Genomic DNA, 115,343 nt, shown 5'->3' with positions numbered 1-115,343 from the left:
GCCCACCAGCCCGGCGATACCGACGACCTCACCGGCGCGCACCTCGAACCCCACATCGCGGAAGACGCCCTCCCTGGTCAGTCCGGTGACGGACAGCAGGGCGGTGCCGGTCTCCGCGGCCCGGCGCGGATACTGCTGGTCGATATCGCGGCCCACCATGAGGCGTACGAGTTCGTCCTCGGGAGTCGACGCGGGCACCTGCCCGATGCTGCGGCCGTCGCGCAGGACAGTGACCCGGTCGCCGAGCGCCGCGATCTCCTCCAGGTGGTGGGTGATGAAGACGATGCCCACGCCGTCCTCGCGCAGTGCGCGCACGATCCGGAAGAGCTTGTCGACCTCCTCGGAGGTCAGTACGGCCGTCGGCTCGTCCATGACCAGCACCCGGGCGTCCAGGCTGAGCGCCTTGGCGATCTCGACCATCTGGAGCCGGGCGATGCCCAGTTCACGCACCTTGGTGCCCGGCGGGGTGGTGACTCCCACGCGCTCCAGCAGCCCGGCCGCGTCGGACTCCATCTTCTTGCGGTCGATCAGACCGAAGCGGCGCGGCTGGCGGCCCAGGAAGATGTTCTCGGCCACCGTCAGATCGGGGACCAGATTGAACTCCTGGTAGATGGTGGCGATTCCCAGCCGTTCGGCGTCCTGCGCGCCGTGGATACGTACCTCCTGCCCGTCGACGAGCACGCGTCCGGCGTCCGGACGGTAGGCACCGGAGAGCATCTTGATCAGGGTGCTCTTGCCGGCGCCGTTCTCGCCGAGCAGGACATGCACTTCGCCGCGGCGCAGATCGAAGTCGACGCTGTCGAGCGCGACCACGCCGGGAAAGGTCTTGCGTATCCCTTCGACACGCAGCAACTCGTCCGGGTGACTCACGGGTTGCTCCTTCGCGTTCGTACTGACGGGTTCGGAGTCGACGGGGTGTGTGCGGACGGTGCGCGTTCCGAGGGTGAGCGTTCCGACGGTGCGTGTTCCGACGGTCCGTATTCCGAGGGGTCCGGTTGCCGGGGGGCCGGCGGGAAGCCCGCACCGCAGGAGCGGCGTACGACCAGCCGGGCGGGGAGGGTGACGGACGGCGGGACCCGGCCGGCGATGCGCTCGGCCAGCGCCCGTACGGCGGCCCGGCCCAGCTCGTCCGTCGGCTGCGCGATGGCCGTGATCGGCGGATCCGTGTGCACGAACCACGGGATGTCGTCGAAGGCCGCGAGCGCGATGTCGTCCGGGACGCTCAGACCCCGGGCGCGGATCGCGTCCAGCGCGCCGAGGGCCATCAGATTGTCCGCCGCGAACACGACGTCGGGAGGCTCGGGCAGATCGAGGAAGCGCTCGGCGGCCCGGTGTCCGCTCTCCGCCTGGAAGTCGCCCTGGCCGATATACGCGTCGGGCAGCGCGACCCCGTGCTCGGCCAGCGCGGTACGGAAGGCATCGACGCGTTCGCTGCCGGTCGTGGTGGTCGCGGGGCCCGCGATGATCGCGAGCCGGCGATGGCCGATCCGCAGCAGATGGGCGACCAGATCGCGGACGGCGGCGCGGCCGTCCGACCGTACGACGGGCACCTCGACGCCCGGGATCCACCGGTCCACGAAGACGAGCGGGGTCGACGCGCGCACCGCGTCGAGTATCAGCGGTGAACCGCGGTCGGTGGGCGACACCAGCAGCCCGTCGATCCGGCGGTCGAGCAGCGTACGGACGTGATGGTCCTGCAACTCGGGCCGCTCGTCGGCGTTTCCGATGATCACGCTGTAGCCGAGCGTCCGCGCCTCCTCCTCGACGGCGCGGGCCAGCGAGGTGAAGTACGGATTGAGCACATCGCTGATGACCAGGCCGAGCGTGCGGGTCTGGTCGGTGCGCAGGGACCGGGCCACGGCGTTGGGCCGGTAGCCCAGCGCGGTGACGGCGGCGAGCACCCGGGCGCGGGACGCGGGGCTGACCGACGGATGGTCGTTGAGTACCCGCGACACCGTGGCGACGGACACGCCCGCCTCGGCCGCGACATCCTTGATGCCCGCCATCGTCGGTCCAACTCCTCGTGGAATCGATTACACGGAGGATTGGAATCGATTACACGAACAGAAGGCAAGACCTTGGGGGTACCCCGAGACCGGATCGTAATGATCACCGCGATCGGTCCCGCGCGGCGTCCCGTCACCCGGTGCGCCCCGTGACGGGTCGTGACGGGGTGTGACGGGGCGTGTCCCTGCCGCGTCGCCGTACGGTCGGCCGAGCCGGGCGTGCGCGGTCGGCCGCCCCTGTCGCACGGTGGACGGTTCGCGGTCCGGGGCTTTTATTGGACGCGTTATACGGGCCGAAAGGTTGAGCGGGGAATGGTGCGTGGCCGATAGTGCCGGTAATTCGACTCCTTTACGTTGTCACGGGTGCACGCACTACGTCCTTGGGTGAGGTAGCTGTACCCTCAATTCGCTTGCGGACCCCCTGTTCCGGCCCTGCTCGGTGTCGGTATCTTTGCCGTATGTGATGCGCTGGCGGGCAAGGTGCGGGGTGTGGGTTCATTCCGCCGTGACAGCGCGATAAAGGGGAGATTCTCGATGATGCACGTGGATTCGAGCGAATCAATCGAACGCGTGTCCGAAGTTGTCGCCCTCGAAAATGTCACGATGGTTTACGGAACGAGACCCGGGGTCGTTTATGCCCTGCGGAATGTCAGTCTGGTCGTGAGAGAAGGGGTGTTTCTCGCGGTAATGGGCGAGGAAAGCTCCGGTAAGACCACGCTGCTGAAGTGTCTTTCGGGCGAGATTCAGCCGTCCTCCGGTGTGGTGCGCCACGGCCCGGGAAGCGGGGGCCGGGGCGGGCCGCTGGTGTCCTGGGTGCCCGGGCCCGGCGGAGCGGGCTCCGTCGCGGCGGCGGTCGCGCTCGGGTCACGTCTGCTACTCGCCGACGAGGCGTCGGAGGAGTCCGCCGTGGCGCTGCGCCGGGCCGTGAAGGGGCATGGCGTCGCGGCGGTGATGTCGACCTCGGCGCCGGCGGTGGCCGCGCGCGCCGACGCCGTGGTGTTCCTGCGGGACGGGGGCGTCGTCGACATGGTCGCCGGAGCCGGTCCCGAGGTGATCAGCGACTGTCTGGAGCGCTCCGGCCGTAGCTGTGAGGACCGGAGCCGGGTCCGCGTGGACCCGAGCCCGAGCTGAGCACTCGTCCGACGATCTCCAGCAGCGGGCCCGCGTCATGCAGGAAGAAGTGATCGCCCGCCAGCTCGTACAGCTCGAACGCCCCGCCGGCATGCCGCGACCACGCCTTGACCTGCCGCGGACCCGCCTCCGGATCGTCCGTGCCCGCGAACGCGGTCAGCGGCACCGGAAGCACCGCGGCGGGGTCCGGCAGCGCGGTCTCCGCCAGGGTGAAGTCCGCCCGCAGTGTGGGCAGCATCAGCTCGATCAGCTCGGGGTTGTTCAGGAAGTCCGCCGGAGCCCCGTTCATCTCCCGTATCGCCACGAGCAGTTCGGGGTCGGGCAGTGTGTGCCGCTGTACGGGGCCCGGGAGCGGTACGCATCCTGAGACGAAGACATGCGCGGGGCGTACCGGCCCCCGCGCGCACAGATGGTCGGCGAGCGCGAACGCGATCTCGCCGCCCATGCTGTGGCCGAAGAACGCGAACGGTTTGTCGAACCAGCCGGCCAGCCGGTCGGCCAGCTGTGGCACCAGATCCGTCACCCGGGTGTGCGGCGGCTCGCCGAACCGCTCCTCACGGCCGGGAAGCAGCACCGGACACACCTCCACCCTCCCGTCCAAGTGCCCTGCCCAGGAACGGAAGATGCTGGAGCCGCCACCGGCGTACGGGAAGCAGAACAGCCGTATGTCCGCCGCGGGCCGCGGCGGCCTGGACACCACCCAGCGTGGTGCGCGCCGAGGTGCGGAAGGTCGGTTCTGAGGCACGGTAAGTCACCTTCGCCGGGGTCGGGTGGGTGCGGGGGCGGGACATGGCCGCATGGTCTCATCGCCTGACCGTGTCCGGCAGACCTTTAAGCCTGGACGTAACTGCCCTGCTGGGGACGGGTGTCAGGGCGTTCGCGCGGCGCGCTGAACCCGCGATGGTGGTGCAGGTTCCACCCCGGTCCGGGTACCCGGTGTACTGACCTGAACCCCACCGGCCCGCCACGATGGAGGCAGACGGCGCGGCTCGACCGCGATACGACGGGCACGAGTGGGAGCACTTCCATGGCGGACACAGCCCAGTGGACGGCCGGCGACGGCACATACGCCGGTCGTGACCCCGACCGCCGGCGGCCGGGGCGCGGACCGCGGCGGACCACGGCCAGGGCGGTGCTCGCCGCCCTCGTCCTCGTACCGGCGATGCTCGGCATGGCCGCGTGCGAGGGGGCCGTGAACACCAAGAGCCGTGGAGACGCGTGCGAGAAGATCCTCGCCAAGTCCACGAACTTCTCCGATACGAAGGACCCGGAGGCGGCGGAGAAGGAACTGAACGATCTCGCCGACGAGATCGCGCAGCTGGCGGAGGACGCCGACGACGAGAAGCTGCGTGAGGCGGCGAAGGAATTACGCAGCGTCTCGCCCGGCGGCCGCGATCCCGACTCGGTCGGCGAAATCGTCTCGGAAACCACCAAGCGGATCAAAATTATCCGCAACACCTGCATCTCGTTCGGCTGACATACGGCCGGGCCCGGATACCGCCGAGCTGAGATACGGCCGAGCTGAGATACGTCCTGGCCGGGATACGGCCGGCCCGGGATACGGGCGCACCCATAAGCCGGGATTCCCGCGGCTGTTCATTCCCCCGTCGTGGCGGTGTGGAATCCCGCCCCGGGCGTTCGGAGACTTCCCCCGTCTCCGGATGCCCGGGGTTTTCCGCTGCCCGGGGCGCGCTCCCTCGCTCCGTCCCTCGCGCTATGCGGAGTTCTCCGGTGCGTTATTGCCCAGATATGCCAGTACGGCCAGTACGCGGCGGTGCACATTCCCTCCCTCGGGCGGCAGTCCGAGCTTGTCGAAGACACCCCGGATATGTTTGCTGACCGCCCGTTCGGTGATGACCAGCCGCTCCGCGATCGCTCCGTTGGCCAGCCCCTGCGCCATCATCTCCAGCACCTCGTGCTCACGCGGCGTCAGCGCCTGCAACGGACGCGCGGCGGCCTTCTGGCTCAGGATCTCGGTGACCACCTCGGGATCGAGGGCCGTCCCGCCGGTGGTGATGCGCTCCAGCGCCTCAAGGAACTGCTCCACCCGCCCGACCCGGTCCTTGAGCAGATAGCCGATGCCGCTCGCGCCCTGGGCCAACAGCTCGGCGGCGTAGGTCTGCTCGACGTACTGGGAGAGCACCAGGATCGGCAGGTCCGGCAGTTCGCTACGGGCCTGTACCGCCGCGCGCAGTCCCTCGTCGCGGAACGTCGGCGGCAGCCGTACGTCCAGCACCGCCGCGTCCGGCCGGTGCTCGCGCAGCGCGGGCATCACCTCGGGCCCGGCGGCGCAGGTCGCCACCACGTCATGGCCATTGCTGGTCAGCAGCAGGACCATTCCCTCACGCAAGAGGGCGTTGTCCTCCGCGATCACGATCCGCAAGGCAGCTCCACTTTCAGCTTGGTCGGCCCACCGAGTGGGCTGGTAAGGCTCGCCGTGCCGTCAAGCGCGGCGACGCGCCGGCGGATGCCGATCAGACCACTGCCCTCGTGCTCGTCGGCGCCACCGCGGCCGTTGTCGGCCACGACGACCCTCAGTATGCCGTTGCCCCGGGTGAAGCGCACCGATGCCTGGGTGGCACCGGAGTGCTTCCGGATATTGGTCAGTGCCTCGGCCACCACGAAGTACGCCGCCGCCTCGACCGCGGCCGGCAGCCGGAAGGAGTTCTCCACCGGGCCGAGGCCCATCTCCACCGGGATCTCCGAGGACGCCGCCAGGGCGCGGACCGCGCCGGCCAGCCCGCGGTCGGTCAGCACCGGCGGATGTACCGTACGCACCACATGCCGCAGATCCGCCAGCGTGCTCTCCAGGCCCGACTGCGCCTCGTCCAGCCGGGCCAGCGCGGCGTCCGGGTTCGTCCGCACCAGCTGCTTGGCCAGCCCGATCCGCATCGACAGCGCCACCAGTTGTGCCTGTACGCCGTCGTGCAAGTCCCTTTCGATACGGCGCAGTTCGGCGCTGTGCGCCTCCACCGCGCCCGCCCGGCTCTCCGACAGCTCCGCGATCCGGTCCACCAGCCGGGCCGACGGCTTCGGACGCAGCAGCGCCGCGCTCCACGCGGCCTGGGTGTCCGCGAGTGTGCCCAGCCGGTGCAGCACCAGCGGGGTACGGGGCTTGGCGGGCGTGCCGTACATGTCCTCGCGGCGCCGGGCGACGGCGCCGCCCACCCCCATGTTGAGCCCGTCCACCAGCAGACCGACCACCCACACCAGGATCGCCACCGCGCAGAACAGCAGGGTGATGATGATCTGCAACGGCAGCCAGCGCGCGTCGCGCCAGGTGCCGGGGTCCGTCAGCGACAGCCGCAGCCGGTCCGCGGGCACACCGTCGAGCGGCAGATACTGCTCGGCGACCGGCGCCCGGAGCCGTGTACCGGCGCGTACCCGCTCGTATCCGGCCAGTCTCCGCAGTAATCGCACGAGATCGGGCCAGGCGGGAGCACCGATGATGAGCGCCATGAAGACCAGCCCCAGCGGTACGGCGGCGGCCATCAGGAAGCACAGCGACGCCACGGGAAGGGCGAGCACCAGATAGTACGTGTCGTGGCAGGAACGCTGGAGCTGAGTGGAGAAGTCACGCACGGCGGGCTCCCTGGGGGCAGGACGGTCGTCCGGAGCGGGGCGGGGTCCGGTGGACGACGGACCCATGGATCACGGTAATCCGTACCGCACGCGCGCGAGGTACGTCCGTCACCCCAGCCGGGGTGACGCAGGCTGAACCCCAGGACGGGTGTGCGCTCCATCGTGCCGGAGGCGCCGTCTCCGTACCGTTCTCACCAGGATGAACAAGCCATCCGGCGGGGCGGTTGGCCGGCCGGCACGAACACGGCCTCGGCCGTACAGCCTGGAAGGCGCGCACACATGGTCAGGCTTCGCACGGGGAAACGTGCCACGGCGAGAAGCGGCACCCGGGGGGCCTCGAACAGCGGTGCCCCCAGCCCCGCGGCGGCGCTGACACTGGACTCGGTCACGCGCCGCTACCAGCGGGGCGGCACCCCCGTGAACGCCCTGGACGGTGTCAGCGTGACCGTCGAACGCGGCAGGTTCCTGGCGGTCATGGGCCGCTCCGGATCCGGCAAGACGACCTTCCTCCAGTGCTCCGCCGGCCTCGACCAGGCCACGTCCGGCACGGTGCGGCTCGGTGACATCGACCTGTCGCGGCTCACCGAGTCCGCGCTCACCAGGCTGCGCAGGGAGCGGATCGGCTTCGTGTTCCAGGCGCTCAATCTGGTGCCCTCGCTCAGTGTCCGGGAGAACACCGCGCTGCCCCTGCTGCTGGCCGGTGAGCGTCCCGACAGCCCCGCCGTACGTGAACGCGCACTCCAGGTACTGGAGTCGGTCGGGCTCGCCGACCGGGCCGAGGACTCGCCACCGCGGCTCTCCGGTGGCCAGCAGCAGCGCGTCGCCATCGCCCGCGCGCTGGTCACCAACCCCGCCGTGATCTTCGCGGACGAGCCGACCGGGGCGCTCGACCCGGTCACCGCGCGGGATGTGCTCGTCCTCCTGCGCGACGCGGTGGACCGGCAGGGCCACACCGTCGTGATGGTCACCCATGACGCGCACGCCGCGTCCTGGACCGACGAGGCCCTGTTCATCGAGGCGGGGCGGATCGTCGGCCGGCTGCCCAACCCCGAGGCGGACACCGTGACGCGGATGCTGACAGAGCTCAGGGAGGGGTGAGGAGCATGCCGTTCGGATCCAGTACGCTCCCCGGCGCCGACCCGGCGCGGCCACTCGGCCCGGACGAGCTGGCCCGTAATCACGACAGTCCGGCCCGCACCCGCCATATCGCGCGCTTCCTCGCCGGCCGCTCGATGCGGACCCACACCAAGGCGTGGACGGCGGTGTTCGCGGCCCTGCTGCTCACCTCGCTCGTGCTCAGCAGCTTCGGACTCGCCGTACTCTCCGCCGCCCTCGGCCACGCGAGCGTGGAGCGCTACGGCGCCGCCGCCGCGGTCGTCGCCGGCGACCAGGAGACGCGCTTCACCGCCAAGCCCTGGGGATCCAAGCCGCAGACCCAGACGGCTGCGCTCACCGAGCGGGTGCGGGTGCCGCGCTCGGTGCTGCCCCGGATCGAGGCCGTCCCCGGCGTACGGGCGGCCATCGCCGACGACACGTTCCCCGTCGCGCTGACCGGCGCGGACGGCTCGCTCGTGGTCGGCCCCGACAGCGACTCCGGCGCCTCCCCGGTCTACGGGCACACCTGGCGCGCCGCCGCGCTCGCGCCGTTCACCCTCCGCGACGGCCGGGCCCCGGCGGGTCCGCAACAGGTCGTCCTGGACGGTGACCTCGCCGAACGGGCCGGTGTCCGCGTCGGTGACGAGGTACGGATCCAGTCCACGGGCGCGCCCGAGACCTACCGGGTCTCCGGCATCGCGGCGCCCGAGGGACGTGCGGACGACAGCGGGCTCGGCAACCAGGGCGCCGTCTTCTTCAGCGACGAGCGGGCCCGCCTCCTCGCCGGACACCCGGAGACCACCGACGCCATCGGGGTGCTCGCCGACCCGGGCGTCGGCGCCGGCACCCTCCACCCCCGGCTGCGGGAAGCGCTGGACGGTGCGCGGCCGGCCACCAGCGCCGCCGCCGACGCACGCTACAAGGACGACAACACCTCACTGCGCGTCCTGACCGGAAACGGCCGCGGCGAACCGGAGTTCGTCACCTCCGCCCCCAGCCGGATGAGCCTGCTGGCACTGCTCGGCTCGGTCTGCGCGCTCGTCGTACTGATCGCCCTGCTCGTGGTCTCCAGCACCGTCGCCCAGGCGATCCACCAGCGCGCCCGCGAGATGGCTCTGCTGCGTGCGGTGGGCGCGACGCCCCGGCAACTGCGCGCCATGGTCGGCCGGGAGGTCAATGTGGTGGCCGCGACCGCCGCCCTGGCCGGTGCGATCGGCGCGGCGCCGGTGTTCCTGGCGCTGATCAACATGCTGCGGACGCGTGGCGCCGTGCCGATCGGTCTCGAACTCCCCGCCCCCTTCTGGATGTACGCGGCCCCGCTGGTCACCGGCGCTCTGACGGTGCTGGTGGCCAGGATCGCCGCCGCGATCGCCTGTAGCCGTATCGCCAAGGTGCGCCCCGCACAGGCGATGGGCGAGGCACAGAGCGAGGGCGAACAGTTCGGCCGCGGCCGGGCCGTCACCGGCGTCGTGATGCTGGTCCTGGGGTGCGGCGCGGCAGGCACCGCGGTCCTCCAGTTCGGGGAGCTGGCCGCGATGGCGGCCAGCACCGCGGCCGTGTGCCTGGTCATCGCGTGCGCGCTGCTCGGGCCCTGGATCGCGTGGGGTGCCATGCGGGTGCTCGGTGTGCCCGCGGAGCGGCTGGGCGGCGCGGGCGGCTATCTCGCCGCCGCCGCCTCCCGGGCCAACTCCCGCCGGCTGGGCGCCGCGATCACCCCGATCGTGCTCGTGGTGGCCTTCGCCGGGGTCCAGCTCTCGGCCGGGGCGACCCTCGACACGCAGGGCAGCCGACAGGCGGCCCGGGCCATGCGGGCCGAACTGGCCATCACCACGGACGGGCCGGGCATCCCGGACGTGACGGTGCGCCGCGTCAAGGAGGTGCCCGGGGTGGCGGCGGCCTCCGGGGTGCTGCACAGTACGGTCGTACTGGCCCGCAAGGAAGCCGGGGAGCCGAGGCTGGACCGGCTGCCGGTGATGGCCCTGGACCCCTCGGCGCTGCCCGCCACCATCGATCCGGACGTCACCTCGGGCGATCTGGGCGACCTGCGCGCGGGCACCGTCGCGGTGGGGGAGGAGCGGGCGCGTTCGCTGGACCTGGACGTCGGCTCGAAGGTCACGGTGCGCTACGGCGACGGCGCGAACGTGGCGCTGACGGTGGCCGCGGTGTACGAACGGTCCCTGGCGCTCGGCGACTTCCTGTTCGCCCCCGCCGAACTGGCGCCGCACATGGCCACGCCGCTGAACACGCGCGTCCTGCTGAGCCTGGAGCCCGGAACCGCCCCCCAGGGCGTGAAGGCGGAGGTGCGGCGGGTGCTGGCGGGCGCCGCGCCCGGCGCGACCGTCGCGGAGCAGCCGAAGGGCGAGCATCTCCAGACCGAGGACCGCGGCGTCGGCCAGGTCATCTCCCTGGTCGCGGTGAGTGTGATCGGCGGCTTCACGATCATCGCGGTGCTCAGCACGCTCGTTCTCATCATGGTCGGCCGCCGCCAGGAGGTGATCCTGCTGCGGCTCGTGGGCGCGGGCCGTCGGCAGATCCGCTGGATGCTCCGGATCGAGGCGATGACCGTGATGCTGGTGGGGCTGGTGGTGGGTACGGTGACCGCGCTCGTTCCCCTCCTGGCGTTCAGTCTCGCGACGACCGGTTCCTGGCCCTACCTCCCGCCGGTCCAGGCAGGACTGATCGTGCTGGCCGTCGTCGTCACCACCGGAGCCGGGTACTCGCTGCCGCTGAAGTCCGTGCTGCGCAAACGGCCGCCGACCGGGGTCGGCCACGGCTGACAGGTCGTGACCGAGCGGGCCCGGAGGCCGTCCCCAGCACCCGAAAGTCTTGGTGATCAGGCCTCTGGGCTCGGTGTTTACAACAGCGCTTAAATCCTTGTTCGAGCCTTCACCTCTGCTGAAGAATCCTTTCCGTGCGGTCGACTGCGCGCGACTGAAGCGGTCGGCCGCCGTGCCGCGCGGTACACGCCGGACTTCGCACAGTGAAGAAGGAGCTTGTTCGCAGTGTTGGGGATCATCGCGGAAGAGAAGGTCAGTGGCGCTCCCTTCAGCCTTCCCCTCGACCGCCCCGGCTGTCTGGGCAGCCTCGGCAAGCAGCACGGAGTGGTCGGCGGACAGCTGGCGGTGTACCACCAAGGAACCCTGCGCACCTGGGAGTTCGGCGAGGAGGAGTACGGCGGCGGACGCCCCGTACACCGTGACTCCGCCTTCCCCTACGGCTCCGTCACCAAGGCGCTGACCGCGGCCTCCGTACTCCAACTGGTCTCCGACGGCGACCTCGACCTCAATCTTCCGGTGCGCACCTGGCTCGATGAACGGGGAAACGCCGACGGCCACCCCGGACTCGACGCCACGCTCCGTCAACTCCTCAGCCACACCGCCGGGTTACCGTCCGACCACGACGACGGCGACGCCGCCTCGCTGCGCCGCTGGCTCACCGGCTTCCTGGCCACCGGCCCGGCGGACACGCCCGCGCTCTGGCCCGCACCCGGCTCCTTCTCCTACTCCAACGTCGGCTACGGCATCGCGGGCCGCGTCATCGAGGCCGCCACCGGACTGACCTGGTGGGGGGCCGTACGCGACTACCTGCTGGCACCGCTCGGCGCCGGTATCGGCCTGCTGCCCGGCACTCCGCGGGACGGCGAGCCGGTCCGCGCGGTGTCCGGACACACCACACACACCACCCCCGGCGGCGACCGTGTGGTGCACTCCGTGCGCTGCTCCGCCGACGCGGGATTCACCCCCGCGGGCGGGCTCGCCGGCAGCGCCGCCGACCTCGTACGCTTCGCCCAACTGCACCTCGACGACCCCGGTGACCTGGACAGGGACGCCGTGGCCGACCCCGAAGCGCTGCGCGAGATGGCCCGTCCTGTCGCCGGTGCGGAACCTTTCGGGCTGGCCGACGGCTGGGGTCTGGGCCTGGGCCACTTCGGTCCGGCGGAGGACCGCTGGCTCGGCCACGACGGAACGCTGGACGGCACCACCTGTCATCTGCGCATCCAGCCGAAACAGGGGACCGTGGTCGCGCTGACCACCAACTCGGCCTCCGGACAAGGCCTGTGGGAAGCGGTGCTCCGCGAACTGCGGTCCGCCGGCATCCCCGTCGGCGTCTACAGCGTGGTGCCGCCGTCCCCCGGATCCACGGCGGGATTCGCGGACTGCGCCGGCACCTACCGCAACGGCGACCTCGCCGTAACGGTCAGCCTCGACGACCGCAACATACTCCTGGAACTCCCCAACGGCGCACGGGACTCCGCCGCCTCCCACAGCGATCTGGTCTTCTCCAGCCGGCCGGGGGACGCGGGCGTGTTCCTCGGCAGGTTCCTCAAGGACGCGACCACCGGGGACATACGCGTGCTCCAGTACAGCGGCCGTACGCTGCTGCGCCAGCCGGTCGCGGCACAACCACACTGAGCACCGCCGTGCCCGGCCGCGCGAAGCGGGCGGCCACGGCGGATCAATCAGCCGGCGCACACACGCGGTAGGCCGGCACACACACGGTAGGACAGACGCGCGGGACCGGAGCGCGTCTGGCGGTCACGCACGCGCCCCACTGTCACTCAGAGTGAGTGTGCGGGTGCTGTGGGTGTCCGTCTCTCTCGGATCGGTATCCCGCACGCGGCACAGGCCACCTTCCCTCTCGGCGTTCCATGGGGTCTCGACATGAACTCAGACAGCAACTCCCTTACGCACGGCCGTCGGACAGTCGGTGACCGCACCCTGCACGGACTGTTCGAGAGCCGGGCGGCGCGCCGACCCGACCACACCGCCGTCGAGTGGGGCACGGTCCGGCTCAGCTACGCCGAGGTCGAACGACGTGCCAACCGCCTCGCACACCGGCTCGCCGCCCGGGGTGTGCGATCCGAGACCCGGGTCGGCGTCTGCCTGCGGCGCGGCCCCGAGCTGATCGTCTCGCTGCTCGCCGTCCTCAAGGCGGGCGGAGCCTACGTACCGCTCGACCCCAACTACCCGGCGGAGCGGCTGTCGTTCATGGTCGAGGACGCCGGGATCGAGCTGGTGATCAGCGACGGCGGGGCGGGGGCGCGGCCGGACAACGCTCCAGGCACCCTGTCCCTGGAGAGCTTGGCGGGGGCGGTCCCGGACGGCCCCGACACCGCCCCGGATGTCACCACACACCTCGACAACACCGCCTACATCCTGTTCACCTCCGGCTCCAGCGGCACCCCCAAGGGTGTGGCCGTCACCCACCGCGGCCTCCGGAACCTCGCCCTCGCGCATGTGGCGGCGCTGGCCATCGACGAGGACAGCCGCGTACTCCAGCTCGCCTCGCCCAACTTCGATGTCTCCATCGCCGACCTGGTGCAGACGTGGTACGCGGGCGCCACGCTGATCCTGCCGGAGAGCCCCACCCAGGCCGTCGGCGAAGCGCTCGGAACCCTGCTCGCCGACGCGGCCGTCACACACACCATGATGCCGCCGTCCGTGCTGGCCACGGTGACACCCCCGATCGACCTGCCACAGTTGCGCGCGCTGGCCACCGGCGGCGAGAACTGCCCGCCGGACCTGCTCGCACGCTGGGCCGGCGGCCGCCGGATGATCAATATGTACGGCCCCACCGAGGCGACCGTCACCGTCACCCTCAACGGGCCCCTGCCCGCCGGCCTCACTGCCGCGCCCGGCATCGGCCGGGCCATCGACGGCGCCCGGGTCATGGTCCTGGACGAGAAGCTGCGACCGGTGCCCGAAGGCGGGACCGGCGAACTGTGCATCGCGGGCGACGGCCTCGCCCGGGGGTACGTCAACCGCCCCGGGCTCACCGCCGAACGCTTCGTCGCGGACCCGTACGGCCCGCCCGGATCCCGGATGTACCGCACGGGCGACCTCGTCAGACTGCTGCCGGGCGACGAGCACGAGTTCATCGGCCGCGCCGACGGGCAGGTCAAAATCCGTGGCCTGCGCGTGGAGTTGGGAGAGATCGAGGCCGTACTGACCGAGCACGAGGCCGTCCTGCAGTCCGTGGTCACGCTGGCGGAGAACGCCGGTACGGGCCAACTCGTCGCCCACTACGTGCCGGTGCGTCCCGAGGCGGATCCGGGCGCCGCCGATCTGCGCCGGCACGCGTCGGGCCGGCTGCCCGTCCATATGGTGCCGACCGCCTACATCGCCATGGAGCGGTTGCCACTGACACCCAACGGCAAGGTGGACCGCAGGGCCCTTCCCGCGCCCAGTGACCTCGTCGGTGACGCGGACCGGGCCGAGTCCGCCCCGTACGCCGCACCGCGCACCGCACTGGAATCGAAACTCGCCGAGATCTGGGAAGACGTGCTCGGCCGGACGCGAATCGGTGTGACGGACGACTTCTTCACCATCGGCGGCGACTCCATCTCCGGTCTGCGGATGGCCTTCCAGGTCGAACGTCGGCTCGGCCTCACGCCCGCGTCCACCGCGCTCTTCGACCACCCGACGATCGCCGCGTACGCCGGCTACGCCGCCGGACTGACCGAGAGCGGCACCGGCACCGGAGCCAGCGGCAGCGGCAGCGGCAGCGGTAGTGAAGCGGGGACCGTGGCGTCGGCGTCGATCGTCCGCGCCGACCGGAGCGGGGCGCTGGAGGCCTCGTCCGCGCAACAGCGACTGTGGTTCCTGGACGCGTACGAACCGGGTGGGGCGGCGTACAACTGTGCCACGGGGCTGCGGCTCACCGGCGAGCTGCGGACGGAAGCGCTCGCCGCCGCGCTGACCGCGATCGTCGCCCGGCACGAGCCGTTGCGCACCACCTACACCGAAGCCGACGGCCAGGTGCTCCAGATCGTCGGCGACCCGGCGGCGGTGCCGCTGCCGGTCACCGATCTCTCGGGGGACGACGACGAACGACGGCTGGACGAGGTGCTGCGTGCGGAGGTGTCCGCGCCCTTCGACCTCGGCTCCGGACTCGTACTGCGCGCGCTGCTGGTACGGACCGCGCCCGACGATCATCTGCTGGTGCTCACCGCGCACCATATCGCCGCAGACGCCTGGTCGATGGAGGTGATCGCGCGGGAGCTGGGCGCGTTGTACGCGGCTGCCCGTACGGTGCGGTCAGCCGGCGCGGGTGCGGATGCGGGTGCGGGCGTGGGTGCCGGTGCGGATGCGGATGCCGTGCTTGCGGCTGCCGGACTGCCTGAACTCGACGTCCAGTACGCCGACTTCGCCGCCTGGCAGCGCCACCGGCAGACGGAACCGGCGGTGGATGAGCAGCTGGCCCACTGGAAGCGGGAACTGGCCGGCGTCACGCCGCTGGAGCTTCCCACCGACCGGCCGCGCCCCGCCGTCCGCACCTCCGCCGGTGCGCGACGGCTGTTCGAAGTGCCGGCCGATACCGTCCGGGGACTCACCGCCGTCGGCCGGGCACGGGGCACCACACTCTTCGCGCCGCTCGCCGCCGCCACACAGCTGCTGCTCGCCCGCTGGTCGGGCCGGCGCGACATCGTGCTCGGCACCGCGGGCTCGGGCCGGGACCGTGCCGAACTCGCCGATCTCGTCGGCTTCTTCGTCGATACGCTGGTGCTGCGCGCGGACGTGGACGAGACGCTGACCTTCGCGCAGTTCACCGACCGCGCGCGGGAGAGTGTGCGACAGGCGCTGGACCACACGCTGGTGCCGTTCGACCGGGTCGTGGACGCCGTACTCCCCGAACGCGACCCGAGCAGGCCCCCGCTCATTCAGGTCATGCTCGTCCTGCAGAATGCCCCGGCCGGGGTCCCGGAACTGCCGGGCATCGAGGCATCGACGGTCGAACTACCGCGTGAGGCAGCGCTGTTCGACGTGACGCTGGAGTTCTGGCACAACACCGAGGGCGGCCTCACGGGATCTGTCGAGTACAGCACCGATCTCTTCGACTCCACCACCATGGACCGCCTCACCCACACCCTCGGCACGCTGCTGGGCGAACTGGTCGCCGCTCCGGACCGCCCGATGGCCGAGGCCCGCACGCTGGACGCCGAGGAGACCAGGAAACTGCTGGAGGAGTGGGGCAGGGGTGGAGAGGGGGCGGAGTGCCTGACGCTGGCGGGTATCTTCCGTGGTCAGCTGGATCGGACTCCTGAGCTGCCCGCGGTGATCTGCGGTGGGGTGACGCTGACGTATGCGGAGTTGCATGGTCGTGCGGCACGGCTCGCTCGTTTTCTGATCGCCGAGGGGGTGCGGCCGGGGGAGCGGGTCGCGGTGGCGATGGAGCGTGGGGTGGAGTGGCTGGTCGCGTTGTTGGGTGTGGTGTACGCGGGTGGTGTGTATGTGCCGCTGGATCCCAACTTCCCCGCGGATCGGTTCGCGCACATGCTGGCGGATTCCCGTGCGGTGCTGGTGCTTGCGGAGTCGTCCCTCGCGGTGGCCGTGCCCGCGGACGGTGGCGTCCGGGTGCTGGAAGTGGATGCTCTGCGCGGGGAGTTGGCGGGGTTCTCGTCGGTTCTTCCCGTGGTGTCGGTGGATCTGCGGCAGCCGGCGTATGTGATCTATACGTCGGGTTCGACGGGTGTGCCGAAGGGGGTGGAGGTTCCGGGTGGTGGGTTGAGTGCGTTTGTGGCGGGGTTGGCCGAGGGGTTCGGGGTGCGGCCGGGGGATCGGGTGTTGCAGACGGCGTCGCCGAGTTTCGACGCGTCGATTCTTGAGGTGTTGTCGGGGTTGGGGCTGGGCGGTGCGTTGGTCGTGTCACCCGCCGGAGTCGTGTCGGCGGAGGATCTGGTGGGGCTGCTGGAACGTCATCGGGTGAATCACGCGTTTCTGGTGCCCGCACTGCTGTCGGCGCTTCCTGCGGTCGAGTTGCCGGAGTTGCGGTCGTTGATGGTGGGTGCGGAGGCGCTGAGCGCTGATCTGGTGGCGCGCTGGGCGCCGGGTCGGCGGATGGTGAATGCGTACGGTCCGACCGAGGCCAGTGTCGCGGCGACGTTCAGTGACGGGTTGTCGGCGGGGGCGGTCGGGGTTCCGCCGATTGGGCGGCCGGTGGCGAATGCTCGGGTGTATGTGCTGGATGGGTGGTTGCGGCCGGTTCCGGTGGGTGTGGCCGGGGAGTTGTTCATCGGTGGCGGGGGTGTGGCGCAGGGGTATGTGGGTCTTCGAGGTCTGACGGCGGAGCGGTTTGTGGCGGATCCGTTCGGTGGGCCGGGTGCGCGGATGTACCGGACCGGGGATGTGGTGCGGTGGTCGGCCGGTGGTGTGCTGGAGTTTGTGGGGCGGTCCGACGATCAGGTGAAGGTGCGGGGGTTCCGTATCGAGCTCGGTGAGGTGGAGTCCGCCCTCGTCGGCCATCCCGACATCGCGCAGGCGGTGGTGCTGGCCGTGCGGGGCCGGGCGAGTGCGAAGCGGCTGGTCGCGTACATCGTTCCGGTACCGGGAGCGGCGCCGACGGCGGCTGGTCTGCGGGAGTTCCTGGCGGGTGTGCTGCCGGAGTACATGGTGCCGTCCGCCTTCGTGGCGTTGGACGCCCTGCCGCTGATGCCGAACGGCAAGGTCGATCGCAAGGCGCTGGCCGGTGCGGAGCCGTCCGATGTCGCGGAGGCCGGGTATGTGGCACCGCGTTCGGTGACGGAGGAGACTCTGGCCGGGATCTGGTCGCGTCTCCTCGGCCTTGAGCGGGTCGGTGTGGAAGACAACTTCTTCGATCTGGGCGGGGACTCGATCCTCAGCATCCAGGTCGTCTCCCAGGCCCGCGCGGCGGGTATCGGGCTCGCCGTGCGGGACCTGTTCGTACGGCAGACCGTCGCGGCCCTCGCCGCCGCGCTGACCAGCGCCGATGCGGACGTCTCCGCCGGCCGGGACCGACCGCCCGTGGAGGGCCCTGTGGTACTCACGCCCATTCAGCGCTGGTTCTTCCGCACCCACCGCGAGGACCCCCGGCTGCTCAGCACCGCCGTACGCCTTGGCCTGCGTCCCGGCACCGACCCGGTGGCGCTGGCGGGTGCGGTGACCGCACTGGTGGCCCATCACGACGCCCTGCGACTGCGCTACGAACGGACCGGCGCCGGCTGGCGGCAGCGCAATCTCGCCGAGGACCGGTCCGTCACACTCGACCGCCACGATCTCTCGGCGCTCTCCGCACCGGCCGCGCGAGCCGCCATGGACGAAACCGTCGAGGCCCTGCGGACCGGCTTCGATCTGGCGGAAGGCCCGCTGATCCGCTTCGCGCTCTTCGAACGTGCCCAGGCGGACGATCAGTTGGCGGTGGTCGTGCACCATCTCATCGCGGACGAGGCCTCATGGCGGGTGTTGCTGGAGGATCTGGCGCTGGCGTACGGGCAGTTGGTGTCCGGGGCGGTGGTGGATCTGGGGCCGCGTTCCGCTTCGTTCCAGGAGTGGGCTTCGCGGTTGCGTGCGCATGTGGAGGCGGGTGGCTTTGACGCGGAGCTGGAGTACTGGACCCAGGTCGGCCAGGACGTACCGACCGCACTGCCTGGTCAGGGCACACCGGCGCCCGGCGCCTCGCATCAGGGCCTGGTCACCTCGGTGGAACTGTCGGCCGAGTCGACGCGGAAGCTCTGCCACGATGTCACCTCGCTGTACCGGACCGGGCCTGACGAGGTGCTGCTCGCGGTGCTCGGCCGGGTGCTGGGCCGGTGGACCGGCCAGAACCGTGTCGTTGTGGACATCGAGCGAGCGGGCCGGGAGGACGTGTTCCGGGGCGTCGATGTGTCGCGGACGGTGGGCTGGTTCAGTACGGTCTTCCCGCTGGAGCTGGCGTCCGGAACCTCCGGCGGGGGCGGCACGCCCGGTGCGGGTGGTGGCGCGGACCCGGCCGCGTGGGACGTACTGATCAAGTCCGCGAAGGAACGACTGCGTGGGGTACCCGGCCATGGTCATGGGTACGGCGCGCTGCGCTATCTCGGGGACCCCGATTCGGCGGCGGGCGACCTCGGGAGTACGGTCCGTCCGCAGGTCGGCTACAGCTGCCTGGGCGAGACCGGGACCGAGACCGAGACCAAGACCAAGACCGATGCCGATGTCCCGCCCGCCGAGAGCGCGCTCTACGACCTGGCGGGGCGGGGACCCGATGCGCGGCAGCACAGCCCGCTCGGTCCACGGGCCCACGCGCTGGATGTCGCGGGTCGTGTGGTCGACGGGCGTCTGACAGTTCACCTGGTCCGGTCGGCCGGTGTGTTCTCCGACGAGGTGATGGCGGAACTGGCGGCCGGATTCGCCGAGGAGCTGGAAAGCCTCCTGGCGCACTGCGAGTTGCCCGGTGTGGGTGGCGTCACGCCGTCGGACTTTCCGCTGTCGCCGTTGGATCAGGCGGGCCTTGACGCGGCGGTCGGTGACGGGCGTGGTGTCGAGGAGGTGCTGCCGTTGATGCCGTTGCAGTCCGGGATGCTCTTCCACGCCCTCGCCCAGGACGGCTCCAGCGCGTACTTCGAGCAGCTCATGTTCGCCGTCGACGGTGTGTCCGACACCGACCGGTTCGCCGCGTCCTGGCAACGGGTGGTCGACGAGGTGCAGGCGCTGCGGATCGGGGTGGTGTGGGAGGGCGTATCCGAGCCGGTGCAGGTGGTGCACGAGTCGGTCGCGCTGCCCGTCGAGATCCTGGACTGGCGCGCTGCCCCGACGCCCGAGCACATCTCACTCTGGACGGACCGTGTCGCCGCCGACCGGCGTCGCGGCCTGGACCTGACCTCCGTCCCACTCGCCCGGCTGACCCTGGCCCGGCTCACGGACGACCGTATCCGTGTGCTGTTCACCTTCCATCACATCCTGCTGGACGGCTGGAGCGTCGCTCGGGTGCTGTCCCTGGTGCTGGATGACTATGCGGCGCGGCGGGATGGTCTGGTGTTGCCGGTGGTGGTGGGTGGTCGTGGGTTGGGTGTTCAGGCGGGGTGGATGGCGGGGCGTGATGTGGGGGTGGCGGAGGAGTTCTGGCGCGCTGGTCTGGCGGGTTTTGATGCGCCGGTGGTGTTGCCGTATGACCGGCCGGCTGTTCATGCCGGTCAGGCTCGTTCTTCGGAGCGGGTGGAGGTGGAGTTGTCGGAGGAATTGTCCGGTCAGCTCTTTTCGTTCGCGCGGCGGCATCGGCTGACCGTCAATGCTGTGGTGCAGGGTTTGTGGGCGCTGTTGCTTTCGGGTCGCAGTGGTCAGGGTGATGTGGTGTTCGGCGCGACGACCTCGGGCCGGCCCACTGATCTCGATGGTGGCGAGGACATGGTGGGGTTGTTCATCAATTCTCTGCCGGTGCGGGTCAGGTTGGATCCGGGCCGTTCGGTGGTGGAGTGGTTGCAGGGGTTGCAGAGCGAGCAGGTCGAAGCACGCCGTCACGACCACCTCCCCCTCAACCGCGTCCAAGCACTCAGCGAACTCGGGCCCAGTCAGCCGCTGTTCGACAGTCTGGTGGTCTTCGAGAACGCCCCCGTCGACACCGATGGCGCCGCCCGGCACGGCCTGGAGATCAGCGAGATCGTGGTCGATCAGGCAACCAACTACCCCCTCAATCTCATCGTCCACAGCGGTGACCGACTGACGTTCACCCTCGCGTACGACCCGGACGTCTTCGACCGCGCCACCATCGAGAGCCTGCGCGGCGACCTCGTCCGGCACACCGGCACCGTCGCCGATGCCCCCGCCACGCGCACGCTCGCGCAGCTGGACCTTCTCGGCGGCGAGCGGAGGCACCGGGTTCTGGAGGAGTGGGGCAGGGGTGCGGAGCTGTCGGAGCGGTTGACGCCGGCGGAGATTTTCCGTGGTCAGTTGCACCGAACCCCGGATCTGCCGGCGGTGATCACTGATGAGGTGACGCTGACGTATGCCGAGTTGTACGGACGGGCGGCGCGGTTGGCGCGTTTCCTGATCGATGAGGGGGTGCGGCCCGGGCACCGGGTCGCGGTGGCGATGGAGCGCGGCGTGGAGTGGCTTGTCGCCATGCAGGCCGTCCTGCACGCGGGCGGTGTCTACGTACCGCTGGATCCCAACTTCCCCGCCGAGCGGTTCGCGCACATGCTGGCCGACTCCGGCGCGGTGCTGGTGCTTGCGGAGTCGTCCCTCGGCGCGGCCGTGCCCGCGGACGGTGGCGTCCGGGTGCTGGAAGTGGATGCTCTGCGCGGGGAGTTGGCGGGGTTCTCGTCGGTTCTTCCCGTGGTGTCGGTGGATCCGCGGCAGCCGGCGTATGTGATCTATACGTCGGGTTCGACGGGTGTGCCGAAGGGGGTGGAGGTTCCGGGTGGTGGGTTGAGTGCGTTTGTGGCGGGGTTGGCCGAGGGGTTCGGGGTGCGGCCGGGGGATCGGGTGTTGCAGACGGCGTCGCCGAGTTTCGACGCGTCGATCCTTGAGGTGTTGTCGGGGTTGGGGCTGGGCGGTGCGTTGGTCGTGTCACCCGCCGGAGTCGTGTCGGCGGAGGACCTGGTGGGGCTGCTGGAACGTCATCGGGTGAATCACGCGTTTCTGGTGCCCGCACTGCTGGCGGCACTTCCCGCGGTCGAGTTGCCGGAGTTGCGGTCGTTGATGGTGGGTGCGGAGGCGGTGAGCGCTGATCTGGTGGCGCGTTGGGCGCCGGGTCGGCGGATGGTGAACGCGTACGGTCCGACCGAGGGCACTGTCGCGGCCACACTCAGTGCTGCCCTGCCCGTGGCCCCCGAGGGAACTCCCCCGATCGGGCGGCCGGTCGCGAACGCGCGTGTGTATGTGCTGGACGGGTGGTTGCGTCCGGTTCCGGCGGGTGTGGCGGGGGAGTTGTTCATCGGTGGTGGGGGTGTGGCGCAGGGATACGTGGGTCTTCGAGGTCTGACGGCGGAGCGGTTCGTGGCGGATCCATTCGGTGGGCCGGGCGCGCGGATGTACCGGACCGGGGATGTGGTGCGGTGGCGCGGGGATGGTGTGCTGGAGTTCATGGGGCGGTCCGACGACCAGGTGAAGGTGCGGGGGTTCCGTATCGAGCTGGGCGAGGTGGAGTCCGCGCTCACCGCTCACCCCGACATCGCACAGGCTGTTGTGCTCGCCCTGCCCGTGCAGGGCACCGGGGGTGCGAAGCGGCTGGTCGCGTACGTGGTCCCGGGGGCCGGAGCCGTACCGACGGCGGCTGGTCTGCGGGAGTTCCTGGCGGGAGTGCTGCCGGAGTACATGGTGCCGTCCGCCTTTGTGACGCTGGACGCGTTGCCGTTGATGCCGAACGGCAAGGTCGACCGGAAGGCATTGCCGAGTCCTGAGGCGTCCGGTGCCGAGGAGGCCGGCTATACGGCTCCGCGTTCGGCGGCGGAGGAGACCCTGTGTGAGGTCTGGGCGCGGGTCCTCGGCCTTGAGCGGGTGGGTGTCGAGGACAACTTCTTCGATCTGGGCGGGGACTCGATCCTCAGCATCCAGGTCGTCTCCCAGGCCCGCGCGGCCGGGCTGCGCATCTCGCCCAGGGACGTGTTCGACCGCCAGACGGTACGGGCCCTGGCCGAACATCTGGGCAGGGTGGCCGCGGCGGAACAGGCCCCCGACCGGGCCGAGTCCGAACCCCCCGCACCCGTCGAGGGACCCGTACGCCTCACACCCATCCAGGAGTGGTTCTTCGGGAGCCCCGCCGGCCCCTCGCACCGCTTCGACATGTCGATGGCCGCCACGCTCGCTCCCGGTACGGACCTCGACGCGCTCGCGGGCGCGGTCGCCGCCCTGGTGGCTCACCACGACGCGCTGCGGCTGCGCTTCGTACGCGACGAGGCGGGCGTATGGACGCAGCACGTCACCGACACGGCGGCAGGCACACACACGTACACGGAACACACCGACCTCGCGCATCTCCCGTCCGGCGAGCGGCAGTCCGAGATGGACCGGCTCACGGACGTGGCCCGCGACGCGCTGGATCTCACCGACGGGCCGCTGCTCCGCGCGCTGGCCTTCGGGCTCGGAGAGGACGGCGACCGGCTGGTGCTGCTCGTCCACCACGCCGTGGTCGACGGCGTGTCGTGGCGGGTGTTGCTGGAGGATCTGGCGCTGGCGGACGGGCAGTTGGTGTCCGGGGCGGTGGTGGATCTGGGGCCGCGTTCCGTGTCGTTCCAGGAGTGGGCTTCGCGGTTGCGTGCGCATGTGGAGGCGGGCGGTTTTGACGCGGAACTGGAGTACTGGACCCGGGTAGGCCAGGACGTACCCACCGAGCTGCCGGGCGCGATCACAACGGCCGTGCCGTCCGAGCCGACGGATCCCACCGAGCCCACTGAGCCCACTGATCCAATCCAGCCGGCCACCGCTTCCGCCGAGTTGTCGGCCGACGCCACACACAGGCTCCTGCACAAGGTCCCCTCGGTGTACCGCACGCGGGTCAACGAGGTGCTGCTCGCCGTCCTCGCCCGCGTCCTCGGCCGGTGGACCGGCCAGGACCGCGTCCTGGTGGACGTCGAGGGGCACGGCCGGGAGGAGATCTTCCCTGACGTCGATCTGTCCCGGACCGTGGGCTGGTTCACCACCGTCTTCCCGCTGGAGTTGGCGTCCGGTACGGAGAGGGGACCCCGCTCCGACGGCGATCCGGGCGAGGCCCCCTGGGACGTACTGGTCAAGTCCGCCAAGGAGCGGCTGCGTTCGGTGCCCGGCCGGGGACTCGGTTACGGTGCGCTGCGCCGGCTGCGCCGCTCCGTCCCCGAGATCCACCCGCAGGTCAGCTTCAACTACCTCGGCCAGTTCGATACCGGCACGAACGGCTCCGCCTCGCAAGGGCCCCTCCAAGAGGTCGGGTTCATCCAGGACGGCGCCGGTCTGCTCGCCGGTCGCGACCACGCGCTCGATGTGACCTCCCGGGTCGCGGACGGCCGGCTGCTGGTCAACTTCGTCTGGGCGTCCGGTGTGTTCTCCGACGAGGTGATGGGGTCCCTGGCATCGGGATTCATCAGCGAGCTGGAGGATTTCCTCGCCCACTGCGAGTTGCCCGGTGTGGGTGGCGTCACGCCGTCGGACTTTCCGCTGTCGCCGTTGGATCAGGCGGGCCTTGACGCGGCGGTCGGTGATGGGCGTGGTGCCGAGGAGGTGCTGCCGTTGATGCCGTTGCAGTCCGGGATGCTCTTCCACGCCCTCGCCGACGCGGACAGGCCGGCCTATTTCGAGCAGCTGATGTACGTGGTCGACGGTGTGCCGGATGTCGACCGGTTCGCCGCGTCCTGGCAGCGCATGGTCGACGAGATACAGGCGCTGCGGATCGGGGTGGTGTGGGAGGGCGTGCCCGAGCCGGTGCAGGTGGTGCACCGGGAGGTACGGCTGCCCGTCGAGATCCTGGACTGGCGCGACAGCCTGCTGACGGAACAGGACGCCCGCTGGGAAGCTCTGCTGGCCGCCGACCACAAGCGCGGTCTCGACCTGCGGCAGGTGCCGCTGGCCCGGCTGACCCTGGCCCGGCTCGGGGAGGGCCGCGTCCGTGTGCTGTTCACCTTCCATCACATCCTGCTGGACGGCTGGAGCGTCGCTCGGGTGTTGTCCCTGGTGCTGGATGACTATGCGGCGCGGCGGGATGGTTTGGTGTTGCCGGTGGTGGTGGGTGGTCGTGGGTTGGGTGTTCAGGCGGGGTGGATGGCGGGGCGTGATGTGGGGGTGGCGGAGGAGTTCTGGCGCGCTGGTCTGGCGGGTTTTGATGCGCCGGTGGTGTTGCCGTATGACCGGCCGGCTGTTCATGCCGGTCAGGCTCGTTCTTCGGAGCGGGTGGAGGTGGAGTTGTCGGAGGAGTTGTCCGGTCAGCTCTTTTCGTTCGCGCGGCGGCATCGGCTGACCGTCAATGCTGTGGTGCAGGGTTTGTGGGCGCTGTTGCTTTCGGGTCGCAGTGGTCAGGGTGATGTGGTGTTCGGCGCGACGACCTCGGGCCGGCCCACTGATCTCGATGGTGGCGAGGACATGGTGGGGTTGTTCATCAATTCTCTGCCGGTGCGGGTCAGGTTGGATCCGGGCCGTTCGGTGGTGGAGTGGTTGCAGGGGTTGCAGAGCGAGCAGGTCGAGGCCCGCCGTCACGACCACCTTCCCCTCAACCGGGTCCAAGCACTCAGCGAACTCCCGATGAACCAACCGCTCTTCGACAGTCTCGTCATCTTCGAGAACTATCCGGTCGACACCGACGCCGCCGACCGGCACGGCCTGACCGTCAGCGAGGTCGGCTCGGTCGAGGCGACCAACTACCCCCTCAACCTGGCCGCGTTCACCGGCAAACGGCTCGTGCTGATCCTGCTCTTCGACCCCGACGTCTTCGACCGCACCACCGTCGAGGGGCTGCGCGACCAGCTCACCCTGCACGCCCGGAGCCTGGTCGAGGTGACGGACGAGAAGATCGCCGGGCTCGCCCTCGTCACTCCCCGCCGACGGAACGAGATCCTGCGGACCTGGGGCCGTGGGGCCCCCGGCGACGGCGGGCACACCCTCACCGGGATCTTCGCCGAACAGGTAGCGCGGGTTCCCGGTAACACCGCTCTGATCGTGGGTGATGAGCGGGTCTCCTACGCCGAACTGGACACTCGCGCCAACCGCCTGGCCCATCATCTCGTCGAGCGAGGGGTACGGCCCGACTCCCGGGTCGGTGTCTGCCTCGGACGCCGCACCGAACTGTTCGTCGCTCTGCTGGCGGTGCTCAAGGCCGGCGGGGCGTACGTACCACTGGACCCGGAGTACCCCGCCGACCGTCTGGCCTTCATGGTCTCCGACTCCGGAGCCGGACTCGTGGTCACGGACAGCGCCTGCGCCGGGGCCCTGCCGCCCACCGACGCCCATATCCTGCTCCTGGACGACACAACCGAGCGCGTCGCCGTCGCGGACCGGCCCGAGCACGCGCCGGAGGTGACCGTACGGCCCGACAACCTCGCGCATGTCATCTACACCTCCGGCTCCACCGGCCGCCCCAAGGGCGCCGTACTCCCGCACCGCGGTGTGCTGCGCGTCGCCCGCGATCCCAAGCTCGCGATGACCGAACGCGATGTCGTCGGCCAGCTGGCCACCGTCTCCTTCGATGCCGGCACACTGGAGATCTGGAGTGCCCTGCTCAACGGCGCCGCGCTGGCGGTCAGCCCCACCCGGGTGATGTCCGCGGCCGAGACGGGTGAGTTCCTGCACTCGCGCGGTGTGACCGCGATCTGGATCACCGCCGGACTGTTCCACGAGATCGTGGACAGCGATGTGCGGGTCTTCTCGGGCCTGCGGCTGATCATGTCGGGTGGTGACACCCTCTCGCCGGCACACTGCGTCAAGGTGGTCGAGGAACTGCCCGGTGTCCGCATGATCAACGGCTACGGGCCGACCGAGGGTACCGTCTTCACCTCACTGTTCGTCGTCAACGACAACTACGCGGGCAGCGGCCCGATGCCGATCGGCACCCCCATCGCGGGCACCGGCGTGTACGTACTGGACGCCGCGCTGCGGCCGGTGCCGCCGGGGGTGGCCGGTGAGCTGTATCTGTCCGGCGACGGTATGGCGCGCGGGTATGTGAACCGGCCCGGCATCACCGCCGAGCGCTTCGTCGCCGACCCGTTCGGTCCTCCGGGCTCCCGGATGTACCGCTCCGGCGACCTGGTGCGCTGGCTGCCCGACGGCAACCTCGACTTCGTCTCCCGTACCGACTTCCAGGTCAAGATCCGCGGCCAGCGCATCGAACTGGGCGAGATCGAGTCGGCCGCCGCCGGATATCCGGGCGTCGCCCGGGCGCTGGTGCTGGCGCGCGAGGACATCCCGGGCAGCAAACGGCTGGTGGCGTACGTCGTGCCCGAGGCCGGTGCGCCGACGGTCGAGCCGGACGAGGTGAAGAGCTTCGTCGGCCGCTCGCTGCCCGCCCATATGGTCCCGGCCGCCGTACTCGTCCTGGACGTCTTCCCGCTCACCCCGAACGGCAAGGTCGACCGGCGCGCGCTGCCCTCGCCGGAGGAGCTGGCGGGGGAGGGCGGCGAGGGCCTTGCCCCGCGCGACCCGGGCGAGGAACTGGTGGCCGGGATCTGGGCCGAGGTACTGGGGCTTGAGAGCGTCGGCGTCCTGGACAACTTCTTCGATCTGGGCGGCGATTCGATCCTCAGCATCCAGGTGATCTCCCGGGTCCGTGAGGTGTTCGCCGTCGATCTGCCCGCCCGCACACTCTTCGACAACCCGACGGTGGCGGACCTGGCGTCGGCGGTCGAGACCCAGGTGCTGGCGGAACTGGAGTAGCCGGCGGCTGGAGTGTGGCGCGCAGCAGGAGTGTGGCCCGCGCCAGAAGTGTGGTCCACGGCAGCAGTGTGGCCCGCGGTAGAAGTGTGGCGCGCGCCAGAAGTGTGGCCCGTGGCCGGATCAGCCTCGGCAGTACCCGTACGACCTCGTGGCACTCGTAGAGGAGAGAGACGCATGGACGCGGCATCACGCGAGAGCTGGATTCAGTCCCTGCCCGAGCATGTGCGGGACAGGATGCGCTCCCGGCTGGCCGGCGGCGACGACGGGAAGGCCCGGCCCGGCCGGATCGCCCCGGCCCGCCGTGACCGCGACCTGCCGCTGTCGTTCGCCCAGCAACGGCTCTGGTTCCTGGACGAGTTCGAGCCCGGCAGCGCGGAGTACAACTCCTGCTCGGCGCTGCGGGTCACCGGCGATCTGGACGTTCCCGCGCTGGCCGCCGGGCTCTCGGCGCTGGTGGTACGGCACGAATCACTGCGCACCACCTTCGACGCGGTGGACGGGCAGGGCGTACAGCTCATCGGTGAACCCTTCGCGGTGCCGGTGCCCGTCACCGACGTGCCACCGGCCCCCGACGCCGAGCGGGACCTGATCGTCAGGAGCCTGCTCAGGGCAGAGGTGACACGCCCCTTCGATCTGCGCACCGGCCCGCTGCTGCGCGCGCTTCTGGTGAAGCTGGACGACACCACTCACATCCTCGTACTGACGATGCATCACATCGTCACGGACGGCTGGTCGATGGGCATCCTGGAGCGTGAGCTGAGCGCGCTCTACGCCGGGGCCCTGCCGCCGGGGCCGCGTGAGGCCGCCGACCTGCTGGAACGTGCCGGGCTGACACCACTGTCCCTGGGGTACGCGGACTTCGTCGTCTGGCAGCGCGAGCGGCTGACCGGCGGTGAGCTGGACCGCCAACTCGACTACTGGCGGCGGAAACTGGCCGCGCTGACACCGCTGGACACGGCCACCGACCGGCCGCGTCCCGCCGTACGCGGGTACGCCGGCGCCGCGTACCCCGTTCGCTTCCCCGCCGAACTCACCGAGCGGCTGGCCGCCCTCGCGCGGGGGCGCGGCGCGACCCTGTTCATGGCCGTGACCGCGCTCAGCCAGCTGCTGTTGTCCCGCCACTCGGGCCGGCGTGACATCGCCGTCGGCACCCCTGTCTCCGGCCGTGACCGAGGAGAGGTCGAGCCGATCGTCGGCTTCTTCGTCAACACTCTCGTGCTGCGGTCGGACGTGGACGAACTGCGAACGTTCGGGGAGTTCCTGGACTCCGTACGCGAAACGGTGCTGGAGGCGTTCGCGCACGGCGAGGCGCCCTTCGAGCAGGTGGTGGACGCCCTGGTCACCGAGCGCGACCTGAGCCGTCCACCGCTGGTACAGGCGATGGTCGCGCTCCAGAACGCACCCTCCGAGCCCCTGCGACTGGACGGCGTACAACTGGCCGAGGAGCCGCTACCCCGTGATTTCTCGCTCTTCGATCTGACCTTCACCTACTGGGAGGAGGGTGGGGAGCTGCGGGGTTCGGTCGAATACAGCACGGATCTGTTCGACGCGTCCACGATCGAGCGGCTGACCGGTCATCTGGTGACACTGGCCGAGGCGCTGGCAGCGCCCGGTGGTGCCGAGCGTCCGATGGCGGCGCTCACCATGCTGACCGAGGGCGAGCTGACACGTATCGATGCCCATCGGGCGGGTACGGAGCGGGCGTTGCCGGACACCAGCGCCGTCGAGCTGTTCCAGCGGCAGGTGGCCCGTAACCCCGACGCGCCCGCCGTTGTCACCGACAGCGGAACACTGAGCTACGCCGAGCTCAACGAGCGCGCCAACCGGCTCGCCCACGAACTGGCCGCCCAGGGCGTCGGCCCCGAAGACGTGGTCGCGCTCTCCATGCCGCGCTCCGCCGACCTGATGGTGACGCTGTACGCGGTGCTCAAGACGGGCGCGGCCTATCTGCCGGTCGACCCCGACTACCCGGCCGAACGGGTCGCCGCGCTGCTCGCCGACGCCCGCCCCGTACACGTGATCACCCAACGCGCCGCCGATCTTCCGGTACGGCCCGGCCCGGGCACCCGGCATCTGGTACTCGACCTGCCCGCCACCCGCGAGGCGCTGGCCTCGCGGTCGGTGGCGGACCTCACCGACGCGGACCGGCGGGCCCCGCTGCGGCCCGGAAACGCCGCGTACGTCATCTACACCTCGGGTTCCACCGGCCGCCCCAAGGGGGTCGTCGTACCGCACAGCGGACTCACCCACTACCTTCGCTGGTGCGAGGGTTCATATCCCGGCATCCGGGGCGGTGCGATATTGCACTCCTCGGTCTCCTTCGATCTGACCGTCACCACCCTGTTCGCACCGCTCGCCGTCGGCGGCACGGTCTACGTCAGCGCGCTGGAGGACATCGACCCGAGGCTGTGGGGCGCCGGCGGGCCCGCGCCCACCTTCATCAAGGCCACCCCCAGCCATCTGCCGCTGCTGGAGTCGCTGCCCGACGAGGTCCTTGCCCGGGGCGATCTGGTGCTGGGCGGCGAGCAGTTGCTCGGCGAGGCACTGGCCCCCTGGCGGGCGCGGCACCGCGACACGAGCGTCGTCAACGAGTACGGACCCACCGAGGCGACGGTCGGCTGTGTCGTACACACCCTCGCGCCGGGCGACGCCGACCCGGCCGGCGCGGTCCTGATCGGCAGACCCTCCTGGAACACACGTGGCTATGTACTGGACGGGCTGCTGCGGCCGGTGCCTGTGGGCGTGCCCGGTGAGTTGTATCTCGCGGGTGAGCAGCTTGCCCGTGGGTATCTGGGGCGGCCGGGGCTGACCGCGGAGCGTTTCGTGGCGGACCCGTTCGGCGCGCCGGGCGGACGGATGTACCGTACGGGCGACCTGGTGCGCCGTACGGCCGACGGCGCCCTGGAGTACCAGGGCCGCACCGACGACCAGGTCAAGATACGCGCGCACCGCGTCGAACTGGGCGAGGTGGAGGCCGCGTTGGCCGCGGCGCCCGGCGTCGGACAGGCGTGTGTGGTGGCCGCCGACGCCCCCGGCGGGCTCCGGCTGGTGGGGTACGTCACCGCGCGGCCCGAGAGCCCCGACGGCCCCGGGACCGACATGCGCGGCCTCGGGACCGACATGCACGGTCCCGGGACCGATACGCACGCCCCCGCGCTCGAAGCCGCCACCGTCAGGGAGTACGCGACCCGCGCTCTGCCCGACTACATGGTCCCCGCCGTCGTCGTCGTCCTCGACACACTGCCACTGACCATCAACGGCAAGGTCGACCGCAGGGCGCTGCCCGCCCCCGACCCCTCGCTCCTCGCCGCCACCGCCGAGCGCGTCGCCCCGCGCAACGCCCTGGAAGAGGCGCTGGCCGGCATCTGGATGAGCGTGCTCCACCTCGACGGCATCGGCGTCCTCGACAACTTCTTCGAACTGGGCGGCAATTCGATCCTCAGCATCCAGGTGATCTCCCGGGTGCGGAAGACCTTCGGGATCGAACTGTCCGCCCGTGCGCTCTTCGACCGGCCGACCATCGCCGAGTTCGCCGAGCGGGTCGCCGACGGCCGCGCCGCCGGACACACCGCGCGCATCGCCCCGGCCGGCCGCGACCGCGATCTGCCACTGTCGTTCGCACAACAACGCCTCTGGTTCCTGGACGAGTTCGAATCGGGCAACCCGGCCTACAACGCGGGCGGAGTGCTACGGCTCACCGGCCCGCTGGACATCTCCGCGCTCTCGGCCGCGCTGTCGGCGCTGGTGGCACGGCACGAATCGCTCCGCACCACCTTCGGCGCGGTCGACGGCCGCGCCGTACAGCTGATCGGTGCTCCCTACGAAGTCCCGGTCCCGGTCACCGAGCCCACCACGACCGATCCGGGCGAGCGCGAGCGGGAACTTCAAGCCACCCTGGCCGCCCGGTTCGCCCTGCCGATGGACCTGCGGAACGGTCCGCTGCTGCGTGCCCTGCTGGTCCGCGCGGCGCCGGACGATCACGCGCTCGCTGTGACGATCCATCACATCGTCACGGACGGCTGGTCGATGGGCGTGGTCTCGCGCGAACTCGGCGCGCTCTACAACGCGGCCCTCGAAACCGGCTCGCGCGATGCCGCCCACCTGCTGCGACACAGCACCCTGCCCCCGCTCGCCGTGCAGTACGCGGACTACGCCGTATGGCAGCGCGAGCACCTCACCGAGCAGGAGCTCGACGCCCAACTCGGCTTCTGGCGGCGCAAGCTGGCCGGGGTGCGGCCACTGGAGCTGCCCGCCGACCGGCCCCGTCCCCCCATCCTCGGCTACTCCGGAGCGCTGCACACCTTCCGGCTCTCCGCCCGCGCCACCGACGGACTGACCCGCGCGGCCCAGGAACACGGCGCGTCCCTCTTCATGGCCACCACGGCGCTCAGCTCCCTGCTGCTCGCACGCTGGTCCGGCCGGAGGGACATCGCGCTCGGCACCCTCAGCTCCGGACGCGACCGGGCCGAGGTCGAGGGGCTGATCGGCTTCTTCGTCAACACCCTGGTGCTGCGGTCGGACGTGGACGAACTGCGCACGTTCGGGGAGTTCCTGGACTCCGTGCGCGAAACGGTGCTGGAGGCGTTCGCGCATGGCGAGGCGCCGTTCTCCCGGGTGGTCGACGCGGTCGTCACCGAACGTGATCTGAGCCGGCCCCCGCTGGTGCAGGCGCTGATCGCCTTCCAGAACACGCCCGCCGCGCCGATGCGACTGCATGGTGTGGAACTCTCCGAGCAGCCGCTCTCCCGTGATTTCTCGCTCTTCGATCTGACCTTCACCTTTTGGGAGGAGGGTGGGGAGCTGCGGGGTTCGGTCGAATACAGCACGGATCTGTTCGACGCGTCCACGATCGAGCGGCTGACCGGTCATCTGGTGACACTGGCCGAGGCGCTGGCCGCGCCCGGTGGTGCCGAGCGTCCGATGGCGGCGCTCACCATGCTGACCGAGGGCGAGCAGACACGTATCGACGCGCACCGGGCCGGTGCGGAGCGGGCGTTGCCGGACGCCACCGTGATCGATCTCTTCCAGCGGCAGGCGGCCCGTACCCCCGACGCGCCCGCCGTCGTCAGCCATGGCACCACCCTGAGCTACGCCGAGCTGAACGAGCGCGCCAACCGGCTCGCGCACCATCTGATCGCCCAGGGCGTCGGACCGGAGGATGTCGTCGCGCTCGCGCTGCCCCGCTCCCTCACCCTCGTCGTCGCGCTGCTCGCCGTCCTCAAGACGGGCGGCGCCTATCTGCCGCTCGACCCCGGTCACCCCGCCGACCGGCTCGCGTACACACTGCGGGACGCGGAGCCCGTCCACGTACTCACCGACACCGCCACCCGCGCCCTCGTCGCGGACAGCAAGAGCCCCCTGCTGCTCCTCGACAACCCGGCGGGCGCCGAGGGTTACGACCCCTCGGCCTACGAGGCGGTGGATCCGGTACGGCGGCACGCCGCCCAGCACCCGGCCTATGTCATCTACACCTCGGGCTCCACCGGGCGGCCCAAGGGCGTGGTGATTCCCCACGCGGCGCTCGCCACCTTCCTCGCCTGCATGGCCGACCGGTTCCCGCTCACCTCCACCGACCAGCTGCTGTCCGTCACCACCATCAGCTTCGACATCGCGGCGCTGGAGATCTATCTCCCGCTGCTCGCCGGAGCGAGTGTGATCGTCGCGGAGCAGGAGGCCGTCAGCGACCCCGACCGGCTGGCGCGGATCCTCGAAGACTCCGGGGCGGGCATCGTGCAGGCCACCCCGTCGCTGTGGCGGATGCTGCTCGCCGTACGGCCCGATGTGGTCAAGGGACTGCGGGTACTCGTCGGTGGTGAGGCGCTGCCACCGGATCTCGCGGGGCGGCTCGCCGGTTCCGCCGCGAGCGTCACCAACCTGTACGGTCCGACCGAGGTCACCATCTGGGCGACCACCGAGGATGTACGGCCCGGTGTACGGCACGGGATCGGCGGGCCGGTCTGGAACACCCGGCTGCACATACTGGACGGGCTGCTGCGGCCGGTGCCTGTCGGTGTGCCCGGTGAGTTGTATCTCGCGGGTGAGCAGCTTGCCCGTGGGTATCTGGGACGGCCGGGGCTGACCGCGGAACGATTCGTGGCGGACCCGTTCGGCGCGCCGGGCGCGCGGATGTACCGTACCGGCGATCTGGTGCGATGGACCGACCGAGGCACCGTCGAATACCTCGGCCGCACCGACCACCAGGTCAAGATCCGCGGGCTGCGGATCGAACTGGGCGAGGTGGAGGCCGTGTTGGCCGCCGCGCCCGGTGTCGGGCAGGCGTGTGTGATCGCCGCCGAGGGCCCGAACGGACCCCGGCTGGTCGGCTATGTCACCCCTCACCCGGACGGTCCCGCGCTCGGCACCGTTGCCCATGGGCGCGACACCGTTGCCGACGGTCTCGGTATCGATGGCCTGGACGCTGACGGCCTTCGCACCGTTGGCCTCGGCACCGTTGGCCCCGGGCTCGACAGCGAGACCTACTCGCTCGACACCGACGCGCTGCGCCGGCACGCGGGTCTGACCCTGCCCGACTACATGATCCCCGCCGCCCTCGTCGTACTCCGCGAACTGCCCCTGACGGCCAATGGAAAGGTCGACCGCAAGGCGCTCCCGGCGCCGGAGCCGACCGGCACGGCCGGGGACCCCGACGCGCGGCCGGTCTCCGACACCGAAGTGCTGCTCGCCGGGATCTTCGCCGAACTGCTCGGCCTCGAAGACGTGGGCCTGGACGACAACTTCTTCCATCTCGGCGGTGACTCGATCCTCAGCATCCAGCTGGTGGCGCGCACCCGCGCCGCCGGGGTGCCGCTCACCTCGAAGGACGTCTTCCGCGCCGCGACGGTCCGCGCGCTGGCGGAGCTGGTCGACAGCGCGGCGTCCGGCCCGGGCGACGGACCGGCGTCACCGACCGCGACGACGACGGGGCCGCTGCCGCTCACCCCCGTACAACGCCGCTTCTTCGAGACGTACCGCACCGACCCGCACCACTACAACATGTCCGTCCAGCTGGAGCTGGCGCCGGACACCGACCACGACGCGCTGATCCGGGCCGTCACCGCCGTCCTGGCGCGCCACGAGGCCCTGCGGACCCGTTTCACCGGCGCCGCCGCCGTACGTACCCAGCACATCGCCCCGGAGTCGCAGGCCGTCCCCGTCGCCCGGCGGGACATCTTCGGCGTCACCGCGCGGGAGCTGGCGGAGATCGTGGACCGGGCGGTGGCCGAGGTCCAGGCGTCACTGGATCTCGCCGAAGGGCCGGTGGCGCGCGCTGTCCTCTTCGACGGCGGCGCGGGCAGCGCGCCCCGACTGCTGCTGGTCGCCCACCACTTGGTGACCGACGCGGTCTCGCTGCGAGTCCTGCTCGCGGACATCGACTCCACCTACCGGCAGGCACGAGAGGGCGAGCCGGTACGGGTCGAGCCGGTCCGTTCATCCTTCGCGCGGTGGGCCGCGCGGTTGAACGAGCACGCCCAGGATGGTGCCTTCGCATCCGAACTCCCCTATTGGAAAGAGGTGCTGGAGCGCGAATCCGCTCCTCTTCCGGTGGACGGACCGGGACCGAATACGGTCGCGTCGGAAGCGGAATTCACCGTCGAACTGGACGAGCCGGAGACCGAGGCGCTTCTGCGTACGGCGCCCGCCGCGTTCCGCGTCCGTACGGAGGACATTCTGCTGACCGCGCTCGGCGCGAGCCTTTCCGGCTGGGCGGGTGGAGCCGGCGTCACCATCGACCTCGAAGGCCATGGCCGTGAAGAGCTGTTCGACGACCTCGATCTGTCGCGTACGGTCGGCTGGTTCACCACCATCCATCCGGTCCATCTGAACGTCCCCGGTGATCAGCCGCCGAGGGCGCGTGTGAAGCTCGTGGGCCGACAACTGCGTGCTGTCCCCGGGCAGGGACTGGGATACGGCGCCCTGCGCCATCTCAAGCGGGAGCCCACGCTGGTCGGCGCGCCCGCGCCGCAGGTGGTCTTCAACTACCTCGGCCGGTTCGACGACGCCCCGGGAGCCACCGGGGGCGGTCCGGTACGCGCCGTACTGCCGGCCGTCGCCCAGCAGAGCGAGCGCGCCGAGCGGCCCCATCTGCTCGATATCACCGGAGTCGTCATCGCCGGACGGTTCAGGCTCGCCATCCGCTATTCCGGCGCGACGCATCACGAAAAGACCATCGCCGGGCTCTCCGGGGAATTCGTACGCGAATTGCGCGCGCTCCTCGGCTGACGCCCCGGCCTTCCTCGCATCCGAATCCGAATGAGAAGGAACACAGAAATGTCGGTACCGTTCGAGAACAATGACGCTTTCTATCTCGTACTCGTCAATACGGAGGGCCAGCACTCGGTGTGGCCCACCTTCGCCGAGGTACCCAAGGGCTGGGAGGTCGTCTTCGGCCCCCAACGGCGGCAGGAGTGCCTGGACTTCGTGGAGACCAACTGGACCGATATGCGGCCCAAGTCCCTGATCGAGGCCATGGGCGGGTGACGTGACCCGTTCAGCCCAGGGATCCCGTACAGCGCGCATAGTCCGTACAACACGCACCACCTGTACATTCCGTACACATCGGACGGAGGACAGCAGATGACCGAGAGCTCTCCCACCGAGGTCAATGTGGCCCGGGTGCGTGAGTACTACCGGTTGGTGGACGCGGACGACATCCTCGGACTCGTCTCCCTCTTCGCGGAGGACGCCGTCTACCGGCGGCCGGGGTACGAGCCCATGCGCGGTCACACCGGTCTGACCGCCTTCTACACCGGCGAGCGCGTGATCGAGAGCGGCCGGCACACCGTCGCCACGATCGTCGCGCGGGGCGACCAGGTCGCGGTCAACGGAGTCTTCGAGGGTGTCCTCAAGGACGGCCGCCAAGTGCACCTGGAATTCGCCGACTTCTTCCTGCTCAACGGCGAGCGGCGGTTCAGCAGACGGGACACCTACTTCTTCGCCCCACTGGTGTGACCCACCGCCGCTCCGGCCGCGCACCCGGTCTCATCGCCCGGCCCCGCCCCGTCCACTCCACCTCGCCCGCCCCGCCTACCGCGCCCACCCCGCCCCACCCCGATCGCACGAACCGCCACAGGAGGCCGGAGTGCATATCGTGTCCACACCCGTAGCCCGACCACTGACGGCGCCGGAGCGCGCGGAGCGCTGCGCCGCCCCCGCCTTCGGCACCGCGTTCACCGAGCACATGGTCTCCGCCCGATGGAACCTCGAACAGGGCTGGCACGACGTCGAGTTGGTCCCGTACGGTCCGCTGCTCCTGGACCCCGCCACGGTCGGTCTGCACTACGGACAGGTCGTCTTCGAAGGGCTGAAGGCGTTCCGTTCGCACACCGGCGAGGTCGCGGTCTTCCGGCCGGACGCGCACGCCGGACGGATGCGGGCCTCGGCCCGCCGCCTCATGATGCCCGAGCCGCCCGAGGAGCTGTTCCTCGCGGCGGTGGACGCCCTGGTCGCCCAGGACCAGGAGTGGATACCCGACGACCCCGGCATGAGTTTGTATCTGCGCCCCCTTCTCTTCGCGAGTGAGCGCACCCTCGCTCTGCGTCCCGCCCGTGAGTACCGCTTCCTGCTGGTGGCGTTCATCACCGAGGGCTACTTCGGCCAAGGCCAGCGCCCGGTACGGGTATGGGTCACCGACGAGTACACCCGGGCCGCCGCCGGTGGCACCGGAGCCGCCAAATGCGCGGGCAACTACGCCGGAAGCCTGCTCGCCCAGGAGGAGGCCCGGCGCAGGGGGTGCGACCAAGTCGTCTGGCTCGACCCGGTGGAGCGCCGCTGGGTCGAGGAGATGGGAGGCATGAATCTCTTCTTCGTGTACGGATCCGGCGATTCGGCCCGATTGGTCACCCCGCCACTGACGGGCAGCCTGCTGCCCGGCGTCACCCGTGACGCGCTGCTGCGACTGGCACCCACCCTCGGTGTGCCGGTGAGCGAGGCGCCACTGAGCCTGGAGCGGTGGCGGGCCGACTGCGCCTCCGGCGCGATCACTGAGGTCTTCGCGTGCGGCACAGCCGCTCGGATCAGCCCTGTCAACGAGGTCAGCACCAAGGACGGCTCCTGGACCATCGGCGAGGGCTCTTGCGGCGAGGGCTCTTCCGGCAAGGGCGCCCTCGGCAAGGGCACCGGCGGCGCGGTCACGGCCGGCGAGATCACCGGCAGACTCTCCGCCGCGTTGTTCGGTATCCAGCGCGGCGAACTGCCCGACGCCCACTCCTGGATGCGGCCGGTGGCCCCGGCCAGACAGTCGGCGACCACATGAACGAGACCGCCGGCCGCGACGAACTCGTCGCGTCGCAGCGTCTGTTGAACCTGCTGGAGGAGTCCGGCGCACGCTACGAACTCCTGGCGCACGCGCCCGAGGGCCGGACCGCGCCCGCCAGCGCGCTGCGCGGCCATGCCCTGACGGCAGCGGCCAAATGCATGATCGTCACCGTTCTCGGCGGCACCCCGGCCGAGCGGCACATCCTCGCGGTGATCCCCGGCGACCGCCGGGTGGACCTGGAGCGGGTCGGGGCGGAGTGCGGTGGGAAGCGTGCCCAACTCGCCCGGCGCGACCTCGCGGAGAGCCTGACCGGCTGTGTGAGCGGCAGCATAATCCCGTTCTCGTTCCACGACGAGCTGACCGTGCTGGCCGACCCGGCGCTCTTCGCGGAGCCGACGTTGTACTTCAACGCGGCCAGGCTGGACCTGTCGGTGGCGCTCGCCACCGAGGACTATCTGACCCTCGCCAACCCCAAGATCGTCCCGATCGCCTCCTGACGCGGTCGGTGAGCGTGTCACCGTCCAGCCGGTCGGAAGAGCGAGGCAATCCGAGAGGACCGACACCCCCATGACCGTGCTCGACGAGATCATCGGCGGAGTACGCGAAAACGTCACCGAGCGCCAACGACATTTCCCCGAAGGTGAGTTGCGCGAGCGGGCGCTGAGCCGGGCGCCCGCTCTCGACGCCGCGGCCGCGCTGCGCGGCACCACGGGCGTGCGGGTCATCGCCGAGGTGAAGCGCGCCGGCCCGTCCAAGGGCGCGCTGGCCGCCATCACCGACCCGGCGGCGCTGGCCGGGGAGTACGAACGGGGCGGCGCGGCGGCGGTGAGCGTCCTGACGGAGGGGCGCCGCTTCCACGGCTCGCTCGCCGACCTGGACGAGGTCCGCGCCGAGGTACGGATCCCCGTACTGCGCAAGGACTTTGTCGTCACTCCGTACCAGCTGTGGGAGACCAGGGCGCATGGAGCGGACCTGGCGCTGCTGATCGTGGCGGCGCTTGCGCAGGACGAGCTCGCCGCGCTGCTGAAGCTCGCGGGTGAGCTGGGGCTCACAGCGCTGCTGGAGGTGCACGACGAGGAGGAGACCGATCGCGCGCTCGCGCTCGGCGCGTCGGTGATCGGTGTCAACGCCCGCGATCTGAAGACCCTCCGTATCGACCGCGGCACCTTCGCGCGGCTCGCCCCGCGTATCCCGGAGGGGGTGGTACGTATCGCGGAATCCGGTATCCGGGGGCCCGAGGATGTGGCCAATGCCGCCGCGCACGGCGCGGACGCGGTACTGGTGGGAGAGGCGCTGGTCACCGCCGCGGGTCCGGGCTCCGCGCTGGCGGCATTGCGCGCGGCGGGCCGGGACGGGGCGCGGCACCGCGGCCGCCGGTAATCCTCGGCCGGGGGTAGTGGGGGCGCCCCGCTGCCCCCGCTGCCTCGTCCGTAAGTGCTCTCTCTGCCATTCGTCGTCCCTATTCATGATTGCTTCCGAACCGGGACCGCCCGAACACCGGTCCGGGTACGGAGCCCGGTCCAGTCGGGGAAACCGGTGCGGTCCACTCCGCGGATGCCTGGCGGTGTTCTCCAGGTGGGTCGCAATTCTTCCGCTACGCCTCTCCCGAGCCGGAACCGAATTCGAGCCGCCGATTCCCCATGCCGTTCCGCCCCGCTTCGCGTGGGGCTTTCCATCAAACTTTCCGTACCGACCAACCGGTCTTTTCCTGCTGCCGATGAAGAGCACGGCCCGCGGCGTGGGCAACGTCCGGGCGTGGCGTGCGGCCGCGACGAGACGCCCGTCACCGATATCCGAACCGGGGCTACGAGACGGCCCGTGCCGCGCGCCGCGACCGCCGGCAGTCACTCGAACTCGCCTTTCTGATGGCGGGAATACTCGTTGGCCAGTTGCCTCGGGAACCCTCTGGCGACGCCTCAGAGATCCGGCCGGTCGATGTGGCCGGGCATCGCCGGTTGTGGAACCGGTGGGGATGGGGTAGCCCCCGCGTCGGGGCCGGGTGCACGTACGACCTGCCGGATCACCGGCGGAAGCAGAGCGAGGACAGCCGGACCGCACGGGGGAGTTTTAGCCCCCGCCAAAGCCTCCTCGCGGATCACTACGGCATTCCGGCCACATTTCCTGGAGATGTTCCGACCCCGGGCCTTTCCGGCATAGGAAGAACGCCGCCGGCGACTCGGCCCCCTTTGTTGGGCGTGGCTCGGGACTGCGGCTAAACTCTTGGAAAACAGCGGGATTGACGCACTTTCAACTACAGCTGACCCCTCTTGGGCAGGTGCAGCCAGCTGTACCTCCATAGGCGTGCGGCCTCCCCTGTCGGATGTGATGAGGCGGACGCACTATGGAAGTCATCGGGGCCGGCGGTAATTTCGAATGTTTCCGATTGGCCTTGGCGACTCGTGGTAACGTCGAATGCACTCGCGAGTTGAAACGGTGGGAGCGGCTCGTCGCCGGTGAATCCGAGTCCGGGTCGACAGTGCGCACGGATCCTGCGGGGGAGTATGCGTCGCATATATTTTACGCCTGAGAGCCTGTCGCAAACCAGAGTTCTTCCGCAGGTCGATCACATACGCGAGTCCCTCTTCGCCCTCGAAGAGCTGAGCCTGGGCGGCGGGGGACCGGTGTTCAAGCCATGGCGCAAGAAGCTGGGCAACTCCGGCAATATCCGTGCCCTGGTGAGGCTCGCCCAAGTGGTCCGTCCCGTCCCGGACATCGACCAAGTGGTGCGAAGGCTGGGACTTGACGCGCGTAGCACCACGGAGGGCGGCGGCCTCGCGGACCTGTCCGAATCCCGGGAGAGACCCCAAGTCGTCCAGGATCTTGAGGAGTTCCACCGCATCGCGATAGCCCCGTACTGGAACGCCATTTCCAAGCGACTGCACGCCGACCGCACCGCGCGCGGTCAGATCATGCTCAGCGACGGAGTCGGCAAACTGCTCTCCACCCTCCACCCGGCCATCCGCTGGGACGCACCGATCCTCGAAGTCCCCGGAAACGGGGACGACTTGAAGCTGGAGTCCGGCGGCCTCGCGCTCGCGCCCTCGCTCTTCCTGGCGGGCCGGCCCCCGGTGCTCTCCGGCGGCGGATCCGACGGACGTCCGGTGACGCTGATCTACCCCACCCGCGCCAACCCCGAGTGGGCGGACTCGCTGTGGGAGTCCAAGGGCGGCGCCGAGCACGCCCTGCACGCGCTGGTGGGGCGTACGCGCGCGTCGGTTCTGGAGGCGCTCACCAGCAGCTGCACCACCACCGAGGTCGGCGAGAGCGTGGGGATCTCCTCGGCGGCGGCCAGTCAGCACACCTCGGTGCTGCGCACGGCGGGGCTGATCACCACCCTGCGTACCTTCAACAAGGTGCAGCACACCATCACTCCGCTCGGTGTCGCGCTGCTCAACGGAGACATGGCGGACCGGAGCTGAGACCCGGGCTCCGGGCCGGGGTCACTCGCCGCGGCCACCCGGACAGCGGCGCCACCCGGACAGCGGCGCCGGCGGGCCAGTGGGGCAGGGGGCCGGTGGGGCCTACTGCCCGACGATCCACGCGTACGCCGCCTGCGCCGTGAACTCGCTCTGTCCGCCTGGGAAGACCAGCCCCGCCGTACCGAACGCCGGATCGAGGGGCGCGCCGGGCGCGGGGGCATAGGGGACCGCGACACATCGCATCCCGGCGGCCCGCGCGGCGACCACACCGGGCACGGCGTCCTCCAGCACCACGCAATGGGCGGGTTCGACTCCCAGCCGGCGCGCCGCCTCCACGAAGACATCCGGCTCCGGCTTGCCGCGCGCGACCTCCTCGGCCGAGACGGTCGTGGTGAAATACCCGTCAAGTCCGGCGACGGCGAGCGCCATATCGATGGCCGCCCCGGACGAACCGGATGCCACGGCCATGGGTACGCCCTCGGTGTGCAGCCGTTCCACCAGCTTCCGCATCTGCGGGAACGCCTCGGTCGAGGCACGCACCCGCTCCAGATAGAGCCGGTTCTTCTCGGCGAGCAGCGTGTCCACCGGCGCGTCGATCGCGTATTCCTCGCGCAGTGCCTCCAGCGTCTCGCGGGTGCTGATCCCGATGAACCGGCTGTGCTGCTCCCAGCTGAAGTCGGACACACCGTACTGGGCCAGCAGCAGCCGCCCGGCTTCGTAGTAGTTCGGTTCACTGTCGACGAGTGTTCCGTCGAGATCGAAGATGACCGCAAGCGTAGGAGAAGTGCTCATACGCCCCAGCATGCCAAGCGCTCCGTCAGCGTCGCTCGCCGACGGCCCGGCCCACCGACTCGACCAGCGGCAGCAGCCGGTGCGGCACCCGCTCGCGCAGGGCCATCTCCGTACGCGTGCGGACCACACCCGGCAGCTGGATCAGGCGCTGGACCACATCCTCCAAATGGCCGTTGTCGCGGGCCACGACCCGGGTGAGCAGATCCCCGGCACCCGTGATCGAGAACGCCTCGACGATCTCGGGGACCCCGGCGAGCGCTTCACCGACCTCGTCCAGATGCCCCTGCGTGACCTCGATATGGACAAAGGCGAGCACCGGATGGCCAAGGGCGGCGGGGGAGAGAAACGGCCCGGTGCCGGTGATCACCCCCTCGCGCTCCAGCCGGTCGAGCCGGGCCTGAAGGGTCCCCCGAGCGATCCCGAGGATGCGCGCGTACTCCCGCACGCTGGTACGTGGCTGTTCGATGAGGAGCCGCAGGATGCGGGTGTCGAGCGCGTCCACCGCCATCGTCCGCCGGCCTCCTGCTGTCCGTGGGTACGGCCCGCGCCTGTACCAATGGCCCCATTATGTGGGACCGGCCTGAGCCATCCGCCCCGGGCCGTCCGGCGACGCGGGCGACGGCAGACTGATCCCCTCGGCCACCTCGCCCCCGGTGTCGCCACCGCCGTCGTCTGCGCCACTGCCGTCGTCGGGGCCGGGGGCACGGTCGTCCAGCGCGATGGTGACGGTGGTGCCCGCGGGGGCGAGGACGTCGAGACCGGCGCCGAGGCGTTCGTACAGGGCGGTGGCCAGTGCCCAGTCGCCGTTACCCGCGTCCGTGGTGTGACGGGTGGTGAAGAGGGAGATCAGGACGGCGATCAGCGAGCGCCCGGACAGCGCGGCGGCGATCCGGTCGTCGCCCCGGTCGGTGATCCGCGGAGGCATCCGGAAGTGGGAGTGGCGGCCCGCCAGGCCGGTGATGAACTCCCAGGTGTCGCGGTGGCAGAGCAGGGACGCCGACGACACCCGGGCGGCGCGCTTCAGCAGCTCACTGTGCTCCTCGGTCGCGGGCGGCACGGGCGGCACGGGCGGCACAGGAGGCACAGGAGGCACGGGCGGCTCGGGTGGCATCTCCCGCGCGGGCTCCCGGGGCGCGCGCCGGGTCTCCTCCGCGTCGTCCATACGGGAGGTCAGCGCGGTGATGTCCGCGCGGACCGCCGCCAGCTCGCCGCGGGCCTCTTCGAGGTGCCCCAGCAACGGGCCGAACTCCCGGCGCAGCGCGTCCAGGAGCGACGGTGCCACCCACTCACTCAGCCCTGGCGAGGACCCCTCGGACCCCCCGGACCCCTCGGTCGTGATGCCCCGGGGGAGCACCGGTCGCTGGTACGACGCCGAAGGTTCGGCCGATGGCGAAGACCCGGACAGCGGTGGCGGCTCGGACACCACTGGACGTTCGGGCGAGGACGCGGGCGGTGCCAGTGGCTCGGGCGGCCCCGGGAGTACGGTCCGGGCATCGTCCTCCTCACGCTGGCTGGGAACACTGGGAACACTGGGAATACCAGGAATACCGGGAACGCCCGGCACGCCGGGCGGCAGAAGCGGTCCGCCGGGTGTCTCGAAGGGCAGGGCCGGATGACCGGCGGACCCGGGACGGAGGCCTTCGACCGCCTCCTTCAGCTGCTGCACCTCGTCCTGAAGGATCTCCACGGCGGTTTCGACGGCCTGCCCCAGCTCGTCCCTGCTGCGCGCCAGGCCCTCCCTTGTCTCCCGGAGCTCCGTACGCAGCTCACTCAGCCCGGAGGCGAGTGCGTCCTGGGTGGCCCGATGCGCCTCGTCGCCCGCCATCCGGAGCCGGTCGAACCCCTCGGCGAGGGACGCCCGCAGCTCCCTGCGTGTGTCGGTCAGCGAGTTGTGCAGCATGCTGAGCAGGGTGTGGGAGCCGTCGTCCTTGTTCCGGGCCAACACTGTTCCTCGTCTCTACGGTGAGTAGTCACCTGATCTCTGGCAGTACTCACCCCAGGTGAAACCTCGGGGACGGCGATAACTGGCGCGCGGCCACTCTTCGGAGTGGTTGTGGCCGCTGAGGTTTCGTGCGCGGTTTTCGGTCCCTCCGCCCGAACGGCGGGTCAGGAGCCGGCCGGCTTGGTGCCGATCCTGGCCGAGGTACGGGCCAACTCGGCGTCATCGGCGCGGAGCGGCAGGCGCGGGCAGGCCGGGGTGCTGGACCTCGTCATGGACGGTCCGCGCGCCGGTGCGCGGGCGACCGTACCCCCGCACGCGACAGGCCCCGCGGGCTGATACCAGCCGTCGACGTGGTCAGAAGCCTGGCCGGAGGCGCGCGTGGCAGATTACCGCCATGGCGACTTACCGCCAGCATCCGGCGCTGTGTTCGAAGAAAAGGAGCGCCGAGACTCTTCGCAGCACCCGAACACACCTCCTTCACCGGGTGCTTGAGGAGAGGCAACTCATGACAAGAGCACCGGCGAGACGCGGAGCCCGGCTGTTGGCAGCCGGGCTCTCGCTCGTACTGCTCCCCGCCGGACAGGCCGTCGCGGCCGGAGCCGGCCATGCCCCCACCCCCACGGACGCCGCGCCGCCGTCGAACGCGACCGCCCGCGCCGCGCACACCGTCACCCTCGTGACGGGCGACAAAGTGACCGTCACCGACGTGGGCGGCGGCCGGCGAACCGTCACCGTCCAGCGCCCCGAGGGCGCGACCGGCGCGGTACGCAGCGAGATGTCCGGTGACAGGATCACCGTCGTACCGGACGAGGCCGCGCCCTATCTCCGGTCCGGAGTCCTCGACAAGCGGCTCTTCGACGTCACCACGCTGATCGAGCTGGGATACGACGACCGCGGCGCCGACGCGCTGCCCCTCATCGTCACGTACGGCAAGGGCAGCAGGGCCGCGACTCCGCTCGGCACCGACCGGGTCCGCTCACTGCCGAGCGTCAACGGCGCCGCGGTCGAGGCGCCGAGGAGCGGGGCGGCCTTCTGGCGTACGGTCGCCCCCGCAGCCCCTGCCGCCTCCGGAACCCCCTCTACCGCCAACTCGTCTGCCCGCCAGGGCACTTCGGGTACGGCGCGCTTCGCGGCCGGCATCGACAAGATCTGGCTGGACGGACGTGTCACGGCCGACATGGCCGAGAGCAACGCCCAGATCGGCACCCCGAAGGCGTGGGAGGCCGGCCTGACCGGCAAGGGCGTCAAGGTCGCCGTCCTGGACACCGGCGTGGACGCCGGACACCCCGATCTCACCGGCCGGGTGGCCGAGACCAAGAGCTTCATCGAGGGCGAGGAGGTGGCCGACCGCGCGGGACACGGCACTCATGTCACCTCCACCGTCGGCGGCAGCGGCGCGGCCTCGGACGGCAAGGAGAAGGGCGTCGCCCCCGGCGCCGGTCTCGCCGTCGGCAAAGTGCTCAGCGACGCGGGCTCCGGCACCGAGTCGCAGATCATCGCCGGTATGGAGTGGGCCGCCAAGGACATCGACGCCAAGATCGTGTCGATGAGCCTCGGTTCGACCGAACCCAGCGACGGAACCGACCCGATGGCCCAGGCGGTCAACACCCTCTCCGAGCAGACCGGCGCGCTCTTCGTGATCGCGGCGGGCAACACCGGCGGCGCGGGCACCATCGGCTCGCCCGGCGCCGCGGACTCCGCGCTGACCATCGGCGCCGTCGACTCCGCCGACCAGCCCGCGTACTTCACCAGCCAGGGACCGCGCTTCGGCGACAACGCCCTGAAGCCGGACCTGTCCGCCCCCGGCGTCGATATCCTCGCCGCCCGCTCCCAGCTCACCGAGGGCAGCGGCCCCTATACGACGATGAGCGGCACCTCCATGGCGACCCCGCATGTCGCCGGAGTCGCCGCACTGCTCGCCGAGAAGCACCCTGACTGGTCAGGGCAGCAGCTCAAGGGCGCGCTCATGAGCACGTCCGCGCAGCTCACCGACTCCGTATACGCACTCGGCGCGGGCCGGGTCGACGTACCGGCCGCCGTGGACACGGCCGTCACCGCCACCGGCAGCGCCGATCTCGGCTTCACCAGCTGGCCGTACGAGGACAACAAGCCCGTCACCCGGACCGTCGGCTACACCAACTCCTCCGACAGTCCCGTCACTCTGAGCCTCGACGCCGAGGGCGCCGCCGACGGAGTCGTGACCCTCGCCGACGCCACCCTGACCGTCCCGGCGCACGGCACGGCCACGACCACCGTCACCGGAGACGGCACGAAGGCCCCCGTCGGCAACACCTCGGGGCGTGTTGTCGCCAAGAACGGCGACACGGTCGTCGCACACACCGCCTTCGGCCTGGTCAAGGAGGAGGAGCGGTACACCCTCACCGTCCACGCCAAGGACCGCGACGGCGCGCCCACCGCGGCCCCGCTCGTGGTGCGGAAGCTCGCCGCCGGTCATGACCCCTTCCCCGCCACGGTCGAAGACTCCGGAACGCTCCAGCTGCGCCTGGCGCCCGGCAGCTACGCCGTCTCCTCGTTCCTCGACGTACGCGGCAGCAAGGGCAAGGACTCGCTCGGTCTCGGTTTCCTCTCCGAGCCCGAGATCGTCATGGACCGTGACCGCGAAATCACCCTCGACGGGCGGCAGTTGCGGGAGATCCGGGCCGAGGTGGACCGGCGGACGGAGACCCGTCAGCTGGTGATGGAGTTCAACAGGGAGGCGAACGGGGCGACGTACAGCGGAGCCGTGCAGGTGCCGCTCACCTACGACAGCGTCTTCGCGGCCCCCACGCGTGAGCCCGCCACCGGAACCTTCGAGTACCGCACGGTCTGGCGTCTCGGCAAGCCGCTGCTGGAGCTGACGGCGGGCGGGAAGCGCATCGGGGAAACCGTCGTCCAGTACGGTTCCGCGCTGCCCGACGGACGGCAGCGGCTGCCGCTGGTCGACGCGGGTACCGGAAGCGCCGAGGAATACGAGGGCGTATCCGCGCGGGGCAAGGCTGTTGTCGTACGCGCCGGCGACACCATCAGCCCGCGACAGCTCGCCCAGACCGCTCAGGACGCGGGCGCCGAGGCGCTGTTCGTCACCGACGACGCGCCCGGCAGGCTGCTGGCCGACTTCGCCACGGAGTCGGGTGAGGAGCGCCCGCTGACCATCGCCACCCTCAACTCGGCCGATGGCGCACAGCTGTTGGAGTCCGCTCGGCGGCACCGGAGCGCGGAGCTGACCGGCACGCGCTACACCCCGTATGTCTACGACCTCTCCGAGGGACACCCCGGAGCCATCCCCACGGATCTGACCTACCGGCCGGGCAAGCGCGAACTGGCCGTGATCGACACGAAGTTCCACGCGGCCGAGCCCGTCGACGGCGGAGAGTTCCGCTACTCCCTCACCGACACCTTCCCCGTCGGCTTCGGCTTCCCGGAGAGGACCGCCTACCCGGCGGAGCGCACCGACTACGTCAGCACGGGCGCCGGCCAGCACTGGCACGAGTCCGTCACCGCCGGCCCGACCGCGCTGGAACAGCGCAGCGGCGTGGTGACCTACCGCGGCGGTACGCACTCCGGGCTGGACTGGTTCAAGCCGGTGCTGCACCCGTGGCTGGGCACCGGGCTCGGCTGGGGTCAGCAGCGCAGGGGCAATGACCTCCGGTTCAACACACCGGGCTGGGGCGACTCCGGCCCCGACCACACCGGCTTCGGCGATGTGTGGAGCGACGACTCGATGACGCAGACCACCGAGGTGTACGCGAACGGGCAGCTCGTCGACCGCAAGACCAGCTCGGGCGCGTACGCCTGGGACGCGGACCCGGCCGAGCAGACCTACAAGGTCGTCACGGACACCACTCTCGACCCGGAGCGCTGGCGGCTGTCCACCAAGGGCCACTCGGAGTGGACCTTCCGCTCCGCGGAGACGCCCACGGACCGCGAGACCTTCCTCCCGCTCCTCAACCTCGGCTTCGACGTCGACACCGATCTCGCGGGCGACGTACGCGCCGGCAAGCGGCTGTCACTCGGGATCTTCTCCGAGTACGTCAAGGGAGCACCGGACACCGGCGTGATCGGCGGCGGCCGGCTTGAGGTCTCTTATGACGACGGCAAGAGCTGGACGGCCGTCTCCCTGCACCGGGCCGGAGGCAAGCCGGCGGCCTGGGAGGGCACTGTACGGGTACCGAAGGACGCGACGTATCTCTCGCTGCGCGCCTGGGCCACCGATGACCGGGGCGGATCGGTGAAGCAGGAGATCATCCGGGCGGTGGGCGTGAAGTAGCGCCGCTTCAGGGCCCAGTGGCCCGGTGGCCCGGTACGGCCAGGCTGTCGGCCGTACCGGGCCACCGGGCCGTACCGCGCTGTGCGCCGGCCGACGGCCGGGACAGCGAGGGGCGGTCACGCTACGGACCGACGGACCGACCTCATGGCCCGCGTCCGGTAGGCCCGTCGAGAAGCCGGCGGCCCCGGCTCCCGCCTCCTCAGCGCGTGAGCAGGTCGCACAGGGCCTGGGCGTCGTAGCCGAGGGCCGCGCCCCAGTCCTGCTGGAGGACGGTGACCGGCATCCGCAGCCGGTTACCCGCGCGGCCGTCGCCATCGGCGACCGGGCGACGATGCGGCGTGCGCACAGCGAACTGGCCCCTGCGGCGGCGGAGTTGGCGGGAGCGGCAGCGGGTCTGCTCAGCCTCGGCCCGGTCGCGCGCTATATCGAAGAGCTCGCTGCCACGGGATGAGCCGGGCAGGAGGGACGGTGAGCCCGCCCGGAAGTCGTTGAACAGCCGCAGCCGCAGCCGCAGCCGCAGCCGCAGCCGCAGCCGCAGCCGCAGCCGCAGCCGCCATCGTCACCGCTACCGCCACGGCCGTTGGCCCTCCGCCCGCGCGCGGCGATCAAGGTCTACTGTGCCAATGGCCCAGTAGATCGAGGTCGACTTGAGCCACTGGGATCAGAGGTGCTGTGATGGAGCCGTCAATGGCGCTGCGGATCCCCGCGGCGCCTTTCTCATGCCGGAGTGAAAACGGGCGGGCTGGCAGTGCTGAAGAGGATGTTCGTGTCTCCCGATCCGGGACGGCTGCGGCTGTACGGCGCCGTACGCGCCGTTCTCGGCATCGGTCTGGCGGTCCTCGTGTGCGGGGCCGCCGGTCAGCCGCTCGCCGGAGTCCTCACCGGCGGGCTCGCCGCGCTCCTCGCCCTCTTCACGGTCACCGACACGACGGTCCGCGGCCAGGCCATCACCACCGCGCTGCTGCCCGCGGTCGGCCTTCCGGTGCTCGCCCTCGCGTCGGTGCTGCACGATGACCCGCTGCCGCGCGACGCGGCGTTCCTCGTCGTGGCCGGTGCCGGGGTGTACGTCCGCCGCTGGGGCCCGCGAGGGCATGCCCTGGGGGTCTTCGGGTTCATGACCTTCTTCGTGGCGCAGTTCCTGCATACGGTGCCCGCGCGACTGCCCGGTCTGTACTCGGCGGTTCTGCTCGCCGTGCTCGCCGCGTCGGCCGTCCGCTTCGGTGTCTGGTGCTACGAGCGGCGGCTTCCGCCGCCCGCCGTACCCGCGCTTCCCCACGCGTCGGGATTGGTCCGTACGACCACCCGGCAGGCGGTTCAAGTGGCCGTCGCGGGTGCCTTGGCGCTCTGCGCGGGCCAGTGGCTCTCGCAGGACCGGTGGTACTGGGCCGTCGGCGCGGCCTGGTGGATCTTTGTGAACACCGCCTCACGTGGCGAGACCCTTGTCCGCGGCTTCCGGCGGGTGGTCGGCACGGCGGCAGGCTGCGCCGCCGGGCTGATCATCGCGGTACCCCTGCACGGCGCGCCGGCCCCCACCGCCGCGCTCGTGGCCCTGTGCGTCTTCGGGATCTTCTACACGGCGGCGGTCTCGTACAGCTGGATGATCTTCTTCGTGACGGTCATGGTCGGCCTGCTGTACGGACTGCTCGGCGTGCTCGATCTGGGGCTGCTCGCCCTGCGACTGGCGGAGACCGGTGTGGGGGCACTGGGCGCGACGTTGGCCGTCCTTCTCCTGCTGCCGGTGACCACACACGCCGTCACGGACGCGTGGATCCAGCAGGCGCTGCGCTGCGTTCACGGCTGCACCACCACGGCCGCCCGCCGGCTCGCCGGGGACGAACGCGCCGATCCGGGGCCGCTCGCCGCGGAACTGGAACTGCTGCTCGGCCGGGTACGGATGTCCCTCGCGCCGCTCGTCCATCCGCTGAACCCGTCGCGGGCGCGCGGGGCCCGGGCCCGCCAGGTGCTCGTCCTGCTCGACGACTGCGCGCGTGAGGTACGGGGATTCGCCGCCGTGGCCGCCGACCCCGCCGCCTCGCACGACGCCCGGCTGGCCGCCGCCTGCCGCCGGGTCGAGGCCGCCGTACGCGGGTTGGCGCCGCCGGGGGCGGAGCCGGCCCGGCCGGCGGCCGGTGCGCCGGACGCGCCGCACCACCACCCCGGCGCCGAAGCGGCGCTGGCTCATCTGCACAACCTGGAGCGGGCACTCGCGGATCTCTCCACGCCCCTGCGTACGTCGCCGCGCGGCCCTCTCGTTCCCGCCTGAGCTGCCGGAAAAGGCCCGGAAGAGGCCCGGAAGAGGCCTGGAAAAGGCCCGGAAAAGGCCTACCGGGCCGGTTGATTGGTCCAGACCCCCTGCTACCGTCGGCCCCGGACGCCGGGGGAGCGGTGGCCGAGGCGCAGCCGACGAGGTCAGCCGAAGACGAGATCAGCCGAAGAGGGGACACACAGTGAGCGGCAGGAATGACGGGCGGGCCTTCATCGGATCGTTCACCTCCGCGGGGGGCTGGGGGATCATCGCCGCGACCGTGGACGCGGAGACCGGAGCTCTGACGGAGCGCGGAGTCACCGACGCCGTCGCCGATCCGTCCTATCTCGCGCTCGCCCTGGACGGATCCGTGCTCTACGCGGTCTCCGAGACGGAGGAAGGCGCGGCGGCGGCGTTCACAACACCGGCGGCGGACACGGGGAACGGGGCGCCGCGGCTGCTGGGAGAGCCCGTACCGGTATGCGGCGCGAGCCCCACCCATCTCACCCTCACCGCAGGGCATCTGCTGACCGCCAACTACGGTTCCGGCAGCGTCACGGTGCTGCCCGTAGGCGCCGACGGCGCTCCCCGGCCGGCGAGCGGAGTGACCAGGCACGAGGGCTCTGGGCCGCATCCGGACCGCCAGCGTGGGCCGCACGCGCACCAGGTGGTGACCGACCCGAGCGGCCGGTGGGTCCTCACCACCGACCTGGGCACCGACTCCGTCCGGATCAGTTCCCTCGACACCACCGCCGGCGAGCTGACACCGCACGCCGAGACCGCGCTGCGCCTCGGCACCGGACCGCGTCATCTCGCCTTCCATCCGGCGGGCGGCCACGCGTATGTCCTCAACGAGCTGGAGCCGACGCTCACCCTCTGCCGCTGGGACGCGGAGAGCGGCCTGCTCGAACCGGTCGGCGAAGCCCCCGTCCTGCCCGACGGCGCGGACATCGAGGGCTTCGGCTCCGAGGTGGTCGTGTCACACGACGGACGGTTCGTGTGGGCGGCGGTCCGCGGACATGACAGCATCGCCGTCCTCGCGCTCGACGCGACGTACGAGAAGGCCGAACTGGTCACCTCGGTGGACTGCGGCGGACGCTGGCCCCGCGATCTGGCGCTGGACCCGACGGGCAGCCGCCTGTACGCCGCGAATGAGCACTCCGGCGATGTGACCTGGTTCGACGTCGATCAGGCGACGGGCATTCCGGTACGCGCCGGCTCCCTCGCGGCCCCCGCCGCCTCCTGCGTGGTCTTCGGCTGACCGAGCGGACCTCGGCGATTCCAGCCGTACGAGCGATTCCAGCCGTACGGGCGGATGCGGCCGTACGAGCGGATGCGGCTATACGAACGGACTCGGCCGTACCCACGCGGAAGGGCCCGCGCCGGAATGATCCGGGGCGGGCCCTTTCCATGGGTACGGGCCGGCAGTGCTCCCGTACTCAGGGGCGTGCGGCGCGTGGGCGCGGGCGAAGTCAGTGCGTCGGCGTCCCCTGCGGCCGCGCGGGGATGCCGAGCGCGGCCGTGTACTTCGACAGCACCAGCTTCCCGATCGCCGGGTACGCGCCCAGCGGCTCGGCGGCGGCGCAGTCCGCCTCCTTGAGCGCCGCTTCGAGCAGGCCCTCGGGCAGCTCGGGACCGACCAGATACGGGGCCAGCGCGAGCTGGGTCGAACCGGCCTCGCGCAGCTCCTGGGCGACGGCCGAGATCGAGCCCTCCTCGTCGAGCGCGGCGGCCATGACCGGTACGGCGAGACGCGCGGCCAGCAGCATTCCGGTGATCCCCGCGGTCTGCACCGCTTCCTTGCCCCCCACTGTGGCCAGGATGATCCCGTCGGCCGCCGTGGCGACCGTGAAGAGCCTGGCGCGGTCGGCGCGGGCCAGCCCGGCCTCCGACAGGCGTACGTGCAGCCCTTCGGCGAGCAGCGGATGCGGACCGAGGACATCGGTCAGCTCGGCGGTGGCGCCGCTGTCAGCGACGGTCTGACCTATCCGCGTGACCAGCCCACTGTCGGGTCCCGCGAGCAGCGGTACGACGACGGCGGCCGGACCCTCGGGCTCGGCCACCTCGCGCCCCGCCGACTTCGCCAGCTCATACCGTTCGGTACGCAGCGCGGCGGTCCCGGTCAGGACGCTCCGCAGCGTGGGGTACTCCGAGTCGTCGCCGTCCAGGAAGCCGATGACGGCGTCGAGGCCGGGCAGCTCGGAACGGGCGATGCTGATGACCTCTTCGGCCAGACCGCGGACGGCGGCCGAGGGTGTGCCGGGCACGGCGACGACAAGCGCGGGCGCACCTTCGGGAGCCGCGACCGGTTCGGGGCGGCGGTGGCGCCCCGACTGACGGGGTCGCGGCATTCGTACAGGCAGGCCGGATGCGGGCCCAGTGGGGGTGCTCATGGCGTCGAATGCTACTGGTTTTGTGGGCGCGGCTGTTCGGGGAGGGGGCAGTCGCGAACCATCTGTCCTTATTTATCCGTTAGGTGTTTTTCTGCTCATCCATCCTGTTCTGTCAGGACGTTCAGCAGGCGCGCGTCGTACGGCAGCCGGAGCGCGTCCGTGGCGAGCGCCCCCGCGATGAGCAGCGCCCCGCCGAGCGGATCGGCCCCGGCGGACACGGTCGTGGCATGCGGCAGTTGACCGGCCAGCTCGGCGCGCAAGGGCACGAGCAACGGGTCACCAAGTCCGAACAGCCCTCCTGTGAGGGCGACTTCGCACGCACCCGACGGCGGACAGACCGCCGCGGCGGCCTCCGCGATATGCCGCGCGGCCGTCGAGAGGATGCCCTCCGCGACGGGATCGCCGGCCGCGCACCGGGCCACCTCCGGCGCGAACGAGGCGAGTACCGCGGGCCGGTCGGTACGCGGATAGAGGAGTCCCGGCAGCTCGGGAGCGGGCCCGAAAACCGCTTCCATCCTGGACAGCAGTGCGGGCGATCCGCCGCGTCGTCCGTCGTACGCCCGCATGGCGGCTTCCAGTCCCGCCCGGCCGATCCAGGCGCCGCCGCCGCAGTCACCCAGCAAATGACCCCAGCCGTCGGCGCGCTGCCAGCCGGTCAGGTCCGTGCCCAGCGCGATCATGCCCGTACCGGCAGCGACGACCGCGCCGGGACGCTGACCGAGCGCTCCCGCGTACGCGGTGACCGCGTCCGCCGCGAGCGCGAGCCGCCGTACGCCCAGGGAACGCTCAAGTGCCGGGGGCAGTTCGGCGCGCAGTCCGTCCCCGAGAGTCGCCATCCCGGCCGCGCCGATGGCGACAGCGGACAGGACGCCCCGGCCCGCGCCCGCGCCCGCGCCCGCCTCGGCCAGCAGCGTGTCGACCGCGGGCAGCAGCCTGGCGAGCAACTGTCCGGCGTCGATGCCCGAGGAGCCCGTGCGCACCGGCTCGGTGGAGGCGGTGGTCGCGACCGTCGTCACGCCCGCGGTCCCGTCGGAGGCCGTCGAGCCGAGCGCGAACCGCAGCCCCGAGCCTCCCGAGTCCACACCCAGCACCCAGCTCATCGACCCGCCCAGCTCATCGGCGCATCCAGCTCATCGGCCTCAGCGGGCTCACGCGGGCGTCCGTCTCATGGCAGCCGCCAGTCCACCGGCTGCGCCCCCTGGCCGATCAGCAGGTCATTGGCCCGGCTGAACGGACGCGAGCCGAAGAAGCCGCGGTCCGCCGACATGGGGGAGGGGTGGGCCGACTCGACGGCCGGGTAGTCCCCGAGCATCGGGCGGCAGTTACGGGCGTCACGCCCCCACAGGATGGAGACCATCGGCTTGCCGCGCGCGACCAGAGCGCGAATGGCCTGCTCGGTCACCTCTTCCCAGCCCTTGCCGCGGTGCGCCGCGGGCTTGCGGGGCGCTGTCGTGAGCGCCCTGTTGAGCAGCAGCACTCCCTGCCGCGTCCAGGGAGTCAGATCGCCGTTGGAGGGGCGGGACAGCCCCAGATCCGTATGCGCCTCCCGGAAGATGTTCTCCAGACTGCCGGGCAGGGGCCGTACCTCGGGCGCCACCGAGAAGCTCAGCCCCACCGCGTGCCCCGGGGTCGGATAGGGATCCTGTCCCACGATCAGGACCCGCACCTCGTCGAACGGCTGCTGGAAAGCGCGCAGCACATTCGGTCCGGCCGGCAAGTACGTGCGCCCGGCGGCGATCTCCGCGCGCAGGAAGTCACCCATCTCGGCGATGCGCCCGGCCACGGGGCCCAGGGCATCCGCCCATCCGGGCTCGACGATTTCGTTCAAAGGTCGTGCTGCCACGGGGTGCCACTCTACTGGTGCGCACGGCGCGCTTTCGCACACACCCGTCAACCCGCCACCGGCGGACGGAGTTTGCCCGGCCGACCCGGACGCGGTGACCGCGCGAGTGGATCCCGCGAGGCGGCCCGGGCCGACAGCGGCTCCCGGAGTGAACGTCCGCGCGGATCAGACGGCCCGGTGGTACTGCTGCGGGGTGTGCACGCGCCCGCCCAGCTCACCGGCGGCGCGGCGGGCCCAGGACGGGTCGCGCAGCAGCTCCCTGCCGAGCAGTACGGCATCGGCCTCACCGTTGGCGACGATCTTCTCGGCCTGCTCGGGCTGGGTGATCAGACCGACCGCCGCCACGGGAAGCCGTGTCTCGGCCCGGACCCGGGCAGCGAACGGCACCTGGTAGCCGGGACCGACCGGAATACGTACGCCCGAGGCGTTGCCACCACTGGACACATCCAGCAGATCCACGCCGTGCGCCAGCAGTTCGTCCGCGAGGCGCACCGTGTCGTCAACGCTCCAGCCCCCCTCGTCCAGCCAGTCGGTGGCGGAGATCCGGAAGAAGAGCGGCAGCTCGTCGGGCCACTCGGCGCGTACCGCGTCCACGACCTCCAGCGCGAACCTCGCGCGGTTCTCGAAGGAGCCGCCATAGGCGTCCGTGCGCCGGTTGCTGTGCGGCGAGAGGAACTGGCCGATCAGATAGCCGTGCGCGCCATGCACCTCGACGATCTGGAACCCGGCCTCCCTGGCCCGCCGCGCCGCCGCCGCGAACTGTCCGACGATCTCCTTGATCTGCTCCACGGACAGTTCCGCGGGCAGAAGATGGCCCTCCGCGAAGGGCAGCGCGCTGGGCGCCAGCGGCTCCCACCCGTGGCCCTCGGCGCCGACGGGACCGCCACCGTTCCATGGCCGGTCGGTCGACGCCTTCCGCCCGGCGTGCGCGAGCTGAATACCGACGACGGTGCCCTGCGCGGCGAGGAAGCGGGTGATCCGGCGGAACGCCTCGACCTGCGTGTCGTTCCAGATCCCGAGGTCGGCGGGGCTGATACGGCCCTCCGGGCTGACGGCCGTGGCCTCGACGAGGATCAGTCCGGTGCCGCCGGTGGCCCGCGCCGCGAGATGGGAGAAGTGCCAGTCGTTCGGCACACCGGTGTCCGGACCCGTCTCGTCCGCGGAGTACTGGCACATGGGCGCCATCCAGACCCGGTTGGGGATGGTCAGGGACCGCAGGGTGTACGGCTCGAACAGTGCGCTCACGGCGGACTCCATTCGGAACGTGAGGGATCGGAACGTGACGGACGGGCCGCCGCCTCGGAGCGAGACCGGCCGATATCTCGTACGATACCCATCGTAGTAAGGCGAATGTCAAACTACGAGAAGTCTCGTACAATGAGATCTCGCCGATGGAGTGCGATGTACGCGATGAGCACAAACGCGATGAAGACTTACGGATGAAGTGGAGCCCCGCCGTGACCGCCGTCACCAGTACACGTGAACTCGCTCACCCCTCGTGCGCGGAGATCCGTCTGGAGGGCGTGCTCCACGCACTCTCCGACCCCCTGCGGCTGCGGATCGTCCGTGAGCTGGCTGTGGCGGACGACGAGCTCTCCTGTTCGCATTTCGAGCTGCCCGTCAGTAAATCCACCACCACCCACCATTTCCGGGTGCTGCGTGAGAGTGGCGTGATCGAGCAGAACTACCGGGGGACGGCCAAGATGAGCGGACTGCGCAGGGAGGACCTGGGCCGTCTCTTCCCCGGTCTGCTCGACAGCGTCCTGGGCGCGGCCACCGCGCAGGCGGCCCGCCTCGGTGGCAGCTGATCCGGTGATCCGGGAGATCGGTCACGGTTGATCCGATGAGCCGACAGGGTGCCGTACACATCGGCACGTGCGCGCCATGACAAAAAGGGTGGATTGCCTGATTAAGTTGTGAATGTGTCGGAACATAAATTGATTTCCGCCCAGGAACCTCATGAGCACGACGCCTACCCATGGCCCATGTGGGAAGTGCAGGGGCACGGCACCGTCACCGGGGCCGGGGACCCCAGGGACGGCGCCGCGCGGCGCGAGATCCTGCCGCCCTGGGTCGATATCAGGCTGACCTTCGCGGACGGTGCGCGGATCGATGTGCTCGCGGTGGTACGTGACGGCAGGATCGCCATCGAGGACGCGCAGGCCGATCCGCCGCTCGCCCTGGACGGCTTCGCGGCGCTCGCCGAGGCGATCGAGGCGCCGCTCCACAACGCCTGTCAGGTGGTCGCCGGCCGACACCGGCCCCCCGCGCCCCAGCCCGTCGACGCTGGAGTTCCCGTCGACGCCCCGGTCGCCCCGGTCGCCCCCGTCACCTCGGTCAGCCCGCTCACCCCAGGTTCCGGTGAGGGATCGCCACCGCTGCCCGAGGGGCCGCTGTCACCGGAGGAGACAAAGCCCGACGCCGAGTCGGTGCCCGCCCACGCGTCCGGCCCCGCGCCGCTCGCGCCGGAGGGGGCGGCCGAGCAGCAGGCCGAGTGGCCCGCCGAGGAGCCGGCGCCGGAGCGAGCCCCGGACCCCGCCCCGGCCGCGTCGCCGGAGCACGAGCCCGAGCCGACGGACGCGCGGGCCATCGCGCAGGCCGCGGGGCAGACCACCGCGCAGGCCGCCACGCCGGAAGCCCCACAGGAACAGGACCGGCCCGGCCGGCACCGCGCCCGTCCTTCCCTCCCGCGCGGCAGCGCCGCCCGGCAGGGCGTCGCCGAGATCTACCGTGCCGCCCAGCAGGCGGGCCAGGACCCGGTGCTCGCCGTGATGTCCGCCACCGGGTTCAGCCGCCGCAAGGCGCTGAGGCTTATCGCGGGCGCCCGCGACGAGGGTCATCTGACGCCCCGTCACCACCGGCGCTGACCAGAAGCGTTCGCCCCGTCCGCCACGTCACATGGCGCGCATGCGGTTCATCTCGGACGTCTGCTGTGAGATGACGTCGTTCGCCATCTCCCCGACCTGGATGTTGTTGCCCTCCGACAGCGCCTCGGTGGCCATGGTGATCGCCCCCTGGTGGTGAGTGATCATCAGCTTGAGGAACAGCTCGTCGAAGGCCTTGCCCTTCGCCGCCCGCAACTGCGTCAGTTGGGCCTCGGTGGCCATTCCGGGCATCGTGCCGTGGTCATGGCCCTGCTGCTTCTTCGCCCCGCCGTTGTTCTTCAGCCAGGCTTCCATCATGCCGATCTCCGGCTTCTGCGCGTCGGCGATCCGCGACGCGAGCCGCTTCACCTGCTCCGAGTCCGCCCGCTCCGGGACGAGTCCGGCCAGGTCCAACGCCTGCCCATGATGCACGATCATCATCTGCGCATAGCTGAAATCAGCGGAGTTGGGGGTGTTGTCCGGCGCCGCCTTCAACGCCTCCTCGGCGGAGAGCGTCTTCGCGGGCTCGCCCGGCTTCCCGGGGGCAACCACCCCAGCGCCCTTGGCCGCGTTGGTCTTTGCCGCGCCCGCGCTGTCGTCGCCTCCCGATTCGCAGGCGCCCAGGGCGAGTACGGCGGCGGCGACGGCCGCCGCGACGACGGACCGGCGAACACGCGGACTCCGGTGGCGGATCAACACGGCGACCTCCTGCGGCACATGGTGTGGTGGAACATTTCCTAGCACGCTTCTGGCTACGAGTGATCAAAAACTTTCATTACATCTCTGTTGCCATCTGTTGAGATGTACATGAGAGGGACGATACTGCCGAGGTCCGTGACCCGTTCTCTCTGAACGGGGATACAAGGGAGGACGTAGTGAGCTTGTTCCACACCACCCGCGTGCGGCGCAGACGTCTGGGCGTGGCGGCAGCCGCGGCCGGGCTCTTCGCCACTCTGCTGGCCGCTGGTCCGGCGGTCGCCACACCCGACCCCGGTGACGGCCAGGCCAAGGAGAAGATCTCCAGCAGCCAGGCCGCCGAGGTGAAGTCAGCCATCCAGAACGGCGAGATACCCGGCGTGGACGAGATCGTCCACAGCCCGAACATCAGTCATCTCGCCAATGTGCCCAAGGACTTGATCAAGGGGACCAACTCGGACCTCGCGTTCCAGGGCAAGTACGCCTTCTCGGGCAACTACGACGGCTTCCGGATCTTCGACATCAGCAACCCGAAGTCCCCCAAGACCGTCGCGCAGGTGCTTTGTCCCGGATCGCAGAACGACATCTCGGTCTCGGGCGATCTGCTCTTCCTCTCCACCGACTCCTCGCGCAGCGACAACTCGTGCAACAGCACGACGCAGCCCGCCACGGAGAAGTCGTCCTGGGAGGGCATGAAGATCTTCGACATCAGCGACAAGCGGAACCCCAAGTACGTCGCCGCTGTCGAGACCGCGTGTGGTTCACACACCCACACGCTGGTGCCGGAGCGCAAGGACGTCTACATCTACGTCTCCTCGTACTCGCCCAGCGCGTCGTTCCCGGACTGCCAGCCGCCGCACGACGGTATCTCCGTCATCAAGGTGCCGCGCAAGTCCCCGGAGAAGGCCGCGGTCGTGAACTTCCCGGTGCTCTTCCCGCAGGGCGGAAACCCGGGAGCGCCCACCAACCCGGGTGTCTCGGCGACCACCGGCTGCCACGACATCACGGTGCTGCCATCCAAGGACCTGGCCGCCGGTGCCTGCATGGGTGACGGCATCCTGTTCGACATCAAGGACCCGGAACACCCCAAGGTGATCGACCAGGTCCAGGACAATGTCAACTTCGCGTTCTGGCACTCGGCCACCTTCAACCAGGAGGCCAACAAGGTCGTCTTCACCGACGAGCTGGGCGGCGGTGGCTCTGCCACCTGCAACGCCGAGATCGGTCCGAACAGGGGCGCCGACGGCATCTACGACATCGTCGGCAAGGGTGACAAGCGCAAGCTCGTCTTCCGCAGCTACTACAAGATCCCCCGCTACCAGGCGGACACCGAGAACTGCGTCGCCCACAACGGCTCGCTGATCCCGGTCAAGGGCCGCGACATCATGGTCCAGTCCTGGTACCAGGGTGGCGTCTCCGTCTGGGACTTCACCAACTCCTCGAAGCCGAAGGAGATCGCGTACTTCGAGCGCGGTCCGATCTCGGCCGAGACCATGGTCGGCGGGGGCACTTGGTCCTCGTACTACTACAACGGCTACATCTACTCGAACGACATGGTCAAGGGCTTCGATGTGCTCAAGATCGACGACCGCCTGACCGATCCGGCGAAGCGGGTACGGATGTCCGAGCTGAACGTGCAGACGCAGCCGGACTACTTCGACCGCTCAGGCCACTGAAGGATCATGTCCTGACTCGTTCCGCCGGACGGGCAGCCGTCCGGCGGAACGCCGAGTTCCCACTCCAGCCCGTAGCGCTGGAACAACTCGGCCCGCAGCCGTGGCAGCGGCATCGGCGCGCCCGGCATCAGAACGGCGAAGACCGCGCCCATCAACAAGGCGCGCAGCAGCGGATAATCGCTGTCCGGGTCCCGTGAGCCGTACCGTTCCACCGTCTCCCGCAGCAGCCCCGCGAGCCGCTGCTGCTCCGGGCACTGCACGAACCCCTCGGCCTGAAGAATGCCGGCCATATGAGTCCGCATCAGGACGGGGCTGTCCTCGGTGAGTCCGAGAATGGCGTCGATCGCCCGTGCCAGCAGCTCCCCGCCGTCGTCCGTGGCCGGTTCGCGTTCCAGGGCCGCCTGGAGCGTGCGGTGCATCAGCCGGTGCACGGCGGATTGCAGCAGCTGTCGCTTCCCCGGGAAGTAGTACGAGACGAGACCGCGCGCGGAACCCGCCCGGTCGGCGATATCGGCGAGCGTCGTGGCCTCGTAACCGCGTTCGGCGACCAACTCGACCGTCGCCTGAAGCAACCGCTCACGTGAGCGCCGACGGAGCTCTTCATTGACCGATGCGCTCCGCGGGGACATGCTTTACTCCTGCGTTGACTGGCTCTGAGCCAATATACTCAGTGCGTCCCGTCGCGGACCCTTCCGGGCCTGGTCAGCGGGGCTGTCGCCTGCCTTGGGCGACGCGGGGGATCGTCCAAGGCAGGCGGTTTCCGCATGCCCGGACGGCGCCGCGGCGCCCGTTTCGGGCCCCGGGGCCGCCCGTTTGCGGCTTCGTTCACGGCTCTGTTACGGGTCTATCGCACCGGTCCCCGGCTCGCCAGGGCGATAACGGGCCGCAGTCCCGCCGGACGCTCCTCGACCGGCAGATGGTCCACGAAATGGACCGAGCAGCCCAGCTCCGCCGCCCCGCCGTCCGCCCCGCGGTCGTCGCCGACCATCAGCACATCGTGCGGATCCTGCCCCAACTCCTCGCAGGCCGACCGGAACAGCCGCGGGTCGGGCTTCTGGATACCGTGCTCGTACGAGAGCACATACGCGTCGACGAACGCGTCCAGGCCATGGGCACGGAAGACCGGACGCAGATCCCAGCCGATATTGCTGACCACCGCGATGCCGATGCCCTCGCGCCGCAGCGTGCCGAGCACCTCGGCGGCGTCGGTGTACGGACGCCAGGCGTCCGGCGTCATATGACGGTCGTAGAGCGCGTCGTACAGGACCGGGCTGGGCAGCTTCACCTGCCGGGCGAGCCCGGTGTACGCGGCGCGGTGGCTCCCGGCGCTCTCGTCGCGGGTGGCCCACAGCTCGGCCAGGTGCGACGGCACCCGCTCCGGTGAGGAGCCACCGGGCAGCGCGCCCGCGACGGCCAGTCGCATCGCGTAGCGCCGCACCTCGTCGGGGGGTACGGCGATGCCCGCCTCGTCGAGCACGGCACGCAGCCAGGAACTCGCGGATTCGATACGGAAGAGGGTTCCGGAGAAGTCGAAGAGCACACCCTTGAAGGTCATACGTACGATCCTCGCCGGGTCACCGCTTTCTGGACAAGGTCACGCGCCCGTACACCGAGACCGAGAACGCGACCAGACAGCCACCGAAAAGCCACCCGCCGATTACGTCCGCGCTCCAGTGCACCCCCAGCCACAGCCGGGTCAGGCCCGCCCCGGCCACCGATACGGCCGCGACGACGACCGCCGTACGCCAGGGCCACCCGCCGGCCCCGTGACGCCGTACCAGCCACAGCAGCAGCCCGCAGGTCACCGCGGCGGTCATGGCGTGTCCGGAGGGGAACGCCGCGAACTGCGCGGAGTCGACCGGGTCGGGCCACCGCGGGCGCTCACGCCCGATCGCGGCCTTCGCTCCCTGGGAGACGGCCGCGCCCAGCGCCGCTGTTCCGGCCGTCCACAGCGCGAGCAGCCGCTCACGCCGCAGCCACAGTGCGATCACGGCCACCGCGGTCAGCAGCCGCATCGTCCAGGGATCCCAGACCCAGTCGGTGAGCACCCGGTTGATCCAGGTCATGCCCGGTTCGGCCACCGCGTGGCGGTGCAGTTCCTCCGCGACCCACCGGTCGAAGGAGAACAGCGGACCCCACTCCGCGACGACGAGGGCGGTCAGCACCGCGGAGAGGACGGCCAGCAGCGTGGCCACCGAGCCCGCTCTGGTGAGGCCGGCGCGCGGGGGACGGGCCGGGGGCGGCGGGGAGACCATGGAGGGCGAGGGCGAGGACATGGGGTGATCCTCGCGCACACGGCGCGCGGGGGGCTATCCCAGGGCGCGAAGCGCCGGTACGAAAGCGACCAGCAGCGGCACCACCGGCACCAGCGCCGCCGCCGCGGTCAGCCGCAGCCGACGACCGGCGGTGAGCCGGGGTACGGGCGACAGCAGCCGGTTCACCCGCTGCGGCAGTTGCGCGTCAGGGGTGGTGCCGGGCCCGAACACCCCGCGGTCCTCGTTCAGTTCGACCAGCGCGAGCGCGATCGTCAGCCGCCCGAAGCGCCGTGAGGCGACATCGTCGGCGGCCAGTTCGACCAGCCGGTGCATCTCGTCGCGGAACGCGGCGAAGACCGGCACCTGCGGGAATCCGTTCGCCAGCGCCCCCGAGCAGTGCAGCAGCCAGTCGTGTCTGGCGCGCGCGTGGCCCTGCTCATGGGCGAGTACGGCATCGAGCTGACGCCCCTTCAGGCGGCGCAGCGCGGCCGTGGTGATGACCAGTTGGGGCGCGGCGCCCGGCAGCCACCACGCGCCGGGGCGTTCGCCCTCCAGGACCACCAGCGGCTCGTCGCGCGGTTCCTCGCCGGGCAGCGCGGGGGAGCGTACGAGCAGTTCCCTACGGCGCTGCCGGCGCCGGCGGCGGGCCCGGTGGATCTCACGGGCGAGCATCGCGGCCGTCCAGAGGCCACCGCTGGCCAGCAGTACGGCCAGTACGGCGGTCCACGGCCCGTGCGAACCGAAGGCGTAGGCCTCCACGACCGCGCGCGGGGCGGGCGCGAAGACATGGCCGCGGACGAGCAGCCAGGAGGCGGCCGCGCTGAAGATCATGGAGAGCGCGAAGCTCAGCAGCACGGCCGCCACGACGCACTGCCACACCCAGAGCGCCACCACGGGCTCGCGCTCCGGCCAGTCGGCGCGCGACAGGAGCCGCGGGGCGACGACGGCGGCCAGCGCACCGAGCGACAGCAGTGCCAGGGAGACCAACATGGTCACCAGAGTATGAGGGGAGCGCTACTCAGGGTATGTCCTTACCCGGCAAGTGACCCACGACACGTTTCGGCGCGGTCGCCGCTGATCTTCCGGGATCGCCACGCCCGGCCAGGGCCGGCGGGAACTGATCTGCCGGGACCGATCTGCCGGGACCGTACGGTCGGGAGCGCTCGGCCGGGACCGCGCGGCCGGGACCAGCCGCGCTCAGAGCGTGAGCAGCATCGCCAGCATCGCGATACCCATGGAGAGGCGGCAGACCAGCGCCAGCTCGGGCCGCTCGCCCCAGCCCGCCAGGGCCGTACCGGCACCCCCCTCGGGGCCCGCGGTGGCGGGGACCGGCAGCAGCCGGGCGCCCGCCCACAGCACATAGCCGGCGTAGTAGACCAGCAGCACGCCGGTGAGCAGTGGCGCTCCGCTGCCCGTGCCCGCCGCCCCCGCCACCGTGTGCGCGCTGTGCGCCCCCGCAGGAGCGACGGTCATGACCCCGGCCATATAGACCATCGCGAGCATCCCCAGCAGATGATGCAGCCGGTGTCCCCTTCCGCCGGCCCGCAGGAGCGTGTGGAGCGCAGCCCCGCCGAACACCACCACGTATCCCGCCCAGACCCACCGGGGCGGCGTCAGTACGGCGGCGGGCACCGCCATGGCCGCCATCCCGAACCCCATCAGGGCCTCGCCGCCCACCGAACCGCGCTGTTCGCCCACGCTGTCGCGCAGCCGGAGCAGGCAGTAGCTCCCGGCCGCCGCGCAGAGCGCGACGAGCAGCCAGCTGGACATCGCAGGTCCGTGCATCGCACCTCCCCCGTCAACGGACTCGTCCAGGGGATGCCCGGCACCGCCGATGCGCATACGAGCGCAGAGGGACACAGGGGGAGCGCACCGGGGGTCACGGGTCCGGCGGGGCAACGCCGTTCGGTCATTCACATTTCGCTGGAAACGGAAAGCGTAAAGAAAATCGGCTGACACGCCCTCGCTTATTCCGTTCGAATTCCTGGTGCGCGTGGACTTGTGGTGACGGTAGCGCCCGACTACTTTGCGAAGGCGTGCCCTTGGGGGCCGGGCGGACTGCCGCCGCCTGTAAATCCCCCCACTCCCGAGGGCTTTGCGCATTCTGGCAGATATCGAGTGGGAGGCATTCCCCCATGCATATGTCACGACGGTCGGCCCTCGCGTCCGCGCTGGCGGCCTCGGCCGCCATCGCCGGCGTCGGCGCAGCCCAGCAGGGTGCGTCGGCCTCCGAACCGCGTCGCCGAGCACAGTTGGGACCCACCGCCAGTCCCCCCGGTGATGTGGTCGGCAAAATCACGGTGGGCTACCAGGGCTGGTTCGCCTGTACCGGTGACGGCGCCCCCATCAATGGGTGGTGGCACTGGAGTCAGAACATGAGCCAGCCGCCGTCGCTCAGCAATACCACCATCAAGTCGTGGCCGGACATGCGGGAATACTCACGCGGTTACCCCACCGCCTACCCGAACCTGAACAGCGGCCAGCCCGCCACACTGTTCTCCTCCTGGGACCAGCAGACGGTCGACACGCACTTCCGCTGGATGCGGGAGAACAACTGCGACACGGCCGCGCTCCAGCGCTTCAACCCCTTCAGCCCGGAGGGCCCGACCCGGGACGCGATGGCGCAGAAGGTGCGCCAGTCGGCCGAGGCCAACGGCCGCAAGTTCTACATCATGTACGACGTCACCGGCTGGACGTCCATGCAGTCCCAGATCAAGGAGGACTGGACGTCGAAGATGAGGGCGCACACCGCGTCCAGCGCCTACGCGAAGCAGAACGGCAAGCCGGTGGTGTGCATCTGGGGCTTCGGCTTCAACGACCCCGGCCGGCCCTTCGCGCCCGCGCCGTGCAAGGAGGTCGTGGACTGGTTCAAGGCCCAGGGCTGCTATGTCATCGGCGGCGTGCCCACCCACTGGCGCAACAGCACGGACGACTCGCGCCCCGGCTTCCAGGACGTGTACCGCGCGTTCAACATGATCTCGCCCTGGATGGTCGGACGGATCGGCAACGTCGCCGACACCGACCGGTTCTTCCGCGACGTCAACACCCCCGACCAGGCGGAATGCAACGCCCGCGGCATCGACTACCAGCCGTGCGTGATGCCGGGCGATCTCCAGGAACGCCACCGCGCCCACGGTGACTTCATGTGGCGGCAGTTCTACAACATGGTGCGGGTCGGCGCGCAGGGCATCTACATCTCCATGTTCGACGAGTTCAACGAGGGCAACCAGATCGCGAAGACCGCCGAGACCGGTGCGCAGGTGCCGTCCGGGTCGGGTATCTGGGCGCTGGACGAGGACGGCACCTCCTGCTCGTCCGACTACTACCTGCGGCTGACCGGCGACGGCGGCCGGATGCTCAAGGGCCAGATCGGGCTGACGGCCACCAGGCCCACCCCGCCCAGGATCTGACGCCACATCACACGACGGGCGATGACGTACGGGCCGCCGGGACATCCCCGGCGGCCCCTCCGTATCAGCCGGCCGGCAGATGCCGTGCCCGGCTCTCCCGCCCCCGTAGCCGGGGGGTGAATGTCGCGTGGAAGATGGTCGACGCCGCCCCCACCGCGGCGGCCTCCGCGCTCAGCACGGACGGCTCGACCGCGACCCGCCGCAGCCGTCTGGCCGTCGGGAACGCGTTGACGGTACGGGCGATCTCGTCCAGATAGAAGTCGGCGACGTCCTCGGTGAAGAAGGGGCCGCCGAGCACGATCAGATCGATGTCCAGCAGATCGACCATGCCCAGCGCCCCCCGCCCCACCGCCTGCGCGACCTCGCGTACGGCCGCCGCCGCCGCGGGGTCGCCCGCCGCGGCGGCCTCGCCCACCGCCAGGTACGCGGCGGTGCTCCCCGACGTACCTCCCGGCGCGGCCGGTACGGGACGCATCCCGCCCCGTACCGCGAGCTCCGGCACGGACACCGGCGGATTGCACTCCGGAAGGATCTCCGGTCTGCCGTCCTTGGCCAGCCGTCCCAGCGCGATGGCGCACAACTGGCCGAACTCCCCGGCGTTGGCGCTGATCCCGCGGTACAGATCGCCGTTGAGATAGAGCCCCGTACCGACGCCCGTACCGAGATAGAGATATGCGAAGTCCCTGGCCCTGCGGTCGCGCCCGATCCACCGCTCGCCGGCCGCCGCCGCGGTGGAGTCCTTCTCCATCAGGACGGGGCACGGGAAGTGGTCCTGGAGCAGATACAGCAGCGGCAGATCACCCCAGGCCGACATCAGCGGCGGTCCGAGCACCGTGCCCGACGCGATGTCGACCGGTCCCGGCACGGCGACCCCGACCCCGAGGAAGCCGTCCTCCCGTACCGACCCGCGCGCCTCCGCCAGTGTCTCCCGGCCCAGCGCGGCCACCCGTTCGACGAACTCCGCGGGATCGATGTCGGCGCTCACGGGCCGGGTGCGGGTACGGACGATCGCGCCGTCGAGGTCGATGACGACCGCGGTGAGCACTTCGGGGTCGATATGGATACCGAGCGCGTGGGCGGCTGTCCCGCAGAGCCGCACCGGCGTACGGGGTTTGCCCGAGGTGGCGCGCAGCTGGGCGTCCTCGATGAGGATGCCCCGGTCAAGCAGCGAGCGGGCGATCCGGGAGACCGACTGCTGGGTGAGGCCCGTGCGGTGGGCGATCTCGCCCCGGGTGATGGTGCCGGAGAGCCGTACCGTCTCGATGACCACACACTCGTTGAACGACCCCAGATCGATCTGGTTGACCCCGCTCCAGGACTGGCTTCCCGCCGTGCTGTCCGTGCGGCGGTCCGTGCCGGGATGGCCCGCGACGTTCTCACGCAGCCAGCGCACCGCGGCGCACGGGGTGTCGGGCCGCGCCGTCGCGTAGCGTTCCAGCTCGGCCGCCAGATCGAGATAGACGCGCCGCGAGGACTCCGGATGGCTCGTGCTGTCGAGCGCGATCATGGCCCGGAGGAAGGTGCGCCAGGTCGAGCGTGCTGGTATCCGATGTTCCGTCACCAGTCCTGGGGGTATGTCCTGTTGACGTAAGCCGCCGTCGTCCACCGTCTCCCGGAGCGTGATGGCGTGCAGCCCGAGGTCCGGATGGCTGCGGCCCGCCTCGGCCAGATACTCCGCCAGTCCGCCGTACGCCGGTGAGGAGTCGTCCGCAGTGCGAGCCGTCGCCGCCGTCAGCGCGGCCTCCACCGCCCGGTCGAGTCCGGCCAGTACGTCCGTGCCGAGCACGGTCCCCGCGGCGGACTGCCGGGGCGCCCCCTGCCGGGTGCCCGCCAGGAGCACGGCGCGCCACGGGTCCACGTACAGGCCCATCACCCAGACCTCGCCGCTGGGCAGCGGTGGCCTGGTCGGTACGGACGGAGCGGGGGTCTCGTCGGGGGAGAGCCGCCAGCGCCGCCGGATCCCCGCGACCGTGGCGTGCGAGAGGCCCAGCTCCCGGGCGACCGCGCGCGAGGCGCCGCTGCCACCGGGGGCCAGCAGCGTACGGGTGACGACCTCCGCCTCGTCCACGGTGGCGGGCCGGCCGGTGCGCGGGCGCCGGCCGAGGCCGTCGATTCCCGCGCTCGTCCAGCGCTGCCGCCAGGTACCAACCGTCTGCCGGGACACGCCGAGCCGACGGGAGATCTCGGCGTCGCGCAGCCCGTCGGCGGCGAGGAGGACGACACTCGCCCGGATCGCGAGCGGGCCGCCCTCCTCGGCCCAGCGGTGCAAGACGGCCCGGTGCTCCGGGGGCATAGAGCCGACCGGGCCGTCGTCCTGGGGGGCCTCAGGCACCAGTGCCTCCTCCGGCCCGGCGGCGTGCCGGGGTACGGCCCGTGGCCGAAGCCGTACGGACCGCCGTCGTACGGACCGCCGTCGTACGGACCGCCGTCGTACGGACTTCCCCTGTGCGGTCCGCCGCCGGGCGGTCCCCGGGCGTCAGCCGCAGCGTCAGGATCTGGAAGGGCCGCAGCGCCAGCGCGACCGAGCCGTTCTCGTACGGGCGCGCCGCGACCGGCTCCTCCAGGAGGTCCGTCTCGCACACCGATGCCACCGGGAAATCGGCGGAGAGCGCCGTACGTGCCCGGCCGCCGCGCGACTCGTAGAGCCGTACGACCACATCTCCCGAGCGGTCGTCGGCGAATTTCACCGCCTCCACGATCACATCGGGATCGTCCACCGAGATCAGCGGCGGCGCGGCGGATCCCGCGGCCACCGAAGGCCCGGGGCGCAGCGGCAGATTGACGGCGTACCCCTCGGCGATCGCGTCACCGATCCCCGCCGCCGGGCGTACCGCGTGCCTGAAGCGCTGCGGCCCCCGGTCGGCGTGCGGGTCGGGGCTGTGCGCGGCGCGCAGCAGGGTGAGCCGTACGGTGGTGGTCGTACCGGCGTCCTCGCGGGTGTGGCGCGAGACGTCGTAGCCGTAGGTGGAGTCACCGGCCAGCGCCACGCCCCAGCCGTGCTCGCCCACATGGATCCAGCGGTGCGCCCATAGCTCACAACGGGCCCCGTCCCCACCGGAGTTCTCGTGGGTGGGGCGCGCGACATGGCCGAACTGGATCTCCGCGCTGCTGTGTTCGGCATGTACGTCGAGCGGCCAGACCGCTTTGAGGAGAGTGTCACGCTCGCGCCAGTCGACCTCGGTGTCGATCACGAGGGACCGGCCCCCGGCGGTCAGCGAGAGCGTCTGCTCGATCGTGGACCTGCCGGTGTTCCGTACCACCCGGACGGCCGCCAACAGCGGTCCCCGGGCCGTCACTTCGACCGAGTCGGCCCCGTCGAGGTCGCGGAACACCTCGCGGTGGCGGGCGTCCAGGTTCCGGGCACTCCAGCGCGGCGGGTCGTCGCGGTGCAGCCGCAGCAGATTGCCCGCCGCTCCCGGCGCGATGGCCTCCCGGCCGGTGGCGAGGTCCAGCACGGAGCGTACGAGCCCGTCGGCGTCGACATGGATCCGCAGCAGTCCGTTGTCCAGCAGCCGCCCGCCCCCGTCCGCGGGCCGCACGGTCACCGGCGCGATCCCGGCGGGCCCCGGAAGGACCGCGCCGCCGGGCTCGGAGAGGACCGTACCGGTGGGCTCCGAGAGGACCGCACCGCGGCCGAGGGCCGGCGCCTCGGCCAGTACGGCTACCCGTCCACCGGCCAGCCGCTGACCGCCGCCCGCCGGCCGGTCCTGGTCCAGGACCACCACCTCGCGGCGCGCCAGCGGGCCCGCGTTGAAGACGGACACGCCTGCGGTGTCGCCGCCGTCGGACGCTCCCACCGCCCGGCGGATCAGCCGCTCCAGACGGCGGTGGACCTCGCGGTGGAGCTGTTCGGCCTCCTGATGTGCCCAGGCGGTCGAGGTGCCGGACAGCAGATCGTGGCTCTGCTGGAGCAGGACCTTCTTCCACAGGGTGTCGAGTTCGTCGTACGGATAGGGGACGCCGTCCCGGACGGCGGCGGTCGCCGACCACAACTCGGCCTCGCGCAGCAGCGATTCGGCGCGGCGGTTGCCGCGCTTGGTGCGCGCCTGGCTGGTGTAGGTGCCGTGGTGGGACTCCGGGCGGAACTCACCGCGCCACACCGGCGCGTCCGGATACGCGTCGAGGGCGTCCCGGAAGAAGTGCCCGGGATGCCGGCTCCCGACGCGCGGCGAGCCTTCGAGATCGGCCAGTCGGCGGGCGCGCTCCAGTGTCTCGCGGGTGGGGCCGTAACCGTCGGCGCCGCCGAGGGGCAGCAGGGAGCGGGCCGCGGCGCCCTGGCCGGCGAACTCCTTCGCGACGTCGGCCAGTTCCCCGCCCGACAGTTCGCCCGGAGTGAGGGCGGAGCCGGACGGGAAGTGGCTGAAGACACGGGTGCCGTCGATGCCCTCCCACCAGAAGGTGTGGTGCGGTACGGGGCCGGAGCTCTCCGCGAGGAACCAGCGGGCTCCGGCGAGCACCGCCAACTGCGGGAACGCGGCGCTCAGTCCGGAGGCGCCGGGCAGCCAGGCACCGTCGGTGTCGGTGCCCAGCTCCTCGCGGTAGAAGCGGCGGCCCTGGACGAACTGGCGGGCCAGCGCCTCGCCGCCGGGCAGATTCCCGTCGGCTTCGGCCCACATGCCGCCGACCGGGACCCAGTTGCCGTCGGCGACGGACTTGCGCACCCGCTCGAAGACATGCGGATGGCGGTCCTTCATCCACGCGTACCGCTGGGCGGAGGGCGCGGCGAGTGTCAGTTCCGGGTACTCCTCGGCCAGCGCGGTCATGGTGCTGAAGGCGCGGGCGGTCTCGCGTACGGACTCGCGCGCCGGTCCCAGCCGGGCCGCTCCCAGGGGCGCGCGGCCGACGGCGGCGACGGTGTGCGCGGACTCGTGCGCGCGACGGGCCAGTACGGGGGCGAGGATCCGCCGGGCGTGCGCGGTGGTCCCGGCGACATCGCGTGGATCGACGGCGTCCACGGCCTCTTCGAGGGCCCGCAGGATGGCGTACCGGCGGGGCAGCTCCGGCGGGAGCGCGCGCGTCAGACCCTCCAGGACATCGATGTCATGGATCAGCTGCCAGATGCCCTCGTCACGTACGGCGAGATCGGCGCGGAGCAGCCGGTACAGGGGCTCGTCCCCCGCGGTGACCGGGTCCCCGTACCGCGCACCCGCGCCGGTGGCCGGGTCGATCGGCGGATTGGCGGCGGCTTCGACGAACAGCCGGACCTGCTCGCCGCCGCCCGCCCGGGCCGACACCGTCAGGGACCGGTGGCGCCGGTGCAGCCCCTGGAGAGGGATGCCGTGCGCGTCGTGGACGAGCCCCACGGCACGGCTTCCCGTGTCCGGGCCCTCGAAGCCCGAGCCGGGCTCGGAGCCGGTCTCGAAGCCGAGGTCGGAGCCGGTCTCGGAGACCGGCTCGAAGCCGAGGTCGAAGACCGCCTCCACCCGCTCGCCCGCCCAGCGCTGCGGGACGGCGGCGTGCACCTGGAACCAACTGGTGGACCAGGGACGGCCCCAGGCGTCGCCCACGAAGAACGGTGTGTAGTCGGCCCGGAGGGCCACATCGACGGGCACCGGCTCCCCGGGGATGTGCCAGGCACCGATATCCAGCGGAAGCCGCTCGGTGTACAGCGCGGGACGCAGACGGGCGGCGAGGAAATGACGGATCCGCGCCTCTCCGGACTTCCTGCGGTCATACATGGACGGCCCTTCCTGTCCAGCCAGTAACCGCCATGTAAAACCAGGTGTGTTATCAAGTCAACGGCTTTGCCTCTTCGTTCTTCTTCCTGGTGGTGACGGCCCGCATCGGAATTGTCAGTTAAATAAATTGACGAATCGCGAAGCCACCGGAAAGTAAGTGAATTGACAAGAGGCCGCATTGACGCCGGACGGCGCTCAGTGCCGTACCGGCTCCGGCCTGACGCAGCAGCTCTCCACCGGGAGCGCCCTGCCCTCCCGCGCCGAGTCGAGCAGCGTCAGCATGATGTCGAGGACATGGCGCGCCAGTTCGGCGGACGCCCGGTGCGGGCGGCCCGCGGCGAGCGACGTGGCCAGATCCGCGAGGCCGGTGCCGCGCCCCGCCCCCACATATCCGGCCGTGACCGGCAGCGCCTCCCACTCGCCGGTGCCCCGGTGCAGCTCGACCGTTCCGTCGAACCCGTTCGGGTCGGGGACGGAGAGCGAGGCCCCGGTGCCGTGCACCTCGATACGGGGCAGCCGGGCGGCCTGGATGTCGAAGCTCATCACCAGTGTGGTGAGGGCGCCGTTGGCGTGCCGCAGTACGCCCGTGACATGGGTGTCGACCTCTACCGCGAACCGTTCACCGGCCCGCGGCCCGCTGCCGATCTCCCGTTCGGTTCGCGGCCGGGATCCCGCGCCGGTGACCGTGATGACGGGGCCCAGCAGATGGACGAGCGCCGAGAGGTAGTAGGGACCCATGTCGAGCAGCGGCCCGCCGCCCCGCCGGTAGTAGAACTCGGGGTCCGGGTGCCAGCGTTCATGGCCGGCCGTGGTCATGAAGGCGGTCGCGGCGACCGGTGTGCCGATGAGCCCGTCGTCGACCGCCTTGCGGGCCGTCTGGACGCCCGTACCGAGCACGGTGTCGGGCGCGCAGCCGACGCGCAGTCCGGCCGCCTCGGCCGAGGCCAGCGTCCGGTCCGCCTCCGCGCGCGTGGCGGCCAGCGGCTTCTCCCCGTACACATGCTTGCCCGCGGCGAGCGCGGTCAGAGCGACCTCGGCGTGGACCGCCGGGATCGTCAGATTGAGTACGGCGTCGACATCGGGGCGTGCCACCAGCTTGGCCACCGAGCCGACGACCGCCGCGCCCGGCACCCGGGCGGCGGCCGTCGCGGCGCGGTCCTGGTCGAGATCCGTGACGGCCGTCAGCGTGACGTCCTCCAGCCGTTCCAGGGTGTCCAGATAGGCGCCGCTGATCTTGCCCGCGCCCACCATGCCGATCCTCAGCGGCTCGCCCACAGCAGTCCCCTCTCGGTGAGCACCCGTACCTCGGGCACATCGAAGTCGTCCGGTTTGTGGCCGATGGTGGAGACGAAGACCCGCCCCTCGCCACAGGTCCTGGTCCAGACCGCCGGCATGGTGACCGGCCGCGCCCGCTCCTCGTCGGCCGCGAACTCCGTGGTCGCCAGGACGTCGATCAGCGGGTCGGTGGCCAGCCAGTACTTCTCCGTATGGACACGGAAGTCGCTCAGTCCGGCGATCACGGGATGGTCGGCGCGCTCCTTGACCAGCGTGACCCCGTGGTCGGAGAAGCCGGGCGGATGCATCAGGAACTGTCCGCCGGTGAGGAGCTGGTAGCCGACATCGCCCCGGAAGGAGTCCACGATCCCGCCGTGCCAGCCGGCCAGTCCGGTGCCGGCCCGGACCGCCGCGGTGAGTCCGGCGCTCTGCTCGGCGGTGAGCTCGCCCATCGTCCAGCACTGGACCACCAGATCGGTGGCGGCGAGGAGCCCGGCGTCCGTGTAGACGTCCAGGGTGTCGGAGATCCGGATGTCATAGCCGCGGTCGCGGAGGAAGGGCAGGAACAGTTCCGTGATCGCGACGGGCTGGTGTCCCTCCCAGCCGCCACGGACCACCAGGGCCCTCCGGGCATCGGATGTCTCGGACGTCATGGTCGTTGCACACTCCCATCGGTGTTGCGCGCCCATCGGGGTTGCGCGGCAGGGGCCCAGCGAACTTCGCTGTACGGGTAGCGGAATGATGTACTGCCATCCGAACGTACGGAGAGGGAGATTTATTTGTCAACGACTCTACCAAATGGTCCGCCGTACGACGTCAGTGCTGCCCGAGCCGTTTGAGCAGAGTCCTCAGCGAGTGGGCCGCCTCGGTGACCGCGAGGGCGATCTCCTCGGCGCGGGCGTCGTCCATCCGGCTCTTGGGCGCCGAGCAGCTGATCGCGTCGCCGCCGCCGTGGCCGGTGCCGAGTGCCACGGCCACACACCGGATGTCCGGCGAGTTCTCCCCGTCGTCCATCGCCCATCCGCGCAGCCGCGTCTCGGACAACTGGCTCAGCAGCGCGTCCGGGTCGGTCACCGTGTCCGGAGTGAGCCGTTCCAGCGGCCAGTTGAGCCGCATCCTGACCTCGGCCGCGTCGTAGAGGGAGAGCATCGCCTTGCCCAGCGCCGTGGCGTGCGCTGGCAGTCGGCGGCCCACCGCCGAGTACATCCGCAGGGCATGCCGGGACTCACGTTTGGCCAGGTAGACGACGTCCGTACCGTCGAGCCTGCCCAGATGCACCGACTCGCCCGTCTCCTCGGCCAGCGTGTCGAGCACCGGGCCCGCGAGGCTCGCGACATCGTCGCCCTCCAGATAGGCCGTACCCGTCAACAGGGCCTTGAGGCCGAGGCTGTAGCGGGTGCCCGACGGATCCAGATCCACCCAGCGGCGCGCCTCCATCGTGCGGAGGATCGCGTGCAGACTGCTCTTGGGCACGGCCATCGTGCCGGCCAGCTCGGCGAGCGAGAGCCGGGCGCCTTCCGCGCCCAGCAGTTCGAGCACCTCAAGCACCCGAGCCGCGGACTTGACCTCTTCGGGCTTGCGCCCCCGCGCTGCTGCTGCCACCGATTCCACGGAACCTCCGCTTCTCGTACCGGCGCCCCTCGGCGAACCGGTCGGCACGAATCTCGACGTGCGTCTTGACGCTATATCACCCCAACCATAAGTTCAGTCACTCCAACGCCATTCGGCCTTCTGAACGGTTGATCCTTAGGTAGGGGCCATGCGTATACCTATGTCGAGGAATGTCCGGCTCGTGGCGGTCGCCGTCGCCACGGCGCTCTCGCTCACCACTCTCTCCGCCTGCGGCGGCTCCTCCGACTCCGGAGGGAACTCCACCTCACTGGAGATGTGGACCTTCAAGCAGTCCCATGTCGGCGCGTTGCGCAACGCCGCCGCCGAGTTCAAGAAGCAGACCGGTATCTCGGTCTCGGTCGAGGCCTACACACCCGACGACGCCTACACCACCAAGGTGCAGAGCGCCGCGAAGACCGGAGATCTGCCGGATGTGCTGGAAGTGCACTCCGACGGCGAGGACCGGGTCTTCGGCGCGGCGGGGATCCTCTCCGACCTCGCCGCCGACTTCACGGGCGACTGGGCCGGCCGTATCCAGGAGCCCGTGAGGGAGTCCGGACTCGTCACCGACCAGCGGTTCAAGGACTCGCAGCCGGAGGCCGCCAGGGACCACGGCATCGAGAAGGGCGCCCGCTACAGCGTGCCGCTCAGCGTCGGCACCTTCGGGATCGTCTACGCCAACAAGAAGATGCTCGCCGAGGCGGGCATCACCGAGCCGCCGGCCGACTGGGCGGGCTTCCTGGACGCCCTGAAGGCGACCACCGCCAAGAACCCGAAGACCGGTGGTTTGTCGCTCGGCCTCAAGGTCCAGGCCACCGGTCTGACCTGGGTCCTCCAGCCGCTGGCCTTCAGCCAGCTCGGGCAGCGGGGGTACGAGAGCCTGTTCGGCAAGGACCCGGGCGCCGACTTCGGCTCGCCCAACGGCATCAAGGTCCTGAGCATGTACGACCAGCTCACCCCGTACTGGATGCCGGGCAGCCAGTCCCTCACCATCGACCAGGCGGACCAGGCCTTCGCGCAGGGCAAGTCGGCCTTCAACATCGGCGGCACCTTCACCCTCGCCTTCCTCAAGCAGAACGGGATGAACCCCGACGACGTGTTCGCGTTCGGACTGCCCTCCCCGAAGGACGGCGCCGTCCCCGACCGCGCGCTCGGCCCGCTCGCGCTGACCAGCCTCAGCGTCGCCGCCACCAGTGAGCAGCCCGACAACGCCAAGAAGTGGCTGGAGTTCCTTTCCGGCAAGGACGTCGCCGCGCGCTTCGCCAAGGACGCCTCCGATGTCCCGGCCACCGAACTCGGCGCCGACTCCGCCGCCGTACTCGGCCCGGCGCTCTCCGCCATGGTCGACAGCTTCAAGGGCACCGAGCGGAACACCTACGATCCCAGCCGCGGCAACGAGTTCCGCGCGCCGGGTTACGAGCAGGACGACGCGGGCGCGATCCTCGCCGACCTCACCCCGCTGGGGCAGCAGTCCGTCGAGCAGACGGCGAAGAAGCTCCGCGAACTCAACGCCTCCTACTGGGCGGCGGCGCGGTGACGACGGCTCCCCGCCGGCGCATCCGTCCGTACGAGACGCTCACCGGATACCTCTTCGTCGGCCCGGCGGTGGTCCTGTTCTGTGTGATGGGCCTGTACACCGTCGGATACGGCTTCGCGCTCAGCTTCGCCACCTGGAACGGCTTCACCCCGAACTGGACCTGGGTCGGTCTTGACAACTACGCCGATCTGCTGTGGCGCAGCCCGGTCTACGCACCGCGGGTACGGCACGCGGCGGTCAACACCCTCTGGGTGATGATCGCCGCCCCCGCCCTCACCGTCGCGGTCGCCTTTCCGCTGGCCGTGCTGCTCAACCGGGTCAAGCGGTTCCGGTCGGTGCTGCGCTCGGTGTACTTCCTGCCCTATGTGACCAGCGGGGTCGCGGTCTTCTTCGCGTGGCAGTACATCCTCCAGCCGGACGGCGCGGTCAACTTCCTCCTCGACGGTCTGGGGCTCGGCTCCCTCCAGCAGCCGCAGGGCTGGCTCGGCAATCCGGCCACCGCCATGCCCACCATGATCGTGGTGACGGTCTGGGGCCATGTTCCGGTCGCGATGCTGCTGTATCTGACCGGTCTGCAAGGGATCGACCGCAGCGTGCTGGAGGCCGCCGAACTGGACGGCGCCGGCTGGTGGCGTACCAACGCCTCGGTGGTCTGGCCGCTGGTGCGGCCCATCACCGCCATCGTCGTGCTCCTCAATCTGCGGGAATCGCTCCAGGGCTTCCAGACCTTCCTGGTGATGACGAACGGCGGCCCCGGTGACCACACCAATGTGCTGGGCCTGGAGGCGTACCGCCTGGCGTTCCTCAAGAATCTCGCGCCCACCCTGGGGCTCGCCAGTGCGCTCGGCTGGATCCTGTTCGCCGTCGCGCTGGTCCTCGCCCTGATCAATCTGCGAGCGCTGCGGAGCAGAACATGACCTCGCCCACCATGAAAGCCCGTCCCGGTCCCTCTGCCGAGCCCGGTCCGCCCGCCGAGCCCGGTCCGCCCGACGAGAGCCGGGCGCGCACCCGCCGGCTCGTCGCCCGTACCGTCGTCGGCGTACTCCTCGGTCTCTACGGACTCGTCAGCGTCTACCCGTTCCTCTGGATGGTGTCCGCCGCCTTCAAGGACCAGATCGAGGTCGTGCGCGGTGGGCATCTGATCCCGGACAACCCGACGTTCGACACCCTCGTTGCCACCTGGAACAAGCTGCACTTCTTCGACTTCTTCCTGAACAGCCTGCTGGTCACCGCCTATACGGTGGTGCTGACGCTGGTGATCTACGCGGCGGCGGGCTACGCCTTCGCCGTGCTGCGCTTCCCCGGCCGGGGAGCCCTTCAGAAGCTCTTCGTCTCCCTGCTGTTCGTGCCCGGCATCACGGTGATGCTGCCGATCGTGCTGCTGGAGAACAAACTGGGCATTCTCGGTACGCACTTCGGACTGGTGCTGCCCTTCGTCAACGGCGGCGCCCCCCTTTCGGTGCTGCTGATGACCGGCGCCTTCCTCGCCGTCCCCAGTGAGCTGCGCGACTCCGCGCGCGTCGACGGGGCGAGCGAGCTGCGGATCTTCACCGGCGTCTATCTGCCGCTGGCCAGACCCGCGTTGATCACGGTCGCGCTGCTGACGGCGATCCCGACCTGGAACGAGTTCCTGCTCACCCGGGTCTCCCTGAACGATCCGTCCACGTACACCCTGCCGCTGGGACTCCAGTACCTCTCCGCGGAGAACGTGCCGCACTACAACAATCTGATGGCGGGCGCGCTCATCGTGGTCATCCCGGTGATCCTGCTCTTCCTCAGCCTCCAGCGGTACTTCGTCAACGGGCTGGTCGGGGCGGTGAAGGGCTGACGCGGGACTTCGGACTGAGAGGCCGCGCGGAGAGGTGGGGCGGCGTCGCGTGCCGATGGGCGGCGCCCGTCGGCGTTGTCGTCGGGCGCCGACTCCCCCACAGCCTTGAGGGCGTGGGAGGTGCCCCCTCCGCGTCGCCTTCCTCCTCCGCCTTGCCGGGCTTGCCCCTCGCCCCGCTCCTTCCTCCACCCCACCTATCTGCGCGGCCTCTTACTCGTCCAGGGCCTGTCCAGGTCTCCGCGGCTCCTCGCGCTAGGCTGCGGAGACCAGTGCCGCAGCCAGGACAGCCGTAGCCGGGACAGCCCTGGCCAGGAACCCCGCAGCCAGGACAGAGGAGATCGCGCACCATGGACGCCGCCAGCCACCCCAACGCCCCGCACCGGACCGGCGAACCGGTCTACCGGGACGCCACGGCGGCCGATACCGACGCGCTCGTCGCCCTCATAGAGTCGGCGTACCGGGGGGACAGCAGCCGTACGGGCTGGACCACCGAGGCGGACATCCTGGCGGGGCAGCGAACCGACCCGCGAGGGGTGCTCGAAGTGATCGAGTCACCCGGCAGCCGGCTGCTGGCCGTCGAGCGGGACGGCGAACTGGTCGCCTGCTGCCAGCTCGAACACCGCGGGGACGCCGCCTACTTCGGAATGTTCGCCGTATCGCCCGGCGCGCAGGGCTCCGGCCTGGGCAAGCAGGTCATGGCGGCGGCGGAGCGCGTCGCGGGCGAGACCTGGGGCGTACGGGAGATGCACATGACCGTGATCACGGTCCGGGAGGAACTGATCGCCTGGTACGAGCGGCGCGGCTACCGCCGTACGGGAAAGCTGTACCCCTTCCCGTACGGCGACGAGCGCTTCGGTATCCCGCAGCGGGACGACCTGGAGTTCGAACTGCTGGTCAAGCGGCTCGGCTGAAACGCCGGTACGGGCCCGGAGAGCCGCGGGCGGCATCGCCGCGCGGCCTTTGCCGGGCCCCGCGCGGGTTCAGGCGGTGAACCGGCCCGTGCGCCGGATCTCCGGGAAGTCGGTGGTCACCGCCCCGAGCTGGAACGCCCGCGCCAGCCGCAGCTGGTCCTGGGTGTTCACCACCCAGCCGATGATCCCCAGCCCCTCCGCGTGCGCGCGCTCCACGGTCTCCAGGGTCAGTCTCCGGATGTTCAGAGCCAGCCTGGCGGCGCCCACCGCCCCGGCCCGGTCCACGATGTCGGCGCCCCAGCGGCTGGCGATCAGTACGGTACGCACGCCCGGCACCAGCGAGGCGATCTCGGCGACCGCCTCGTCATGGAACGACGACACCTCGACGCGCTCCACGAGCCCGCGCCGGAGCATCACCTCCGCCAGCGCGCGGGCCGCGGCCCTGTCCTTGATCTCGGCCTGGAGCGGCGACCGTACGGCGTCCAGCACCTCCTCGAAGACCGGGACGCGCTCGCCCCTCCCCGCGTCCAGCTCCCGCAGCTCGGCGAGGGTCCGGTCGGCGATCGCGCCCGTTCCGTCGGTCGTACGGTCCACGTCCGTGTCATGCATGACGGCGAGGGCGCCGTCCTTGGTCAGATGGAGGTCCAGTTCGATGGCGTCCATGCCCGCGCGCTCGGCATGCAGAAAGGAGCGAAGGGTGTTCTCCGGTTCGACACCCATCACTCCACGATGACCGATGGTCTGGAAAGTCAAGACGATCTCGCTTCCGTCGACGGCGGCTCCCGCGCGCAGCCTAATGGCCGGGCCCCTGCCTGGGACCCGGCCGCGCGCCAAGGAGTCCGGAGGCCGGTCGAAGCCCGCGGCGCTACGCTGGTTACGAGTGTCCAACCCCTGGATCACGGGAAAAATGACGGTGACCATGGGGGGTGCGCAGGATAATTTGTGCCAGTGCCGCTTGTAAGGGAGAACTGAAGGCCTATACGGTGTCTTGACGCCAAGTTCTCCCGTGGAGGAAGTGACATGACGGAAATCCTTGCGCAGGACGCCGCCGTACCCGGCATATCGAGCGCTGCCCGGGTGGTCGATCACCCGGCCTGGCGGGAGCTCAAGAACGCCGTCGAGGAGATCCGGCCCTGGCAGTCCAAGGACGGCTCGATCGACTTCGACGCCGAGGGCGCCCCGGCGCGCTCGCTCGTCGAGGTGACGATCGACCGGGTGATCGCCGCGGTCGAGCGGCTTTCCCCGCTCCTCCCGCATGATTCCGCGTACCACACGGCGCTCGTCGCCGATCTGCGCAAATGGGCCGACGGTGCCTTCGACGTCCCCGACTTCCTGGACTCCCTGCTGGCCTTCCAGCCCGCCGCGGACCGGGTGGACGGCCTCCAGCACCTCGCCGTCTTCCCCATGTACACGCAGAACGGCAACCCCGACCGCAATCTCGAAGCGGTCGTGCTGCGCATGGTCTGGCCCGAGTGGCTGGCCGAACTGGAGCGCACGCGCTACGACAATCCGCTCTTCTGCGGCATCACCTTCGAGGACTTCACCTCCGGCTACGACACCAACTCCGCGGTGTTCTTCCCCGAGACCATCGCCGTACGCGAGGCTCCGGAGCGGTTCAGCTGGGGCGGGATCTTCTGCGACCGCGAGGCCGCCCGGTTCCGCCGGGTCATCGACGCGGCCGTCCGTACGCTCGGCGTCGAACTGCCCGACGACATCAGCGCGATGGTCGCCGATCAGGACCGCTGCCAGCAGGCGTTCGTCCTCTGGGACATGATCCACGACCGCACGCACAGCCATGGCGACCTGCCGTTCGACCCCTTCATGATCAAGCAGCGCCAGCCGTTCTGGATGTACGGCCTTGAGGAGCTGCGCTGCGACCTCACCGCGTTCCGGGAGGCCGTACGGCTGGAGGCGGACGGGGTCGCGCAGGGCCGTGACGTCCAGTACGCCGTCCTCTTCGACCGGATGTTCCGATTCCCGGTCACCGGCGCGCGGGTACGCAACTACGACGGACTCGGCGGCCAGCTGCTGTTCGCCTATCTCCACCAGCACGATGTGGTGCGCTGGACGGACAACACCCTGCGCATCGACTGGGAGCGGGCCCCGCGGATCACCAACCAGCTCTGCGCGGAGATCGAGGACCTCTACCGGGCCGGCATCGACCGCCCCAAGCTGGTCCACTGGTTCGCCGCGTACGAACTGGTCTCGACGTATCTCGCCCCGCACCCCGGCTCGCGCTGGGCCAAGGGCCCCGACGCCCTCGATCTCACCCAGCCGCCTCGTAAGCTGGTCGACGATGTGCTTCCGGATGAGTTTCCGCTCAGCATGTTCTACGAGGCGCTTTCCAAGAAGCTCAAGAACGTGATCGCCTCCACCAAGGGGATTCGCGCGTCCGCTTCAGGTTTCGAGTTCGAGATCGCCGAAGTTCAGAAGTCCTGATCGGTGAACCGGGGCCCCGCCGCCAGGCGGGGGCCTTCGTGCCCGAGGAACGGTTGAACGCTTAATGAAAGCGCTCAAGGGTGGCCAAGGGTGAACGAGGGCGTACGGGATGTGATCCTGCAGTCGCGTTGCTTCAGGACGCTTGAAGCGCTCCCACCTCGTTCGCGGGCTCATCGAGCCAGAGAGCATGCGCCCCAGCCTCGTCGACTGTCAGGCCGTAGCGGTCAACGCTGGGGCGGCCGGCATTCGCCCAGTGGGTGAGAAGGGGTTCACGTTCGGCCCAGAGGTCGCGCGGGCCTCCGTGTTCGAGGCGTGCCGTCCGGACATCGAGCAGGGTGATGCGGGCCCAGGACGACGTGTCCGGCTCCCAGAGACAGCGCGTCTCCTGGCCGCTGTCGTTCTTCAGGATGATGGTCTTGACGGTGGGGTGCGCGAGAGAGGGGAGGAACTGCGCCATCTCGGCTCCGAGCCCCACGGGAAGGGTGATCTCGCGCGAACTGCCGACCGGCGTGATCAGCAGCTCGGTGAGTTCCTGAGGTGTGGAGCCGGCGCCGTCTGTGTCCGGCCGGGCCCCCATGAAGGCCGCCAGATCGGGGAGGAACCGGCCCTCTGCGCGTCGGTCTCGGTCGAGCGTCAGGCGGGCGATGCCGTAGCCCACGTTCGCGACGATGACGCCGCCCGGACGGATCTGCTCCCGCCATGAGTCGGGGATGCGGCCAACACCGCATGTGGCCAGCAGCCTGTCGTACGGGGCGTGCTCGGCACAGCCGGCCATGCCGTCCCCGGCGATCAGCTTGGGGATGTAGCCGGCCTTTCCGAGTCGATTCTGCGCCGCGCTCACAAGGCCAGGGTCGACATCCACCGATACGACTCGATCGCTGCCGAGGCGGTGCGCCAGTAGAGCGGCGTTGTATCCGGTACCGACCCCGATCTCCAGAACGTGACTGTCATCCGCCACATCCAGAGCTTCGAGCATGGTGGCCATGAGCGAGGGGCGCGTCGATGAGCTGGTGGCGGTGCCGGAGGCGTCGAACTGTGTCAGGAGTGACGCATCCCGGTAAGCCGCCGTGAGCCAGCCCGGGTCTGCCTGGTCGTACTCGTGCAAGCTGCCCTGGACTCGTACGGTGAACCTGGGCACGAACACGTGCCGGGGGACGCTGGCGAAGGCGTCAATCCAGCGTTCGGAGCGCAGGGCCTCCGAGGCTGTGAGCTGGTCTGTCATCATGCGGCGCAGTTCGTCAGCGGACGGTGCGGCGATGGTCATGGGTGCCTTCCAGTAGGTCAGCCAGTGCGTGGGTGATGGGGGTGCGGAGTTCCGGGACGAAGGCCCACTGCCCGTTCGGATTCACGTCGATCAGATGCCAGTCCCCGCCGTGACTAACGAGAAAGTCCCTGGCGGCGTAATGGAGGTCGAAAACGCCCATCAGCTTGCGGACGCACGCGGCGACCTTGTACGGGACGTCGCAGGGCTCGTACGTGTGGCTGTCGTAGTCGGTGCGGATGTCGATGCGTGCGGCCTCTGACGAGCTATGGATCTTGGCCGCGAAGAGCTGATCGGCCACGACCGTCAGGCGGATGTCGTACGCCTTGGGAATCCACTCCTGGAACTGGTGGGCGGTGAGGCTGACAGCGTCCGTGATCTCGGAGGCGTGAACCTTGGTGGTCCACAGTGCGTACGGTTCGCCGTCGATGCCGCTGGGGGCCTGGGTGCCGAGGGCCTTGTACGCGGCAACCCGGCCGGGCAGCTTTTCGAGGAATGCCTTGGCCTCGGCCGGGTCGTTGGTGATCAGCGTCTCGGGGATGGCCAGCCCGCACCGAGCTGCCGTCGCGAGGGCAACGGGCTTGACGCCTGCGGCGGCGTTCCTCCGGGGGTGGTTCAGCCATGTGCATTCCAGCGTTGTGAGCAAGCCGCCGAGGCCGGCGCGGGCCTCGGCGGCTGCCCACTCCGCGTCCTGCCCCGACGGATCGAGGTGGAAGCGGTACTCCGTTGGACGCCGGTAGTAGACGGAACGAACGTGACCGAGGTCCAAGTCCCGGTGCTCACCGCGTAAGCCGCCACCCCAAGCGCTTTGCTGGGGGCCGATGCGCGCTGCCATGATCAGGCTCTCGGGGAAGTCTCCGGGATCGAGACGGTGAACAGGCACACCGCGCTCGTTGAGTTCCGCGATCACCAGATCAGCAGTCGCATCTTTCGGACCGGTCAGCACCAGGACAGTCATCGGTCAATCCCTCCGCTCCGTCAGCCGATTGATCAGTCCGTGTCGGTGCCCTTCTCCTCGTCGAGTTGGCTGTCCTCGGTGGTCTGGGCCACTGTCTCGAACGAGGACTTCATCGACGGGGCGTGGATGAACGGCTCGCCACCGTCCACGGTCACGCTGATCTGCCGTTCCGGGCAGAGCTTCAGGGCCGGGTACACACCCGCGTCGGGACGTACGGGAACGGCTTTGGTCAGCCCGAACGGGCGTTCCGTGACCTGGCTGGCAGTCATTGAGCACTCCTTCTTCTCGTGAGACCTGGCTGTTCTGCCCGGCGTCCGAACCGGACTCCGGTTTGGACACCGGGGCCTTGCTCACCCGCGCCCGAGGCCCGCTGTCAGGCATTCGGTCCGGGAGTCGTTGTTTTCCTACGTGCTGGCGGAGTCCGTCTGACCCGCTCCCGCCGTTCGACCTGTCCTTCTTCACGGGGTGGCAGAACGGCGGGAGCGAGCGTTCGGCCCGCCTCCCCAACTCAACGGAGCGGGGGTCCAGGTCAATCGCGAACAATTCGGGGGGCGTGCGACGTGCGCGAACCCATTCCTCGTAGCTCACCATCCCAGCCACACCGCCAGTACGAGGGCGCAGCCGAGAGCACCAACGGTCGTCACGTAGACGGTCTGTTCCGCGCGCGGGCTCACCGGTCGGCCCTCTCGATTTGCATCTTCCTGGCGCGGTCCACCTGCCGGAGCCGGTAGGCGGCGGCAGTTGTTCGGGTGGCCAGGGCCAAGCTCCGCATGTACTCGTACGCGAAGCCGGGAGGCGTCGCCTCGGTGGGGCGGGCATTGTCCCCGAGCAGTTCTCGGGCCTCTTTGAGCATCGCCCGCGACTGGGCAGTCTCGACGTCCCAGACTTCGTCATCGATCAGCGTGGCCAAGTGACCGCACAGCTTCAGTGTCGTGATGTCCGTCCACTCCCGCTCGGGAAGCGAGATACGGAGTTCGAGTGCCTGCCTCACCGTCTGCGAGATCGTCGTCAAGTCGACCGCGTACGGCTGAGGAGTGGGGGTGCTCTGTTTCGTCATGCCGCCGGTTCCCTCCGTGGCCCTTGCTGTCTGGCGATGCTTAGTCAACGGCGGATGAGGTATCCGGGACAGGTGAAGCAGGCGGCGTGGGCACCGCACAACCCCGGTGATTTTTACCTTCCCTCCGTGTCCCCGAGGTCGCCCAGAGCTACCGTGGGGACATGTCCCAGATGAACCGGCAGCTTGCAGACCGGATTGCGGAACTCGGCTTCAGTCAGGCCGAGTTAGCACGTCAGGTCAATCTTGAGATTGAACTTCTCACGGCGAAGCCGGGCAACGTCACTGACTCGGATGTGCGCCGATGGCTGCGAGGCAAGACAAAGTGGCCGCAGGATCGCATCAGGCTGTGTCTGGAACGGGTTCTCTCCGCACGTGCCGAAGATCTGGGGTTCGTGCCCCGCAAGAAGAGCAGTGCACCACTGGAGGAAGATCCTGTGCACCGTCGTACGTTCCTCTCCGCAGCGAGCGGTTCGGTCTTGGCTATTGGGACATCGGGTGTCAGCAACCATGGACGACTGGGCACCAAGCTCGGTGTCAATGACGTCCGGCGCTTCCATCAGGATTACGTGGCCATCCTTCGGCGTGACGACGCGGGACGGGGCGCTCGGAAGGTGGAGAACCTGGCGGTGGAACTGGCTTCTCGAATTCAGTCCGCCCTAGCGGTGTCCACCGCCTCAACTCGCGTACAGGACATGCTTTATAGGCTCGCCGCGGAGGTCATCAGCTCGGCCGCCTTCGCCTCGATCGACGCGAGCGCACCTCGGCGGGCACGAGCACATCTCAGCCAGGCCCTGACCTTCGCTGGTCTCTCCCGGGACAGTGAGGCGATGTATCACGTCTGGGACCACATGACGCTGACATCCAGCCAGCGGGAGAATCACGCTGAAGCTGTCGCTGGCGCAGAGGTCCTGAAGCGCTCGTCAATCGCACGGCGAGACCCGCTGTACGCCTCTCTCGGGCACTTGCGCACCGCCAACGGACTAGCGCGCCTGCGGCGGCGGACCGAGGCCCTGCGCGCTCTCAGGGATGCGGAGCGGTCCTTTGGCCGCACTGCCGACGAACAGCGCCCCGAGTGGATCAGGTTCTATGACAACAGTGAGCTTGACGCCCTGTCCTCGTTCACATGGACGGCGCTCGGGGATCACGGGCGCGCCGAATACTGCCTGCACCGCACCCTTGCGGCCATCCCGGAAGGGAGGGTCCGCAATCGAGCCTTGTATACCGCCCACTTGGCCCTGGCTCAGGCCAGGCAAGAGGATTTGGAGCTCGCCTGCGCAACGAGCCGGCGGGCGTACATGATGCTGCCTCCGTTGTCCGGATCACGACGCACGACCAACACTCTGGCCGCGACGCGCAAGGTGCTCGTAGCCTCGGGGTCGAAGGCCCCTGAGGTCGCCGAGTGGGTTGAGGAGTCCGGCCAATGGATCTGAAGCACTACACACACGCCGACGCGCGGCATGTACGTTCTTTGCTATTGGACATCCACGATGAGGCATACGCCGATGACCCGACCCCGTTCAACTCGCGTGAGCGCTTCTCCTATTTCGTTGATCTCTGGTCGGCACGGGAAGACTGGCATTGCGTCTCGGGCTGGGAAGAGGGTGGCCCGGTTGGCTATGCCTACGGTTCGAAGTTCAAGCCGGGCGGGTGGTGGAAGGGGCACCGGCGTCCCTCTGCCCTTAGAGGCTCCGTGTTTGCTTTGTCCGAACTCATGGTTGTTCCCAAGTGGCGCGGCACTGGACGGGCACACCAGATCCACGACGAGCTGCTCGAATCAGTGTCGGCCGACGTGGTTACCCTCCTGGTGGACACTGAGCACCCCAAAGTCCAGGACCTGTATGAGCGCTGGAGCTACAGCAAGGAAGGCGAGGCGAAGTCCTCCGACGATTCCCCGCTGTATGCCGTCATGGTCCGAAAGCTGTAAATGGCCGCCACTGAGCCTTCGGTCATGAACCTGCCGCCTGAGACTTGCGAGCTGCCCTTGAGCGGCGTTTGCTGCTTAGCCCGCTTCTTGGCCGCCTTGGTGTAGGCCGATCTCGTCGTAGCCCCAGTCGAGGCCGTACCGGAGGAGGGACGTGGCCCTTCGGCATGTCGGCTTCGGGGGCGAGCCCGTTCTTCTCTTCGTGCCGTATGCCGCGTCCTGGTCGCAGACGGCGGGGAGGATCTTCTCGATGACCGCCCGGTTGTAGCCACGCACCCTCCGGACCTCCTACAGCAACCACCTGCTCTCGGGCCACCTGATCAGCGCCTGCGGCCACAGCCGGTACGGCGTGGCCCGCTCCGAGCAGGGGCGACGTGGTCTACCGCTGCTCGAACTCGGCCACGACCAAGGAAGGGCACGCCTGCCGAAGCATTCCCGGCGAGGTGACCGAAGGGCTGGTCAGGGGCGAGGTGGCCGAGCTCCTGACGGACCCCGACGCGATCAAGGCGCTCGTAGACGAGTGGCTGGGCGGCATCCCCGACGGTGCCGAGTCCTACCGGACCCGCTTGCGGGAGATCGACGGCAAGCTGAACCGCCTGCGGAACACACGACGCAAGAAGATCGCGATGCTGGCTGCGTCCCTCGACGAGGCCGACCAGGGTCTCCCGCGAGCAGTGGGCGCGGGTCGAAGGCATCCTGGCAGGAGAGGGCAATCCCAAGCCTGACGACCGGGGATGCTTTGACATGCTGCTGGAGAAGCTGCGCAACGACGCTGGGTGGCACGACTACGACCGCGACGAGCGTATCGGCGGCAAGGGCTGGGCCGTCGTCCACCGCGTAGCTCGCCGCTGGTTCACCTCCGGCCTGTACGCCGAGGCTCTGGAGGCGTACGGCCCGCACGAGGGGGTGCCCGCGCCCGATGGCTAGACTCTGCCTCCCATGAAGATTTACGGCGTGAACGAAGATTTGGTGGAGGATAAAGTGAAAACTGAAGCGGGCGGGCAAATTACTTCCACCAAGGGGATCACCGCCAACGACACCGGGCGAGCGGCCGCGTGAGCCCTCGCGAGCGAGAGGCGACGGAGGCCACGGCCATGAACGGAAGCGGTGCCACCAACGGCGCACTGGACGGTGCCGTGGTCGCGGTGGCCGGAGCGGCGGGGCCCGCGGGCCGGGCCGCCCTGCTGCGGCTCGCGGAGGCCGGCGCCACGGTCGTCGGCGCGGACGCGGACGCCACCCGGCTGGCCGAGGCGGTCGACGCCGCGCGGTACGCGCACGGCGGAGCCACGGTCACCGGCGACACCGTCGATCTGCTCGATCTCGCCGCCACCCGCGCCTGGGCGGACAAGACCGAGAAGGAGTTCGGCCGGATCGACGGACTGGTCCATCTCGTCGGCGGCTGGCGCGGCAGCGCCTCCTTCGCCGAGACCGATCTCGCCGACTGGGAGCTGCTGGAGAAGCTGCTGATCCGCACCGTCCAGCACACCTCCCTCGCCTTCGAGGGCGGACTGCTGCGCAGCGATCGCGGACGCTTCGTGCTGGTCAGCGCGGCGGGCGCGACGAAGCCCAGCGCGGGCAACGCCGCCTACGCCGCCGCCAAGGCCGCCGCCGAGGCATGGACGCTGGCCCTCGGCGACGCCTTCCGCAAGGCGGGGGGCGAGGAAGGTCCCCGGGCCGCGGCTGCCATTGTGGTCATCAAGGCACTGGTGCACGACGCGATGCGCGCCGAGCGCCCGAATGCGAAGTTCGCGGGCTTCACGGACGTCACGGACCTGGCCGAGGCCATCGCCGGAGTCTGGGACCGGCCCGCCCGGGAAGTGAATGGAAACCGCCTGTGGCTGACTCCCGAGCCGTGAGGTCCCGTACGACGGACGCGCGCCGGCACCACGACCCCGACGTACGCGGCTTCGCCAGCGACAACTACGCGGGCGCGCACCCCGAGGTCCTGGCGGCGCTCGCCCTCGCCAACGGCGGCCATCAGATCTCCTATGGGGAGGACGACTACACCGGTCACCTCCAGCGCGTCATGCACAGCCACTTCGGCCCGACGGCGGAGGCCTTTCCGGTCTTCAACGGCACCGGCGCCAATGTGGTCGCGCTCCAGGCGCTCACCGACCGGTGGGGCGCGGTCATCTGCGCCGAGACCGCGCATATCAACGTGGACGAGGGCGGCGCCCCCGAGCGGGTCGCCGGCCTCAAGCTGCTGACCGTACCGACTCCGGACGGCAAGCTCACGCCCGAGCTGATCGACCGGCAGGCGTACGGCTGGGACGACGAGCACCGGGCCATGCCGCAGGTCGTGTCGATCGCCCAGAACACCGAACTGGGCACGGTCTACACGCCCGACGAGATCCGCGCCATCTGCGCGCACGCTCATGAGCGGGGTATGAAGGTCCATCTCGACGGGGCGCGGATATCCAACGCCGCCGCGTCGCTGGACGTACCGATGCGGACGTTCACCAACACCGTCGGTGTGGACGTCCTCTCCTACGGCGGCACGAAGAACGGGATGCTCTTCGGCGAGGCCGTCGTCGTCCTCGACCCGGACGCCGCACGGGCCATGAAGCATCTGCGCAAGCTCTCCATGCAGCTCGCGTCCAAGATGCGGTTCGTCTCGGTGCAGTTGGAGGCACTTCTCGCGGGCGATCTGTGGCTGCGCAACGCCCGGCACAGCAACGCGATGGCCCAGCGGCTCGCGGAGGGCGTGCGCGCGGTGGACGGAGTGGAGATCCTTCACCCGGTCCAGGCCAACGCCGTCTTCGCGCGGCTGCCGCACGAGGTCAGCACCCGCCTCCAGCGCCGGTTCCGGTTCTACTTCTGGGACGAGAAGGCCGGGGACGTCCGCTGGATGTGCTCCTTCGACACGACGGAGGACGACGTCGACGCCTTCGTGCAGGCGCTCAAGGAAGAGATGGCGCGATAGCGCGGGCGTTTGCATAGATATGTGACCGGCCGGAAAACCATTGGATTCCGGCCGGTCCTGTCCCTAGAGTGGCCGCTATGCGGCTGATCCAGCAGAACCCCGATCTCTCCGCCTACCTGGCGGCCGATGAGGTCATCGACCATGTCCATCCGCTGATACGGGAGACGGCCGCCCGGCTCCGTGCCGATAGCGCGGACGCATACTCATACGCGAGGGCCGCGTACGAGTTCGTCCGTGACATGGTCCCGCACTCGGCCGACGCGGAGGACCCGCGCGTCACTTGGCGCGCTTCGGACGTTCTCGCGCTGCGCACCGGCATCTGTTACGCCAAGGCCCATGCCCTGGCCGCGCTGCTGCGGGCACAGTCCATCCCGACAGCCCTGTGCTACCAGAGGCTCGCCGACGACGACGGAACCAACGCGGTCCTTCACGGGCTTGTCGCGGTCCGGCTGCCGGGCCAGGAATCCTGGGCCCGGCAGGATCCGCGCGGCAACAAGCCGGGGATCGATGCCCAGTTCTCGCTGGAGGGCGAGCGGCTGGCCTGGACCGTCCGCCCGGAGTGCAATGAGGTAGACTATCCAGTGCTTTATGATGCACCACATCCGGTCGTTCTGAGTGCGCTGAGAGCCGCCCCCGACCGGCACCGCCTCTGGCGGACGCTGCCCACCGCCCTCTGACCGCCACTCCGAAAGCACCGAGGCACAGCAGACCATGACCCTGACGCTCACCGTGTCGGACGAGGTGCGCACCCTCGCGCCCGGCTTCACCCATCTCGCCGTCGAGGCCCACGGGCTGGTCAACGGCCCCAGCGACGCGGACAGTTCGGCCCTGCTGGACGACGCGGCCCGCAGGCTCGCCGACCGGCTGGACGGCCGCGCCCCGCACGAGGACGCGCATCTGGCCGCCTGGCGCGCGGCGTACACCGCGTTCGGGGCCAAGCCCTCCCGTACCCGTAACTCCGCGGAGGCACTGGCCAAGCGCGCCCTGTCCGACGCCGGGCTGCCGCGGATCAATCTGCTGGTCGACCTCTACAACGCCATCAGCGTCGCCCATCTGATCCCCGTCGGCGGCGAGGACACCGACCGGATCGTCGGCGGCATGCGGCTCGTGCGCGCCACGGGCGAGGAGCCGTTCGCGACGGTCGCCGGCGGCGAGACGACGGTGGAGCGTCCCGAGCCGGGCGAGGTCGTCTGGTGCGACGACGAAGGTGTCACCTGCCGTCGGTGGAACTGGCGTCAGGGCGTGCGTACCCGGCTCACCGAAGAGTCGGTGAACGCGGTCTTCCTGCTGGAGAGCCTGGCCCCCATGACCCGCGACGCGCTCGACGCCGCGGGTGCCGAACTCGCCGAATCGCTGGAGAAGCTGAGCCCCGGGGCGCGGATCACGGTCCACGCGGCGGGGTGACCGGCCCGGCCGTGCCCCTGCCCTCTCCTACAGGAGGGCGGGCCCCGGCCGGGGCGGAGACGTTCCGGTCAGGAGAGACGTTTCAGCGTGCCTCGGCTCAGCCGGTCTCCGCCGTACGGGCCTCCGCGGGGGTGGGCGCGGTCCCGCCGAGGTGCGCGGGCACCCACCAGGTGTCGGCCGCGTCCCTGGGCCGTACCGGATAGGCGCGCTGCGCGGCCTCCAGCATCTCCTGCACCCGCTCGCGCAGCCGCCGCGTGATCGCTCCCGCGTACTGGTCCGCCGCCGCCTCGATCTGCTCACCGACCCGGATCGTCACCGGGATATGGCTGCGCTTGAAGTTGCGCGGCCGGCCCTTGGTCCACATTCGCTGGGTGCCCCACAACGCCATCGGGATCAGCGGCACCCCGGCCTCCTGCGCCAGCCTGGCCGCGCCCGACTTGAAGCTCTTGAGCGTGAAGGACTGCGAGATGGTCGCCTCGGGGAACACGCCGACGATCTCGCCGGAGCGCAGCGAGTCCAGCGCGTGCGCGTACGCCTGCTCGCCCTGCTTGCGGTCCACCGGGATGTGCTTCATGCCGCGCATGAGGGGGCCGGAGACCTTGTGCCGGAAGACCGACTCCTTGGCCATGAAACGCACCAGACGCTTCTGCGGGAGCGCCGCGAGCCCCGTGAAGATGAAGTCCAGATAGCTGATGTGGTTACTGACGAGCACGGCGCCACCGGTGCGCGGGATGTGCTCGGAACCCTGAGTGTCGATCTTCAGGTCCAGCGCCTTGAACATCGTGCGGGCGGCGCCGATGACCGGCCGATAGACGAGCTCTGCCATCAGGTGAGGACCCTTCTGTTCCGGGGAGGGTTCTCCCGGCGGAAGTTACGCAGCCGTAGGTTTTCGGCATTGCGCCGATGGTGCCCCATACGCGGCCCCGTGGCCAGTCCTGGTCTGTGCGTCCGGCGAGATTCTTGTCACGTCGACGTCATATCACCGCAGCACAGCCGTGGTGTGCCGGACCAACAGGTACATCTCGCACCCCGGCCGCGCGGGGGGCCGCGGAATATTTCGCGGTTGTGTGAACGCTGCATCCGTCGATGACGACGACAGGGCTCGTGGCGACAGGGCTCGCGGTGCGCGCGCGGTGCTCGCGGCGGAGGGCACGTCCGGAGCGCCGTGCGGGCGCGGCGACGGGAGGCTGAAAGTGCGGGGGAGCGAAGACGGGAAGCGGCTGGGCCCTGTTCTGGGCGCGGCCGAGCTGGGCGCCGAACTGGGGGAGCGGGCCACGCTCGTCCAGTTCTCCACCGCGTTCTGCCAGCCCTGCCGGGCCACCCGGCGCGTCCTCGCCGAAGTGGCGGGGATGGTCGACGGCGTCTCCCATGTGGAGCTGGACGCCGAGGACCGGCTGGAGCTGGTGCGCCGGCTGGGCATCCTCAGGACCCCCACGGTGCTGGTACTGGACGCCGGGGGCCACGTCGTACGGAGGGCCGCCGGCCGGCCGCGCACAGTGGACGTGATCGCCGCGCTGGGTGAGGCGGTGTGACGCCGGGGCGTGACGCGGGTGCGGAGGATACGTACTTGACCGCGCCCGCCACCTGTCGTCACGCTGACGAGGTGCCCCAAGAACTCCTTCTCTACGGGCGGGTCCATGTGGACCTGGCCCGCAACGCGAGCGCGCGCTGTCCGGCTGTCTGAGCAGCCACGGCCCCGTTCGTCACTCCCGAAGAAGGACAACTCCATGACGGCCACACCCGATCTCTCCACTCCCCAACTGGCCTCTCCCGACCTGCTCCGCTCCGTGTTCCGGCAGCACGCCGCGGGTGTCGCGGTCATCACGGCACAGGGGGAGGGCCCGGTCGGATTCACCGCCACCTCCCTCAACTCGGCAGCCGCCGAGCCCCCGTTGATCTCCTTCGGCGTGGGCACCTCCTCCTCCAGCTGGCCGGTCCTCGCTGAGGCCGCCCATGTCGGCGTGCACATACTCGGCGAGCACCAGAGGGAGCTGGCGGCCACGTTCGCGCGCAGCGGAGCCGACCGGTTCGGGCCGCCCACCTCCTGGCGGACCGGCCCCGAGGGGGTACCGGTGCTCGACGGCGTAGTGGCCTGGCTGGTCTGCCGCGTCATCGCCCGGGTCCCCGCCGGGGACCACCGGCTGGTGATCGCCCAGGCCGTCGTCGGCGACCCCGCGGGCGGCGGCCGGCCGCTCCTCTACCACCAGGGACGCTTCAACGCGCTGCGCGACTGAGGGTTCCCCGCTCCGGCTCTCCCACCGCGTTGGCAAGGTCACAGTTCCAAGCGCTTGCTCAGTGGGAATACTCTGGGTGTACTGGCGAGTAATATTTACTCCGGTGCGCCGGTCTCCCCGACCGGAAACCGCCCGATAAGGCGCCTATGCTGCGTGCAACAAGGCAGCCCAGAAATGACGATGCAGTAGGAGAGCCGGCGTGAGCTTGAGGATCGTTGTCTGTGTGAAGTACGTGCCCGACGCCACCGGCGACCGGCACTTCGCCGATGACCTGACCGTCGACCGCGACGACGTGGACGGTCTGCTGTCGGAGCTCGACGAGTACGCGGTCGAGCAGGCACTGCAGATCGCCGACGAGGCGGACGACGCCGAGATCACCGTGCTGACCGTCGGCCCCGAGGACGCCAAGGACGCGCTCCGCAAGGCGCTCTCCATGGGTGCCCACAAGGCCGTCCACGTCGAGGACGACGACCTGCACGGCACGGACGTCATCGGCACCTCCCTGGTCCTCGCCAAGGCCATCGAGAAGACCGGTTACGACCTGGTCATCTGCGGTATGGCTTCCACCGACGGCACGATGGGCGTGCTGCCCGCGATCCTCTCCGAGCGGCTGGGCGTCCCGCAGGTCACGCTGCTCTCCGAGGTCGCGGTGGCGGACGGACTCGTCAAGGGCCGCCGCGACGGCGACACCGCGTCCGAGCGGCTGGAGGCCTCACTTCCGGCGGTCGTGTCCGTGACGGACCAGTCGGGCGAGGCGCGTTACCCGTCCTTCAAGGGCATCATGGCCGCGAAGAAGAAGCCGGTGCAGTCCTGGGACCTGGAGGACCTGGAGATCGACGCGGACGAGGTCGGTCTCGAAGGCGCCTGGACCGCGGTCGACTCGGCGGCGGAGCGTCCGGCCCGTACCGCGGGCACGATCGTCAAGGACGAGGGCGAGGGCGGCAAGCAACTGGCCGCCTTCCTCGCGGGCCAGAAGTTCATCTGAGCCCCGCCCGCAGACCGCCCCTCATCATCTTTCGATCTTTCGCAAGCAGGAGAGAAGAAGTCCCATGGCTGAAGTTCTCGTCTACGTCGACCACGTGGACGGTGCCGTCCGCAAGCCCACGCTGGAGCTGCTGACGCTGGCCCGCCGCCTCGGCGAGCCCGTCGCCGTCGCGCTCGGCCCCGGCGCCGGAAGCACCGCCCCCGCGCTCGCCGAGCACGGCGCGGTGAAGGTGCTCACCGCCGACGCCGCCGAGTTCGCCGACTACCTCGTCGTACCGAAGGTCGACGCGCTCCAGGCCGCCTATGACGCCGTCTCGCCGGCCGCGGTGCTGCTCCCGTCCTCCGCCGAGGCCAAGGAGATCGCCGCCAGGCTCGCGGTCCGTATCGGCTCCGGGATCATCACGGACGCCATCGACCTGGAGGCCGGCGACCAGGGACCGGTGGCGACGCAGTCGGTGTTCGCCGCCGCGTTCACCACCAGGACCCGGGTCTCCAAGGGCACCCCGGTCATCACCGTGAAGCCCAACTCGGCCCCGGTCGAGGCCGCTCCGGCCGCGGGCGCCGTCGAGGCCCTGGCGGTCTCCTTCTCCGAGAAGGCCACCGGTACGAAGGTCGTCTCCCGCACCCCGCGCGAGTCGACGGGACGCCCGGAGCTGACCGAGGCCGCGATCGTCGTCTCCGGCGGCCGTGGCGTCAACGGAGCCGAGAACTTCGCGATCATCGAGGCGCTCGCCGACTCCCTCGGCGCGGCCGTCGGGGCCTCCCGCGCCGCCGTCGACGCCGGCTGGTACCCGCACTCCAGCCAGGTCGGCCAGACCGGCAAGTCCGTCTCCCCGCAGCTGTACATCGCCTCCGGCATCTCCGGCGCCATCCAGCACCGCGCCGGCATGCAGACGTCCAAGACGATCGTGGCGATCAACAAGGACGCCGAGGCGCCGATCTTCGACCTCGTCGACTACGGGGTCGTCGGCGACCTCTTCGAAGTCGTCCCCCAGCTCACCGACGAGGTCAAGATCCGCAAGGGCTGACCCGCCGACGCTGTACGGACCCGGGGCCGCGTGGTGATCCTCACCGCGTGGCCCCGCGTCGTTGACGTGGTGCGAGCCTGCCGATTAACTTCATTCAACGGATTGTTGATTCCGCAGAGCGGAACATTGGAGGACGTGGGAATGGGGCAGCAGGAGAAGGTGGCCACGAGTCTCCCGGACGCGGTCGGCGCGGCCGTCGGTGCCTCCCTCGCGTCGGTCGACGCGGAGCTGGCCCGCCGCTACCCGGGCGACCCGGGCACCCGCCAGCCCGTCCATACCGTCTACGTACCCGGTGACGCCTTCGCCGCCGGCACCATCCGCTCCTGGGGCGACCAGGCGCTCGCCGCCCTCGACGAACACGCTCCGGACGCCGCCTCGCTGGCGCGGGTGCTCGGCCTCTCCGGTGAGCTGGCCGGACCGGTGTACGAGCGCGTACGGGACAAGCTGAGCCGCGAGCCCGTCGAAGACCTGCGCATCGACTTCGAGGACGGCTACGGTCCCCGCTCCGGCCACCAGGAGGACGAGGACGCCGCCCGCGCCGCCCGGCTCGTCCATGAGGCGTACCGGGACGGCACGGCCGCCCCGTACATGGGCATCCGGATGAAGTGTCTCGAAGCCGCCGTGCGCGACCGGGCGATCAGGACCCTCGATATCTTCCTGAGCGGACTGATGGAGGCGGGCGGCTTTCCCGAGGGGCTGGTTCTGACGCTCCCCAAGGTCACCTACGCCGAGCAGGTCGCCGCGATGGCGCGGCTCGCCGGGGAGTTCGAAAAGGCGCGTGGCCTGGACGCGGGCCGGATCGGGTTCGAGATCCAGATCGAGACCAGCCAGTCGATCCTCGCCGCCGACGGCACCGCCACCGTGGCCCGGATGATCGAGGCGGCCGGCGGCCGGGCCACCGGGCTGCACTACGGCACCTTCGACTACAGCGCCTGCGTCGGGGTCAGCGCCGCGTACCAGTCCAGCGACCACCCGGCCGCCGACCACGCCAAAGCGGTCATGCAGGTCGCCGCCGCCGGCACGGGCGTACGGGTCTGCGACGGCTCCACCAACGTCCTGCCGGTGGGGCCCACCGCACAGGTCCACGAGGCGTGGAAGCTTCACTACGGCCTCACCAGGCGCGCGCTCGCCCGCGCCTACTACCAGGGCTGGGACATGCACCCGGGCCAGCTGCCGACCCGCTACGCCGCCGTGTACGCCTTCTACCGCGAGGGCCTGGAGCAGGCCGCCGCCCGGCTGGCCGCCTATGCCGCCAGGGCGGGCGGCGATGTGATGGACGAGCCCGCCACCGCCAAGGCGCTCAGCGGCTATCTGCTGCGCGGACTCGACTGCGGCGCCCTCGACGGCGACGAGGTCGCCGGGCTCACCGGCCTGACCCGCGCCGATCTGGAGAGCTTCGCGATCCCGCGCCGCGCGGACCTGACGGTGACGGCTCCGTAGCGGGGCCGCCGTAGCCGCTCCCCGAGCCGGACCGGACCGGAAGGAGACTCAACGGCTGTCTCGGCCGTCTCGGGGAACGGGGAACGGGGGGCGGCGACAGGGCCCGGCTGTCGCTCTCGCGCTGCTACCCCTCCGCGGGCGGCGGGATCTCTCCCGAGCCGCGGGCGATCAGCCGCGTCGGCAGCACCACCTGTGACGGGGCGTCGGCCGCCCCGTCGAGGCGGTGGAAGAGCCGTTCCGCCGCCGTACGGCCCAGGGTCGCCGCGTCCTGCGCGATGACGGTTACGCCCGGGTCCAGCAGATCGGCGAGCTCGATGTCGTCGAAACCGACCAGGGCGACCGGCCGGTCGTGCGCGGCCAGTACCCGTACCACCGTCACCGTCACGCGGTTGTTGCCCGTGAAGATCGCGGTGACCGGCTCGGGCCCCGCGAGCATCGCGACAACCGCGTCACGCACCCGCTTCGGCGCGGTCGTGCCGAGCGAGACCCAGTCGTCGTGCAGGGCGAGCCCGGCGTCCGCCATCGCCGTGCGATAGCCGCGCAGCCGCTCGCTCGCCGTGTGGATCCGGGGCTGGTCGCCGATGAAGCCGATCCTGCGATGGCCGTGCGCGATCAGATGGGCGACCCCGGAGCGGGCGCCGCCGAAGCTGTCGGAGAGTACGGCGTCCGCGTCGATCCGGCCGGCCGGCCGGTCCACGAACACCGTCGCCACCCCGGCCTTGATCTCCGGCTCCAGATAGCGGTGGTCGTGCCCGGCGGGGATCACGATCAGCCCGTCCACCCGGCGCGCGCAGAGGGCCAGCACCAATTCCTGTTCGCGGTCCGGGTCCTCCGCGCTCGATCCGTTGATCAGCAGCGCGCCGTGGGCGCGGGCGACCTCCTCGACGGCGCGGTTCAGCGGCCCGTAGAAGGGGTCGGCGAGATCTTCCAGGACGAGTCCGATGCTGGCGGTTCGGCCCTTGCGCAGCACGCGCGCCGAGTCGTTGCGGCGAAAGCCGAGCGCGTCGATGGACTCCTGGACCCGGCGCTCGGTGTCGGGTGTGACACCCGGCTCCCCGTTGACCACCCGGGAGACCGTCTTGAGTCCTACTCCGGCACGTGCGGCCACATCCTTCATCGTGGGCCTGTTGCCGTAACGGGGCTCGGGGCGGCGGGTGTTGTCGGCCACAGTGCGCTGTCCTGTCGTCGTTGCGTCGGTGTTTCGGTGTTCATTCGCCGGTCGCTTTGCCGTGGGTTTGCCTGCCACGACCGTGGCGTCGAGCATAGGCCCTGGACAACGTTGTCAGGGGAATGGAGACTGTTCATCGAAGCCGCTGTTCCGTCCATCCCCCGTGTACGCGGGGATACCTCATCGCCGGGAGATCCCACACCGATGCATACCGACCCCGTCGCCTCACTCGACATCGGCGGCACCAAGATCGCCGGCGCGTTGGTGGACGGCAACGGCAGGATCCTCGTACGGGCACAACGTCCCACACCCGCGCGGGAGGACGGCGAGACGGTGATGCGCGCCGTCGAGGCGGTCCTCGCCGAAGTGTCCGCGTCCCCGCTCTGGGCATCGGCCACGGCGATAGGTATCGGCAGCGCGGGTCCCGTGGACGCCTCGGCCGGCACGGTCAGCCCGGTCAACGTCGCGGGCTGGCGCGGCTTTCCGCTGGTGGAGCGGGTGCGGCTGGCCACCGGCGGACTGCCGGTGACACTCGTCGGCGACGGCGTCGCCATCACCGCCGCGGAACACTGGCAGGGCGCCGCCCGCGGCTATGACAACGCGCTGTGCATGGTGGTCTCCACGGGGGTCGGCGGCGGGCTCGTCCTGAACGGGAAGCTCCACCCGGGACCCACCGGCAACGCCGGTCACATCGGCCACATCAGTGTGGACCTGGACGGCGATCTCTGCCCGTGCGGTGCCCGCGGCTGTGTGGAACGTATCGCCAGCGGCCCCAATATCGCCCGCAGGGCGCTGGAGGGCGGCTGGCGGCCGGGCCCCGACGGTGACACCTCCGCGGCCGCTGTGGCCGCCGCGGCGCGGGCCGGGCATCCGGTCGCGATCGCCTCCTTCGAGCGGGCCGCCCAGGCACTGGCCGCCGGGATCGCCGCGACCGCCACACTGGTCGAGATCCGTATCGCGGTGATCGGCGGTGGCGTGGCGAACGCGGGCGAGGTGCTGTTCGCACCGCTGCGCCGCTCGCTCCGGGACTACGCCTCGCTCTCCTTCGTCCAGGGCATCAAGATCGCCCCGGCGCTGACCGGGCGGGACGCGGGCCTCGTCGGTGCGGCGGCGGCCGCGGCGCTCGGCGGACGGGACGGAACGGCAGCCGCGGTCGGCGGCTGAGCGCCATGCGTCGCCGCCCGTGGCCGGCACGCCCTTACCGTGCGTGGTGCTTGCCGTCGGAGTGATCCTTCTTGATCACTCCGTGTACGCGGACGGTGCGGTCCACGACCTGGGACACCTGGAAGTCGTCAGCCGCCGAGAGACAGGCGTACGCCACGGCGCGGCTCGTGCCCAGGTCGTGCTGAAGGAAGTCAAGCGCCTCACCTCAGCGGGTCGTCTGGCAGGCCATGCGCTTGCTGCCCCGGAACTTCACACACAACTCGGTGTCCGTGCCCGCGTCCTCGGCCGGCCAGCTGTACGCCAGCGCCTTGCCGGAACGGGTGGCCGTCGCCGTGTCGATGAGCTGTCCGTTCCGGAACAGGGACACGGCGCGGGAGGTGACCTCCCGCGGCGGGTTGGTCCAGATCCCGGTGACCGCGTTCCGGCCGCCCTGCCCCTCCAGCCTGATACAGATCTGCGGTCCCGAGAAGTGGTGCGTGCAGGCACTGCTGTCGGCCGCCGCCGGGGTGGCGGTCAGTGAGACGGCCAGGCCCGCGAGCGCGAGTGCCAGGGCGGACCGCCGGGCGCGCGGGAGCCGGGCGGGCGGGAGCGTGGCGGGCGCGGTCGGTGTCGCGGTCATGTCGGTTCTCCGGTGCGTACGCGTCACTTGGCGCCGCAGGAGCCCGTGTCGGTCGCCTGGTGCGGTACGACGACGAGGAACACGTCCGAGTCGAGATCCATCACGACCTCGGCCGGTGTGCCCTCGTCCCGCCGCGCCCGCGCGAACTCCTCCGCGGGCCAGCTGCCGCGCGGTCCTCCCGCGGGAAATTTCTCCAGCACCGTCCGGCGCATTGGTTACCCCCTAGCCATGTCGGGCTTTCAACGATGTTCCCCGGGGTTGTGTTACGCCCGGCGGGGACATCGGTCCGTACAGGAGACGCCCGCGGGGCCTCAGGACGACCTCGATCCGGACACAGCTCGGACACGACCGGTCCGCCGGTGCGGGCTCCTCGGTCTGCCCGGGGGTTTCCGGGGCAGGGTGTTGCGGGCAGTCCACTGAGGGCTACGGAAGAGGGGGAACCGTGATCGTCTGGATCAACGGTGCGTTCGGAGCGGGCAAGTCCAGCACCGCACGCGAACTGATCGACCTGATCCCGAACTGCACTCTGTACGAACCCGAGCTGATCGGCGGGAGGCTCGCGGAGTTGCTGCCGCAGAAGCGGCTCGCCGAGGTGACCGACTTCCAGGACCTGCCGATCTGGCGGCGTCTGGTGGTCGACACGGCGGCGGCCCTGCTGGCGGAGGTGGGCGGGGCGCTCGTCGTGCCGATGACCCTGCTGCGGCAGGAGTACCGGGACGAGATCTTCGGCGGGCTCGCCTCGCGTCGTATCCCCGTACGGCATGTGTTGCTGACAGCAGATGAAACGATCCTGCGCGGACGGATCGCGGCACGTGAGGCGCGTGAGGACGACCCGGGCGGGCGGGGCGTGGGCCAGCGTGGGCGGCGCAGGGGAGACGCGTACATCGAGCCGTACCGCGCGGCGCTCGGCTGGCTCACCGGCGACGCCCTCGTGATCGACAACACCGGCCTCACGGCCCGCGAGACCGCCGTCTGTCTCGCGGAGGCCGTACGGACCGGCACGGCGGGCGTCCGCGAGATCGTGCAGACGCCCGAGCCAACCGCCGAGACCGTCGCGGCGGGTGTCCTGCTCTTCGACGAGCAGGACCGCGTCCTCCTCGTCGATCCCACGTACAAGCCGGGCTGGGAGTTCCCCGGCGGGGTGGTGGAGGCCGGTGAGGCGCCCGCTCGCGCCGGGATACGTGAGGTCGCCGAGGAGATAGGCATAGAACTCACCGATGTGCCCGCTCTGCTGGTCGTCGACTGGGAACCGCCGAGGCCGCCGGGGTACGGCGGCCTGCGGCTGCTCTTCGACGGTGGCCGGCTCCCCGCCCATCTCGCCGGACAACTGCTGCTGCCGGGGCCCGAGCTCCGGGGCTGGCGCTTCGTCGACGAGGAGGAGGCCGGGCGGCTGCTGCCGCCCGCCCGTTACACACGGCTGCGCTGGGCCCTGCGGGCCAGGGAGCGCGGGACGGTACTCAACCTGGAGGACGGGATCCCCGTGGGCTGACCGTTCCCACGGGTGACCACGCTCCCACGGGCCCGGACCCGCTCAGGTCCGGGCCCGGTCCGGCCCGGTCTGACCCCGGTTCACTCGGGCCCCACCCGCGTGCGCTCACGCGCCGTCAGACGCCCTTGGACCGTGCGTAGTTGACCAGGAACAGGGCCTCGGAGACCGACAGGCGCTCCAACTCCTCCGGAGAGACGCTCTCGTTCACCGCGTGGATCTGCGCTTCCGGCTCACTCAGCCCGATCAGCAGGATCTCCGCCCGCGGATACAGCTCGGCCAGGGTGTTGCAGAGCGGAATGGACCCGCCCATTCCCGCCGCCTGCATCTCCTGGCCCGGATACGCCACACGCATCGCGTCGGCCATCGCTGTGTACGCGGGGCTGGTGGTGTCCGCGCGGAACGGCTGGCCCTGGCCCACCTGTTCCACCGCGACCCGCGCCCCCCACGGCGTGTGCTTCTCGATGTGCGAGACGAGCAGTTCGGTCGCCTTGGCGGCGTCCTGGCCCGGCGGCACCCGCAGGCTGACCGTCGCCCGCGCGCTCGCCTGGATCGACGGGGTGGCGCCCACCACGGGCGGGCAGTCGATGCCCAGCACGGTAACGGCCGGGCGGGCCCAGACCCGGTCGGCGACCGTGCCCTCGCCGATCAGTCCGACGCCGTCGAGCACCTTGGCGTCCTTGCGGAAGTCGGCCTCGCCGTAGGCGAGTCCGTCCCAGACGGCGTCCGAGGCCAGTCCGTCCACGGTGGTGGAGCCGTCCTCGGCGCGCAGCGAGTCGAGGACCTTGATGAGCGCGGCGAGCGCGTCGGGCGCCGCTCCGCCGAACTGGCCCGAGTGCAGGTTGCCTTCGAGCGTGTCGACCGAGACCCGGACCATGGTCATGCCGCGCAGCGTGGCCGTGACCGTCGGCAGGCCCAGCTGGAAGTTCCCGGTGTCGCCGATGACGACGGCGTCCGCGGCCAGCAGCTCAGGGTGGGCCTCCGCGTACCGTTCGAGACCGCCGGTGCCCTGCTCCTCCGAACCCTCCACGATCACCTTGACGTTCACCGGCACCCCACCGTTCGCCTTGAGGGCGCGCAGGGCGAGCAGATGCATCAGGAAGCCGCCCTTGCAGTCGGCCGCCCCGCGTCCGTACCAGCGGCCTTCGCGCTCGGTCAGCTCGAAGGGCGGCGTCACCCAGGCGTCCTCGTCCAGCGGCGGCTGCACGTCGTAGTGGGCGTAGAGCAGCACCGTGGGCGCGCCCTCGGGTCCCGCCAGCAGACCGTATACGGACTGGGTGCCATCGGGGGTGTCGAGTACCGCGACATCCTGGAACCCCTCGGCGCGCAGCGCGTCGGCGACCCAGCCGGCGGCGGCCTCGCACTCGCTCCTGGGGAACACCGCGGGATCCGCCACCGACCGGAAGGACACCAGCTCCGCGAGCTCCGTACGGGCGCGGGGCATCAGCGACGCTACGGTCTCGGCGATCGGATTCGCGGTCATGGGCACGCTCCTGGTGGGTACGACGTTGTCTCAGTCGGGTGTACGTCGAAAGGCACAGCCGATCCTCCCACAGCGGGTTCACCGAGCCAGCGCCGTAGGATGCCGTTCGACAGCAGGGGCCACCGGTCGGATCAGGAGCAGAAGCACATCGTGAGCAGCGAGAACGCAGACGCCGGAAGCGAGCACGACGAGCCGGTGTGGGATGTCGTCGTGGTCGGCGCAGGGCCGGCGGGAGCCTCCGCGGCATACGCGGCGGCGGTCGCGGGCCGCCAGGTGCTGCTGGTGGAGAAAGCCGAGTTGCCCCGCTACAAGACCTGCGGGGGCGGGATCATCGGGCCCTCGCGCGACTCACTGCCCCCGGGCTTCGAGTTGCCGTTCCGGGACCGGGTGCACGCGGTGACCTTCTCCCTGAACGGCAAGCTCGCCCGTACCCGCCGCTCCAAGCGCATGCTCTTCGGGCTCATCAATCGCCCGGAGTTCGACGCGAGTCTGGTGGAACACGCGCAGAAGGCCGGCGCGGTGCTCCGTACTGGCGTGACCGTCTCGCGCGTCGAGCAGCACGGCCCGGCCGTGCCCGACCGTCGTACGGTCGCGGTCGTCCTGGCGGACGGCGAGACGGTGTTGGCGCGGGCCGTGGTCGGTGCGGACGGCAGCGCCAGTCGGATAGGCGCGCATGTCGGAGTGAAGCTGGACCAGGTGGATCTGGGGCTTGAGGCCGAGATTCCGGTACCGCCGACGGTCGCCGAGGACTGGGCGGGGCGGGTGCTCATCGACTGGGGCCCGCTGCCCGGGAGTTACGGATGGGTGTTCCCGAAGGGGGACACGCTCACCGTGGGCGTGATCTCGGCGCGCGGCGAGGGCGCCGCCACCAAGCGCTATCTGGAGGACTTCATCGCCCGGCTCGGGCTCGCCGGATTCGAGCCCTCCGTCTCGTCCGGACATCTGACCCGGTGCCGCAGCGAGGACTCACCGCTGTCGCGCGGCCGGGTACTGGTGTGCGGGGACGCGGCGGGCCTCCTCGAACCGTGGACCAGGGAAGGGATTTCCTTCGCCCTGCGCTCCGGGCGGCTCGCGGGGGAGTGGGCGGTACGGATCTCGGAGTCGCACGACGCCGTGGACGCCCGCCGTCAGGCGCTGAACTACGCGTTCGCCATCAAGGCGGGGCTCGGTGTGGAGATGGGCGTCGGCCGGCGGATGCTGGCCGTCTTCGAGCGCAGGCCGGGACTGCTGCACGCGGCGATCACGGGGCTGCGCCCGGCGTGGAACATGTTCGCCGACATCACCCGCGGCTCGACCACGCTGGCCGGTGTCGTACGGACCCATCCGCTGGCCCGCCGCGCGCTGGATCTGCTGGACCGCAAGCAGCCGGGCGAGACGGGGGCGCCGGACAGCGGGACGCCGGAGCCCGGTGTGGCGGGAGTCACGGGCGCGCCGGAGGCGGGCGCCAGGGAGTGAGCGACGGGCCCTGACCGGGAGAGCGACGGGCCCTGACCGGGAGAGCGACGGGCCCTGACCGGGAGAGCGACGGGCCCTGACCGGGAGAGCGACGGGCCCTGACCGGGAGAATGACCGGCTCCGACCGGGAATCCGCCGTGATCCGGAGTCCATGGTGATCAGTAGTCCCTCCCTCCCGGTGAGGAAGACCGGGTGGTCGGGCCCTCCCGGTGAGGAAGACCGGGTGGTCGGGGCCGTCGTACGCCCTGACGGCGTGACGGCGCGTACGCCGAGGTGTCCCGTACTCCCCAGGGAGTACGTGTGGTCACCTCGCCCGGCTGACGCCCGCAACGCGCCCGCCGTCTAGCGTGACCGGCATGGACGAGCAGCACAGCCGCCGGGGCCGGTGGCCGGAAGGGGGCCGCGCCGCAGGCTGGGGCAGCGGCCCCCACTGCCGGCGCGGCGGGCCCCGCCGGGCGCGCGGCGGCGACCGTTGGCCGTACGCCGGTGCGCCCTGGGGACAGGAGGGACCGCCGTTCCGGCGGCGCGGGGGCCGCCGGCGCGGCCGGCTCCCCTGGCCGTCCGCCCTGTTCCTGGCCGTCTTCGTACTGGTGGGGACCGCCTTCGCCGCGGTCGACCAGCCTGATCGACAGCCCCTGGACGGCTACGCGGCGCTGCTGCTGCTCGCCGGTCCCGCGCTGCTGCTGTTCCGTCGGAAGCACCCCGTCATCACCGTCTTCGGAGTCTCCGCGACCGCGCTCGTGTACTTCGCCGCCGGCTATCCGTACGGCCCTGTCTTCCTCACCGTCGCGGTCGCCTGCTTCGCCGCGATCGTCGCGGGCAACCGGCGGGCGGCCTGGTGGGCGGTCGGTACGCTCTGGGTGGGCCATCTGCTGATCGCGCACTGGCTCTACCGCTGGCTGCCCCCGGCGCACGACCGGCCCGCGCCCTGGGGACAGGAACTGGTCATCGCGGCCTTCGTGGTCGCCCTATGCGCCGCCTCCGAACTCGTCCGGGAACGCCGCGACCAGTGGGTCAGGGAGGGCGCCGAGCGCGCGGCGGCCAAGAAGCGCCGGGAGAACGAGGAGCGGTTGCGGATCGCCCGTGAGCTGCACGACGTACTCGCCCACTCCATCTCGGTCATCAACGTCCAGGCGGGCGTGGGGCTCGCCCTCCTCGACTCCGATCCCGAGCAGGCCCGCACCGCCCTCACCACCATCAAGGCGGCGAGCAAGGAGGCCCTTGGCGAGGTACGGCAGGTCCTCGACACCCTCAGAACGCCCGGCGACGCCCCCCGCGCCCCCGCCCCGGGCCTCGACCGGCTGCCCGAGCTGATCGAACAGGCCGCGAGCGCCGGACTGACCGTCGGCATCCGGCGGGACGGGGAGCGGGCAGCGCTGCCACCGGGCACGGATCTGGCCGCCTTCCGGATCGTCCAGGAGGCGCTGACCAATGTGGTGCGGCACTCCGGGTCCCGTACGGCGGAGATCGGCCTCGGTTACGCGCCGGGCCTGCTGGAGCTGCGTATCGACGACGCGGGTCCGGCCACCGGTGGCGACGCGGGGGGCGGCGGCAATGGTCTCGTCGGCATGCGCGAGCGGGCCGCCGCGCTCGGTGGCACGATCGAGGCCGGTCCGCGTCCGGACGGCGGCTTCCGCGTACGGGCCACGCTCCCGCTGAACCCGAAGGACTGAACACCCAGTGCCCGCGCCGGGCCGGAACGCCAAGGAGACACCGTGATCCGTGTACTGCTCGCCGATGACCAGTCGCTGGTACGGGCGGGCTTTCGCGCGCTGCTCGCCGCCCAGCCGGACATCGAGGTCGCGGGCGAGGCCGCGGACGGTGAGGAGGCGCTGCTCCGGGTGCGTGAACTGAGCCCCGATGTCGTGCTGATGGACATCAGGATGCCCGTGCTCGACGGTCTCGCCGCCACCCGCCGGATCACCGAGGACGGACGGCTCGACCAGGTGAAGGTGGTCATGCTCACCACCTTCGAACTCGACGAGTACGTCTTCGAGGCGATCCGCTCCGGTGCCTCCGGATTCCTCGTCAAGGACACCGAACCGGAGGAACTGCTGCGCGCGGTCAGGGCGGTGGTGGGCGGCGACGCGCTGCTGTCACCGGGGGTCACCCGCCGGCTCATCGCGGAGTTCGCGTCCCGCTCCAAGACGCCGATGGGCCTCGCGGAACTGGGTGCGCTCACCGAGCGGGAGCGGGAGGTGATGGCGCTGGTCGGGATCGGTCTCTCCAACGAGGAGATCGCCCGCCGGCTGGTCGTCAGCCCGCTCACGGCCAAGACGCATGTCAGCAGGACGATGGTGAAGCTGGGCGCCCGCGACCGGGCCCAACTGGTCGTCCTCGCCTATGAGTCGGGGCTGGTACGGCCTGGCTGGCTCGGCTGATCGGTCCGCTTCTCCGGCTGCTGTCCCGGGAGTTGTCCCGGTGCCCTCCGTCCGGACCGTGGGAAGCGCCACAGGACCTGTACGACACGCCCCACGAACGCGAGACACGCGGCCACGGCGGCGACGCGCCGGAACGCGTCCGGCAGGTCGAAGTACCACGCCGGTCCCGCGATGACGCCGTACACCAGCGCCGCCGCGAACGCCCCCGTCAGCACGGCGAAGCCGATCTCGACCGTGATGGCGTCCCGTTCGGCGTCGCCGCGCGTGGTCCCCGCGATCCGTGTGCCCATGGCCCGAGTCTGACCTCGCCCGGGGCCGGGGACAAGACGCCACACCTGGCCGGCCGGCCGCGGTCTCCCGGTGTCAGGCGCGGTGGGGGTGCGCCGAACCCCGCGTGTTACGCAGCAGCCGTACGAACGCCCCGATGGCCGCCGCCTGGATCAGCACCGAGAGCACCAGCGCGGGATAGAGGAATCCGGCGGACTCCGCGACCGCGTCGCCCAGCAGCCCGCCGCCGACGAAGAACGCGAAGATGGCCGGCGCGGCGAGGAAGAACAGCCACACACCCGCGAACGAGGCGTCCTGGTGCTGTACGAAGAGGGTGTCGACCGCGACGAACACCGTCGCCGCGGCGACCAGGCCCAGATAGACCTGCGACGCGCGATTGCCGAAGGTCAGCCGCGCGAGTCCGGTGAGCCGTCCTGAAGTCATTGCTCTGTCTCCCCTGAAGTGATTGTCCCTCCAGGGTGGTTCGGTCCGAACGGATGTGCCTGAGTACGGCTACTCATCCCGCCGGTCACGCCAACTCAGGCCGCTGATCCCGCCGAAGCGTTCCGCGCCGAGTAGCCGATGAGCGCGGCGGCGCCCGCCAGCAGGGCCACTGTGGTCAGGGCGAGGGGCAGCGTGAACCAGTCCGCGAGGAAGCCGATCGCGGGCGGCCCCAGCAGCATCCCGCCGTATCCCAGGGTGGAGGCGGCGGCGACCCCACCGGGTCCCGCCAGCGCCCCCGCGCGGCCGATGGCGATGGGGAAGATATTGGCGAGGCCGAGTCCGGCCAGGGCGAAGCCCGCCAGGGCCGGCCAGGCGGAGGGCGCGAGCGCGCCGACCAGCATGCCGAGCGCGGCCGTGAGGCCTCCCGCGACCAGGGCGCGGGTCTGGCCGAGGCGCTCCAGCAGGGCCGTACCGGACAGCCGTCCCGCCGTCATGGCGAGGGCGAAGAGTGAGTAACCGGCCGCCGCCAGACCGGGGGTGGCGTCCAGGTCCTGGGTGAGATGGAGCGCGCTCCAGTCGGCCATCGCGCCCTCGCCGTACGCCGTGCACAGGGCGATCACACCGAAGAGAAGGACCAGGCGTCGGGTGCGACTGTCGAGCCGCCGAGGAGGGGACGCTGTCCCTGCCGCTGTCTCCTCCGCTGTCTCCTCCGCCGTGTGCTCCCGCCCCGTGTGCTCCCGCCCCATGTGCTCCCGCTCCATGTGCTCCCGCTCCGTGCTCTCCGGGACGGGCGCCGGGTGCCGCAGCAGCGTGGGACCGGTGACGGCGGTGACGAGCAGACCGACCCCGGTCAGGAGGGACAGATGGACGGCGGGGGAGAGGCCGGCCGCGACCAGCCCGCCCAGACCCGCCCCGATCATGCCGCCGAGACTGAACGCGGCGTGGAAGCTGGAGATGACCGGGCGCCGCAGGGCGGCCACGATATCGACGGCCGCGCTGTTCATCGAGACGTTCAGCGCGCCGTACGCGGCGCCGAACACCAGCAGCACCAGCCCGAGCGTCAGGGCGGAGTGGGTCTGCGGGGGCAGCACGATACTCAGCGAGAGCAGTACGGCACACACCACCGTCACCGGATGGCTGCCGAAGCGCCGGCAGAGCCGGCCGGTGAACACCATCGTCACCACGGCGCCCGCGGAGACGCCGAGCAGCGCGAGTCCGAGATCGCTCGCCGAGGCCCCCGTCTGCTGCTTGATGGCGGGGATACGGACCACCCAGCCGGCGAACATGAAACCGTCGAGGGCGAAGAACACGGTCAGCGCGATACGGAGGCGGGACAGCGAGGACCGGGAGCCGGGTTCTCCGGCGCGTCCTCCCAGGAAGGCCGTCGCTACTTTGTTTAGGTGCGGCACAAAGTGAGCATAGGGGCCGTGACGCGTCCTCACAAGCCGTCGGTATCGCGCGACGGGCCGTCCGCATCGGTCGCGGATCATGGGAGACTCGCCCCCATGAACGGCAAGGGGACGACCGCCCGGACGAGGCTGGAGAGAGGCCGCGGCGCACTCGGTCCGGCACTGGAACTGGTGCACACCGGCCGCGCGCCCACGCGCGCCGTGCTGACCGCGGAGCTGGGGGTCACCCGCGCCACGGCGGGTGCGGTCGCCGCGGAGCTGGAGGCCCTTGGTCTGATCCGGGTCGACTCCCGTCCCGGCGCCGGCGCCGGTTCCCAGGGCAGGCCCTCGCACCGGCTGGCCGTCGACGACAAGGGGCCCGTCGCGCTCGCGGCACAGGTCCACGCGGACGGCTTCCGGGCCGCGTTGGTCGGGCTCGGCGGCCGGATCGTCGCCACCGCGCCTGTACGGAGTACGGTCACCGCGGATCCGGCGCAGGTCCTCGGGGAGGTCGTCGAGGCCGGTGCGGGACTGCTGCGCACCACCGGGCTGCGCTGCGTCGGCGCGGGGCTCGCCGTACCGTCGGCCGTCGCCGAGCCGGAGGGCACGGCGCTCAACCCACTGCACCTCGCCTGGCCCGCCGGAGCGCCGGTACGGGAGATCTTCGCCGAGCGGGTACGCGCGGCGGGCATCGAGGGCCCCGCGTTCACCGGCAACGACGTCAACCTCGCCGCGCTCGCCGAGCACCGGCACGGCGCGGGACGCGGCGCCCAGCATCTGCTCTGTGTCGCGACCGGACACCGAGGGGTCGGTGGCGCGCTGGTACTCGACGGCAGGCTGCACACCGGCAGTGCGGGCCTCGCCCTTGAGGTCGGCCATCTCACTGTCAACCCCGAGGGCCGCCCCTGCTATTGCGGCAGCAGGGGCTGTCTCGACGTCGAGGCCGACCCGCTCGCCTTCCTCACCGCGGCCGGCCGCGCCCCCGGCCCCGAGGTCTCGCTGCTCCAGCAGGCCCGTGATCTGCTCCGTACCGAGCGCGCGGACCCCGCCGTACGGAGAGCCACCGAGGAGCTGATCGACCGGCTGGGCCTTGGGCTCGCGGGGCTGGTCAATATCCTCAACCCCGATCGCATCATCCTCGGCGGACTCCACCGGGAACTCCTCGACGCCGACCCGGAACGGCTGCGCGCCGTCGTCGCGGACCGGAGCCTGTGGGGCCGCAGTGGTGGCGTACCCATCCTGCCCTGCACCCTCGACCACAACAGCCTGGTGGGCGCGGCCGAGGTGGCGTGGCAGCCGGTACTGGACGATCCGCTGGGCGCGCTGGCTCCATGACCGGCCGGGGGCGATACGCGGGCCCCTGGCCCGCGGCACCGTCGTGTCCCCGCCCAGCGGCAGCCGGTCACCGAATCCGGCGACCGCGAGCGCGGCCAACTGCGCGGGCAGCCGCCGGTCCGTGCCCTGATCGGCGAGTGACGGACCGTCAAAAGCGTGATGGGCGCGGGACTCGGCGGCCATGCGCTGGGTGACCTGATCCGGCGATCTGCCCGGATGGCCATGGCGCACCCGCGCGGGCGGCACCTTCAACTCCCCGCGCAGCAGGTCGAGTTACGTGTTACGTCCAGCGCGCCGGTCCCCAGTTCCAGAGAGAACGCGATCGGCCGGCTCCTGGCCCGGCCACAGGGGGCCGCGGCGAGCGCGGGGGCGGGAAAGCGGCGGAAGCGGCCGGAAGTAGCCCGGAGTCCCGTTTCTGCTCCCGCGGTGGCACGCGCACTGCCGCTGGCCGTACGACGCCCCGGGCCCCCTCTTGGAGCGGTTCGGCCGTACAGACAAGGGCGGCCCCGCGTAACCGCCGCCGTAGGCCGTTCGGGTGGTTCGGGAATCCGCGCCCTCGCCGGCGCTCCAGCCCGCTCGGCCGGGCGCGGTCCCGGTCAGCTGATGACGGCCGACCTGGCCCAGGCGTGCCCGTACTCCCTGGTCATGGCGCCGAACTCGGCCCCGGGAAAGGGACCGTCCGTCGTCGCGCCGTACACCGGGCGCAGGGGCAGGGCGAGCGCGGCGGGCGGCGCGGGGAGGGTGAACCATATGCTCTTCCCCGTGTCGCCCCGGGCACGTATGCCCCAGCTCTCGCTGACCGCCGCGATCAGGGCGAGACCGCGGCCACCGGTATCGAACAGACTCGCGTCGCGGACCGTGGGGAGTCGCGGATCGTGGTCACTGACCGAGACCATGAGCCGTTCGAGCAGGAGCTCGATATCAACAGTGCACCGTTTGTCCGGCTGCGCGTGCCGGTGGACGTTGGTGAGCAGCTCGGTGACACCGAGTGCGGCGTGATCGATCAAGGGATCGAGATGCCAATAGCGCAATTGCGCCGAAATTATTCTGCGGACCTGTCCGATCCGCGACGGCAGGGCTTTGAGCTCCACCGTGCAGTGCCTGCTGGGCTGGCTGATCACGGCCACGACTCCCCGAAAAGAGGTCCCGAAGAAGACGAAGATCGGATCCAGCAGCTGACGCGCTGCTGATCCCGCCCGGCGGGGCTGGATCGCAGCGTCACCGCCGGTTAACCCTGAGTGATGTGAGATCAGAGTGAGCCCAGGGGCTCAGCTTCGCAACTCGGGCAGACCGGACCGCCGTTCGCGGCGGATTTCAGGTGTATACCGGACGAATTCCGGACAGATTTCTGGCGGATCGAGACAGCTTCCGCGATGGCTCAGGTTTTGGTGTGGCTCGCCCTGCTGACGGTGTCCATGAAGCGCCCGGCGAGGGCTGTCGCGTCGGGCCTGCGGCCGCGCTGGCCCATGGTCAGCCGGTAGCGGATCCCGTTCACGGTGGCGACCGCGCTGCCGCTGCCCGCGAACCACGGCTTGGCCGTACGCACGGCCCGCAGGGGCGCGCTGTCGATCACCCGGCCGTAGCTGGTCAGCAAGGCCAGCCTGCCGTCCTGGATCAGGACCTGGCCGGCCCTGGTGAGTGAGCGGGGCCATCGCTCGATCCGTACCCCGCGCGCGCTGAACTCCGGCTCAGCCATGGCTCTTCAGCCCCCTCCGTACCGTTCCCCGTGCCCAGTCCCCTCAGGTCCCCTCAAGGCAGTGTGCACAAGTATGCGGGCAGGCACCAGAGCGCGTTTCCGGCGGGGGCCAGAAGCGATCGCTATAGCTACCCAAAGTCAATGTTTGCGCAGGTGACGGCGGTACCTTTGAGGGACGGGGGCCGGTTCGACGGACGAGGAACGGTGCGTATGACTGGACGAGACGGATCCGGCGGGGACGGGACGACGGCACTCACGGACGGCCGGGCGACGGCGACCGTCGACGTGGACCGCAGCGATCCCGCCTACCGGGCATGGCTCAAAGAAGCCGTACGGAAGGTCCAGGCCGACGCCAACCGCTCCGCCGATACGCACCTGTTGCTCTTCCCGCTGCCCGAGCGGTGGGGGATCGATCTGTATCTGAAGGACGAGTCGACCCATCCGACCGGCAGTCTCAAGCACCGGCTCGCCCGCTCGCTCTTCCTCTACGGGCTGTGCAACGGGTGGATCAGGCCCGGCGCACCGGTGATCGAGGCGTCCAGCGGCTCGACGGCCGTGTCCGAGGCGTACTTCGCGAAGCTGATCGGGGTGCCGTTCATCGCCGTGATGCCGCGCACCACGAGTGCGGAGAAGTGCCGGCTCATCGAATTCCATGGCGGGCGCTGCCACTTCGTCGACGACTCCAGGAAGCTGTACGAGGAGTCGGCCGAGCTGGCGGCCAGGACCGGCGGCCACTACATGGATCAGTTCACCTACGCGGAGCGTGCCACCGACTGGCGTGGCAACAACAACATCGCCGAATCGATCTACCAGCAGCTGAGGCTGGAGCGCTATCCGGTGCCCACGTGGATCGTCGCCACGGCCGGCACCGGCGGCACCTCCGCGACCATCGCGCGCTACGTGCACTACATGCAGTTCGACACCCGGATCTGTGTCCCCGACCCGGAGAACTCCTGCTTCTTCGACGGCTGGACCCGGCACGACGCACAGGCGTGCAGCGAGCGCGGCTCCCGGATCGAGGGCATCGGCCGGCCACGGATGGAACCGAGCTTCGTGCCCGGCGCCATCGACCGGATGATGAAGGTGCCCGACGCGGCGAGCGTCGCCGCCGTACGCGCCCTGGAGCGGGCCATCGGACGCAAGGCGGGCGGCTCCACCGGCACCGGGCTGTGGAGCGCGCTGAAGATCGTCGCGGAGATGGTGGCGGAGGGGCGCAAGGGCAGCGTGGTCACCCTCCTCTGCGATCCGGGCGACCGCTATCTCGACAAGTACTACTCGGACGCCTGGCTGGCCGGACAGGGCCTGGACATCGCGCCGTACACGGAGACGCTCGACCGTTTTCTGGAGAACGGAGTCTGGCCGGACTGATGGAGTTACGGGCCGATGGCCGATGGCCGATGGCCGATGGCCGATGGCCGACGGCCGACGGCCGATGGGCCGATGGGTTTCGGCTCCCGCCGCCCGTCCCCCCGCCGGCATCCGGCATCCGGCGTCCGTCTTTTCTCAGCCGACCGCCCCGAGGCTGCCCCCGCCGGTGAGCCGCGCCGACAGCCGTACGGAACCCTCCCGGGGCGCCCGTACCGCCAGCGTCGTCGCCGACACGCTCGCCCGTACGCTGCCGGTGGCCTCGATCCGCGTGACATCACGGCTGCCCGCCGCGAGCAGGAACCACTTCCCGGAGGGCGACTGCCAGCGCGTCCCCGCCAGGATGTGCTGCCCGAACCTGCCGCAGGACGCGGTGTGCCCGGCCTCGGCCACCACCGTTCCCGGCGTCGTCGGCACGGGCGCGGGCCGCTGGAACTGCACCAGGATGCGGCCCGGGCCGCGCCAGGTGTCGGCCCGGGTGCAGACCCAGGTGGACCGGCCGCCCGATTCCGGGAGCGACTGCTCGGCGAACGCCCAGTTGTTGACGGCCCGTACGCCGGAACCGCGCAGGGTCCGCAGCGAGCACGCGGTACGCGCCCAGCTGAGCAGCGCCCGTTCGCCGGTCGCCTCCCTGGGGCCGCGCACGGGCGCGCCGCCGCCGGGCGGCGGGGTGTAGGTGAGATGCGCCGGGGCGGGCTCGCCGAGGTCCGTGACGAGGAACGAGTGCCGTTCCACGATCCTCGCCGAGGAGCGCAGCACCATCACCGGCCAGGCCACACAGTCACCTCCGGACGCCGGAGCCGGTACGGCGGCGGTCACCCCGTCGGCGGTGACGCCGAGGCTCCGGGCGGGGGTGCCGGGCGCCAGCAGATCCCGGGTGGCCGACCCGGCGACCCAGGGGGCGAGCAGATAGCGGGCACCGTCGGGGGTACGGCTGACCGCGAGCGCGGCGGCGGTCGTCGTATCCGCCTGGTCGGCGCGGGCGAAGTCCAGGGACGCCGCGGCCCCGCCGGGCGCCGATTCCGGGAGCGGCCCCCGCTCCGGCAGCGGCGCAGATTCCGGGAGCGGCACCCGCTTGGGCAGCGGCACCCGCTTCGACACCGGCTCCGCGTACCGCACGATCCGCTGTCCATCGTGGAGCAGGACCACCGCCGCCCCGTCCAGGTCGCCCGCGTACAGCAGGCGCGGTGGCTGCGTGGGCGGCGCCGTACCGGTACCCGGAGTGGCGGAAACCCTCACGGCGGGCCCCGGACCGCCCCAGACGCGCAGCGCGCGCTTCAGCAGCGCGGTGTCGCCGGTACGGCCGCCCCTGGCGGGCCAGACGGAGAAGTCGATCCGGGAGGTGTCGGCCCACTCGTCCGCCGGCGCGCGTTCCAGCAGGGCCGGATCGAGGGCGCGGGCGAGCGCCGCCGTACCGATCGGACCGTAAAGGGTGTCGTTCGCGCGGGCGCCGGCGACGGGTTGCTCCAGAGAGCCGTCCTCGGGCAGGGACACCGCCAGCACCGTCGCGGCCAGCGCGATCGCGACGGCCGCCCCGGCGATCCTGGACCGCTGCCTGCGCCGCAGCAAGTCGGTCGGCCGGGTCTGCACCGTACAGGGATCGAACTCCGCGGTGCCGAGCAGCTTTCCGGCCCGGCCGTCCCGATGGGCGGCGAGCCGTTCGGCCGTACGTACGGCGGCGGCCGGGTCCGCCACCCCCGCGTCCTCCAGCAGAGCGCGGACCGCCTGCTCGGACAGGCCCTCAAGCACGCGCAGGGCGAGCGCGGCGCGCGCGGGCGCGTTGACCGTGGACAGGGCCTGGTCCAGGGCGAGTTCGTCGCTGCCGCCGGCCCGGGGGAAGAGCCGCAGCCCCACCACGAGCGGCAGGCCGGTCCGCGGCCGGGCGGCCCGTACCCGCCACCAGGGGGACGGCTGCTCATGGGTGAGCGCGGCACGCAGCACCTGACCCCGTAGCCAGGCGAAGGCGGAGCCGCTCGGCAGGCGCTGACCGGGCACCCGGGCCCGCGAGTCGCTTTTGCGCGCGCTCGGCAGCACATGCTGGACGGTGGCGTGCGCGGTGAGGACGCGTCGGTGACGGCCCAGCGCGGGAGGGAGGGTGAGATAGGCCAGCCGGACCAGCCGCGGGTAGTGCTCGACGAGGGCGGCCTCGGCGTCGTCGACGCCGGGACGCGGGCCCGTTGTGGCGTTGTCGGACGGCTGTCGGTGGGTCGGCATGGGGACGGTGCCCTTCCGCATGTGCTGACGCGTCGTTGCTCGGCGCTGCTCAACAGGCAAAACGAGCGAGGGATGTGAAGGTCACCGTGGGAGTGATCATGTCCGGCCCGCAGAGCGACAGTTGACGCTCCCTCAGCCGACACCGCGCGTGGTGGACAAACCCTCAACCCCGCAGCAGCCGGTCGACGACGCGGCCGAACACCGCCCGTCCGGCCCGCGCGGTCAGCGGGTCGAGCGGCCGGGGCAGCGGACCGATCCGCAGCTCCTCCTCCCAGCGCAGCCGCGTCGTGCCGCCCGCTTCCCGTACGTGGATCTCGGCCCAGCCCAAGACGGTCCGGCCGCGCTTCTCCAGCCGGCAGTGGCCGGGGACGCCCGGCGCGGGCGGCCGCCAGCGGACGACCTCCATCGGGTCGTCGAACCCGGCGCGACCGAGTCCGGTACGGGCGACGAAGACGGTTCCGGTGCGGGTGGGGCCCGGGGTCAGCACGGCGATCCTCGTCAGCGGTACTTGGTCCGCGTGGGCCGGCCAGTCGGTGAGCCGCCGCCAGACCTCTTCGGCGGACAGCGGTGAGGTGCGGTCGATCCGGAAGGCGCTCACCCGGTGATCGTAAGCCGCACGGACGGCACGGACCGCACGGACCGCACCGCGCGGACCGGACCGCAACGCGAAGACCGAACCGCACGGACCGCGGAGACCGAACCGCACGGACCTTGCGCGGGCGGGGGCCGCGGGCGCGCGCTCAGTCGTCCTGCGGTACGGACCGGTCCGTGGACTCGCTCTCCGGCGGCTCCTCCGCCGCCTCGGACTCGCCCGCCACCACCAGCCCCGGCAGATACTCGGCGATCTCCTCACGGGCCGCGGCCGACAGCCCCGAGTCCGTCACCAGCGTGTCGACCTGCTCCAGCGAAGCGAAGGAACTCAGCCCCACGGTGCCCCACTTGGTGTGGTCGGCGACGACCACCACCCGGCGCGCGGACCGTACGAAGTGCCGGTTGGTCTCCGCCTCCCCGAGGTTCGGGGTGGACAGACCGGCCTCGGCCGAGATGCCGTGCACGCCGAGGAAGAGCACATCGAAGTGGAGCGAGCGGATCGCCTGGTCCGCCACCGGACCGACCAGCGAGTCCGACGGCGTACGGACCCCTCCGGTGAGCACCACCATGGCCGCCCCGGGCCGCTGGCCGCCCGCGCCCCCGGCGGCCCGCTGGCCCGTGTGGAACACATCGGCGACCCGCGTCGAGTTGGTCACCACGGTCAGATCCGGTACGTCCAGCAGATGGTGGGCCAGGGCGTACGTGGTCGTACCACCGGACAGCGCGATGGCGCTGCCGGGTACCGCCATGGCCGCCGCCGCCCGCGCGATGTCCTCCTTGGCGGTCAGCTCCAGCGCCGACTTCGCCTCGAAGCCAGGTTCGTGCGTACTGGCCTCGACCACCGGCACCGCGCCGCCGTGCACCTTCTCGATGACACCCTGGCG

At 70.7% G+C, this 115,343-nt stretch carries 88 protein-coding genes and 1 pseudogene (2 of these 89 running past the window's edge); 46 read left to right on the top strand and 43 right to left on the bottom strand.

What is annotated here, in order from left to right:
* Together ACFRMN_RS06445 and ACFRMN_RS06440 are read right to left on the bottom strand one after the other, a co-directional pair.
* A protein-coding gene (locus tag ACFRMN_RS06445; RefSeq protein ID WP_383014164.1) for a sugar ABC transporter ATP-binding protein crosses the window boundary here: on the bottom strand, positions 1-870 show its 5' portion. It extends 687 nt beyond the left edge of the window; the window shows 870 of its 1,557 coding nt (coding positions 1-870); it begins with the start codon at positions 868-870; the stop codon falls past the left edge of the window.
* Positions 867-2,006 carry a LacI family DNA-binding transcriptional regulator gene (locus ACFRMN_RS06440; protein WP_383014161.1) on the bottom strand — a complete coding sequence of 380 codons (1,140 nt, stop codon included), beginning with the start codon at positions 2,004-2,006 and terminating at the stop codon, positions 867-869. The genes ACFRMN_RS06445 and ACFRMN_RS06440 overlap by 4 nt, the downstream gene beginning before the upstream one ends.
* 534 nt (positions 2,007-2,540) lie before the next feature.
* Between ACFRMN_RS06440 and ACFRMN_RS06435 the strand changes: the two genes are divergently transcribed.
* Positions 2,541-3,137, top strand: a complete 597-nt coding sequence (locus ACFRMN_RS06435) for an ATP-binding cassette domain-containing protein (protein WP_383014158.1) — start codon at positions 2,541-2,543, stop codon at positions 3,135-3,137.
* On the opposite strand, the gene ACFRMN_RS06430 is transcribed toward ACFRMN_RS06435, so the two are convergent.
* The gene (locus tag ACFRMN_RS06430; RefSeq protein ID WP_383014542.1) at positions 3,061-3,834 is read right to left on the bottom strand and encodes a thioesterase II family protein; all 774 of its coding nucleotides are present in this window, start codon (positions 3,832-3,834) and stop codon (positions 3,061-3,063) included. The genes ACFRMN_RS06435 and ACFRMN_RS06430 overlap by 77 nt on opposite strands.
* A 330-nt stretch (positions 3,835-4,164) precedes the next feature.
* Between ACFRMN_RS06430 and ACFRMN_RS06425 the strand changes: the two genes are divergently transcribed.
* Positions 4,165-4,614, top strand: a complete 450-nt coding sequence (locus ACFRMN_RS06425; protein ID WP_383014155.1) for a hypothetical protein — start codon at positions 4,165-4,167, stop codon at positions 4,612-4,614.
* A gap of 237 nt (positions 4,615-4,851) precedes the next feature.
* Here the strand turns inward: ACFRMN_RS06425 and ACFRMN_RS06420 are convergent, their stop codons facing one another.
* A complete protein-coding gene (locus tag ACFRMN_RS06420) occupies positions 4,852-5,520 on the bottom strand; it encodes a response regulator (protein WP_383014152.1) in 669 nt (222 codons plus the stop codon).
* Positions 5,508-6,719, bottom strand: a complete 1,212-nt coding sequence (locus ACFRMN_RS06415; protein WP_383014149.1) for a sensor histidine kinase — start codon at positions 6,717-6,719, stop codon at positions 5,508-5,510. The genes ACFRMN_RS06420 and ACFRMN_RS06415 overlap by 13 nt, the downstream gene beginning before the upstream one ends.
* 279 nt (positions 6,720-6,998) lie before the next feature.
* Here ACFRMN_RS06415 and ACFRMN_RS06410 point away from each other — a divergent pair, with 279 nt between their 5' ends.
* From ACFRMN_RS06410 to ACFRMN_RS06360, 11 genes are all read left to right on the top strand, one after another.
* Positions 6,999-7,817: an ABC transporter ATP-binding protein gene (locus ACFRMN_RS06410; protein ID WP_383014146.1), complete on the top strand. Its 819-nt coding sequence runs from the start codon at positions 6,999-7,001 to the stop codon at positions 7,815-7,817.
* A gap of 5 nt (positions 7,818-7,822) precedes the next feature.
* Positions 7,823-10,591, top strand: coding sequence for an FtsX-like permease family protein (locus ACFRMN_RS06405; protein WP_383014143.1), 2,769 nt, complete (start codon positions 7,823-7,825; stop codon positions 10,589-10,591).
* Between the two features lie 225 nt (positions 10,592-10,816).
* Positions 10,817-12,226 carry a serine hydrolase domain-containing protein gene (locus ACFRMN_RS06400; RefSeq protein ID WP_383014140.1) on the top strand — a complete coding sequence of 470 codons (1,410 nt, stop codon included), beginning with the start codon at positions 10,817-10,819 and terminating at the stop codon, positions 12,224-12,226.
* 249 nt (positions 12,227-12,475) lie between these two features.
* Positions 12,476-26,857, top strand: a complete 14,382-nt coding sequence (locus ACFRMN_RS06395) for an amino acid adenylation domain-containing protein (RefSeq protein WP_383014137.1) — start codon at positions 12,476-12,478, stop codon at positions 26,855-26,857.
* 174 nt (positions 26,858-27,031) lie between these two features.
* Positions 27,032-35,077 carry an amino acid adenylation domain-containing protein gene (locus ACFRMN_RS06390; RefSeq protein ID WP_383014135.1) on the top strand — a complete coding sequence of 2,682 codons (8,046 nt, stop codon included), beginning with the start codon at positions 27,032-27,034 and terminating at the stop codon, positions 35,075-35,077.
* A 48-nt stretch (positions 35,078-35,125) separates the two neighbouring features.
* Positions 35,126-35,335: an MbtH family protein gene (locus ACFRMN_RS06385; protein WP_383014132.1), complete on the top strand. Its 210-nt coding sequence runs from the start codon at positions 35,126-35,128 to the stop codon at positions 35,333-35,335.
* Positions 35,336-35,431: 96 nt separating this feature from the next.
* Positions 35,432-35,806 carry a nuclear transport factor 2 family protein gene (locus ACFRMN_RS06380; RefSeq protein ID WP_383014129.1) on the top strand — a complete coding sequence of 125 codons (375 nt, stop codon included), beginning with the start codon at positions 35,432-35,434 and terminating at the stop codon, positions 35,804-35,806.
* 130 nt (positions 35,807-35,936) lie between these two features.
* Positions 35,937-37,109 carry a branched-chain amino acid aminotransferase gene (locus ACFRMN_RS06375; protein ID WP_383014126.1) on the top strand — a complete coding sequence of 391 codons (1,173 nt, stop codon included), beginning with the start codon at positions 35,937-35,939 and terminating at the stop codon, positions 37,107-37,109.
* A complete protein-coding gene (locus ACFRMN_RS06370; RefSeq protein ID WP_383014123.1) occupies positions 37,106-37,609 on the top strand; it encodes a YbaK/EbsC family protein in 504 nt (167 codons plus the stop codon). Before ACFRMN_RS06375 ends, ACFRMN_RS06370 begins: the two co-directional genes overlap by 4 nt.
* A 70-nt stretch (positions 37,610-37,679) precedes the next feature.
* Entirely contained in the window at positions 37,680-38,492 is an 813-nt protein-coding gene (gene trpC, locus ACFRMN_RS06365) for an indole-3-glycerol phosphate synthase TrpC (protein ID WP_383014121.1), read from the top strand.
* A gap of 1,241 nt (positions 38,493-39,733) precedes the next feature.
* Positions 39,734-40,531 (top strand): ArsR/SmtB family transcription factor, encoded by a 798-nt coding sequence (locus ACFRMN_RS06360; RefSeq protein ID WP_383014118.1) that lies wholly within the window; start codon positions 39,734-39,736, stop codon positions 40,529-40,531.
* Positions 40,532-40,633: 102 nt separating this feature from the next.
* Here the strand turns inward: ACFRMN_RS06360 and ACFRMN_RS06355 are convergent, their stop codons facing one another.
* The 3 genes from ACFRMN_RS06355 to ACFRMN_RS06345 are packed head-to-tail and all read right to left on the bottom strand — an operon-like array spanning position 40,634 to position 43,265.
* Positions 40,634-41,335 (bottom strand): HAD family hydrolase, encoded by a 702-nt coding sequence (locus ACFRMN_RS06355; RefSeq protein WP_383014114.1) that lies wholly within the window; start codon positions 41,333-41,335, stop codon positions 40,634-40,636.
* A gap of 13 nt (positions 41,336-41,348) precedes the next feature.
* Positions 41,349-41,831, bottom strand: coding sequence for an Lrp/AsnC family transcriptional regulator (locus ACFRMN_RS06350; RefSeq protein ID WP_383014111.1), 483 nt, complete (start codon positions 41,829-41,831; stop codon positions 41,349-41,351).
* A 57-nt stretch (positions 41,832-41,888) separates the two neighbouring features.
* Positions 41,889-43,265, bottom strand: a complete 1,377-nt coding sequence (locus ACFRMN_RS06345) for a hypothetical protein (protein ID WP_383014108.1) — start codon at positions 43,263-43,265, stop codon at positions 41,889-41,891.
* Positions 43,266-43,445: 180 nt separating this feature from the next.
* On the opposite strand from ACFRMN_RS06345, the gene ACFRMN_RS06340 reads away from it, so the two are divergent.
* Together ACFRMN_RS06340 and ACFRMN_RS06335 are read left to right on the top strand one after the other, a co-directional pair.
* Complete coding sequence (locus ACFRMN_RS06340) at positions 43,446-43,601, top strand: hypothetical protein (protein WP_383014105.1); 156 nt, start codon at positions 43,446-43,448, stop codon at positions 43,599-43,601.
* Between the two features lie 169 nt (positions 43,602-43,770).
* Positions 43,771-47,532, top strand: coding sequence for a S8 family serine peptidase (locus ACFRMN_RS06335; RefSeq protein WP_383014102.1), 3,762 nt, complete (start codon positions 43,771-43,773; stop codon positions 47,530-47,532).
* A 220-nt stretch (positions 47,533-47,752) separates the two neighbouring features.
* Here the strand turns inward: ACFRMN_RS06335 and ACFRMN_RS06330 are convergent.
* Positions 47,753-47,842: pseudogene (locus ACFRMN_RS06330) on the bottom strand (alpha/beta hydrolase); the annotation flags it as partial.
* Between the two features lie 438 nt (positions 47,843-48,280).
* On the opposite strand from ACFRMN_RS06330, the gene ACFRMN_RS06325 reads away from it, so the two are divergent.
* Together ACFRMN_RS06325 and ACFRMN_RS06320 are read left to right on the top strand one after the other, a co-directional pair.
* A complete protein-coding gene (locus ACFRMN_RS06325) occupies positions 48,281-49,795 on the top strand; it encodes an FUSC family protein (RefSeq protein ID WP_383014539.1) in 1,515 nt (504 codons plus the stop codon).
* Between the two features lie 184 nt (positions 49,796-49,979).
* On the top strand, positions 49,980-51,038 hold the full coding sequence (locus ACFRMN_RS06320) for a lactonase family protein (protein ID WP_383014099.1): 1,059 nt from the start codon (positions 49,980-49,982) through the stop codon (positions 51,036-51,038).
* Between the two features lie 211 nt (positions 51,039-51,249).
* On the opposite strand, the gene ACFRMN_RS06315 is transcribed toward ACFRMN_RS06320, so the two are convergent.
* From ACFRMN_RS06315 to ACFRMN_RS06300, 4 genes are all read right to left on the bottom strand, one after another.
* On the bottom strand, positions 51,250-52,170 hold the full coding sequence (locus tag ACFRMN_RS06315; RefSeq protein WP_383014096.1) for a sirohydrochlorin chelatase: 921 nt from the start codon (positions 52,168-52,170) through the stop codon (positions 51,250-51,252).
* Between the two features lie 95 nt (positions 52,171-52,265).
* Entirely contained in the window at positions 52,266-53,270 is a 1,005-nt protein-coding gene (locus ACFRMN_RS06310) for an N-acetylglucosamine kinase (RefSeq protein WP_383014093.1), read from the bottom strand.
* A 65-nt stretch (positions 53,271-53,335) separates the two neighbouring features.
* A complete protein-coding gene (locus tag ACFRMN_RS06305; RefSeq protein ID WP_249948842.1) occupies positions 53,336-54,013 on the bottom strand; it encodes a uracil-DNA glycosylase in 678 nt (225 codons plus the stop codon).
* Between the two features lie 165 nt (positions 54,014-54,178).
* The gene (locus ACFRMN_RS06300; protein ID WP_383014090.1) at positions 54,179-55,258 is read right to left on the bottom strand and encodes an NADH:flavin oxidoreductase/NADH oxidase; all 1,080 of its coding nucleotides are present in this window, start codon (positions 55,256-55,258) and stop codon (positions 54,179-54,181) included.
* A gap of 194 nt (positions 55,259-55,452) precedes the next feature.
* Between ACFRMN_RS06300 and ACFRMN_RS06295 the strand changes: the two genes are divergently transcribed.
* Positions 55,453-55,821 carry an ArsR/SmtB family transcription factor gene (locus ACFRMN_RS06295; protein ID WP_383014087.1) on the top strand — a complete coding sequence of 123 codons (369 nt, stop codon included), beginning with the start codon at positions 55,453-55,455 and terminating at the stop codon, positions 55,819-55,821.
* 177 nt (positions 55,822-55,998) lie between these two features.
* The gene (locus ACFRMN_RS06290) at positions 55,999-56,880 is read left to right on the top strand and encodes a DUF6214 family protein (RefSeq protein WP_383014083.1); all 882 of its coding nucleotides are present in this window, start codon (positions 55,999-56,001) and stop codon (positions 56,878-56,880) included.
* A gap of 27 nt (positions 56,881-56,907) precedes the next feature.
* On the opposite strand, the gene ACFRMN_RS06285 is transcribed toward ACFRMN_RS06290, so the two are convergent.
* On the bottom strand, positions 56,908-57,576 hold the full coding sequence (locus ACFRMN_RS06285; RefSeq protein WP_383014080.1) for a DUF305 domain-containing protein: 669 nt from the start codon (positions 57,574-57,576) through the stop codon (positions 56,908-56,910).
* Between the two features lie 176 nt (positions 57,577-57,752).
* Between ACFRMN_RS06285 and ACFRMN_RS06280 the strand changes: the two genes are divergently transcribed.
* Entirely contained in the window at positions 57,753-59,249 is a 1,497-nt protein-coding gene (locus ACFRMN_RS06280) for an LVIVD repeat-containing protein (protein ID WP_383014077.1), read from the top strand.
* On the opposite strand, the gene ACFRMN_RS06275 is transcribed toward ACFRMN_RS06280, so the two are convergent.
* The 5 genes from ACFRMN_RS06275 to ACFRMN_RS06255 form a co-directional block, all read right to left on the bottom strand.
* Complete coding sequence (locus tag ACFRMN_RS06275; RefSeq protein ID WP_383014075.1) at positions 59,225-59,878, bottom strand: TetR/AcrR family transcriptional regulator; 654 nt, start codon at positions 59,876-59,878, stop codon at positions 59,225-59,227. The genes ACFRMN_RS06280 and ACFRMN_RS06275 overlap by 25 nt on opposite strands.
* A gap of 215 nt (positions 59,879-60,093) precedes the next feature.
* Positions 60,094-60,804, bottom strand: coding sequence for an HAD family hydrolase (locus tag ACFRMN_RS06270; protein WP_383014072.1), 711 nt, complete (start codon positions 60,802-60,804; stop codon positions 60,094-60,096).
* 19 nt (positions 60,805-60,823) lie between these two features.
* Positions 60,824-61,525: a phosphatase PAP2 family protein gene (locus ACFRMN_RS06265; protein ID WP_383014069.1), complete on the bottom strand. Its 702-nt coding sequence runs from the start codon at positions 61,523-61,525 to the stop codon at positions 60,824-60,826.
* Positions 61,526-61,558: 33 nt separating this feature from the next.
* Positions 61,559-62,494: a M56 family metallopeptidase gene (locus ACFRMN_RS06260; RefSeq protein ID WP_383014066.1), complete on the bottom strand. Its 936-nt coding sequence runs from the start codon at positions 62,492-62,494 to the stop codon at positions 61,559-61,561.
* A gap of 207 nt (positions 62,495-62,701) precedes the next feature.
* Positions 62,702-63,289, bottom strand: coding sequence for a DUF5134 domain-containing protein (locus ACFRMN_RS06255; protein ID WP_383014063.1), 588 nt, complete (start codon positions 63,287-63,289; stop codon positions 62,702-62,704).
* A gap of 350 nt (positions 63,290-63,639) precedes the next feature.
* Here ACFRMN_RS06255 and ACFRMN_RS06250 point away from each other — a divergent pair, with 350 nt between their 5' ends.
* The gene (locus tag ACFRMN_RS06250; RefSeq protein WP_383014061.1) at positions 63,640-64,914 is read left to right on the top strand and encodes a glycoside hydrolase family 71/99-like protein; all 1,275 of its coding nucleotides are present in this window, start codon (positions 63,640-63,642) and stop codon (positions 64,912-64,914) included.
* 64 nt (positions 64,915-64,978) lie between these two features.
* Here the strand turns inward: ACFRMN_RS06250 and ACFRMN_RS06245 are convergent, their stop codons facing one another.
* From ACFRMN_RS06245 to ACFRMN_RS06225, 5 genes are all read right to left on the bottom strand, one after another.
* Positions 64,979-67,246, bottom strand: a complete 2,268-nt coding sequence (locus tag ACFRMN_RS06245; RefSeq protein WP_383014058.1) for an ROK family protein — start codon at positions 67,244-67,246, stop codon at positions 64,979-64,981.
* Positions 67,239-70,592: an alpha-mannosidase gene (locus ACFRMN_RS06240; protein ID WP_383014054.1), complete on the bottom strand. Its 3,354-nt coding sequence runs from the start codon at positions 70,590-70,592 to the stop codon at positions 67,239-67,241. Before ACFRMN_RS06240 ends, ACFRMN_RS06245 begins: the two co-directional genes overlap by 8 nt.
* Positions 70,593-70,787: 195 nt before the next feature.
* Positions 70,788-71,867 (bottom strand): Gfo/Idh/MocA family protein, encoded by a 1,080-nt coding sequence (locus ACFRMN_RS06235; RefSeq protein WP_383014051.1) that lies wholly within the window; start codon positions 71,865-71,867, stop codon positions 70,788-70,790.
* Positions 71,852-72,520 (bottom strand): ThuA domain-containing protein, encoded by a 669-nt coding sequence (locus tag ACFRMN_RS06230; RefSeq protein ID WP_383014048.1) that lies wholly within the window; start codon positions 72,518-72,520, stop codon positions 71,852-71,854. The genes ACFRMN_RS06235 and ACFRMN_RS06230 overlap by 16 nt, the downstream gene beginning before the upstream one ends.
* Before the next feature lie 163 nt (positions 72,521-72,683).
* The gene (locus ACFRMN_RS06225; protein WP_383014045.1) at positions 72,684-73,469 is read right to left on the bottom strand and encodes an IclR family transcriptional regulator; all 786 of its coding nucleotides are present in this window, start codon (positions 73,467-73,469) and stop codon (positions 72,684-72,686) included.
* 169 nt (positions 73,470-73,638) lie between these two features.
* On the opposite strand from ACFRMN_RS06225, the gene ACFRMN_RS06220 reads away from it, so the two are divergent.
* The 4 genes from ACFRMN_RS06220 (at position 73,639) to ACFRMN_RS06205 (ending at position 77,754) form a co-directional block, all read left to right on the top strand.
* Positions 73,639-75,015 (top strand): ABC transporter substrate-binding protein, encoded by a 1,377-nt coding sequence (locus tag ACFRMN_RS06220; RefSeq protein WP_383014042.1) that lies wholly within the window; start codon positions 73,639-73,641, stop codon positions 75,013-75,015.
* A complete protein-coding gene (locus tag ACFRMN_RS06215) occupies positions 75,012-75,932 on the top strand; it encodes a carbohydrate ABC transporter permease (RefSeq protein ID WP_383014039.1) in 921 nt (306 codons plus the stop codon). Before ACFRMN_RS06220 ends, ACFRMN_RS06215 begins: the two co-directional genes overlap by 4 nt.
* Positions 75,929-76,843: a carbohydrate ABC transporter permease gene (locus ACFRMN_RS06210; protein ID WP_383014036.1), complete on the top strand. Its 915-nt coding sequence runs from the start codon at positions 75,929-75,931 to the stop codon at positions 76,841-76,843. The genes ACFRMN_RS06215 and ACFRMN_RS06210 overlap by 4 nt, the downstream gene beginning before the upstream one ends.
* A 347-nt stretch (positions 76,844-77,190) precedes the next feature.
* The gene (locus ACFRMN_RS06205) at positions 77,191-77,754 is read left to right on the top strand and encodes a GNAT family N-acetyltransferase (protein WP_383014033.1); all 564 of its coding nucleotides are present in this window, start codon (positions 77,191-77,193) and stop codon (positions 77,752-77,754) included.
* Positions 77,755-77,823: 69 nt separating this feature from the next.
* Here ACFRMN_RS06205 and ACFRMN_RS06200 read toward each other — a convergent pair whose 3' ends face one another.
* Entirely contained in the window at positions 77,824-78,474 is a 651-nt protein-coding gene (locus ACFRMN_RS06200) for a glycerophosphodiester phosphodiesterase (RefSeq protein WP_383014030.1), read from the bottom strand.
* A 300-nt stretch (positions 78,475-78,774) separates the two neighbouring features.
* On the opposite strand from ACFRMN_RS06200, the gene ACFRMN_RS06195 reads away from it, so the two are divergent.
* Positions 78,775-80,193 carry a DUF6421 family protein gene (locus ACFRMN_RS06195; protein ID WP_383014027.1) on the top strand — a complete coding sequence of 473 codons (1,419 nt, stop codon included), beginning with the start codon at positions 78,775-78,777 and terminating at the stop codon, positions 80,191-80,193.
* Positions 80,194-80,326: 133 nt separating this feature from the next.
* On the opposite strand, the gene ACFRMN_RS06190 is transcribed toward ACFRMN_RS06195, so the two are convergent.
* The 4 genes from ACFRMN_RS06190 to ACFRMN_RS06175 all read right to left on the bottom strand — a co-directional run bounded on the left by ACFRMN_RS06190 (position 80,327) and on the right by ACFRMN_RS06175 (position 83,469).
* Positions 80,327-81,457, bottom strand: coding sequence for a methyltransferase domain-containing protein (locus tag ACFRMN_RS06190; RefSeq protein WP_383014024.1), 1,131 nt, complete (start codon positions 81,455-81,457; stop codon positions 80,327-80,329).
* Complete coding sequence (gene tgmB, locus ACFRMN_RS06185; protein ID WP_383014021.1) at positions 81,432-82,412, bottom strand: ATP-grasp ribosomal peptide maturase; 981 nt, start codon at positions 82,410-82,412, stop codon at positions 81,432-81,434. Before tgmB ends, ACFRMN_RS06190 begins: the two co-directional genes overlap by 26 nt.
* Positions 82,413-82,444: 32 nt before the next feature.
* Complete coding sequence (gene tgmA / locus ACFRMN_RS06180; protein WP_383014018.1) at positions 82,445-82,681, bottom strand: putative ATP-grasp-modified RiPP; 237 nt, start codon at positions 82,679-82,681, stop codon at positions 82,445-82,447.
* A gap of 401 nt (positions 82,682-83,082) precedes the next feature.
* A complete protein-coding gene (locus ACFRMN_RS06175; protein WP_383014015.1) occupies positions 83,083-83,469 on the bottom strand; it encodes a hypothetical protein in 387 nt (128 codons plus the stop codon).
* 161 nt (positions 83,470-83,630) lie between these two features.
* Here ACFRMN_RS06175 and ACFRMN_RS06170 point away from each other — a divergent pair, with 161 nt between their 5' ends.
* The 8 genes from ACFRMN_RS06170 (at position 83,631) to ACFRMN_RS06135 (ending at position 89,717) form a co-directional block, all read left to right on the top strand.
* Positions 83,631-84,899 carry an XRE family transcriptional regulator gene (locus ACFRMN_RS06170; protein WP_383014012.1) on the top strand — a complete coding sequence of 423 codons (1,269 nt, stop codon included), beginning with the start codon at positions 83,631-83,633 and terminating at the stop codon, positions 84,897-84,899.
* Positions 84,890-85,393, top strand: a complete 504-nt coding sequence (locus ACFRMN_RS06165) for a GNAT family N-acetyltransferase (RefSeq protein WP_383014009.1) — start codon at positions 84,890-84,892, stop codon at positions 85,391-85,393. The genes ACFRMN_RS06170 and ACFRMN_RS06165 overlap by 10 nt, the downstream gene beginning before the upstream one ends.
* Positions 85,394-85,764: 371 nt before the next feature.
* The gene (locus ACFRMN_RS06160) at positions 85,765-86,115 is read left to right on the top strand and encodes a hypothetical protein (protein ID WP_383014007.1); all 351 of its coding nucleotides are present in this window, start codon (positions 85,765-85,767) and stop codon (positions 86,113-86,115) included.
* Positions 86,116-86,134: 19 nt separating this feature from the next.
* Positions 86,135-86,317: a hypothetical protein gene (locus ACFRMN_RS06155; protein WP_383014005.1), complete on the top strand. Its 183-nt coding sequence runs from the start codon at positions 86,135-86,137 to the stop codon at positions 86,315-86,317.
* A gap of 167 nt (positions 86,318-86,484) precedes the next feature.
* Positions 86,485-87,246 carry an SDR family NAD(P)-dependent oxidoreductase gene (locus ACFRMN_RS06150; protein WP_383014002.1) on the top strand — a complete coding sequence of 254 codons (762 nt, stop codon included), beginning with the start codon at positions 86,485-86,487 and terminating at the stop codon, positions 87,244-87,246.
* On the top strand, positions 87,225-88,313 hold the full coding sequence (locus ACFRMN_RS06145) for a threonine aldolase family protein (RefSeq protein WP_383013999.1): 1,089 nt from the start codon (positions 87,225-87,227) through the stop codon (positions 88,311-88,313). Before ACFRMN_RS06150 ends, ACFRMN_RS06145 begins: the two co-directional genes overlap by 22 nt.
* 77 nt (positions 88,314-88,390) lie before the next feature.
* Complete coding sequence (locus tag ACFRMN_RS06140; RefSeq protein ID WP_383013997.1) at positions 88,391-88,990, top strand: transglutaminase domain-containing protein; 600 nt, start codon at positions 88,391-88,393, stop codon at positions 88,988-88,990.
* A gap of 34 nt (positions 88,991-89,024) precedes the next feature.
* Complete coding sequence (locus ACFRMN_RS06135) at positions 89,025-89,717, top strand: B3/4 domain-containing protein (protein WP_383013994.1); 693 nt, start codon at positions 89,025-89,027, stop codon at positions 89,715-89,717.
* Between the two features lie 97 nt (positions 89,718-89,814).
* On the opposite strand, the gene ACFRMN_RS06130 is transcribed toward ACFRMN_RS06135, so the two are convergent.
* Positions 89,815-90,543 carry a 1-acyl-sn-glycerol-3-phosphate acyltransferase gene (locus ACFRMN_RS06130; RefSeq protein WP_249948869.1) on the bottom strand — a complete coding sequence of 243 codons (729 nt, stop codon included), beginning with the start codon at positions 90,541-90,543 and terminating at the stop codon, positions 89,815-89,817.
* A gap of 307 nt (positions 90,544-90,850) precedes the next feature.
* Here ACFRMN_RS06130 and ACFRMN_RS06125 point away from each other — a divergent pair, with 307 nt between their 5' ends.
* The 5 genes from ACFRMN_RS06125 (at position 90,851) to ACFRMN_RS06105 (ending at position 95,403) form a co-directional block, all read left to right on the top strand.
* A complete protein-coding gene (locus tag ACFRMN_RS06125) occupies positions 90,851-91,249 on the top strand; it encodes a TlpA family protein disulfide reductase (protein WP_383014536.1) in 399 nt (132 codons plus the stop codon).
* A 195-nt stretch (positions 91,250-91,444) separates the two neighbouring features.
* Positions 91,445-91,951: a flavin reductase family protein gene (locus ACFRMN_RS06120; RefSeq protein ID WP_383013991.1), complete on the top strand. Its 507-nt coding sequence runs from the start codon at positions 91,445-91,447 to the stop codon at positions 91,949-91,951.
* 199 nt (positions 91,952-92,150) lie between these two features.
* Positions 92,151-92,936: an electron transfer flavoprotein subunit beta/FixA family protein gene (locus ACFRMN_RS06115; protein ID WP_383013988.1), complete on the top strand. Its 786-nt coding sequence runs from the start codon at positions 92,151-92,153 to the stop codon at positions 92,934-92,936.
* Positions 92,937-93,000: 64 nt separating this feature from the next.
* Positions 93,001-93,963, top strand: a complete 963-nt coding sequence (locus ACFRMN_RS06110) for an electron transfer flavoprotein subunit alpha/FixB family protein (RefSeq protein ID WP_383013985.1) — start codon at positions 93,001-93,003, stop codon at positions 93,961-93,963.
* Between the two features lie 141 nt (positions 93,964-94,104).
* A complete protein-coding gene (locus ACFRMN_RS06105; RefSeq protein ID WP_383013982.1) occupies positions 94,105-95,403 on the top strand; it encodes a DUF6986 family protein in 1,299 nt (432 codons plus the stop codon).
* A 124-nt stretch (positions 95,404-95,527) separates the two neighbouring features.
* On the opposite strand, the gene ACFRMN_RS06100 is transcribed toward ACFRMN_RS06105, so the two are convergent.
* Positions 95,528-96,520: a LacI family DNA-binding transcriptional regulator gene (locus ACFRMN_RS06100; RefSeq protein WP_383014534.1), complete on the bottom strand. Its 993-nt coding sequence runs from the start codon at positions 96,518-96,520 to the stop codon at positions 95,528-95,530.
* Between the two features lie 255 nt (positions 96,521-96,775).
* Here ACFRMN_RS06100 and ACFRMN_RS06095 point away from each other — a divergent pair, with 255 nt between their 5' ends.
* Positions 96,776-97,735: an ROK family protein gene (locus ACFRMN_RS06095; RefSeq protein WP_383013979.1), complete on the top strand. Its 960-nt coding sequence runs from the start codon at positions 96,776-96,778 to the stop codon at positions 97,733-97,735.
* Positions 97,736-97,769: 34 nt separating this feature from the next.
* Here the strand turns inward: ACFRMN_RS06095 and ACFRMN_RS06090 are convergent, their stop codons facing one another.
* From ACFRMN_RS06090 to ACFRMN_RS06080, 3 genes are read right to left on the bottom strand one after another with little or no spacing between them, the layout of a single operon-like run.
* Complete coding sequence (locus tag ACFRMN_RS06090) at positions 97,770-97,892, bottom strand: hypothetical protein (RefSeq protein WP_383013976.1); 123 nt, start codon at positions 97,890-97,892, stop codon at positions 97,770-97,772.
* A 48-nt stretch (positions 97,893-97,940) separates the two neighbouring features.
* On the bottom strand, positions 97,941-98,354 hold the full coding sequence (locus tag ACFRMN_RS06085) for a hypothetical protein (RefSeq protein WP_383013973.1): 414 nt from the start codon (positions 98,352-98,354) through the stop codon (positions 97,941-97,943).
* 23 nt (positions 98,355-98,377) lie between these two features.
* Complete coding sequence (locus ACFRMN_RS06080) at positions 98,378-98,566, bottom strand: hypothetical protein (RefSeq protein WP_383013969.1); 189 nt, start codon at positions 98,564-98,566, stop codon at positions 98,378-98,380.
* A gap of 230 nt (positions 98,567-98,796) precedes the next feature.
* On the opposite strand from ACFRMN_RS06080, the gene ACFRMN_RS06075 reads away from it, so the two are divergent.
* Positions 98,797-99,843, top strand: coding sequence for an NUDIX domain-containing protein (locus tag ACFRMN_RS06075; protein ID WP_383013966.1), 1,047 nt, complete (start codon positions 98,797-98,799; stop codon positions 99,841-99,843).
* Positions 99,844-99,958: 115 nt separating this feature from the next.
* Here ACFRMN_RS06075 and ACFRMN_RS06070 read toward each other — a convergent pair whose 3' ends face one another.
* A complete protein-coding gene (locus ACFRMN_RS06070) occupies positions 99,959-101,323 on the bottom strand; it encodes a dipeptidase (RefSeq protein ID WP_383013962.1) in 1,365 nt (454 codons plus the stop codon).
* Between the two features lie 150 nt (positions 101,324-101,473).
* Here ACFRMN_RS06070 and ACFRMN_RS06065 point away from each other — a divergent pair, with 150 nt between their 5' ends.
* From ACFRMN_RS06065 to ACFRMN_RS06055, 3 genes are all read left to right on the top strand, one after another.
* Entirely contained in the window at positions 101,474-102,778 is a 1,305-nt protein-coding gene (locus ACFRMN_RS06065; RefSeq protein WP_383013960.1) for a geranylgeranyl reductase family protein, read from the top strand.
* Positions 102,779-103,134: 356 nt separating this feature from the next.
* Positions 103,135-104,451 (top strand): histidine kinase, encoded by a 1,317-nt coding sequence (locus ACFRMN_RS06060; RefSeq protein WP_383013958.1) that lies wholly within the window; start codon positions 103,135-103,137, stop codon positions 104,449-104,451.
* A 42-nt stretch (positions 104,452-104,493) separates the two neighbouring features.
* Positions 104,494-105,159 carry a response regulator gene (locus tag ACFRMN_RS06055; RefSeq protein ID WP_383013955.1) on the top strand — a complete coding sequence of 222 codons (666 nt, stop codon included), beginning with the start codon at positions 104,494-104,496 and terminating at the stop codon, positions 105,157-105,159.
* On the opposite strand, the gene ACFRMN_RS06050 is transcribed toward ACFRMN_RS06055, so the two are convergent.
* The 3 genes from ACFRMN_RS06050 to ACFRMN_RS06040 all read right to left on the bottom strand — a co-directional run bounded on the left by ACFRMN_RS06050 (position 105,120) and on the right by ACFRMN_RS06040 (position 107,279).
* A complete protein-coding gene (locus tag ACFRMN_RS06050; RefSeq protein WP_383013952.1) occupies positions 105,120-105,449 on the bottom strand; it encodes a DUF6332 family protein in 330 nt (109 codons plus the stop codon). The two genes, ACFRMN_RS06055 and ACFRMN_RS06050, sit on opposite strands and share 40 nt — an antisense overlap.
* 73 nt (positions 105,450-105,522) lie before the next feature.
* Entirely contained in the window at positions 105,523-105,870 is a 348-nt protein-coding gene (locus ACFRMN_RS06045; RefSeq protein WP_383013949.1) for an SCO4225 family membrane protein, read from the bottom strand.
* Positions 105,871-105,965: 95 nt separating this feature from the next.
* Positions 105,966-107,279, bottom strand: coding sequence for an MFS transporter (locus tag ACFRMN_RS06040; protein ID WP_383013946.1), 1,314 nt, complete (start codon positions 107,277-107,279; stop codon positions 105,966-105,968).
* Positions 107,280-107,375: 96 nt separating this feature from the next.
* Between ACFRMN_RS06040 and ACFRMN_RS06035 the strand changes: the two genes are divergently transcribed.
* Entirely contained in the window at positions 107,376-108,593 is a 1,218-nt protein-coding gene (locus ACFRMN_RS06035) for an ROK family protein (protein WP_383013943.1), read from the top strand.
* Between the two features lie 596 nt (positions 108,594-109,189).
* Here ACFRMN_RS06035 and ACFRMN_RS06030 read toward each other — a convergent pair.
* Both ACFRMN_RS06030 and ACFRMN_RS06025 read right to left on the bottom strand, forming a co-directional pair.
* Positions 109,190-109,714 carry an ATP-binding protein gene (locus ACFRMN_RS06030; protein WP_383013940.1) on the bottom strand — a complete coding sequence of 175 codons (525 nt, stop codon included), beginning with the start codon at positions 109,712-109,714 and terminating at the stop codon, positions 109,190-109,192.
* A gap of 257 nt (positions 109,715-109,971) precedes the next feature.
* Positions 109,972-110,289: a hypothetical protein gene (locus tag ACFRMN_RS06025; protein ID WP_383013937.1), complete on the bottom strand. Its 318-nt coding sequence runs from the start codon at positions 110,287-110,289 to the stop codon at positions 109,972-109,974.
* A gap of 210 nt (positions 110,290-110,499) precedes the next feature.
* On the opposite strand from ACFRMN_RS06025, the gene ACFRMN_RS06020 reads away from it, so the two are divergent.
* Positions 110,500-111,657, top strand: coding sequence for a PLP-dependent cysteine synthase family protein (locus tag ACFRMN_RS06020; RefSeq protein WP_383013934.1), 1,158 nt, complete (start codon positions 110,500-110,502; stop codon positions 111,655-111,657).
* Between the two features lie 135 nt (positions 111,658-111,792).
* On the opposite strand, the gene ACFRMN_RS06015 is transcribed toward ACFRMN_RS06020, so the two are convergent.
* The 3 genes from ACFRMN_RS06015 to ACFRMN_RS06005 form a co-directional block, all read right to left on the bottom strand.
* The gene (locus tag ACFRMN_RS06015; protein ID WP_383013931.1) at positions 111,793-113,868 is read right to left on the bottom strand and encodes a hypothetical protein; all 2,076 of its coding nucleotides are present in this window, start codon (positions 113,866-113,868) and stop codon (positions 111,793-111,795) included.
* Between the two features lie 163 nt (positions 113,869-114,031).
* Complete coding sequence (locus tag ACFRMN_RS06010) at positions 114,032-114,466, bottom strand: SRPBCC family protein (RefSeq protein ID WP_383013928.1); 435 nt, start codon at positions 114,464-114,466, stop codon at positions 114,032-114,034.
* A gap of 142 nt (positions 114,467-114,608) precedes the next feature.
* Positions 114,609-115,343, bottom strand: partial view of a DeoR/GlpR family DNA-binding transcription regulator gene (locus ACFRMN_RS06005; protein ID WP_383013925.1) — the 3' portion only. Its footprint extends 150 nt past the window's final position; the window shows 735 of its 885 coding nt (coding positions 151-885); its start codon lies beyond the right edge, outside the window — the gene reads right to left on this strand; it ends in the stop codon at positions 114,609-114,611.

This window comes from Streptomyces sp. NPDC056835 (genome assembly GCF_042789485.1).
Classification (GTDB): Bacteria; Actinomycetota; Actinomycetes; order Streptomycetales; family Streptomycetaceae; genus Streptomyces.
Note: the sequence above shows the minus strand (reverse complement) of the source record. Positions and strands in the feature narration are given on the sequence as shown.

Bases quoted from the DNA above. Each gene is read 5' to 3' on its own strand.
- ACFRMN_RS06405 (WP_383014143.1), top strand. From the start codon at position 7,823: ATGCCGTTCGGATCCAGTACGCTCCCCGGCGCCGACCCGGCGCGGCCA.
- ACFRMN_RS06070 (WP_383013962.1), bottom strand. From the start codon at position 101,323: ATGACCGCGAATCCGATCGCCGAGACCGTAGCGTCGCTGATGCCCCGC.
- ACFRMN_RS06250 (WP_383014061.1), top strand. From the start codon at position 63,640: ATGCATATGTCACGACGGTCGGCCCTCGCGTCCGCGCTGGCGGCCTCG.
- ACFRMN_RS06120 (WP_383013991.1), top strand. From the start codon at position 91,445: ATGACGGCCACACCCGATCTCTCCACTCCCCAACTGGCCTCTCCCGAC.
- ACFRMN_RS06410 (WP_383014146.1), top strand. From the start codon at position 6,999: ATGGTCAGGCTTCGCACGGGGAAACGTGCCACGGCGAGAAGCGGCACC.
- ACFRMN_RS06380 (WP_383014129.1), top strand. From the start codon at position 35,432: ATGACCGAGAGCTCTCCCACCGAGGTCAATGTGGCCCGGGTGCGTGAG.
- tgmA (WP_383014018.1), bottom strand. From the start codon at position 82,681: ATGACTGCCAGCCAGGTCACGGAACGCCCGTTCGGGCTGACCAAAGCC.
- ACFRMN_RS06195 (WP_383014027.1), top strand. From the start codon at position 78,775: ATGACGGAAATCCTTGCGCAGGACGCCGCCGTACCCGGCATATCGAGC.
- ACFRMN_RS06085 (WP_383013973.1), bottom strand. From the start codon at position 98,354: ATGACCGCGACACCGACCGCGCCCGCCACGCTCCCGCCCGCCCGGCTC.
- ACFRMN_RS06200 (WP_383014030.1), bottom strand. From the start codon at position 78,474: ATGGGTGTCGAACCGGAGAACACCCTTCGCTCCTTTCTGCATGCCGAG.
- ACFRMN_RS06015 (WP_383013931.1), bottom strand. From the start codon at position 113,868: ATGCCGACCCACCGACAGCCGTCCGACAACGCCACAACGGGCCCGCGT.
- ACFRMN_RS06350 (WP_383014111.1), bottom strand. From the start codon at position 41,831: ATGGCGGTGGACGCGCTCGACACCCGCATCCTGCGGCTCCTCATCGAA.
- ACFRMN_RS06230 (WP_383014048.1), bottom strand. From the start codon at position 72,520: ATGACGTCCGAGACATCCGATGCCCGGAGGGCCCTGGTGGTCCGTGGC.
- ACFRMN_RS06425 (WP_383014155.1), top strand. From the start codon at position 4,165: ATGGCGGACACAGCCCAGTGGACGGCCGGCGACGGCACATACGCCGGT.
- ACFRMN_RS06315 (WP_383014096.1), bottom strand. From the start codon at position 52,170: ATGAGCACCCCCACTGGGCCCGCATCCGGCCTGCCTGTACGAATGCCG.
- ACFRMN_RS06395 (WP_383014137.1), top strand. From the start codon at position 12,476: ATGAACTCAGACAGCAACTCCCTTACGCACGGCCGTCGGACAGTCGGT.
- ACFRMN_RS06220 (WP_383014042.1), top strand. From the start codon at position 73,639: ATGTCGAGGAATGTCCGGCTCGTGGCGGTCGCCGTCGCCACGGCGCTC.
- ACFRMN_RS06390 (WP_383014135.1), top strand. From the start codon at position 27,032: ATGGACGCGGCATCACGCGAGAGCTGGATTCAGTCCCTGCCCGAGCAT.
- ACFRMN_RS06335 (WP_383014102.1), top strand. From the start codon at position 43,771: ATGACAAGAGCACCGGCGAGACGCGGAGCCCGGCTGTTGGCAGCCGGG.
- ACFRMN_RS06265 (WP_383014069.1), bottom strand. From the start codon at position 61,525: ATGTCCTCGCCCTCGCCCTCCATGGTCTCCCCGCCGCCCCCGGCCCGT.
- ACFRMN_RS06025 (WP_383013937.1), bottom strand. From the start codon at position 110,289: ATGGCTGAGCCGGAGTTCAGCGCGCGCGGGGTACGGATCGAGCGATGG.
- ACFRMN_RS06135 (WP_383013994.1), top strand. From the start codon at position 89,025: ATGACCCTGACGCTCACCGTGTCGGACGAGGTGCGCACCCTCGCGCCC.
- ACFRMN_RS06275 (WP_383014075.1), bottom strand. From the start codon at position 59,878: ATGTCCCCGCGGAGCGCATCGGTCAATGAAGAGCTCCGTCGGCGCTCA.
- ACFRMN_RS06035 (WP_383013943.1), top strand. From the start codon at position 107,376: ATGAACGGCAAGGGGACGACCGCCCGGACGAGGCTGGAGAGAGGCCGC.
- ACFRMN_RS06105 (WP_383013982.1), top strand. From the start codon at position 94,105: ATGGGGCAGCAGGAGAAGGTGGCCACGAGTCTCCCGGACGCGGTCGGC.
- ACFRMN_RS06045 (WP_383013949.1), bottom strand. From the start codon at position 105,870: ATGACTTCAGGACGGCTCACCGGACTCGCGCGGCTGACCTTCGGCAAT.
- ACFRMN_RS06385 (WP_383014132.1), top strand. From the start codon at position 35,126: ATGTCGGTACCGTTCGAGAACAATGACGCTTTCTATCTCGTACTCGTC.
- trpC (WP_383014121.1), top strand. From the start codon at position 37,680: ATGACCGTGCTCGACGAGATCATCGGCGGAGTACGCGAAAACGTCACC.
- ACFRMN_RS06155 (WP_383014005.1), top strand. From the start codon at position 86,135: ATGCTGCTGGAGAAGCTGCGCAACGACGCTGGGTGGCACGACTACGAC.
- ACFRMN_RS06270 (WP_383014072.1), bottom strand. From the start codon at position 60,804: ATGACCTTCAAGGGTGTGCTCTTCGACTTCTCCGGAACCCTCTTCCGT.
- ACFRMN_RS06210 (WP_383014036.1), top strand. From the start codon at position 75,929: ATGACCTCGCCCACCATGAAAGCCCGTCCCGGTCCCTCTGCCGAGCCC.
- ACFRMN_RS06080 (WP_383013969.1), bottom strand. From the start codon at position 98,566: ATGCGCCGGACGGTGCTGGAGAAATTTCCCGCGGGAGGACCGCGCGGC.
- tgmB (WP_383014021.1), bottom strand. From the start codon at position 82,412: ATGACTGTCCTGGTGCTGACCGGTCCGAAAGATGCGACTGCTGATCTG.
- ACFRMN_RS06295 (WP_383014087.1), top strand. From the start codon at position 55,453: ATGAAGTGGAGCCCCGCCGTGACCGCCGTCACCAGTACACGTGAACTC.
- ACFRMN_RS06175 (WP_383014015.1), bottom strand. From the start codon at position 83,469: ATGACGAAACAGAGCACCCCCACTCCTCAGCCGTACGCGGTCGACTTG.
- ACFRMN_RS06435 (WP_383014158.1), top strand. From the start codon at position 2,541: ATGATGCACGTGGATTCGAGCGAATCAATCGAACGCGTGTCCGAAGTT.
- ACFRMN_RS06355 (WP_383014114.1), bottom strand. From the start codon at position 41,335: ATGCTGGGGCGTATGAGCACTTCTCCTACGCTTGCGGTCATCTTCGAT.
- ACFRMN_RS06110 (WP_383013985.1), top strand. From the start codon at position 93,001: ATGGCTGAAGTTCTCGTCTACGTCGACCACGTGGACGGTGCCGTCCGC.
- ACFRMN_RS06205 (WP_383014033.1), top strand. From the start codon at position 77,191: ATGGACGCCGCCAGCCACCCCAACGCCCCGCACCGGACCGGCGAACCG.
- ACFRMN_RS06150 (WP_383014002.1), top strand. From the start codon at position 86,485: ATGAACGGAAGCGGTGCCACCAACGGCGCACTGGACGGTGCCGTGGTC.
- ACFRMN_RS06290 (WP_383014083.1), top strand. From the start codon at position 55,999: ATGTGGGAAGTGCAGGGGCACGGCACCGTCACCGGGGCCGGGGACCCC.
- ACFRMN_RS06130 (WP_249948869.1), bottom strand. From the start codon at position 90,543: ATGGCAGAGCTCGTCTATCGGCCGGTCATCGGCGCCGCCCGCACGATG.
- ACFRMN_RS06020 (WP_383013934.1), top strand. From the start codon at position 110,500: ATGACTGGACGAGACGGATCCGGCGGGGACGGGACGACGGCACTCACG.
- ACFRMN_RS06100 (WP_383014534.1), bottom strand. From the start codon at position 96,520: ATGAAGGATGTGGCCGCACGTGCCGGAGTAGGACTCAAGACGGTCTCC.
- ACFRMN_RS06095 (WP_383013979.1), top strand. From the start codon at position 96,776: ATGCATACCGACCCCGTCGCCTCACTCGACATCGGCGGCACCAAGATC.
- ACFRMN_RS06255 (WP_383014063.1), bottom strand. From the start codon at position 63,289: ATGCACGGACCTGCGATGTCCAGCTGGCTGCTCGTCGCGCTCTGCGCG.
- ACFRMN_RS06140 (WP_383013997.1), top strand. From the start codon at position 88,391: ATGCGGCTGATCCAGCAGAACCCCGATCTCTCCGCCTACCTGGCGGCC.
- ACFRMN_RS06310 (WP_383014093.1), bottom strand. From the start codon at position 53,270: ATGAGCTGGGTGCTGGGTGTGGACTCGGGAGGCTCGGGGCTGCGGTTC.
- ACFRMN_RS06260 (WP_383014066.1), bottom strand. From the start codon at position 62,494: ATGTTGGTCTCCCTGGCACTGCTGTCGCTCGGTGCGCTGGCCGCCGTC.
- ACFRMN_RS06050 (WP_383013952.1), bottom strand. From the start codon at position 105,449: ATGGGCACACGGATCGCGGGGACCACGCGCGGCGACGCCGAACGGGAC.
- ACFRMN_RS06190 (WP_383014024.1), bottom strand. From the start codon at position 81,457: ATGACCATCGCCGCACCGTCCGCTGACGAACTGCGCCGCATGATGACA.
- ACFRMN_RS06170 (WP_383014012.1), top strand. From the start codon at position 83,631: ATGTCCCAGATGAACCGGCAGCTTGCAGACCGGATTGCGGAACTCGGC.
- ACFRMN_RS06370 (WP_383014123.1), top strand. From the start codon at position 37,106: ATGAACGAGACCGCCGGCCGCGACGAACTCGTCGCGTCGCAGCGTCTG.
- ACFRMN_RS06240 (WP_383014054.1), bottom strand. From the start codon at position 70,592: ATGTATGACCGCAGGAAGTCCGGAGAGGCGCGGATCCGTCATTTCCTC.
- ACFRMN_RS06165 (WP_383014009.1), top strand. From the start codon at position 84,890: ATGGATCTGAAGCACTACACACACGCCGACGCGCGGCATGTACGTTCT.
- ACFRMN_RS06440 (WP_383014161.1), bottom strand. From the start codon at position 2,006: ATGGCGGGCATCAAGGATGTCGCGGCCGAGGCGGGCGTGTCCGTCGCC.
- ACFRMN_RS06060 (WP_383013958.1), top strand. From the start codon at position 103,135: ATGGACGAGCAGCACAGCCGCCGGGGCCGGTGGCCGGAAGGGGGCCGC.